At 60.3% G+C, this 111,182-nt stretch carries 86 protein-coding genes and 1 pseudogene (1 of these 87 only partly in view); 66 read left to right on the top strand and 21 right to left on the bottom strand.

Annotation, left to right across the window (positions count from 1 at the left end; translation table 11 throughout):
• Window positions 1-259 precede the first annotated feature (259 nt).
• The 4 genes from F4V43_RS18340 (at window position 260) to F4V43_RS18325 (ending at window position 22,960) form a co-directional block, all read left to right on the top strand.
• Window positions 260-5,764: a hypothetical protein gene (locus F4V43_RS18340; protein WP_150459713.1), complete on the top strand. Its 5,505-nt coding sequence runs from the start codon at window positions 260-262 to the stop codon at window positions 5,762-5,764.
• Between the two features lie 111 nt (window positions 5,765-5,875).
• On the top strand, window positions 5,876-13,564 hold the full coding sequence (locus tag F4V43_RS18335; protein ID WP_150459712.1) for an S-layer homology domain-containing protein: 7,689 nt from the start codon (window positions 5,876-5,878) through the stop codon (window positions 13,562-13,564).
• A 91-nt stretch (window positions 13,565-13,655) separates the two neighbouring features.
• Window positions 13,656-22,184 carry a chitobiase/beta-hexosaminidase C-terminal domain-containing protein gene (locus tag F4V43_RS18330; RefSeq protein WP_150459711.1) on the top strand — a complete coding sequence of 2,843 codons (8,529 nt, stop codon included), beginning with the start codon at window positions 13,656-13,658 and terminating at the stop codon, window positions 22,182-22,184.
• Between the two features lie 86 nt (window positions 22,185-22,270).
• Window positions 22,271-22,960, top strand: a complete 690-nt coding sequence (locus tag F4V43_RS18325) for a serine protease (RefSeq protein ID WP_150459710.1) — start codon at window positions 22,271-22,273, stop codon at window positions 22,958-22,960.
• Between the two features lie 69 nt (window positions 22,961-23,029).
• On the opposite strand, the gene F4V43_RS18320 is transcribed toward F4V43_RS18325, so the two are convergent.
• The 4 genes from F4V43_RS18320 to F4V43_RS18305 all read right to left on the bottom strand — a co-directional run bounded on the left by F4V43_RS18320 (window position 23,030) and on the right by F4V43_RS18305 (window position 27,233).
• The gene (locus F4V43_RS18320) at window positions 23,030-24,016 is read right to left on the bottom strand and encodes a polyprenyl synthetase family protein (protein WP_150459709.1); all 987 of its coding nucleotides are present in this window, start codon (window positions 24,014-24,016) and stop codon (window positions 23,030-23,032) included.
• A gap of 3 nt (window positions 24,017-24,019) precedes the next feature.
• Window positions 24,020-24,487, bottom strand: a complete 468-nt coding sequence (locus F4V43_RS18315; protein ID WP_150459708.1) for a polyprenyl synthetase family protein — start codon at window positions 24,485-24,487, stop codon at window positions 24,020-24,022.
• Between the two features lie 236 nt (window positions 24,488-24,723).
• The gene (locus F4V43_RS18310) at window positions 24,724-26,610 is read right to left on the bottom strand and encodes an FAD-dependent oxidoreductase (protein ID WP_150459707.1); all 1,887 of its coding nucleotides are present in this window, start codon (window positions 26,608-26,610) and stop codon (window positions 24,724-24,726) included.
• A 59-nt stretch (window positions 26,611-26,669) separates the two neighbouring features.
• Entirely contained in the window at window positions 26,670-27,233 is a 564-nt protein-coding gene (locus tag F4V43_RS18305) for an FMN-binding protein (protein ID WP_150459706.1), read from the bottom strand.
• A 440-nt stretch (window positions 27,234-27,673) separates the two neighbouring features.
• Here F4V43_RS18305 and F4V43_RS18300 point away from each other — a divergent pair, with 440 nt between their 5' ends.
• The 6 genes from F4V43_RS18300 to F4V43_RS18275 all read left to right on the top strand — a co-directional run bounded on the left by F4V43_RS18300 (window position 27,674) and on the right by F4V43_RS18275 (window position 32,329).
• Window positions 27,674-27,877: a CsbD family protein gene (locus F4V43_RS18300; protein ID WP_150459705.1), complete on the top strand. Its 204-nt coding sequence runs from the start codon at window positions 27,674-27,676 to the stop codon at window positions 27,875-27,877.
• Between the two features lie 135 nt (window positions 27,878-28,012).
• On the top strand, window positions 28,013-28,234 hold the full coding sequence (locus F4V43_RS18295; protein ID WP_150459704.1) for a hypothetical protein: 222 nt from the start codon (window positions 28,013-28,015) through the stop codon (window positions 28,232-28,234).
• A 127-nt stretch (window positions 28,235-28,361) separates the two neighbouring features.
• Window positions 28,362-29,774, top strand: coding sequence for a sensor histidine kinase (locus F4V43_RS18290; RefSeq protein ID WP_150459703.1), 1,413 nt, complete (start codon window positions 28,362-28,364; stop codon window positions 29,772-29,774).
• A 96-nt stretch (window positions 29,775-29,870) separates the two neighbouring features.
• Window positions 29,871-31,145: an MFS transporter gene (locus F4V43_RS18285; RefSeq protein ID WP_150459702.1), complete on the top strand. Its 1,275-nt coding sequence runs from the start codon at window positions 29,871-29,873 to the stop codon at window positions 31,143-31,145.
• A gap of 37 nt (window positions 31,146-31,182) precedes the next feature.
• The gene (locus F4V43_RS18280) at window positions 31,183-31,866 is read left to right on the top strand and encodes an NAD(P)H-binding protein (protein WP_150459701.1); all 684 of its coding nucleotides are present in this window, start codon (window positions 31,183-31,185) and stop codon (window positions 31,864-31,866) included.
• A gap of 82 nt (window positions 31,867-31,948) precedes the next feature.
• Window positions 31,949-32,329, top strand: a complete 381-nt coding sequence (locus F4V43_RS18275; protein WP_150459700.1) for a RidA family protein — start codon at window positions 31,949-31,951, stop codon at window positions 32,327-32,329.
• A gap of 155 nt (window positions 32,330-32,484) precedes the next feature.
• Here F4V43_RS18275 and F4V43_RS18270 read toward each other — a convergent pair whose 3' ends face one another.
• Window positions 32,485-33,273 (bottom strand): TspO/MBR family protein, encoded by a 789-nt coding sequence (locus F4V43_RS18270; RefSeq protein ID WP_223879958.1) that lies wholly within the window; start codon window positions 33,271-33,273, stop codon window positions 32,485-32,487.
• 216 nt (window positions 33,274-33,489) lie between these two features.
• Here F4V43_RS18270 and F4V43_RS18265 point away from each other — a divergent pair, with 216 nt between their 5' ends.
• Together F4V43_RS18265 and F4V43_RS18260 are read left to right on the top strand one after the other, a co-directional pair.
• Window positions 33,490-36,576 carry a DEAD/DEAH box helicase gene (locus tag F4V43_RS18265; protein ID WP_150459699.1) on the top strand — a complete coding sequence of 1,029 codons (3,087 nt, stop codon included), beginning with the start codon at window positions 33,490-33,492 and terminating at the stop codon, window positions 36,574-36,576.
• A gap of 32 nt (window positions 36,577-36,608) precedes the next feature.
• Window positions 36,609-37,343, top strand: coding sequence for a hypothetical protein (locus tag F4V43_RS18260; RefSeq protein ID WP_150459698.1), 735 nt, complete (start codon window positions 36,609-36,611; stop codon window positions 37,341-37,343).
• Window positions 37,344-37,522: 179 nt separating this feature from the next.
• On the opposite strand, the gene F4V43_RS18255 is transcribed toward F4V43_RS18260, so the two are convergent.
• Window positions 37,523-38,173 carry a GTP pyrophosphokinase family protein gene (locus F4V43_RS18255; protein WP_223879961.1) on the bottom strand — a complete coding sequence of 217 codons (651 nt, stop codon included), beginning with the start codon at window positions 38,171-38,173 and terminating at the stop codon, window positions 37,523-37,525.
• 257 nt (window positions 38,174-38,430) lie between these two features.
• Between F4V43_RS18255 and F4V43_RS18250 the strand changes: the two genes are divergently transcribed.
• The 6 genes from F4V43_RS18250 (at window position 38,431) to F4V43_RS18225 (ending at window position 42,590) form a co-directional block, all read left to right on the top strand.
• Window positions 38,431-39,252, top strand: coding sequence for a zinc ribbon domain-containing protein (locus F4V43_RS18250; RefSeq protein WP_150459696.1), 822 nt, complete (start codon window positions 38,431-38,433; stop codon window positions 39,250-39,252).
• Window positions 39,253-40,053 carry a TrmB family transcriptional regulator gene (locus F4V43_RS18245; protein WP_150459695.1) on the top strand — a complete coding sequence of 267 codons (801 nt, stop codon included), beginning with the start codon at window positions 39,253-39,255 and terminating at the stop codon, window positions 40,051-40,053.
• 46 nt (window positions 40,054-40,099) lie between these two features.
• The gene (locus tag F4V43_RS18240; protein ID WP_150459694.1) at window positions 40,100-40,405 is read left to right on the top strand and encodes a hypothetical protein; all 306 of its coding nucleotides are present in this window, start codon (window positions 40,100-40,102) and stop codon (window positions 40,403-40,405) included.
• Window positions 40,406-40,442: 37 nt separating this feature from the next.
• Window positions 40,443-41,021 (top strand): xanthine phosphoribosyltransferase, encoded by a 579-nt coding sequence (locus tag F4V43_RS18235; protein WP_150459693.1) that lies wholly within the window; start codon window positions 40,443-40,445, stop codon window positions 41,019-41,021.
• Window positions 41,022-41,233: 212 nt separating this feature from the next.
• Window positions 41,234-42,385, top strand: a complete 1,152-nt coding sequence (locus F4V43_RS18230; RefSeq protein WP_150459692.1) for a DUF4062 domain-containing protein — start codon at window positions 41,234-41,236, stop codon at window positions 42,383-42,385.
• A 1-nt stretch (window position 42,386) separates the two neighbouring features.
• On the top strand, window positions 42,387-42,590 hold the full coding sequence (locus tag F4V43_RS18225) for a hypothetical protein (RefSeq protein ID WP_150459691.1): 204 nt from the start codon (window positions 42,387-42,389) through the stop codon (window positions 42,588-42,590).
• Window positions 42,591-42,748: 158 nt separating this feature from the next.
• On the opposite strand, the gene F4V43_RS18220 is transcribed toward F4V43_RS18225, so the two are convergent.
• On the bottom strand, window positions 42,749-43,747 hold the full coding sequence (locus F4V43_RS18220) for a diacylglycerol/lipid kinase family protein (protein ID WP_223879957.1): 999 nt from the start codon (window positions 43,745-43,747) through the stop codon (window positions 42,749-42,751).
• Between the two features lie 507 nt (window positions 43,748-44,254).
• Between F4V43_RS18220 and F4V43_RS18215 the strand changes: the two genes are divergently transcribed.
• On the top strand, window positions 44,255-44,680 hold the full coding sequence (locus F4V43_RS18215) for a hypothetical protein (protein ID WP_150459690.1): 426 nt from the start codon (window positions 44,255-44,257) through the stop codon (window positions 44,678-44,680).
• Window positions 44,681-44,786: 106 nt separating this feature from the next.
• Here F4V43_RS18215 and F4V43_RS18210 read toward each other — a convergent pair whose 3' ends face one another.
• Together F4V43_RS18210 and F4V43_RS18205 are read right to left on the bottom strand one after the other, a co-directional pair.
• Complete coding sequence (locus F4V43_RS18210; protein ID WP_150459689.1) at window positions 44,787-45,125, bottom strand: DUF4870 domain-containing protein; 339 nt, start codon at window positions 45,123-45,125, stop codon at window positions 44,787-44,789.
• 87 nt (window positions 45,126-45,212) lie between these two features.
• The gene (locus F4V43_RS18205; RefSeq protein ID WP_150459688.1) at window positions 45,213-46,247 is read right to left on the bottom strand and encodes a serine hydrolase domain-containing protein; all 1,035 of its coding nucleotides are present in this window, start codon (window positions 46,245-46,247) and stop codon (window positions 45,213-45,215) included.
• A 513-nt stretch (window positions 46,248-46,760) separates the two neighbouring features.
• On the opposite strand from F4V43_RS18205, the gene F4V43_RS18200 reads away from it, so the two are divergent.
• From F4V43_RS18200 to F4V43_RS18145, 12 genes are all read left to right on the top strand, one after another.
• Complete coding sequence (locus F4V43_RS18200; protein ID WP_150459687.1) at window positions 46,761-46,949, top strand: hypothetical protein; 189 nt, start codon at window positions 46,761-46,763, stop codon at window positions 46,947-46,949.
• Between the two features lie 207 nt (window positions 46,950-47,156).
• On the top strand, window positions 47,157-47,621 hold the full coding sequence (locus F4V43_RS18195; RefSeq protein WP_150459686.1) for a DUF420 domain-containing protein: 465 nt from the start codon (window positions 47,157-47,159) through the stop codon (window positions 47,619-47,621).
• A gap of 266 nt (window positions 47,622-47,887) precedes the next feature.
• The gene (locus F4V43_RS18190; protein ID WP_150459685.1) at window positions 47,888-48,205 is read left to right on the top strand and encodes a KGG domain-containing protein; all 318 of its coding nucleotides are present in this window, start codon (window positions 47,888-47,890) and stop codon (window positions 48,203-48,205) included.
• Between the two features lie 242 nt (window positions 48,206-48,447).
• Entirely contained in the window at window positions 48,448-49,176 is a 729-nt protein-coding gene (locus F4V43_RS18185; protein ID WP_150459684.1) for a hypothetical protein, read from the top strand.
• Window positions 49,177-49,200: 24 nt separating this feature from the next.
• Complete coding sequence (locus F4V43_RS18180) at window positions 49,201-49,605, top strand: GntR family transcriptional regulator (RefSeq protein ID WP_150459683.1); 405 nt, start codon at window positions 49,201-49,203, stop codon at window positions 49,603-49,605.
• Window positions 49,602-50,534 carry an ATP-binding cassette domain-containing protein gene (locus F4V43_RS18175; RefSeq protein ID WP_150459682.1) on the top strand — a complete coding sequence of 311 codons (933 nt, stop codon included), beginning with the start codon at window positions 49,602-49,604 and terminating at the stop codon, window positions 50,532-50,534. Before F4V43_RS18180 ends, F4V43_RS18175 begins: the two co-directional genes overlap by 4 nt.
• Window positions 50,534-51,436, top strand: coding sequence for an ABC transporter ATP-binding protein (locus F4V43_RS18170; RefSeq protein WP_150459681.1), 903 nt, complete (start codon window positions 50,534-50,536; stop codon window positions 51,434-51,436). The genes F4V43_RS18175 and F4V43_RS18170 overlap by 1 nt, the downstream gene beginning before the upstream one ends.
• On the top strand, window positions 51,429-52,724 hold the full coding sequence (locus F4V43_RS18165) for an ABC transporter permease (RefSeq protein WP_150459680.1): 1,296 nt from the start codon (window positions 51,429-51,431) through the stop codon (window positions 52,722-52,724). The genes F4V43_RS18170 and F4V43_RS18165 overlap by 8 nt, the downstream gene beginning before the upstream one ends.
• A gap of 606 nt (window positions 52,725-53,330) precedes the next feature.
• Window positions 53,331-54,485 carry an MFS transporter gene (locus F4V43_RS18160; protein WP_223879956.1) on the top strand — a complete coding sequence of 385 codons (1,155 nt, stop codon included), beginning with the start codon at window positions 53,331-53,333 and terminating at the stop codon, window positions 54,483-54,485.
• Window positions 54,486-54,730: 245 nt separating this feature from the next.
• The gene (locus F4V43_RS18155; RefSeq protein ID WP_223879955.1) at window positions 54,731-55,354 is read left to right on the top strand and encodes a TetR/AcrR family transcriptional regulator; all 624 of its coding nucleotides are present in this window, start codon (window positions 54,731-54,733) and stop codon (window positions 55,352-55,354) included.
• A 50-nt stretch (window positions 55,355-55,404) separates the two neighbouring features.
• On the top strand, window positions 55,405-57,840 hold the full coding sequence (locus F4V43_RS18150) for an MMPL family transporter (protein ID WP_150459679.1): 2,436 nt from the start codon (window positions 55,405-55,407) through the stop codon (window positions 57,838-57,840).
• Between the two features lie 87 nt (window positions 57,841-57,927).
• Window positions 57,928-58,107, top strand: a complete 180-nt coding sequence (locus tag F4V43_RS18145; protein ID WP_150459678.1) for a hypothetical protein — start codon at window positions 57,928-57,930, stop codon at window positions 58,105-58,107.
• Window positions 58,108-58,209: 102 nt separating this feature from the next.
• Here the strand turns inward: F4V43_RS18145 and F4V43_RS18140 are convergent, their stop codons facing one another.
• Entirely contained in the window at window positions 58,210-58,677 is a 468-nt protein-coding gene (locus tag F4V43_RS18140; RefSeq protein ID WP_150459677.1) for a hypothetical protein, read from the bottom strand.
• Window positions 58,678-58,806: 129 nt separating this feature from the next.
• Window positions 58,807-60,024 carry an MFS transporter gene (locus tag F4V43_RS18135; RefSeq protein ID WP_150459676.1) on the bottom strand — a complete coding sequence of 406 codons (1,218 nt, stop codon included), beginning with the start codon at window positions 60,022-60,024 and terminating at the stop codon, window positions 58,807-58,809.
• Between the two features lie 146 nt (window positions 60,025-60,170).
• On the opposite strand from F4V43_RS18135, the gene F4V43_RS18130 reads away from it, so the two are divergent.
• Window positions 60,171-60,893, top strand: coding sequence for an SDR family oxidoreductase (locus F4V43_RS18130; RefSeq protein ID WP_150459675.1), 723 nt, complete (start codon window positions 60,171-60,173; stop codon window positions 60,891-60,893).
• Window positions 60,894-61,012: 119 nt separating this feature from the next.
• Here the strand turns inward: F4V43_RS18130 and F4V43_RS18125 are convergent, their stop codons facing one another.
• Window positions 61,013-61,915 (bottom strand): CHAD domain-containing protein, encoded by a 903-nt coding sequence (locus tag F4V43_RS18125; protein ID WP_150459674.1) that lies wholly within the window; start codon window positions 61,913-61,915, stop codon window positions 61,013-61,015.
• A gap of 185 nt (window positions 61,916-62,100) precedes the next feature.
• On the opposite strand from F4V43_RS18125, the gene F4V43_RS18120 reads away from it, so the two are divergent.
• The 11 genes from F4V43_RS18120 to F4V43_RS18070 all read left to right on the top strand — a co-directional run bounded on the left by F4V43_RS18120 (window position 62,101) and on the right by F4V43_RS18070 (window position 73,379).
• On the top strand, window positions 62,101-62,964 hold the full coding sequence (locus tag F4V43_RS18120) for a biotin/lipoate A/B protein ligase family protein (protein ID WP_191089644.1): 864 nt from the start codon (window positions 62,101-62,103) through the stop codon (window positions 62,962-62,964).
• Between the two features lie 172 nt (window positions 62,965-63,136).
• Window positions 63,137-63,586 (top strand): MarR family winged helix-turn-helix transcriptional regulator, encoded by a 450-nt coding sequence (locus tag F4V43_RS18115; RefSeq protein WP_150459672.1) that lies wholly within the window; start codon window positions 63,137-63,139, stop codon window positions 63,584-63,586.
• 39 nt (window positions 63,587-63,625) lie between these two features.
• Window positions 63,626-64,264 (top strand): nitroreductase family protein, encoded by a 639-nt coding sequence (locus tag F4V43_RS18110; protein WP_150459671.1) that lies wholly within the window; start codon window positions 63,626-63,628, stop codon window positions 64,262-64,264.
• A 35-nt stretch (window positions 64,265-64,299) separates the two neighbouring features.
• Entirely contained in the window at window positions 64,300-64,596 is a 297-nt protein-coding gene (locus F4V43_RS18105) for a putative quinol monooxygenase (RefSeq protein WP_150459670.1), read from the top strand.
• A 281-nt stretch (window positions 64,597-64,877) separates the two neighbouring features.
• Window positions 64,878-65,597 carry an ABC transporter ATP-binding protein gene (locus tag F4V43_RS18100; protein WP_223879954.1) on the top strand — a complete coding sequence of 240 codons (720 nt, stop codon included), beginning with the start codon at window positions 64,878-64,880 and terminating at the stop codon, window positions 65,595-65,597.
• Between the two features lie 6 nt (window positions 65,598-65,603).
• Complete coding sequence (locus F4V43_RS18095) at window positions 65,604-68,054, top strand: COG1361 S-layer family protein (RefSeq protein WP_150459668.1); 2,451 nt, start codon at window positions 65,604-65,606, stop codon at window positions 68,052-68,054.
• Window positions 68,041-69,474 carry an ABC transporter permease gene (locus F4V43_RS18090; RefSeq protein ID WP_150459667.1) on the top strand — a complete coding sequence of 478 codons (1,434 nt, stop codon included), beginning with the start codon at window positions 68,041-68,043 and terminating at the stop codon, window positions 69,472-69,474. Before F4V43_RS18095 ends, F4V43_RS18090 begins: the two co-directional genes overlap by 14 nt.
• Before the next feature lie 195 nt (window positions 69,475-69,669).
• A complete protein-coding gene (locus F4V43_RS18085) occupies window positions 69,670-70,053 on the top strand; it encodes a hypothetical protein (protein WP_191089643.1) in 384 nt (127 codons plus the stop codon).
• Window positions 70,054-70,178: 125 nt separating this feature from the next.
• Window positions 70,179-70,508, top strand: a complete 330-nt coding sequence (locus tag F4V43_RS18080) for an ArsR/SmtB family transcription factor (RefSeq protein WP_150459665.1) — start codon at window positions 70,179-70,181, stop codon at window positions 70,506-70,508.
• Window positions 70,509-70,764: 256 nt separating this feature from the next.
• Window positions 70,765-72,558 (top strand): SulP family inorganic anion transporter, encoded by a 1,794-nt coding sequence (locus tag F4V43_RS18075; RefSeq protein WP_150459664.1) that lies wholly within the window; start codon window positions 70,765-70,767, stop codon window positions 72,556-72,558.
• A gap of 101 nt (window positions 72,559-72,659) precedes the next feature.
• Window positions 72,660-73,379: a DUF1361 domain-containing protein gene (locus F4V43_RS18070; protein ID WP_150459663.1), complete on the top strand. Its 720-nt coding sequence runs from the start codon at window positions 72,660-72,662 to the stop codon at window positions 73,377-73,379.
• Here F4V43_RS18070 and F4V43_RS18065 read toward each other — a convergent pair.
• Window positions 73,331-73,666, bottom strand: coding sequence for an MGMT family protein (locus tag F4V43_RS18065; protein WP_150459662.1), 336 nt, complete (start codon window positions 73,664-73,666; stop codon window positions 73,331-73,333). The two genes, F4V43_RS18070 and F4V43_RS18065, sit on opposite strands and share 49 nt — an antisense overlap.
• Before the next feature lie 129 nt (window positions 73,667-73,795).
• Here F4V43_RS18065 and F4V43_RS18060 point away from each other — a divergent pair, with 129 nt between their 5' ends.
• The 3 genes from F4V43_RS18060 (at window position 73,796) to F4V43_RS18050 (ending at window position 75,716) form a co-directional block, all read left to right on the top strand.
• Window positions 73,796-74,470: a hypothetical protein gene (locus tag F4V43_RS18060; protein WP_150459661.1), complete on the top strand. Its 675-nt coding sequence runs from the start codon at window positions 73,796-73,798 to the stop codon at window positions 74,468-74,470.
• Window positions 74,467-75,021 (top strand): DUF1697 domain-containing protein, encoded by a 555-nt coding sequence (locus F4V43_RS18055; protein WP_150459660.1) that lies wholly within the window; start codon window positions 74,467-74,469, stop codon window positions 75,019-75,021. Before F4V43_RS18060 ends, F4V43_RS18055 begins: the two co-directional genes overlap by 4 nt.
• 68 nt (window positions 75,022-75,089) lie before the next feature.
• Window positions 75,090-75,716 (top strand): hypothetical protein, encoded by a 627-nt coding sequence (locus F4V43_RS18050; protein WP_150459659.1) that lies wholly within the window; start codon window positions 75,090-75,092, stop codon window positions 75,714-75,716.
• Here the strand turns inward: F4V43_RS18050 and F4V43_RS18045 are convergent.
• A pseudogene (locus F4V43_RS18045) lies at window positions 75,695-76,239 on the bottom strand (histidine phosphatase family protein). The gene F4V43_RS18050 and the pseudogene F4V43_RS18045 overlap by 22 nt on opposite strands.
• 328 nt (window positions 76,240-76,567) lie before the next feature.
• Here F4V43_RS18045 and F4V43_RS18040 point away from each other — a divergent pair.
• The 4 genes from F4V43_RS18040 (at window position 76,568) to F4V43_RS18025 (ending at window position 81,229) form a co-directional block, all read left to right on the top strand.
• A complete protein-coding gene (locus F4V43_RS18040) occupies window positions 76,568-78,808 on the top strand; it encodes a glycosyltransferase family 39 protein (RefSeq protein WP_150459658.1) in 2,241 nt (746 codons plus the stop codon).
• A gap of 60 nt (window positions 78,809-78,868) precedes the next feature.
• Complete coding sequence (locus F4V43_RS18035) at window positions 78,869-79,873, top strand: glycosyltransferase family 2 protein (RefSeq protein WP_150459657.1); 1,005 nt, start codon at window positions 78,869-78,871, stop codon at window positions 79,871-79,873.
• Between the two features lie 307 nt (window positions 79,874-80,180).
• The gene (locus F4V43_RS18030) at window positions 80,181-80,828 is read left to right on the top strand and encodes a FusB/FusC family EF-G-binding protein (RefSeq protein ID WP_150459656.1); all 648 of its coding nucleotides are present in this window, start codon (window positions 80,181-80,183) and stop codon (window positions 80,826-80,828) included.
• A gap of 41 nt (window positions 80,829-80,869) precedes the next feature.
• Window positions 80,870-81,229 carry a hypothetical protein gene (locus tag F4V43_RS18025; RefSeq protein WP_150459655.1) on the top strand — a complete coding sequence of 120 codons (360 nt, stop codon included), beginning with the start codon at window positions 80,870-80,872 and terminating at the stop codon, window positions 81,227-81,229.
• A gap of 34 nt (window positions 81,230-81,263) precedes the next feature.
• On the opposite strand, the gene F4V43_RS18020 is transcribed toward F4V43_RS18025, so the two are convergent.
• Window positions 81,264-81,458 (bottom strand): hypothetical protein, encoded by a 195-nt coding sequence (locus F4V43_RS18020; RefSeq protein ID WP_150459654.1) that lies wholly within the window; start codon window positions 81,456-81,458, stop codon window positions 81,264-81,266.
• Window positions 81,459-81,582: 124 nt separating this feature from the next.
• Entirely contained in the window at window positions 81,583-82,233 is a 651-nt protein-coding gene (locus F4V43_RS18015) for an SGNH/GDSL hydrolase family protein (RefSeq protein ID WP_150459653.1), read from the bottom strand.
• Between the two features lie 178 nt (window positions 82,234-82,411).
• Between F4V43_RS18015 and F4V43_RS18010 the strand changes: the two genes are divergently transcribed.
• The 10 genes from F4V43_RS18010 to F4V43_RS17965 all read left to right on the top strand — a co-directional run bounded on the left by F4V43_RS18010 (window position 82,412) and on the right by F4V43_RS17965 (window position 99,119).
• Window positions 82,412-83,995 (top strand): ABC transporter substrate-binding protein, encoded by a 1,584-nt coding sequence (locus F4V43_RS18010; RefSeq protein ID WP_191089642.1) that lies wholly within the window; start codon window positions 82,412-82,414, stop codon window positions 83,993-83,995.
• 199 nt (window positions 83,996-84,194) lie between these two features.
• On the top strand, window positions 84,195-85,919 hold the full coding sequence (locus tag F4V43_RS18005) for a sensor histidine kinase (RefSeq protein WP_150459652.1): 1,725 nt from the start codon (window positions 84,195-84,197) through the stop codon (window positions 85,917-85,919).
• Between the two features lie 124 nt (window positions 85,920-86,043).
• Entirely contained in the window at window positions 86,044-87,612 is a 1,569-nt protein-coding gene (locus tag F4V43_RS18000) for a response regulator (RefSeq protein WP_150459651.1), read from the top strand.
• 162 nt (window positions 87,613-87,774) lie between these two features.
• On the top strand, window positions 87,775-88,692 hold the full coding sequence (locus F4V43_RS17995) for an ABC transporter permease (protein ID WP_150459650.1): 918 nt from the start codon (window positions 87,775-87,777) through the stop codon (window positions 88,690-88,692).
• A gap of 18 nt (window positions 88,693-88,710) precedes the next feature.
• Window positions 88,711-89,649, top strand: a complete 939-nt coding sequence (locus F4V43_RS17990) for a carbohydrate ABC transporter permease (protein WP_150459649.1) — start codon at window positions 88,711-88,713, stop codon at window positions 89,647-89,649.
• Window positions 89,650-89,705: 56 nt separating this feature from the next.
• Complete coding sequence (locus tag F4V43_RS17985) at window positions 89,706-91,292, top strand: DUF3502 domain-containing protein (RefSeq protein ID WP_150459648.1); 1,587 nt, start codon at window positions 89,706-89,708, stop codon at window positions 91,290-91,292.
• 147 nt (window positions 91,293-91,439) lie between these two features.
• The gene (locus tag F4V43_RS17980; RefSeq protein WP_150459647.1) at window positions 91,440-93,506 is read left to right on the top strand and encodes a beta-galactosidase; all 2,067 of its coding nucleotides are present in this window, start codon (window positions 91,440-91,442) and stop codon (window positions 93,504-93,506) included.
• 252 nt (window positions 93,507-93,758) lie between these two features.
• Complete coding sequence (locus F4V43_RS17975; protein WP_191089641.1) at window positions 93,759-96,365, top strand: glycosyl hydrolase 53 family protein; 2,607 nt, start codon at window positions 93,759-93,761, stop codon at window positions 96,363-96,365.
• A gap of 176 nt (window positions 96,366-96,541) precedes the next feature.
• Window positions 96,542-98,359, top strand: a complete 1,818-nt coding sequence (locus tag F4V43_RS17970) for an S-layer homology domain-containing protein (RefSeq protein ID WP_191089640.1) — start codon at window positions 96,542-96,544, stop codon at window positions 98,357-98,359.
• Window positions 98,360-98,378: 19 nt separating this feature from the next.
• Window positions 98,379-99,119, top strand: coding sequence for a sulfite exporter TauE/SafE family protein (locus F4V43_RS17965; RefSeq protein ID WP_150459644.1), 741 nt, complete (start codon window positions 98,379-98,381; stop codon window positions 99,117-99,119).
• Between the two features lie 132 nt (window positions 99,120-99,251).
• Here F4V43_RS17965 and F4V43_RS17960 read toward each other — a convergent pair whose 3' ends face one another.
• The 3 genes from F4V43_RS17960 to F4V43_RS17950 all read right to left on the bottom strand — a co-directional run bounded on the left by F4V43_RS17960 (window position 99,252) and on the right by F4V43_RS17950 (window position 102,173).
• A complete protein-coding gene (locus tag F4V43_RS17960) occupies window positions 99,252-99,818 on the bottom strand; it encodes an FAD-dependent oxidoreductase (RefSeq protein ID WP_150459643.1) in 567 nt (188 codons plus the stop codon).
• Window positions 99,819-99,918: 100 nt separating this feature from the next.
• Window positions 99,919-101,490, bottom strand: a complete 1,572-nt coding sequence (locus F4V43_RS17955) for a sensor histidine kinase (protein ID WP_150459642.1) — start codon at window positions 101,488-101,490, stop codon at window positions 99,919-99,921.
• Complete coding sequence (locus F4V43_RS17950; protein WP_150459641.1) at window positions 101,487-102,173, bottom strand: response regulator transcription factor; 687 nt, start codon at window positions 102,171-102,173, stop codon at window positions 101,487-101,489. Before F4V43_RS17950 ends, F4V43_RS17955 begins: the two co-directional genes overlap by 4 nt.
• 432 nt (window positions 102,174-102,605) lie before the next feature.
• Here F4V43_RS17950 and F4V43_RS17945 point away from each other — a divergent pair, with 432 nt between their 5' ends.
• From F4V43_RS17945 to F4V43_RS17935, 3 genes are read left to right on the top strand one after another with little or no spacing between them, the layout of a single operon-like run.
• A complete protein-coding gene (locus F4V43_RS17945; protein WP_150459640.1) occupies window positions 102,606-103,784 on the top strand; it encodes a glucose-1-phosphate adenylyltransferase in 1,179 nt (392 codons plus the stop codon).
• 25 nt (window positions 103,785-103,809) lie between these two features.
• Window positions 103,810-104,913, top strand: coding sequence for a glucose-1-phosphate adenylyltransferase subunit GlgD (glgD, locus tag F4V43_RS17940; RefSeq protein WP_150459639.1), 1,104 nt, complete (start codon window positions 103,810-103,812; stop codon window positions 104,911-104,913).
• A gap of 51 nt (window positions 104,914-104,964) precedes the next feature.
• Entirely contained in the window at window positions 104,965-107,403 is a 2,439-nt protein-coding gene (locus F4V43_RS17935; protein ID WP_150459638.1) for a glycogen/starch/alpha-glucan phosphorylase, read from the top strand.
• A gap of 186 nt (window positions 107,404-107,589) precedes the next feature.
• On the opposite strand, the gene F4V43_RS17930 is transcribed toward F4V43_RS17935, so the two are convergent.
• Window positions 107,590-108,069, bottom strand: a complete 480-nt coding sequence (locus F4V43_RS17930; RefSeq protein WP_150459637.1) for a GAF domain-containing protein — start codon at window positions 108,067-108,069, stop codon at window positions 107,590-107,592.
• A 204-nt stretch (window positions 108,070-108,273) separates the two neighbouring features.
• Between F4V43_RS17930 and F4V43_RS17925 the strand changes: the two genes are divergently transcribed.
• Entirely contained in the window at window positions 108,274-108,573 is a 300-nt protein-coding gene (locus F4V43_RS17925; protein ID WP_150459636.1) for a hypothetical protein, read from the top strand.
• 145 nt (window positions 108,574-108,718) lie between these two features.
• Entirely contained in the window at window positions 108,719-109,300 is a 582-nt protein-coding gene (locus tag F4V43_RS17920) for a GNAT family N-acetyltransferase (protein WP_150459635.1), read from the top strand.
• A gap of 100 nt (window positions 109,301-109,400) precedes the next feature.
• Here the strand turns inward: F4V43_RS17920 and F4V43_RS17915 are convergent, their stop codons facing one another.
• Window positions 109,401-109,868, bottom strand: a complete 468-nt coding sequence (locus F4V43_RS17915) for a MarR family winged helix-turn-helix transcriptional regulator (RefSeq protein WP_150459634.1) — start codon at window positions 109,866-109,868, stop codon at window positions 109,401-109,403.
• 314 nt (window positions 109,869-110,182) lie between these two features.
• Here F4V43_RS17915 and F4V43_RS17910 point away from each other — a divergent pair, with 314 nt between their 5' ends.
• Window positions 110,183-111,182: the 5' portion of an MFS transporter gene (locus tag F4V43_RS17910; RefSeq protein WP_150459633.1), read on the top strand. 311 nt of this gene lie beyond the right edge of the window; only the first 1,000 of its 1,311 coding nucleotides appear in the window; it begins with the start codon at window positions 110,183-110,185; the stop codon falls past the right edge of the window.

The following is a 111,182-nucleotide window of genomic DNA, read 5'->3' as shown; positions in this document are numbered from 1 at the left end:
GTCTCTCAGGTCATTTTATGACCCTTTTGAGACAGCCCCTTTTTTGCGCCCCCTGAGAACGAGTGCAGACGCAGCCTTAAACAAGTATTAAAATTTGATAAAAAAAATTACGGCAAATTAATTCACGATCTAAATAATTCAAATTCTACGCCGATGATAATACATGTGAAAATCATTGAGGGGGGGCGGCGCGGAAGTGCCGGGCCGGAGAGGGCCTGTAGTTAAACACATCGTTGAATGAACTGGGGGAACGTTTACATTGCGGAATAAGAAGTACGCTACACGGTTGACGGCAGTCAGTCTGATCGTCTGTCTACTGTTTTCATTGATTCCGGAATCCTGGAACGGCACCGCAAAAGCGGCTGCGGAAGATTTGGAAGTCATGTTCAGCACGGGAGCGCATGTCGGCAATTTGAGTTATAAAGCTGACAATGCGTTCATGAATTTTTATAACAATCAAGTACCCGGTTTTGTTCAGACCCAGACAGCCTCGAACTCGACAATCGACTGGGCAGGCGGAGATGTTTTTGCCGGTACCGGCGGCTGGGACAGCCCGGCCACGGTTTCCTTCCAGATAAGAGTGGCTGATAACCCGATTCTGCGCGAAATGGCGCTCGGTGGAGAGGCTGAAATGGTTGCCGGTTTCGCCGTGCTTCGACGCCACTCCAAGTTTCTGAAGGATACGATTCATTCCTGGATCAGAATGGAGCTTGATGGACAGGAAATTATGTACTACAAGACGGGCGACAGCCAGGTCTATAACAAAAGTGTTACGGCGAAGTTCACGCCGAACTCCGTACTTACCTTCTCCATCCACGGAGATGGAGCGGACAGCGGTGAAGGCGCCGGTATCCGCGGCTTCTACCTGAAGTTCCAGGATATGCAGCGTCCCGTGATCGACAGCTATACCTTCACCGGCAACGGGAACCAGCGGGACAATACGACCCTTGGCCAGAAGGAGCTGTACGTCAAGGAGAATGAAAATATAACGTTGGCTTACAACTTCAGCGAGCCGGTCCGGCCTCATTATCTGAATGCGTCGAACAGCGAATTCTTCCTGAAGCATCCGCTGTTTACGAATCCCGAGGGAAGCGGGCTTCCGGCGGCCGGGCAGACCCAGTACATGCAGAATATTACGTACGGCACTTCCAATCTGGAATCGTATCAGAGCAATCTGGCCTTCCAGTACACGGGTGTCCGCTATCATAACAGCGGCAATCTGCCGCTGGAGCCGCGCATCACAGGAACTACGCCAGGCAACACGCCGATGGAGCAGACGCTGCAGGAGAAGATGGAGAACGCGGTCCTGTCCGACGGCGCCGGCAACGTGCTGCATCCGAACCTGTCGGCGGTGAAGACCGGAAGCGGGAGCCTGAGCTATCTCAAGGAGAGCGACGGCAAAACCGGGAACCCGTTCGATTACAATACGAAAGGCTTCCGTGTCATTGTGGACGCCGTGCGTCCCAAATATCAAGACGGGAAGAACGGCATCCAGCCGAATATTCTGACCGGCGTTACGCTCAACAAAGGCGACATTGTTGATTTTACCGTTCAGCTCTCGGAAGAGAGTATTATCAGCAGAAGCCTGGTGGAAGGACAATCCTTCCTCTACTTCAACAATGGAATGAAGGCGTACTACCTTAAAGGGGCGGGCAAGAAAAACTTGGTCTTCCGCGCCACCATCGGCGCAGACACTGCGGTGGAGACGCCGCTGCTGAAGGTTATCGCGCTGACCAACGACGGCAAGGGCAACAACTCGGATACCAATGTGGTCTCCGACTATGCGGGCAATCTGCTGAACCAGCCGGCCAACTACGCCGGCAAGCATACGGATGGAAATGAAACGCTCGTCAATTCCAAAATCGACTGGGCGAACCTGTCGATCGACAATACGAAGCCGATTATCGGCTACCATTATGAGCTTGGCGGCGCCGACAACAACACGTACCGGCAGAAAGGCAAAATCATCATCGACGCCAATGATCCCGGTATTGTCGTGCCTTCGCTCGATCCGGACCCTGCCCAGCGCGGCGTGGAGCGTCCGAGCAAGGGCATCTACCGCCCGACGAACATGACCGCCGAAGCTTCGCCTTCGGTCGGCCTGGTGTACTACTGGTGGAGCAAGAGTCCGGCCGATCCGTTCGCCGGGCATGAGGAAGACCACAACGCCGCCTTGAAGCGCTATGCGTTGTCGGCCAAGCAGCCTTCCGAGGACCTGTACACGACCGGCTTCGAGAACGTCAAGCTGTCGGTGGCGAACAACAAGACGAATCTGATCGCGCCGCCTCCGGAAGCGTATCTTCCCGAGAACAGCGGCCAATGGTATCTGCACACCTGGACGGCCGACATGACCTGGGATTCGGCCCGCGAGCTGATGCAGTACGAGAAGATGACCCGATATATTGATACCCATGAGGAGCAGTACAACGCCTGGATGGCGGAAGCGACAGGCTCTCCTGCTGACAAGGAAGTCTACGCCAAGAACAAGGCGCTGGTTGCGGTAGGCCAGTATGGCGACACCTCGGTATGGGAATTGAACGACTTCAAACACGATGATTCCAACTGGACGCACAATGTCGGCGTTCTGCGCCTGGACAATCAGGGTCCGGCTGTCGTAGGCGGCGATGTGTACGGCGACAACACGGCGGGAGTCCAGATCAGCGCTCTGGTCAAAGACGATCTCAGCGGAGTCGACCGGGTCAGCTACCAGTGGGTGAAGGACGGAGAGACGCCGTCGGACATCAACTGGGTAACGGCTGAACTGAAGAACGGCGTCGTAACCGAGACGACGCTGAATGAAGTCTATGAATACGGGAAGTTCTGGCTCTATCTGAAATCGGCCGATAAGGCCGGGAACGAATCCGTCCAGCGGGTGGAAGCTCCGGCTAATGTCGGTTCCCAATCCGCGCTGCCCGGGCAGTTCGAGACGGAAGCTGATCCGAAGTTTGTGCGAAGCCACGATGTGGACTTCAAGCTGACCGGCTTCGATCCGGATTATGTCGGATATGTAATCAGCGCAAGCTCGATCCACCCGGAGGAGACGGCCTTTACAGCCCTTCAGTCGGAGCCGGTTCCTTCGCCTTCGGCCACGCCGACTATGACGGCGGACCCGAATGCTTCGGCCGCGCCGGCGCCGTCTGGATCGGCGGACCCGAATGCTTCGGCAGCGCCGGCGCCGTCTGGATCGGCGGACCCGAATGCTTCGGCAACGCCGGCGCCGTCTGGATCGGCGGACCCGAATGCTTCGGCAGCGCCGGCGCCGTCTGGATCGGCGGACCCGAATGCTTCGGCAACGCCAGCGCCGTCTGGATCGGCGGACCCGAATGCTTCGGCAACGCCGGCGCCGTCTGAAGCTCCGGAGAAATCGTATTCCTATACGATTCCGGCCGATTCGGCTCATAGCGGCGTTCAATATGTGCACGTTCTGGTGAAGAAGGACGGCGAGAGCTACTTCTACGCCAAAGCCTATTATTGGGATAACGAGCCGTCGCAAATTACCTTCAGCAAGAACGGGGTTCCGTATCCGCTGGATGTACAGGACGTGACGGTGAGTATCAGCGAACGCTACAGCCGCGAGCCGATGACGTCGAAGTACCAGTGGGTACGGGTATCCGATCCGGCAACGGAGGTTGCGCCGGATGCCGCTTCCGCAGGCTGGACAGCACTACCGGCGGGAGGAGCCGTATCCATCAAGGGCAAGGATGTGCTGAAGCCCGGAGAGACGGACAGCTTCCGGCTCTATGTCTGGAATACCGACGGGGCCGGGAACAGTTCGATTGAGCGGACGCCGGAATTGTTCAAAGTTACTTATACGGGCGACGAAACGACTCCTCCGGCAGATACAGAATCCAAGCTGATCTATCTCTATGGAGACGAACAGGACGGGTACACCGCCATTCTGAAGCTGAATCTGGATACGGAGAGCAAGGCCGGATACGAATATTCGGTATCCCCGGACAACGGCGAGAGCTGGACGCGGTGGCGGTCCTACACGAACTTCGTATCGCTTGAGGTTCCAAGCAATGACCCTGCGCAGCTTCAGGTCATGGTCAAATACCGGACGCCGGGAGGCGCGATGAGCGAACCGTTCCCGATCGACAGCTCGAACGCTTCCTTTGATGAAGCGCCTGTCTATGCGCTGGCTTCGGTCAACAGCAATGTCATGGTTCGCCCCGACAAGGGAGCCGATATTCAAATCGAGGTTCCCGCGGGTCTCAAGGTGATTCCGGCGGCGGTCAACCCGTCGAAGCCGGTGCGAAGCGGCAATACCTTCAATGTGAAAGAGAACGGATTTTATGCGTTTGACATTGTGGACCTGAATGATTCGGCCCGGACCGACACGCTGTACATGGTCGTCAAGAATGTGGACGGCACGCCGCCGGTCGGCTGGATTGATTACAAGACAACGGCGTGGACCAACGGCAATGTAACGGTCAAGCTGAACGCGTCAGAGCCGGTTATGGTAATGAACAACGGCGGAAGCAATGTGTACACCTTTACCGAGAACGGAAGCTTCACCTTTGAATTCAAAGACCAGGCAGGCAATACCGCCACTATAACCGCGGAAGTCCATAATATCCGCAAAGGCGCGCCGAAGGTAACCGTTGTGCGCTCCTATGACGGATACAAGACGGTTCCCGACGGCAAGGGCGGCGTCTATGCCTCGGGCGTATCGCTTGAAGTGCAGAGCGCCGACAGCCCGGCTTCTCCGCTCTTTGTCACCGTCGGCTCCAATCCGCAGACCTTGACCAAGAACGGGACGGTATCCTTCACGGTGCAGGATGAATTCGGCAATACGGCTGTCGTCAAGGAGACGGTCGGCAACCTGATCGCCGAAGGGCCTTCGCCGGACAAGATCGACTACATCTTCGTGGACGACAACGGCCAGGCCGTTCCGGACAGCAAGATCGTAACGATCGGCGGCAAGAAATATGCCAAAGGCAAGATGAAAGTGGTCATCAGCGGCACAACGGCTGCGGGCAACCCGGTCTTCTCCGGAATGGCTCCGGCGCCGGATTCCGCCAGCGGCACGTACAGCAACCAAATCAGCGACGGCTCCGGCCAATTCGTCTATACGCGCTCCTACGAGAGCAACGGCACGACGCAGGCCGGCCTGTCCGATCTGCTCGGCCATTCTACCCGCGTGCCGCTGACAATCCAGGGACTGGACAATGCGGCTCCGGTACTGACGCTGAAGCAGACCGCAGTAGGGGTTGTGCAGAACAAGGAGAACTTCAAGCCGGAGACGGACCTGGGCGGCTATACCGTTACCGATAACGTATCGGCCCGCGACAAAATCAAGGTAACCGTCACCGGACTTGACATTAAGAAGCTGGGCCGCCAGACCGTTACCTACACGGCAGAGGACCAGGTCGGCAACAAGACGGTCGTTACCCAGGAAGTCCTCGTCGTCAAGAACGGCGGTCTGCTGATCTTCGGCAACGACGCCTTTATTTCGGCTTCTTCCGGCGAGACGGCGCTGTTCGATACGAATACGATCACGTTCCGGATCTCCGGCTACAACCTGCTGAAGGTCGGCGGCAAGGATCTGACCAACGAGTGGGGCACGTATGATCTGTACTATCAATCCGGTCTGTACCGTGAAGGACAGATGAAAGCCATCGCCACCCGGATCACCTACGATCAGATGGTGAAAGGCGAATTCAAGGTAACTTTCCCGAAAGCGGGCTGGTATACCATCATTGTCAGAACGCAGGAGAGGGACCGGGAATTTGCGACCTTCTTCATCGGAAGCACGAAGTAGACATCAACTGTACATCCGCTGTTCTCAGCAAGGAAGGAAAAGGGTCCCGGAGAGGCCCCTTTTCCCTCCCGGCGGCGGAAGACAGTCTGAATTTTGATCGGGGGGAACCACGTGAGCGTCAAGCTTTTCAATAAGGCCTTATCCGTATTGCTATCCTTCATCCTGGTATTTCTGGCATCCTCGGAGAGCCTGCAAGCCATTGCGGAAGCCGCTGCGAGCAAGAGTACAACGGTGATCCAGAATGACTTCATCAAGGTTACGGTGGACAACGCATCCGGCCGCTACGGCATCCGTACGGTTGAGGGCCAGCCGATCCGCAAGAAAGACCAGAACGTGAATCTGAACTTTGGCGGAGATGATCCCGAAACGTCATTTACTACCTTCAAGATCGACGGAACGGACTATATCTTCGGCAACCGCTACAAGCTGAGCGACGGTACGCAGTCCTCGACAACAGCGCCCAAGGTCGTGAACAATCCGAACGGGACGCAGCAGATCGAGACCGTCTGGAGCATGAAGGGCGTCGAGATCAAGCAGATCCTGATGCTGTACACCGATACGGCCGATAAGGTCAATTCGGGCAATGTCAACATCCGTTACGAAGTTAAAAACAACGGCAGCGCCGCAGTCGCGGTCGGCAGCCGGATTCTCCTGGACACGATGGTCGGCGGCAACGACGGACCGCAGTTCCAGGTCGGCACTTCCTACAAGGCGCCGCTTAGCGTTGAACGCAAGCTCGTGCATGATCCCGAGAGCATCGGCATCCCGAAGGAGAACAGTGCGCTCTACAAGCTGCCTGCCTACTGGGTAATGCGGGACAAGCTGGATCTGGAGAACCCGCTGGCCACGAATGTGGCGGCTTACGGCTTCAATAATTATGCCGAGCAGAATATTAATATCGTCGACGAAATGATCGTCGGCCACTGGGCCGGCATGGCCAACACGAAATGGAATTACACGCCGAACCCGAACCTGGATTTCACCACGGATACCAACGATTACGGTTCGGCCGACTCTGCGGTTGCCTTCTATTGGAACCCGGACCCAATCGCACCGAAGGGCTTCCAGTCGTTCGAGACCGTCTACGGACTGGGCGAACTGACCCAGCCGGATAAAGTGTTCTCCATCCGGTACATGGACCCGATCCAGACGATGGCCGTCAAGCCGGACGGCAGCGGCTATGAGAACGAGGGCATCTTCGACATTACGGCCGAGGTCGAGAACCTGGCACAGTACAACATGGAGCATTCCCGCATCAATCTGGAGATGACGCTGCAGAGCGGCCTGAATTTCGTCAAGCTGGACGACCAGGGGGACATCGTCAGAGATGCCCAGGGGCGGGCTGTGACGGAATCTTCCCGCAGCAAGCTGATTGAATACCGGAAGCAGGCTACGCCTGCGGAAGCGGAGCAGGGCATTCAGCCGAAGTACAAGCCCGGCGACACCGTAACGGTAACGTTCAAGGTTCAGGCCAAAGGCAAAGCTTGGCCGACGACGCGCGAATACATGCTGACCGTTAAGAGCCCGGAGACGCAGGCCAAGCTGGAGGGCGTATCCGATGAAGGCATCAAGGCCCAGTATGAATCGAACAAGTCGAACTTTATCCTGCTGCCGGCCGTGGGCGAAGCGACGCCGACTTATGTATACGGCGTATCGCCCAAAGAACTGTACAGCACGGATACGAAATATGTAACGGTCAATCTCTCCAACATCGAAGCGTACAACACGGGCGATGCCAAGAACGCCCCGAATTTCGATTTGTATTTCCGCAACAAAGCGACGGGCGACCGTTACAAGGTACCGGTACTGAGCTCGGTGCTTCTGCAGCCGACCGATGACGGATCGTCGGGCGATATGCGGATTACCTACAACGGCGGCGACAAGGTCGCGCCGGACGGTTCCGTGCTTCAGAGCGGGCTCGGGCCGGAACTGCCGCTGGGCGAATATCAGGTGCAGATCGACTACAAAGGCGATGCCGGCGGAGACGAAGAGGCCGCTTCGCTGTATGACATCACCGCTCCCCAGGCAATCATGGTGACCAACAACGATGAGAACCGGGTGCGGGAAGCGCACATTCTGGCCGTCTACAAGGAGACCTTCGACCTGAAGGGCGCATCCATCGGCCAGACGCTGGAAGAGATGGACGAGCTGAACGGCATGTTCGCCTCGGCTCCTTTTGCCAACCGAAGCGATCTGAAGAACGCGCTGGATAATTTCAAGGCGGCCAAGATGAAGATCGCCGAGATCAGCAAAACGCTGGACCCGTCCTTCAAGACCGCCGAGTTCCTGGACGACGAGAGTCTGGAGAACGTGCCGTTCTACAGCTACAAGACGTTCGGCTCGGAGAAGGAGCTTCAAGCTTTTGAGAAAGAGAACAAAGAACGGGAAGTGCTCGCGGTCGTCCGCGGCATGGTCAAGACGGTAGGCAAGGGCAAGGACGCCCAGGTTATCGTGGAGACCCAGACCGAGCCGGCTGTCATCAACGAATCGGTGGCCTACCGGGGCAAGGATCTGGTCATCGTCCGCGGCCAGCTGGATATTATGGGCATTCAATCCATGATTCCGGGCTTCGCCAACAACCCGCTGTTCGCCTCGACCTTCGTCAAGGGAGACGGCACTCTGAGCGTAGCCGGAAGCGGCTTCGTCTTCCACAGCGGAGAATGGACGCTCGATTTCTTCAACGGCTTCAGCAAGCGGCTGGGCAGCGGTCCGCTCTCCCCGGCGGAGAAGGCGGACAACGACGACAACCCGGAAGATACGTCGATCAACGGCAGCCTGAAATGGGCCTCCGGTCCGATCGGCGACCGGATCAACCCGCTGCGCCAGTTGATGGTATCGAATGTGTACTTCAACCGGCAATCGCTGTTCGCTGTACCGACGTTCAATATTTCGGGCTTTGATTTGTCCTTCAATGACTTCATTCTGCGGGAAGGCGGCATTTCGTTCGGCGGCATGATCTCAATGAAGGTCGTGGACGCCGAAGTCAACAATGTGATCTTCAACAACAAGGGCTTCGTCGGCATCGACGCCGCGCTCAAGTTCGGCCTCAACAAGAATCTCGGCCTGTTCGGTCCGATGGACGACGAGAAGAAGGGCGAAGGCACCAGCGGCGAAATCTTCATCTCGCATTATGTCCAGCAGGTGGAGGGCGCCTATAAGCCAAGCAAATACGGCATGCGGTTCCAGGCGGACCTGAAGGGCATGCTGGGCGTTCAGATGGAATTGGCCTTCAAAAAGGTCCAGGACGGCCGTATTCTTCCCGACGTCATCGCCTTCGGCGCAGAACTGCCGCAGCCGGGCATTCTCATTACGGGCGGAACCTTCCTGACCGACATTCGCGGCGCGGTCCGCGAACTGGCGGATACCATTGCGGGCGGCACCTCTGCCGATCCGTTCCCGCTGACGGTGCAGGCCGGCGTCGGCGTACGCTTCGGCATCGCGCCGGCGTACTTCTTCGGACAGACAGACCTGACCGTGAAGCGGACAGGCCTCAAGATTGAAGGCAAGATGGACTATGCCATGTCTCCCACGGCGGATGACGATGAACGGCTGCCGATGCTGACCAAGGCGCTTCTGGAAGCGCAGTGGGTAACCCCTTGGTTCGTCCGGGTGCAGGCGGAAGTCGACATCGGCGGATGGGATGTCATTGTCGGCAAGGCAGGCATCTTTGTCGGCCAGAATCTGGAGAAGAACCGCATTGATTTTGAAGGTTATGTCGGCTCCCGTATCCAGATTCCGTCGAAGGTACCGGTGGTCGGCGGCAAGCCGCTGTCCAGCGTGTTCCTGGGCGTCAATAACGACAAGGTGTGGGGAAGCTTCAGTCTCCTGCTGATTACGCTCGGCGTCACCTATTACTGGGGCGGAGGCGTCGAATTCGGCACTTCCAGCGAGCAGATGCCGGACGGTCTGGTGCATATGGTCATCAATGATCCCGAACAGGGACCCCGCCTGATGGTGATCGGCCAGGGGATCGAGACAGTGGCCACTTCCTGGGTCGATACCGAGGAAGCAAGCCAGGAGATTGTGTATCGCGACGTAGCGAAGGGTGTGCAGGTGCTGGAGAGCGACGCCATGAATCTGGGTGTCGGCGGCATCACGGCCAAGAACAACGGACGCGAGCATTCGATTCCGATGAGCGGGGTCAACGGCAATGCGATTCTTGAGGTGGACTATGACACCAAGACGATGCCGAAGCTGCTGCTCAAGGATGCAAGCAAGAAAGAATACAGCCTGGTCTTCGACAACACGAACAGCAATCCGAAGGCGAATGCCTTTACCCAGATTATACCGGCGGCGGAGAACACGGAAGATCATGTCGATATCCGCAGAGCGTATATCCTCATTCCGGATGCCGAAGTCAAGAAGGGCGGAACCTGGACCCTGACGGCCGACGCTCCGGTGGATACGAAGCTGATGAGCGTTCCGGTTCTGCCGCAGCTCAATGAAGTCAATCTGGCAAAGAGCAGCGATCCGAACAAATTCACCGCGACCTGGAACGTATCCAACGCCAAGGCGGGCGATACGGTCAATCTGTATCTAACCCAGGATGCGGTAAGCAGCCAGACCACGAAGCTGGCGAGCGGCGATTCTGTACTGGAAGCCGGCGATCCCGGTATGCTGATTGCCAAGGATCTTCCGGCCGACAGCGGCAGTGCGGTCATTGACGTGACCCGAGTAGCGATGCTGGGCGGAACCGAGGATATCCGGGGACTGCTGAGACAGGGGAACTACTACCTGCGCGCCGAGTTGAAATCTTCCGCTACGTTCGGAACGATGACCTCGCCGCAGAGATTTGAGATTGTCGATCCGCTTGCGCCGTCGAATGTCAGCGGTGTGACGATTGAACCGGCGGGCAACGGGTTCTTCTCGCTCTCGTTCAAGCCGGGAGCGGTCAAGACCGGCCAGCAGAACATTGAGCGGAGCTACATTATCGAAGCGCTCCGCCAGCAGAACGGCGGTCTGGAATCGTATGACAACTATGGAGAAGTGCTGATGACGGAAGAGGAGCTGAAGCCTTACTGGAATGCTTCCTCCGGCCGATACGAAGGGATTCCGGTCGGGGGTTGGAGCGCCACCACGACCACGGATGCCGTTAATCAGGACAGTACGTCGGGTATGACGGTAGTCGATCTCAAGGATGTGAAATATACCGGTCTGGAAGTCGGACACTCGTATGTGATCGGGGTCTCGGCAGCCAACAAGCCGGGTGCAGCGCTCGACAAGAACGAGAATTACCATTATGCGGACCGGGTCGACAGCACCAATGAACTGCTGCCGGTTCCGGTGAAACCGAAGCTGTCCGTTGCGACGGATGCCGGCACGGTCGGCGTATCCGCCGAAACGGGAACGGCTCCGAACCTGATGACAAACCGGACGGCCCAGACGCTGAAGCTGACCTCCAACCAGGCGAATATCCAGGTAGAGGCCCGCTATGCCGGACAATCGGTCGGCAAGACGACGCTTGCCGCCAGCGGCAGCGGCAGCGCGGGTACGCTCGCGCTGGACGATTTTAAGACAGACGGACGCTATGCCATCGAGCTGGTAGCGACCAACACGAAGACCAAGGATATCTCGGTTACGATGCTCTACCTTACCGTTGATACGATTGCGCCGATGCTCTATATCGACGAACCGACGACGGGAGAACGAACCGAAGCGGCTGTGGTTGACGGCCGTACGGTGAATCGCATCCGCGTGGCGGGAACGACTTCGGTCGGAACGAAGCTGGTCGCCAACGGCAATACGCCGATTCCGGTCGCGGAAGACGGCACTTTTGCCGGCGATGTGGTGATCAACTCGGATGAGCCTACGGCTGATCTGCAGCTGGTGGCGAAGGATGAGGCAGGCAATGCCAACTCCGCAACCGTCAGCGTAACGAACGACGGCTTCGCCGTTCCGGCAGCGCTGGTGCTGAAGCCGCTGCCCGCACTCGCTCCGGGCGAGAGCGGACGGATTGAAGCCTACCTGAAAGTCGAAGACGGACGGGATGCCCAGGGCAAGCCGAAATACAAGGAAGTGGCAATTTCCGAAGCGGATGCCAAGGAACGTCTCAGCTACACGCTGACGATGGGCGATGCGGTCGATCTGACCGTCGGCGATGCGGTCGGCACCGGGGCGCCGGCCAAGGGAACGGTGACCGGTCTGGCCGAAGGGGCCAGTCTGATTGAGGCCGAATACCGGATTTCGGACGATGTGAAGCTGACGGCCATGGTGGCCGCCGAAGTGGCCGTTCCGGCGCCGACTGTGCTCGGAATGCTCGAGGCTTCGGCCAAGCAGGCCGATAATAAAGGGACATCGGCCCTTGTAACGGTAGCGAACACCGGAGAGATGACGGGACGGCAGCTGGCTTATAAAGTCTTCCCGGCTGGAGCCGGTGCAGCCAAGCCTGCTTTGAATCAGGATATCTCTGATTGGAGCCTGCTTCCGGCGGACGGCAACATCAAAGCGCGTCCTTACGATCTGATCGTCGTAGCGGCCCGCACTTCGCTGGATAAGAAGGCCGTAGCCTCCAGTGAATTGTTCAATTACGACTTAACGGGCAGCTCGGATTCGTCCGGCCAGCCGGGCGGCGGATCGGGCGGCTTCGGCGGCGGGGGCGGAGGCGGCGGAGCCGCAGCAGGTGCTCCGGAACCGTCCGCAGCCCCGGCCAAGGCTCCGGCGGTGACGCTGAACGGAGCCCCGGTCAACACGGTTCTGACCGGTTCCACCGCGGTATCCACGGTCGGCAAGGCGGACTTCGCCGCTAACAGCGGAGACCTGGTGCTGACAGCCAAGGATGCCGATGTGGCGGACTATGAATTCCGCATCGACCGCGAGGTTGCCGGACAGCTCGCCGCATCGGGCAAGCGTCTGGTTATCGAGCTGGCATCCGGACAGTTGATTCTGACCGGGCAGCAGCTGACCGGTGCAAGCGGAGAGGAACTCATTATCCGCACCGGCGCGAATTCGGCGGCTGACGCGGCTGCCATGCAGTCCGTCGCAGCCTCCCAGAAAGCAACCCTTCTCGCCGCAGGCCAGGGAATTGCGCTTCAGGCCAATCTGGCGGAGGCGGCCTGGAACAGTCCGGTCACCGCAGAATTGGCCGTACCGGCCGGTCTGAAGGCAGACCAGGTAACCGCCATTGTCTTGATGGATGAGAAAGGCAGCTGGACGACGGTTCCGTGGAGCCGTACCGATGCCGGATTCCGAATCAAGCTTACGGGCGAAGGCCATGTGTTCCTGCTCGGGAACTCGAAGAGCTTCTCCGACGTGAAGAATGGATACTGGGGCCGCGAGGCCATTCAGGAAGCCGCTGCCAAGATGTTCGTACAAGGCAAGAGCGGCAGCCTGTTCGATCCGGAGAGCCGGATCACACGGGCGGAATACCCGACGCTGCTGCTTCGGGTAGGCGGCCTCATGAACCGTGAAGCTGCGGCCTCCTTCCGGGATGTGCCGTCCGGCAGCTGGTTCAGCCGGAGCGTTGCCATTGCGTCCAAGCTGGGACTGGCGACAGGCTTCCAGGGCGGCAGCTTCAAGCCGCAGGAGACGCTGTCCCGCGTAGAGGCCATGACGATGGCGGGCCGTCTGCTGGAGATGACGGGCAGTGCAGAGAAATTGAGCGCTGGCGAGGTCGACAAGCTGCTCGGCGGTTTTGCCGACAAGGGTTCAATTCCGGCCTGGGCCAAGGAACAGGTGGCACTCAGCATCAAGTACGGCATCATAGAGGGTGAGAACCAGTACATCCGTCCTCAGAACGCATTGACCCGGGCGCAAGCTGCGGCCATTGCCATGAGGCTGGATCGGTTGATCGCCGGCGAATAAGCGGGAATACCCCGGCAGAGGCCGTTCGTCCGAAGAGGGCGGCGGCCTTGGGACCGGGCGCAGGAAACTTTTTAAGGCGGTGTCCAACAACATGGCATTCAAATATAAGTCAATGATCGGGGTGGGCGTAGCGGCTCTGCTGGTGGCCATCTTCACGATAGCGGGAGGATTCATGGCCAAGGCCGACCCGCAGACGTGGGATTCCGCAGCGGATACCAGCTGGTATAATCCGATTTATTCTACCTTTACGATCGACTCGCCCGCGAAGCTGGCCGGGGCAGCCAAGCTGGTCAATGAAGACCCGGACGGGAGCATCAACGGTCTCCGGGGTAAAATTCTGGAGGTTGACCGTACCCTCGATCTCTCGGAGTACGAGTGGCTTCCGATCGGAACCGCGGAGCATCCCTTCAAAGGGACGCTGATTGCAGCGGCTGGCGGCAAGTTCGACATTATCGGGATGAAGATTCCGGACAGCTTCGGCTACCGGGGGCTGGTCGGCAACATGGAGGGCGGAACCGTCGGCGGCTTCACGTTTGAAGCGAGCGGCCGTCTGAGCGCCGCATCCGTAACCTCCGACGTGTACGCAGGCTCGGCCGTCGCCAAGATGAGCGGCAGCAGTCTGGTCTACAATATTACGAACCATATCGATGTGCAGCTTACCGTATCCGAATCGGTCTACCGGATCTACGCCGGCGGGATTGTCGGAATGGGCGAAGGCAGCATCGCGGATGTCGCCAATACGAAGTCGATCACAGCCAGCGGCAGCTCCTATGCCGGCGGTATCGTCGGCTACGGCGGCGCTTACGGCCTGCGCATCAAGCAGGCGTCCAACGAGGCTTCGATCTCGCTGGACGGACAAGGCGGCGAGATAGCAGCCGGCGGCATCGCCGGTTATGTGGAAGGTCTGCTGGAGCTGGAGGATCAGGATACGCCGATCGTCAACTCGGGCAGCATTGACGCTAATGGCGGAGCGGTCAGCTACGCGGGCGGCATCGCCGGACGCGTAGGCGGACGCCTGTCGATCTCGGCGCTGACCTCGAATACCGGCAGCGTGACTATTCAGGCACCCGGCGGCACGGCCTCCTATGCCGGCGGATTTGTCGGCGCAGCGATGGCTCCGGCCGCCAAGTCGGTGCTGGACGGAGCGTTCAGCAATACCGGCCTGCTGGTCAACCACGGCGGGAGCAACGTCTACACAGGCGGCGCAGCCGGCTATTTCGGCGATGACTACGCCTGGTCCGGGGTATTCAAGAACACGGTCGCCATCGAGGCGGACGGGACAGATCATATTTATACCGGCGGCTTTGCCGGTTACTCCGTCGGCGGAACGGTGACGAATGTCGCCTTTGACGCGAATATCGAAGCCGGCGGCTCCCAGGCCTTCACCGGCGGCATTGTCGGGTATGCCCGGGGCGGCTCAATCGGAGACGCGGTCGGAGTAGCGGCCGCAGACGGCACAAAGAGTTACAGCACGATTGTATCCGGCGGAAGCGCCGATCGCTATGCGTCGATTGCGGCCGACGGCACGGTCGGCGGAATCGGCGGCTACATCGACGGAGAAGTGAACCATGTCTCCGTGAAGTACCTGTCGCTTAAGACCCGCACCGTCAACAGTGCGGTCGGCGGCGTGGCCGGCAGCCTGCAGGGCGCCGTATTCGGCGCAAGCGTCGGCGACCCTGCCTACAGCGGCTATGACAGCGTCAAGCTGTCGGCCGATACGGGGCTTGCCAGCGGATCCGACGAATGGAAGGCCGGCGGCATCGCCGGTCTCAACGAGAAGGCGCTGACCGTAACCGGAAGTCAGGTGGCCCGGGTCGGGATTGAAGCCGGCAGCGGCAAGAGCCGTTACACAGCCGGCGGCATCGCCGGAGTTCTGACGGCGGAAGCCCGGATCGGAACGGAAGAGGACCCGGTTCAGGTGCAGGACTTCCGTCTGGATACGGGAGCCTCGGACAGCAGCTTCGGCGGAGCCGTCGGCGTGAACCGGGCCCCGGTCATGATCGTCCGGATCGAACGGGTGCAGCTGACCTCCTCGGGTGCGGACAACCGTCTCGGCGGGGTATTCGGCGAGAACCACGGCGTCTCGGCCGGCAGTCAGGCCAAGAACCTGACGATCGCCTTCACAGGCGACGACAATGCGGTCGGCGGCATCGCCGGTCTCAACCGGGGATCAATCAGCGACTCCCGCGCCGAAGCGGTAGCCATTGATGCTGCGGGCGCCCGGGCGGCGGCCGGCGGCATCGTCGGTCTGTCGGAAGGACCGGACGGAGCGCGGGCCAGCCTGAGCCGCGTCAGCGTGGTCGGCGGCGAGCTGCCGACGGTAACGGTGCGCGCGGCGGGCGTGAACGCCGGGGGTATCGCCGGACTTGCGCGCAGCACCGACATTGCGCTGCCGCAGGCAGCGGCGGAAGCGCCGAATTATGTGGAGCTGTCGCTGAAAGGAACGCAGGCGGCGGCCGGCGGCATCGCCGGGCGAATCGTGGACGGCAGCATCGTCGGCGACGCCTCGATGATGAATGCGGACGATGTGCTGATCTCCACCGGTCCGGCTTCCGCCGACCCGCTGATCGGCGGCATCGCCGGCTACGCGGAAGGAACGCGGATCGAGAAGCTGCTGGCTTCCGGTCTCAACCTGAACATCAACAATCCGTCCACCGCGGTCGGCGGTCTGGTCGGATACAACCTGGGAACCGGCAGCGCCGTGATCGCAGACAGCTCGATTGAGAAGCTGAGCCTGAAGGTCAATGCGGCGGCCGTACAGTCCAAGGCCGGCGGTCTGATCGGCATCAATGCGGCCCGCTCCGGAGATCCGACAGTGAATCCGGGCAGCGCGCCGAGCACCCTGCGCAACAGCCGGGCGATGGGCACGGTCTCGGTCACGGCGCCGTCCGCTCTGGTGGGCGGCATGGTCGGAGAGAACCATGCTCTGATCGCCAATAACAGCGTCACGGATAAGCTTCCGGTGATTTCCCGGGGAGCGGACGCCATCGTCGGCGGTCTCGCCGGCGTCAACCGGGCGACCGGCACGCTCTACTATACGTATTCCAATGCCAATCTGACGGTAGAGGGCTCCCATGCCCTGGCCGGCGGTCTTGTCGGTCTGAATGAAGGAGCCGTACAGGGTTCGTATGTGGATATTGCGGTTACAGGCAAAGCGACCGGCACCTCTTCCGCGCCCGCCTTCCTCGGCGGCCTGGCGGGACGCAACAGCGGCAAGATCGAGCTGTCCTACTTCGCAGGCACTTTGACGGCAACCGGGAGCTACAATGTCGCGGGCGGTCTGGTCGGAGATCAGACTTCCGGCAGCATCCGCAATGCGTATTCTGCGCAGAAGGCATCGGCGACCGCAGATCACTCCTATGTCGGCGGCCTTGCCGGCCGGATTGCCGGCGGCAAACTGTCCTATACGTATTCGGCTGCACAGGTGCTGGCTTCGGGCGGCGCAGCGGCCGGCGCTTATGCCGGGCGCTATGACAGTTCCGATCTGGAGCTGCTGTACAAGAACTATGTGGTCAAGGACGCGGCGGCTGCGCTGAATGCCTCGCTGCCGGACTTCGCGGCCGGGGCGGCCCTCGATGAGCCGCTGCGGCTGGACACCGTGAGCGTGGCGGTCCTACAGGACCGCAGCCAATTCCCGGCGCTGTCCGGATGGGACTTCTCCCGGGCCTGGCGGTACGGCTCGCAGAATGCGCTGTACAAGTATCCGGAACTGAACCGGACGGCCAACACGGGCGACCAGACCGGTTCCGGCGTCAACGCCAACATCAACTGGTACATGAAAGACAAAGGCGCGATGCAGTTCGAGATTTCGAGCGAAGCCGAGCTTGCCGGTCTGGCGGGCATCGTCAACGGATCGATTGCCGGCGTGGACCGCTTTGACTTCACGGACCGCATCATCCGCATCACCGGACCGATTCATATCCAGTCCAGACAATGGACGCCGATCGGCGACAAGCCGGAGAATCCGTTCCGGGGCCGTCTGGACGGCGGGGACTACCTGATCGACGGTCTGTATCAGCAGCCGGCCTACACGTACTCGGGCCTGTTCGGGGTTATCGCCAAGGAAGGCCGCGTGGAGAACATGAAGCTGGAGCCGCTGGCTGTAGCGGGTCTGGAATATACGGGCACACTGGCAGGGCTTAACGAAGGCAGCGTCAGCGGCATTGAAGTCCGTCTGACGGACGGGGTCAAGGTAGGCGGACGGGTAGTCGGCGCGATGATCGGCCGGAACGCCGGCTCCATCGGGCAGCTTCATCTGATCCTCCAGAACGGGGGCGTGGAAGCCGCCTATAACAGCGCCGTGGTCGGCGCCTTTATCGGCGACAACGCTTCTGCGATTGATGGGCAGCTCGAGCTGACCTCCGTCGGCGGCACTGTATCGGCCTTTACCGAAGATGCTGTAATCGGCGGAGCGATCGGCCAGCAGGCCGGCAATATTACCGGGTTCACCATGACCCTCTCGCCGGACTTCCGGATTCTCTCCACCGGCGACCGCAATATCGTCGGCGGGGTAGCCGGACGGTATGCGGCGGGTGAAGCCAAGGACATGAGTATGATCTTCGCCGGAGCCAGTCTTCAGACCGGCGGGCCGGACTCGACGCTCGGAGGAATCTTCGGACGCGCCGAGGCCGGTACGGTACTTCGCAACCTGGAAGTCCGCGCGGAAGTTCCGGGCATTCACCTTCTGGGGAACGGAACGGTCGGCGGTGCAGTCGGGGTCAAAGAAGGCCAAGGCACAGCCGGATTCGATATCGACGGCGTAACGATCGGCGATCTCAATATTGCCTCCTCGGGCGACAGCCTGAAAGGTCTGGCCGGCGGGGTAGCCGCCCAGACGAACCGGGCCGCCATTCGCGGCGCCGCTTCTTCCGCGGCGGTCCGGGGCGCAGGCGTTGCGGTAACGGCCGGCGGCATCGTCGGTTCGGCGCGGGACTCGGTGCTCTACCTTGTCTCCGGCGAAGGCGAAGTCAGCGCGACTTCCCGCAGCGGCAACAACTTTGCCGGCGGCATCGTCGGCGAGATGAGCGCAGCCGACCGGGACCGGGCGCTGGACTTCGGTCTGATGACCCCGCTCTATCCGGGCGTCTACCAGGCCGACATGCAGGGAAGCGCCGTTACGGCGTCCAGCCTGAATTATCAAGGACTGCAGTATGCGGGCGGCATCGCCGGCAAGAATGACAATGCTTCGATTTATCAGTCCCATGCGAAGACCGCCTTGTCGGTCAGCGGGGGCAAGACTCAATACGCGGGCGGACTCGCCGGCTACAGCAGCGGCATCATCGTCGGTTCCGGCTCGGAGAGCGGACTGCGTCTCTCCAACGGCGTCTCCTATGAAGCCGGCGGTGCTGTCGGCCAAGCCGTAGGCGGAGGCATCTATTATACGCAGATTACCTCTTCCGGCGGTGAGCAGCTGGTCATCGGAAGTTCCGTCTCGGCCGCCGGCGAGTCGCCGACGACCCATGCCGGCGGATTTGCAGGAAGCGTGTCCGGCACGGACATGACGAATGATTCGGCGGATCTTCCGCTGACGGTTACGGAAGCCAACACGTACAACACGCCGACAGCCGGCGGGTTCGCGGGGCAACTGAAGGGTACCGGTCCGGCCAACGGACAGATCCGGGATGCCTGGGCCCAGGGAAGCGTGACGGTTACCGCCAAAACCGCTTCCGTCGCCGGCGGCTTCGCCGGTGCGGTGGACCATTACAACGTTGCCCATGTCTATGCGAAGGGCAATGTGCAGAACACCGGCCTTGACCTCCGGACCGGCGGTCTCGCCGGATCGGTGGAAGCCTCGGGAACAATCAGCGGCTCCTACGCGCTGCAGAGCAAGGTCGCTTCGCTCTCGGCCAAGCCCGTCACCCGGGCTTACACCGGCGGCATCACCGGCATGAACGCAGGCCGCATCGAGTCTTCGACCGCCGACAACCGCGATCTCGCGGCTCCGGCTTCCGGCAGCTCGATCTATACGGGCTCCGTAGCCGGCTATGAGGCGGCAGGCGGCCTGGTAAGCGGGACCGTCTACACCAACGCGCTGGCTCCGTTCGGCCGCGGCGGTTCGGCGGCGGATGCCGTCCGGACAAGCGCCGTTGACCCGCTTGCCCGCGGCGCATGGCTCATTGATGTCGATACCGTCTTCCTGAGCGAGCCGGACCAAGGCCGGGTCGCCATCGACAGCATTCCGGTTCTCCAGGGGACCGTGCTGCTCAAGAATGCAACAGGCGCAGCGTACTACAGCCTCTTCAACCGGACAGCAGCGGCGGCTCCCGAGCTTCCGAAGCTGACGCTGGAGGCGGATCTGGATTTAACGAATGTTGCTTTTACTCCGTATGAGAACTTTACGGGCGTATTCGACGGCGGCAACCACCGTCTGACCGGTCTGAAGCTGAACGGCGCAGGCATCACCGCCTTCACCCTGGTCAACCGCGGCGTGCTGGAGCATCTGGTCTTCGACCGCCCGGTCATCCTTTCGTCCGGCGATTCCGCGGTTGCCGCGGGAATCAATGAGACCGGAGCGGTGATCCGGGACGTAGCCGTCCGCGATGCGGCGGTTACCGCAGCCGGACGCGCCGGCGGTATCGCTGCCGTCAACCGCGGCGCCATCGAAGCGTCCTACAGCACCGGCAGCGTCCGGTCGCTGGCTCCGGCACAGCGCGCCATCGCCGGCGGTCTGGCCGGAGAGAACGCAGCCGGCGGCCGGATTGCCGAATCGTTCTCCTCGGCCGATATTCGGACCGAGGGTCAGGAAGCGTTGGCCGGCGGCATTGCGGGAATGCAGGCCGGACAGATCGAGAACGGCTATGCAGCCGGCCGGGTTCTGGCCGAAGGAACCGCCAAAGCCTGGGCCGGCGGCATCGCCGCCCTGGCGCAGGATGGCCGGGTGCAGCATGCGCTGAGCACCGGCGAGACGGCTGCGGCAGTCGGCGGCAAAATCGTTCCCGGCAAGGCGTTCTTCGGCGGATTGGCCGGTCAGCTGACCGGCAGTGCCGCGGTTGAAGAATCGCAGTACAACCTTCAGGCGCTGAAACGCAGCACCGCCTACTACAACGGCGAGGGCAAGCCGGTCAGCGGCTATGAACCGGATGCAGCGGGAATGACTGCTACCGAACTGACGGCCGGGACACTGCCGCAGGGTCTGGACGCCTCTGTCTGGGAAGCCAAGACCGGTTTCTATCCGGGTCTCAAGGCGTTCAGCCGGACGCCGGATGGCCTGCTGGCCACAGCGGCTGTTATTCCGGGCCGCACCGACACGATCAACCATTTGTCGGAAGCTTTTGGACTCTCGAAGACGGAATCTCTGCTCTGGTCGTCTGCAAGCTCTGCGGCCGTGCTGAGGGCGGGTGAAGGAACCTGGACAGGAAGTCTGGCTCCGGCCCGCACAGCGGTGCTGACAGCCTCGTATGAGGGAGCGGTGCGCACGATTGCCATCGGCACACCGGCTTATGCCTACACCGGGCAGACGGCCAAGCCGTCGGCTGTATCCGGCAGCAGAGTCTTCTCGGACAAGACTGCGGTAGAGCTGTCCGGGGAAGCCGGAGCGAAGATCTACTACACGCTCGACGGTTCGCAGCCGGATATGTTCTCGGCGCTGTATACCGGACCGGTCGAACTGACCAAGACCACGACGCTTACAGCGATCGCCGTCGCCGATGACAAAGAAGCGAGCGAAGCCTTCAGCGCTGTCTGGACCCAGCAGTACGTCTCCTCCGGCGGAGGAGGCGGTGGCGGCGGAACGCCAGGCGGAGGGGGAGGCGGCGGTGCCGCTCCGGCTCCGGCCGAAGAGACGTCTGCCGAGCCGGCCGTATCTGCGGTGATCGGCGGGCATCCGGTGGAAGCCGGCAATACCGACGCTCCGTTGACGGTAGCGAAGAACAGCAAGCTGGAGCTGACCGCTCCGGAAGGCCAGATTATCTACTATACGACAGACGGTTCCGAGCCTACGGCAAGCAGCCCGCGGTATACCGGACCCATCGTGATCCGCACGGGCATGACGCTCAAGATCAAGACCGACAAGGATGACCGGGTCATCACGATGAACTACGAAGTGAAGAATGCGGAATTCGAGCTGAAGCCGGATGCCAAAGACGTCCATTATATGGCAGGCTATGCCGACGGCAGCTTCAAGCCGAATCGGGCCATTACGCGCTATGAGCTGATTGCCGCGCTGTCTCCGCTGCTGAATCAAGAAGAAGTCAGCGTGGAGAATCTGTTCGGCGATGTCAAGACGGAGTACGCCGATACGGTCGCGTTCTTCTCGGCGGCCGGTATTATCGACGGCTACCCGGGCGGAGGCTTCGGCGGGGACAAAGGATTGACGCGTGCGGAATTCACCGCCGTGCTGAGCCGGGTGCTCCATTTAGAGCCGGCGCAGAGTACGGCGGCGGGGATGAAGGATGTGAAGGGGCACTGGGCAGAGAAGTATATTGCCGCGCTGACCAAGGCGGGATATATCAAGGGCTTCCCGGACGGCACCTTCCGGCCGCAGAGCGAGATTACCCGCGCGCAGGCTGTAGCCCTGATTAACCGGATTATCGGCGTGCGTACGGAAGCTCTGCCGGTTCGCTTCAATGATCTGCCGGCGACGCACTGGGCGTACAAAGATATTATGTCTGTGGCAAAATAACTCGGAGACCGGCGGCGGGCAACCCCCGCCGGTTCATCCTTGGAAGCAGCCGGCCGGGAGCCGGCGGACAACAGGAGGAATAATACATGACTACGAAACGACGGCTCCTTGGCCTTATCCTGCTGCTGGCAATAGCGGCCTTCGGTTATGCCGGTACAGGCAGCGCCGATCAAGAGGAAATCCGCAGCGCGGTCCAGAGCTACGACCAGGCCAACAGCGCAACGCTGTATCTGCGGGTTCTGGGAAGCGACGGCAAGCTTCAGGCTGCCGGCTCAGGCGCGATTATCTCGGCAGGCGGTTCGGCGCTGACGGCGTACCACGTCGTTAAGGGCGGAAGCCGGGTGGAGGCGGTTATGAACGACGGACGGTCCGTCGGCCCGGTCAAGGTCGCAAGCTATGACGAGACCGAAGACATTGCGGTGCTGGAGCTTCCGGACCCGCAGTCGGCGAAGCTGCCAAGCGGCGCTTACCCGTACCTGACGGTTCGGACGGAAGCGCTGAAGTTCGGAGAGACGGTCTATGCGCTCGGCTATCCGCTCAAGAGCACGCCGATCATTACCCAGGGGATTATCAATAATCCGCGCGCCAAAATCAACGGCAGAGACCGCATTCTCACCTCGGCCCAGATTGTCAGCGGAATGTCCGGCGGCCCGCTGATCGACGGCTCCGGCAAGCTGGCCGGGACGATCTCCGGATCGCTGCGGACGATGGATAATATCCACCTTGTCGTGGACACGGAAGCGATCCGCAGGCTGCTTCCCGCCAAACTAAAATAACACCAAAAAAGCAGCCGGTCCCGGTTCCCCGGGCGGCTGCTTTTTTGTGCATAGATTCGTATTCGGCTGCTAACGGTCGCGAACCGCGAAATAACGCAGCAGCGTGACCAGATCGGACTGTGCCGGATGGGACTTCAGCCGTTCGGCGATGGCGGCGGCCCGGTCCAGATATGACTGGCTGACCGCCTCCGTCCGGCGCAGCGCGCTGCTTTGTCCGATGCCTTCCAGCACCCCGGCCAGTTCCGATTCGCTCGAATGCGGCCCGATGCGCCGAATCTGCGGCGCAAGAGCCGGGTCCTCCAGCGCGAAGAGGACCGGCAGCGTGACCTGTCCGTGCCGCAGATCGCTTCCGGCCGGCTTGCCGAGCGCGTCCGAGGACTGGGTGAAATCCAAGAGATCGTCCTGAATCTGAAAGGAAATCCCCAGCGCCTCCCCGAAAGCGTAGAGCTCGTCGGCCGTCTCATTGGAACATCCCGAGGAGAGCGCGCCTACCCGAAGGCAGGTTGCCATCAGCATGGCGGTTTTGTTGATCGACTTCTCCAGGTACTGCTCCAGCGTCAGGTTGTAGTCAAAAGCGTGCTCCATCTGCTGGTATTCGCCGAGGCACAGCTGCGCGGTAGCTACCGCCGACAGGTCGTGCACATAACGCTGCTCGTTGTCGGCATAACGCGCCAGCAGCTCAATTACACGGGCCGACATGTAATTCCCGATATGAACGGCCGGAGCAATTCCGGTCCGCATGTGAAGCGCGGGCTCGCCCCGGCGGAGCTCGGCGCCGTCGATGATGTCGTCGTGAATGAGTGAAGCGACATGGATGAATTCCGCGGCTGCGGCAAGCTGCAGCGTCCGCCGGCCGGCCGGCTTCGGACCGAAACGGCTGCCGACGACGACAAGCAGCGGGCGGAGCCGCTTGCCGCCCGAGCGGACCAGCTCCAGAATGCCCTGCGACAAGGGCGAACGGGCTGCTACATCCCGGTCCTTGAGGACGAGATTCTCGATCTCCCGGTTAATCTCATCCAGATTGATATCCAGAGCTTCGTGCAGCTTGAGGGGCATTGTCTAAACCACCTGTCCGATTGCATGATTCGCAAGCTTGGGCGGAGCCGCCTTGCTCTCCTTCTCCAGATAGCGGGAGAAGAGAGAAGCCCAGTCCGGCTCTTCCAGCTCGCCGGCGGCTCGCCGGATTTGCAGCTTCTTGACATGGGGGGCCAGGTAGGCGACCAGATCAAGCTCCTGATATTTAAGCGCATATTGGAGATAGAAGCTGTAGAGATAGTCGCCGTCCAGAATAGCCCGCACCAGTTCGGGATGGCCTTGGGCGCATTCCTGGTGCCGCCTTGCGGCCTGGATCAGGATGGTCTGAATCGCCAGCAGGGAGACCCTGCGGTCGTAAGCCAGATGATGGCGTTCCATAACCGGGAACAGCCGCTCGCATTCCGCCGGAGAGAGAGAAAGCCGGATTCCGGCGACAGGGGAAAGTTCGTCCTGAAGACGCCGGAATGTATCTTCCATAAGCTTTTGGTGCATAGAGAATCTCTCCTTACCTTCGGTTTTGCGGAAGCAGCGTCGTCCCTGTCCATCCCCACAAAACCGCTTGTCATAATCTTGTTACCGTATTTTACGAAGCTGCGCTTCAAAGGTCGCATTCTCCGGGACCTCGGAAGGAGCGGACAAAAAAAAGGGGCTGAAATAAGCAGAGTAATGTGCCTCTAAGGACACATTACTCTGATGATGATGCATATGAGAACTAATAATGAACGGGATCAGTCCGTATACAGATACCAGCGACGTACAATAGGCAGGCGTTTCCACCGCTTCTTGAGCCAAGGCAATACGTAGTAGTCCAGACCGAAGACGCTGCCCGAACCGCCGATGCAGGCGATGGCGGCGCCCACGTACCAGAGCATTTCCGTGGATGCCATTTTGGTCGTCCAGATCATAACCGCCATTCCGATCGTAGCGATCGAGGACAGGGCGGTGAACAGACCGACGATCAGCATAACGCCAAGTACAATCTCGGCGCAGACCATGCCGAGCTGGAACCATTTGGCCAGGAACGTGTAGTTGCCGTCCGGCTTGTAGAACATCAGATCCATGAACCAGTTCGTAATGTTGTAGATGAACTTTGGAACCGGCAGCGCGGAGACGGCTTCGGAAGCCGACTGTACCGTGGATGCCGCCGATTGGGCGTCGACCGTATCCTTGACATTATCAACCGCCTGGCTGGCCGCCGAAGTAGCGTCCTTCAGGTACGGAGCGGCGGGGATCAGGAAGATCTTGTGCCAGCCCTGGTCGATAATCTTCTTCAGCTTGTCGATCCCTTCATAGAGCCACATGCTGCCGAGCAGAATGCGGAGGGGCACCAGCCAGAAGTTCGGGGAACGCTTGGAGAAGTGTCCGCCAACGAAGCTTCTGCGGTTCTCCACATGGAAGAACTCGTGCATCATGTAGGTCCAGACCTTGTTGAAGCCAACGACGCCGGACAGGTAATAAATATTGATCATGTGCTTGGCGAACATGGCCATGAAGCCGGTTAGCATGAACATTTTGTTCGGAAGACCGACATTAGCTACGCCGTAGCGGCTTCCGATCGAAACCATGGTTCCGTGGAAAGCCGGTTTGTAGGCCTTCTTCGGCGTTCCGTTCATATCGGCAACAATGTTGTTGGCGATCACCGGAGCCGCCAGTTCGGCATTCTCAACCATCTGCGGCACCGGACGCTGTTCGCCTTCCGGAATGTAGAAGATGTTGTCGCCGACTACATAGACGTTCTTGTGATCGACGCTCTCGAGATGCGCGTCTGTAACGATGCGCTTGCGGCCCTGCTGCTGGATATCATCCAGCGTGCCGACCAGCTCGGAGCCTTCGACACCTGCTGTCCATACGATCGTGTTGGCGCTGACGAGGTTCTTCTCGCCGAGAGCAACCGAGCCCTTGCCGACTTCCGTAATCTTCGCGCCGGTAACGATCTCGACGTTCAGCTTGCGGAGGTGCTGTTCGGCCTTCTGAATCAGCTTGTCAGGCAGAATCGGCAGGATCTTCGGCGCCATATCGGCGACGATCAGCCGTACTTCGGACGGATCAATGTAGAATTCCTTGCACAGTTCATCACGGTACTCGGCCATTTCGCCAACCAGCTCCACGCCGGTAAAGCCTGCGCCGATGATAACGAAGGTGAGCATCGAACGGCGAACCGCCGCATTCTTCTCCTTGGCGCCAGCGGTGAACATGTCGCGGATCTGGCGTTTCAGAGCGACGGCATCGTCGTAGGACCAGAAGGAGAACGTGTTTTCTTCGGCACCCGGGATTCCGAAGTACGTCGGCTTGCTGCCTGTACCGATGACCAGATAGTCGTATTCATAGGTCGCTTTGTCCGACTTCAGGCTCTTGCCTTTGAAGTCAATGTTGGAGATCTCGTCGAGGACGACATCAACCTTGAGACCGGCGAATATCTTCTTCAGGTCAATCTTGATGGAATCTTCCGGAGCGCGGCTGGCGGAAACCTCATGCAGTTCGGTCAGAAGCGTGTGGTAGGGATTCCGGTCAATCAGTGTGATTTGTACATCTGGGTTGTTCTTTAATTTCTTTGCCAGTTTCTTGGCCGTCAGCACGCCGCCGTAACCGCCGCCCAAAACAACTATTCTCTTCAACTGAAATTCACCTCGTTCATCGGATTAGCCTGCGAGTGTGCGAGTGATGGAACCGGGAATTACTGTTTGGCGCTTTCGAGGGCTTTGTCAGCCAGCGTCCAGAAGTTGCCTACATGGATGGATACGCCGGAGATAGCGTCTGTCTTGCCTTCAGCGTCAAAAGTAGGGGCTTTGCCCAGGTTGGCCATGTAGTATTCTTCAGCCTTGGCGATTTCTTCATGCCATTCGCCCTGTGCCTTAGGATTCTTCTCCTTCATGCCGTACTTGCCGGCCTTGGAGAATTCCTGCTTGTCGTTGCCGTCTTTGTCAACGCCTGTGAACTTCACAGCCGAGATCTGGCCGTTGGTAACGGTTACCACTGCTTTGTCGGCCCAGCCGGATTCAGCGTCCATTTCGCCGGTAGCTTCATAAGTGCCGTCTTTGTACTCGCCGGCAGGCGCTACGGAAGCGGCAGGAGCCGTCGATGCGGCCGGTGCGGCGGAAGCCGGAGCTACGGAAGCCGCAGGAGCGGTTGTCGGAGCGGCCGAGCTGGCAGCGTTGTTGTTGTCGTTATTGTTGCCGCAACCTGCGGCGAGCAGACCGAGAAGAAGAGCGCTTGTAGCTACTGCTGTTACTTTTTTCATGATTTGATGACCTCCAAAAGATTAGTTTAAAATATATATATTAAAATGTAAAACATTTTAATAACAAATGGAAGTGATATTAATCACTTTATAAATGATTTTTGTCACTTTGAATCTAGGGCTAATGGCCTTAATTCGACGAATTGCCGAATCAAGTCACCCTAATATTACCCAAATTTTAAGAAATAGCTTTGAGGCCCGATGGTACTTTAACATCTTGACAAAAGAAATCATGTGAATATTATCACATATCCCCGCAACTTCCCGATTCGCATCTTGAATTATATCAAATTTTTAATGAAAATAGAATGCTAATCCTCCATGATTATGTGACAAAATGCGACTTATTTCAGCATCGTCTCCCTTTTCAACGCGGATTCACTCCAGAGGGGGACGGGTAATGTTAGGTATGATCGACATCAACTGAAGGAGTGATCGAAATGGACAGCCATGTATTCAAGGGAAAATGGAATCAGCTGAAGGGCGAAGCTAAGAAGCAGTGGGGCAAACTGACCGATGACGATCTCGATGTCATTGACGGCGAGAAGGACAAGCTGGTCGGCAAGCTTCAAGAACGTTACGGACACACTAAAGAAGCTGCGGAAGAAGAATATACTTCCTGGGGACGTTCCCATCGCGATTAACCGGATCTTCATGAATCAGGCCGGCCCGGCCGGATGGATTCTTTCATATCTAAATGTCTAAATGAAGAGGCGATGTCCATGTACCGATCGCACGTTATATCGGGGAGAATCCTTGAAATTCAAGGAGACCGGGTAATGACGCAGCAGGGAGACCTGATCTCGACGTATCATACCCGGTATTATATACTCCCCGAGACAGGGGTAGAGACGGAGCCTGAACATGCGGTGGACGCCGCCTCTCTCTACGAAGTCCTTCCGGCAGCCGGTTCTTCCGGAAGCGCAGTGCAGCGGCGAATGCGGCTGAATCCGTTCAAGCCGTGGCTGATGTTCACGGGAAGAAGCGCAAATCGAGCCTGATTTGCGCTTCTTTTTCTTTTGGACGGAGAACCTTCTGTTCCCATGCTTAATCTTCCGGCCTATGATAAGATAAATACTGGATATGAATAGGCTGTATAAATATGGAGGAACCGGCAGGAGTGAACCCATGGAATATATCAAGGTATTTCTAATTAATACGGCGGTTCTGATTACCGTAGCATACATAGGCAATGTGATTTATAAACATGTGCTCGGCAGAGCTCCGGTTCACCTGAAGACGGCGGGCTGGGTGCTTATCGCCATCTTTGCCGGATGGACGAGCTCGTTCTTCGGATACAAGCTCGACGAGAACGTCATCTTTGATCTGCGCATCGTGCCGCTTATCATCTCCGCCGTAGCCTATCCGCAGCCGCTTCTGCTGATTGTGATCGGTATCGGCACCGGACTGATGCGCCTTACCTTTGGGCTCACCCCCGCCGCTTATGTCGGGGTGCTCAACCTTTCTCTCTTGGGGCTGGCGGCTGCGGCAATGACTCCCTGGCTCCGGCGTTCCCGGACTTCGGTCCTTGTGAAGGGCTTGATTGTCATTCTCGTCATCAATATCCTGAACACGGTGAACATCGCGGTCTTCGGCGTGATCCCTTTCGGCCGATATATGACCGATATTATGCCGGCTACGCTGCCTGGCGGTGTTGTGCTCAGTATCCTGTTCGGCCTTATCGCCCGGGACTTCCATCTGGAGCATATGCGTTCGCAGCAGATCCAGCAGGCCAACCGTCTGCTCTCCGAACAGACGGAAGAGCTGCACAAGAACAAGATCGTTCTGGAGGAGCGGGCCAAGCAGCTGATGATTGCCTCCCAGTATAAATCGGAATTTCTGGCCAATATGTCGCACGAGCTGCGCACCCCGCTCAACAGCATCATCAATCTCTCGCAGATGGTCGAGGAGCATGAAGGTTCGCTGACCGGGGAAGAGATTTCGGTCTACGGCTCCATCATTCACCGTTCGGGCCAGGATCTGCTGCTGCTTATCAATGATATTCTTGATCTCTCCAAAGTTGAGGCGGGCAAGCTGGAAGTCGCCAATGAAATTATCAGCGTCAGTGAGATTCCGGTTCTTGTCTGGCAGCAATTCGATGTTATCGCCCGGCAGAAGGGCCTTCAGTTCGAACTGGTAGAGCGGGAGGGCCTGCCTGACTTTATCGTCTCCGATCCTCAGCGCATCCAGCAGATTCTCCGGAACCTGCTCTCCAATGCCTTCAAGTTCACCCACAGCGGCGGAGTCAGCCTGACGATCAGAACCGAACGCCGCCGGGACGGCAAGCGGGAGACGGAATGGATCGCCTTCGATGTCCGGGATACCGGAATCGGAATAGCGAAGAACAAGCATGTCCGCATATTTGAGGCGTTCCAGCAAGCCGACGGCACGATCAGCCGCCAGTACGGCGGTACGGGTCTGGGACTGTCAATCAGCCGGGACCTGGCTCGCCTGCTGGGCGGGTTTATTGTACTGAACAGCGAGGAGGGCAAGGGCAGCACGTTCTCCCTGTATTTGCCGATTTCTCCGGGAGGAAGATAAACCTCCAAACGTTTTTGGAATTCTCTCGTATTGACGCCCTGCGACGGTCGGGTAGAATGAGGCCATACGTCCGCGTCAAAGGAGTGTCAAGACACCATGAATATCAAGCTCGGCCGGTCCGGGAATCCTGTTCCCGCCAGAAAGGGACTCTCCGTTCACCGCAAAAATTTATACATGGCTACCTGGGAGGGAGTTCCCTCCACGATCTTCCAGGTGCTGCTTCAGGGTCAGTTTCTGACCGGCTTTCTGCTCTATCTCGGGGCGACATCCGGCCAAATCGGCTTCGTGCTGGCAATTACGACACTGGCGAACATCGGCCAGATCGCCGTCGCCTTCTTCATCCAGAAGCTGCCGAGCCGCAAATGGGCGCTCGTCACCTTTATCGGTCTTCATCGGGTTCTCTGGATATCCACCGGACTGATCCCGCTTCTTCTTCCTCAGTCCTATTGGGTTGCCGCCTTTATTCTTCTGTATTCGGTTGCAGCGTTCTTCGGAACGGCAGGCGGAGTACTCTGGAGTTCCGTCATCGGAGACCTTGTCCCGGCGCGCGTGCGCGGACGTTATTTCGGCATCCGCAATACGCTTCTGAACGCGCTGGGGAGCCTGGCGATGTTCGGAGGCGGCATCCTGCTCGACCGCTATCCGGGCGGGCACGGGTTTCTGATTCTGTATATCGTGGTCTGGGTCTTTGCGCTGTCGAATGTGGTCATCTTCTTCTTCTACCCGGATGTGGAATTCGAGAAGTCGGAGGAGAACCGCTTCTGGCCGATGTTCAAAAAACCGCTGAACGACGCCGGCTTCATGCGTTCCACCCTGTTCCTGGCGGCATGGCTGCTGCTGCAGAATCTGGTCATTCCGCTCTACTCCTATGTCATGCTCGAACTGCTGGACATCAACTACAAGACGCTGTCTCTGCTGAATGTCACCCAGACCGTCTGCATGATGGCGGGCTTCTACTTCTGGGGGAATCTGAATGCCCGGCACAGCAATAAGAAGCTGCTCTTCTGGACGCTGCCGGTCATCGCCCTGTCCTCGCTGACCTGGGGGCTGCTGTCCGCGCTGCCGATGCTGGCCGTGCTTCTGGCGGCGCATATGATCTATGGGATCGGCATCGGCGGCTTCAACCAGCTCGCCTTCAACTATATGATCGGGGATACGCCGAAGAAGGAGCGGCCGATGTACATGGCCGTCTACTCTTCTCTGACCGGTCTGGCAGCGTTCTTCGGGCCGCTTGTCGGCGGGCAGATCTACGAATGGATCAAGGATTGGCCGCATTGGACCCAAGTCTACGGCATGCAGCTTGTGGTCGGAGGATTCATGATTGTGCTCATGGCCGCCGTCGGCCGCCGGGTGCTTCTGAGAGAGCGCTAGGCCGGCTGCGGCGGAATATAGAGAGGAGGAAGGGCCAATGGCCAGAACCGCATTGGTGCTGGGAGCCACCGGCCTCGTAGGCCGGGCCTTGACGAAGGAGCTGCTGCTTCGGGAGAGCTGGGGCGAGGTGCGGGTGCTGGTTCGCCGCAGCACGGGGCTGCAGCATGACAAGCTGACCGAGTACCCGGTCGATTGGGACAGACTCGACCTTCAGACGGCTCTGTTCGAAGGCGTGGATGCGGTCTTCAGCTGCCTGGGAACAACAATTAAGAAGGCGGGATCGCAGCCGGCTTTTGAGAAGGTGGACCTTCATTATCCGCTTACGGCCGCGAGATTGGCCCGGCAGGCCGGAGCGGACCAGTACCTGGCCATATCGTCGCTGGGAGCGCATGCGCATTCCAAGAACTTCTACCTCCGGACCAAAGGCCGGATGGAAGAAGGCGTGCTGGGCTCGGGAATTCCCGGCATTCACCTGTTCCGGCCGTCGCTGCTGCTTGGAACCCGCGAGGAGTTCCGGGTCGGCGAACGGCTGGCAGGAGTCGCCATGCGAGCGTTCGGCGGTCTGATGGTGGGCCGCGCGGCCGTCTACCGGGCCGTAACCGGAGATACGGTGGCCCGGGCGATGGCGGCTGTCGCAGAGTCCGGGGCGCACGGCTCCCATATTTACACCAATGATGTCATTCAGGTGCTGGGAAGCCGGCAGGAACCGGCAGGAAGATGAAGGGCCGGATTGCGCCGCATTGGAGAGCCGTCGTACAATGGGACCATTCCAGCCAGGCGCTGATGAGAAGGAGAGATGGACAGTGAGCAAGAAACAGGTAGCAACGAAGCAGGCCCCGGGTGCAATCGGGCCTTACAGCCAGGCGGTAATTGCAGGGCATTGGGTCTACACCTCGGGCCAGTTAGGTCTTGATCCGGCTACCGGGGAACTCGCCGAGGGTGTCGAAGCGCAGGCCCGCCAGTCGCTGAATAATCTGAAGGCCATTCTGGAGGAAGCCGGCGCATCGCTCGACCAGGTCGTGAAGACGACGGTCTTCCTCAAGGATATGAACGACTTTGCGGCAGTGAACGCGGTGTACAGCAGCTTCTTCAGCGAGCCGTACCCGGCGCGCAGCGCCGTGGAGGTCGCCCGGCTGCCAAAGGACGGACTGGTGGAGATCGAGGCCGTGGCCCGGGCGAAGTAAATCGGAGGCATAGGGATACGTTTGCGGCAGCCGCCCTGCCGGCAATCGGATTTTGGAAGAAGGCGGGCAACCGAAAGCGGACAACCGGAGATTGAACATGAGAGCCCGAGGCGCATGAATTGCGCCCCGGGCTTTCGCTTCTGAAGAGGCCGCAGCTAAATCCGGTAACGGCCATCCCGGCCCCGCCGGAAGAACACCCAGGCAGATAGGGCGAACAGGACTCCGGCGGCAATCCAAGCGGTCAAATAGACCGCCCGGACGTCATCATGCTCTACTCCGATGGCGATGTAGGCCCAGACAAAGACAAGGGGCAGCACCGCATCGCTCCGGGTCCAGGCGATATAGGCCGCCAGCAGGGACCCTGCGGTCAGTACGGCAGCGGCCCAGAAGGTGTCCGGCAGCCCCCAGCCGCTCCACCCGTTCTTCTCCAGAACAACCGCTGTGTTGACAATCGTCGCGACGCACAGCCAGCCCAGATAGATGCTGAACGGCAGCTTGACCAGCCAGCGCTCTCCGGCGGTCGGGTATTCAATAACCCGGGTCTTGTTATAGATCACAATCAGGGAGACGAGCAGCAGGACAATAGCGATCCAGGCAAGTTCGATCTTGAGCGCATGCCAGAGCAGCAGCCAGGTCATGTTGAAGGCGCAGCTTGCGATGAACCAGCCGCCGATCCGCTCGGCGGGAGAGGGCCTTCCCTCCGCGGGACGGAAGGCGTACAGAACGAAGCCTCCAAGCAGGAGGTAGATCACGCTCCAGATGGAGAAAGCATATCCGGCCGGAGTGACCAGCGTGTAGTACCGGTCAGAGATTTCGCCGGTGGTGCGGCCTCCGAGCGGAAGGGCGACGGACAGAATATTGACGGTCAGAACGCCCAGATAGAACAGCAGATTCCACCATTTGTAGGACGAATTGCGGGACATGTGCTGCGGAGCGGTATTCATGGTCTGCGGCCTCCTTGCAAAAGTTTCTATCATTCTATACCCGCTGGCGGCAAAAATGACCGGATGGTCATCCTTTTTTATACAGGCTTTCGGTCCTTCGCGGGGTCCGAAAGTTCATGAGGGGTTTTTAAAAAAGACGATTTTCGTATAAGATGGTGGATGAATGCGATTGAAGGATATTCGGCTGGGCACGGCTAGAGAAGACGGGAGATTACGATGACGAAGCACCTGTATGCAGTGTGGTTGGGAGATGTGTGGTTCTGCTTCTCCGGAGAGACCTCGGAACCGAAAGTGGATGCCTGGACCGGCGCGGTCAAAAGGCTGGAGTTCGGCGCGGGGCAGCGCCCCTTTGCAGGGGCCGCTCTGCGTCTGGCCGAAGTAAAGGTGCCGGGCGCGCGCGCCGAGGGCAGAAGCGGCAGACGCTCGCTGCCGGGCCGCACGCTGGAGGGCTTGGCGCTGCAGCCGCGCGAGGCGTTCGAGCTTCTCCTGGCCTGGGACGAATCCGTTCCGCTGCGCGCGGGTATCGAGCCGGGCGGCGAGCTCGCCTACTGGGCGGCGGCGGCCCGCTTCGCGCTGGAGCTGCTCGGAACGGGCGGCTTCGGCCCGGGAGCGCAGCCTCCCGGCGCGGCTTCGACGCGCCGGAGAGGCGGCGAGCAGGCCGCCGGGGCCAGCTGGATTCCCGTGCTGCGCACCGGCGAGCAGCGGGAAGCCTTTCTGCAGCTGGCCGCGTCCATGCCGGCGATCGGGCTCGGCACGGATGCCGCACCGGGAGAAGGGACATTCGTCCGCGAAGAGGCGGCGGCTTCGGTGCTCTATTCCTTCCTGCAAGCGGTCATCCAGTCCGAGGTAAAGCGGGTTGTCGCCGGCATGGAAGGCCAGCTGGCCCCTTACCGGGCGGATTACCGGCGGGGCCGTTCGCCGCTCGCGGAGCTGTGGTGGAACAGTCTGCTGACCGGCAGCCGCGACATTCCCGTGCAGGGGACGGCGGCCGAGGTCGCCGACCTGCTGGAGACGGTGGGACTGGCGGCGGAAGACGGCATTCCCCGGGTAGAAGGGGCCGGAGAGCCTTCCGGCGGAACGCTCTCTGCGGGACTGCGGCTTGAACCGCCCGGCAGCGAAGAGGGCAGCTGGCGGCTGTCATTCTGGGCCGAGAGCCGCGAGGAACAGGGCTTCTGGCTGCCGGCGGCGGCCATCTGGAACAGCGCCGAACGGGACTTCACTCTGTGGGGCCGCAAGTACCGCAACATTCAGGAGCAGCTTCTGAACGGGCTGGGCGAAGCGGCGGAGCTGTCGGCCGACATCGCCCGCGCGCTCGAGGATCCGGCTCCGACGGGCGCCGAACTGACGCCTGAACGGCTGTACGTCTTTCTGAAAGAGGCGGTGCCGCGGCTGTCCGAACGCCGGATTACCGTGCAGCTTCCGTCCCGCTGGAGCCGGGAAGGACGGCGGCGGATCGGCCTGAAGCTGAACATGCAGCCGCCGGAGCCGGCCGGCGAGGAGGCCCGGGCGCTCTCGCTCGGGCTGGAAGAGCTCGTTCGCTTCCGGATCGAGGCTTCGCTCGGCGACACGGCAATCAGCGCGGAGGAGCTGAACGAGCTGCTGGAAGCAGGCGTTCCGTTCGTCCGCTTCCGGGGAGAATGGGTCGAGGTGGACCCGCGCGAGATCCGCCAGGTGCTGCGCTACATGAAGCGCCACGAGAACGGCGAAATGACGGCGGCGGAATGGATGCGCTTGTCGGCCGAGGACAGCGAAGACCGGCTGTGGAAGGGCGTGGCCGTCGCCGGCATGGAGACGACGGGCCTGCTCGCCTCGCTGATGCGGGGCGAGCTTCGCCGGGAAATGCCGGCCCTGCTCGCGCCGGGCAGCCTGCACGGCACGCTGCGCCCTTATCAGGAGCGCGGCTTCCAGTGGCTGTCGGCGATGACCGATATGGGCTTCGGGGTCTGTCTGGCAGACGATATGGGTCTCGGCAAAACGATCCAGGTCATCGCCTGCCTGCTCGACCGGGCCTCCCGGGGACCTGCGGCCGAAGACAAGGGCCCGGTGCTGATTCTGTGCCCGACTTCGCTTCTGGGCAACTGGCAGCGCGAGCTGCAGCGGTTCGCCCCGTCGCTCAGCATTCATATACACCACGGCGTGCGCCGGCTGCGCGGCGAGGAATTCCGCCGGGAAGCCGCCGCCAGGGATATCGTGCTGACAACCTACCATCTGGCGGGCCGGGACAGCGGCGATCTGGCGGGGATTATCTGGTCAACGGTGGTGCTGGACGAGGCGCAGTATATCAAGAACTACCGGACGAAGCAGGCGCAGAGCGTGATGAAGCTGTCGGCGCCCCACCGGATCGCGATGACCGGCACGCCGGTCGAGAACCGGCTCGGCGAGCTGTGGTCGATCTTCCACTTCCTGAATCCCGGCTATCTGGGCACGTTCCATGCTTTTCGCCAGCGGTACGGGAGCGGGGAGAACGGCAGGCTGAAAGAACTGAGCAAGCTCGTATCCCCCTTCCTGCTGCGCCGGCTCAAGAGCGACCCGGACATCTCGAAGGATCTGCCGGAGAAGCTGGAGATCAAATCGTACTGTCCGCTGACCGAGACACAGGCGCTGATGTACCAGGGCGTCGTGGACGAGATAATGGGCTCGCTGGAGGACAGCACGGGCATGGCCCGCCGCGGTCTGGTCCTCTCTTCGCTGACGAAGCTGAAGCAGATCTGCGACCATCCGCTTCTCTACCGCAAGGAGGAGACGCGGCTTGCCCGGCAGGAGCAGTCCGGCAAGCTGGAGGCGATGTACGGCGTGCTCGACAGCATTGCCGAGCTGGGCGAGTCGGCGCTCATCTTCACTCAGTATGTGGAGATGGGCCAGCTGCTGGTCAGCCGGCTGGCGCGCCGGTACGGCCGTGCGCCGCTCTTTCTGCACGGCGGCGTGCCGAAGCGGGAACGGGATGAAATGGTGCGCTCCTTCCAGGACGGCGAAGGCTCGGCGTTCTTCGTGCTCTCCCTGAAGGCGGGCGGGGTCGGGCTTAACCTGACGCGGGCGAACCACGTCATCCACTACGACCGGTGGTGGAATCCGGCGGTGGAGAACCAGGCGACAGACCGCGCCTTCCGCATCGGACAGATTCGGAACGTGCAGGTGCACAAGCTGATCTGCCAGGGGACGCTGGAAGAGCGGATCGACGAGCTGATCGAGCGCAAGAAGAGCCTCTCCGAGCAGGTCGTCGGCTCCGGCGAAGCCTGGCTGACCGAAATGTCGAACCGGGAACTCAAAGAATTGATCGAACTGCAAAATCAGGACTGGATGTGAAGCATTCCGTCCGGACGGAGGGGCTGAAGCCTGTGAATGCAAGGGGAACAATGACGGTCGACGCCGTTCCCGGCCGGCTTCGGCTGGGCGCAGGGGCCGGAACGGGCACGTCCGGCGAGCTGTCGCTGGAGGCGGCCGTCTGGAGTCCGGCGCGCCTGCGCGCAGTGGCCGAACGGCTGGGCAGCCGCCCCGGCGAGCTGTACGGCCTGATGCGCGGCCGGATTCCCGATTGGCTGCGCGAAGAGGGTCTGCTGCCGGACGCAGGGGAGCTGGCCGCCTGGGAAGGGCGGCTTGAAGCCGCGGCGTCCGAGGGCGCGCCGACCGCCGGGCAGCTCGTCCGGCTGCTGGAGAGCCGCCCGCATCTGGCGCTGGCGCTCCGCGGCCTGCCGAAGCGGGAGCTGCTGGGCGGCGTCTTCGGCGCCTGGGCCGCCGCCGCGCCCGCTGCGGCCGAAGCCGGCGCGGGGAGCAAGGGCTCGGCGGCCGGAGGACTGGCCGCCGAGCTTGCGCGCCTGGAGCGGCGCGGACCGGGCGATCAGGCCGGCGAGTGGCTGTCGGAAGCGGCGGCGGAAGGGATGCTGCACCAGCCGGGACCGCAGTTCCGGGAGGTTCGCAGCCGGCCTTTCCCGGCCGATCCCGAGGTGGCGCCGCCATCCGGGGCCTGGGCGGCGCTGCTGCCCGGCGCGCCGGGCGTGGAAGAAGGGCTGTCGCGGATTGTGAAGGCGGTGGCCGAGGCCGCCGCCGAGCGGGCCAAACGGCTGCCGAAATAGCCAAGAAAGCGCCGGTCCGCCGTTCCGTCGTCGGCCGGGGCAGCAGAACAAGAGCCTCTCCATCCGCCCTTCGGGCTTCATGGAGAGGCTCTTTCGGTTATTACATAAGGTATACCGCCTGTGGGTGCGGATGCGTCAGACGCACGGCGCACGCGCGACGGACGCAAGCACCGCTCCGGTCAATCGGCCGGGTCCCCGGAAGAAGCGGAAGGGCCGGATTCGCTCTCCGCCGCAGCCAGTTCCAGAATTTCGCGGCGGAGCCGGAGCATCTTCTGATCCAGCTCGTCGGCGGCCCGGGCGGCTTCCCGCAGTTCGTCGGCGACATGGGCGGGAAGCTGCTTGTCGTATTTGTAGTACAGAATATGCTCCATGCTGGCCCAGAAATCCATGGCCAGCGTTCGAAGCTGAATCTCGGCCTTCACCCACCGCGTGCCTTCCAGCAGAATCAGCGGAACGGCGACAATCAGATGAAGACTCTGGTAGCCGTTGGGCTTGGGGCGGGCGATATAATCCTTGATCTCCAGCACGCGCAGGTCTTCCCGGGAGCCGAGATGGTCGGCGATCCGGTAGATATCCTTAACGAATGCGCACACGATCCGCATGCCTGCGATATCGTGAATGACGTCCTCCATGCGGCTCAGGCTGAATTCGCAGCCCTTCCGCTCCATTTTGCGCAGAATGCTCTTGGGCTCCTTGATCCGGGATTTCACATGTTCAATCGGGCTGTAGCCGTCGCGCATCTGCCATTCGGTCTTGATGGCCTCAATCTTGTTCTGCAGCTCGTTCAGCGCCAGGCGGTACAGGGCGGGAAGACGCTTGAACTCCTCCATCTCCCGGGTAACGGCTTCGTCCCATTCCCAATGCCGGAAATCCTGGACATGATGCTGAAGCTGGCTTAAGGCCAGATGTCTGCTCTCCTGTTCGTCCACGTTGGTTCTCCTGATCCTTGTATTTGGCTTCTTCATTGTACCTTATCGGCAGACCGCTCTGCAAAAAATAGCCTGATTCGCTCCGATAATGAATCTGCCCGTCAGTTTTGGTATGATAGAGTCAAGTTTGGCTCATTGGGGAGAAGGAGGAACGGACAATGAATCTATTGCAGCGCTTAAAGGACGGAGCCAACCGGGTAAGCGAGAAAGCAACGAACTCCGTCGAGATCGGCAAGCTGAACAGCCGGATCGCCGAGATCGAACGAGAGATGGATATGGAATTTTTGCGGATGGGGCGGATATTCTATGAAGGGTACCGCGGCCGCGATCTGACGCTGGCGGAGGGCCGGATGACCGAACTGGCCCGGACGTGCTCCAAGCATCAGGAGAAGATCGACGATCTGCGCGTGCGGATTGCGGAATTGAAGAATGAACGGCTTTGCGCCTGCGGATATGTGGCTTCCATGGACGCCCGTTTCTGTCCGCAGTGCGGACGCAAGCTGGAGAGCGCGGCCCCTGCGCCGGCTCCCGAAGCGCCGGAGTATCCGGCGGGAGGGGGCTCCGCTGCGGCCGGGCGGGATGCGGCTGTAATTCCCGAAGAGGGACGCGTGCTGCATGCCGACGATCTGCCCGTTATCCGCAAGGAGGCGCCGGCCCCGCAGGAACGGGGGACGGACGACTACGGGGACGAGGCATACGGCGATGAGGCTTACGGCGAACAGCCGGACTTCGAGGATTACGCCCTGCATGAGGGCGGCGACGAGCGGGAGCGCCGGCTGGCCGAGGAACTGGAGCGCGAGCGGGAGCGCCAACTGGAACTGGACCGCCGTATCCGCGAATGGAAGAGCGGCGGCGGCTACACGGAAGCGGACGATGACGGAGAGCCGGCGGGCCGGGATATGGTGAAATGCCAGATCTGCCGCGCCGACCTTCCCAAAGGCTCCATGTGGTGCCCGCGCTGCGGCTCGGAGCAGATCTAGATGGATCAATTGTTGCAGCACTTGCGCAGTCTCGGCTTCACGGAGATGGAATCGAAAATCATGGTCGAGCTGGCGGCCATCGGCCCTTCTTCGGGCTATGAAGTCGCCAAGCGGCTCGGCCTGTCGCGCTCGAACGTCTATGCGGCCCTGCAGCGTCTGACCCAGCAGGGATATCTCCGCTGCGGAGACGGGGAGCCGTCCCGCTACAGCGTGCTGGAGCCCGGCGAGCTGTCGCGCATGATCTCCGGACGGGTGGAAGCGTCGCTGCGTTACGTGGAGAGCGAGATGCCGCGCGGCGGTCCCGACGCCCGCACGTTCTACAACGTAGAAGGCGAGCGGAATGTGCTGGATACGCTGGTCCGCCGTCTGGACGGCGCTGTGCAGGAAATCGTGGTCGATGTATGGCGCGAGGAAGCTGCGCTGCTGCGGGGCGAGCTGGAACGCGCGGAAGAGCGCGGCGTCCGGCTGCTGTGGGCGATCGGCGGCGAAGCCGCAGCGCCCGCCGCCCTTCCCGTCTGGCCGCCTCTTGGCGGCGGGTATGGAGCGGAGGGAGCCGGCCCCGGACGGCGCTTCTCGTTCGTCATCGACCGGAGCTGGTGCATGCTCGGCATGCGCCAGGAAGACGGTTCGGCCCAGGCGGTGGTCACCGAGCACCGCGTGCTCGTGGAGCTGCTGCTGAGCCACTTCATGCAGGAATTGGTCCTGTTCGGATTGCAGCAGGATATGGGGGCGGAGCTTGAAGAGCGTTACGGCCCCAGGTACCGGAGCATCGCCGAGCCTTATATCGGCGGAGATCAATAGCGGCGCGTCCAAGGCCGCCATCACGAGGGCGGGAGGTGAGACAGAGATGGAATGTATCGTTCATTTTGAAGTCATGCATCCGGAAGGCCCGAAACCGCTTCGCGGTCTGATCTATCTGGGCGAGGGCGAGGCGCCTCAGGAGCAGCAGCTGATCGACATGTTCAAGGACATGAAGTTCGACGTGAGGCTGGCGGATCGCGAGCGTCTGATCTTCGAGCCGGTCAGCCCGAACGCCGGGTATTCGCAGATCCGGATAACGGATCTGGATACCGGCAAGCCGGATTCCGGGGAAGACCAGGAACTGAAACAGATTATCGGCCAGCTGCTGCCGAAGCGTCCGACCGGACTCTAGCGCGGCAGCCGGGCGCAACAAGAAGGAGGCGCTGCACATGCGGCTGCTGCGGGACAAGGTGATCCAGGAAGGTATTGTGCTGCCTTCGGGCGTGCTGAAGGTGGATTCCTTTCTGAACCACCAAATGGACCCGGTGCTGATGCGCGAGGTCGGGCGGGAATTCAGCCGCCGCTTCGAGGGGGAAGGGATAACGAAGGTGCTGACGATCGAGTCGTCGGGCATCGCCCCCGGCATTATGACGGCGCTGGAGCTCGGGGTGCCGCTGATTTTTGCCCGCAAGCAGAAATCGCTGACGCTGACCGAAGATATCTACGTCGAGCAGGTCTATTCCTTCACGAAACGGGTGACCAGCGATATTACGGTATCCCGCAAGTTCATTGCACCGGGCGAACGGGTGCTGATTGTGGATGACTTCCTTGCGAACGGCGAGGCCGCCTTCGGCCTGGCCCGGATCGTCGAGCAGGCAGGCGCAAGCGTCGCAGGCATCGGCATCGTGATCGAAAAAGCGTTTCAGCCCGGCGGGAGCCGGCTGCAGGAAGCCGGGTACCGCGTGGATTCGCTGGTACGGATTGCTTCGCTTGCGGACGGCCAGATCGTCTTTGCGGACGAGTCTTAAGACAACAACCGCCCGCCAACCGCTGGCGGAACCGGCGGGACAGCCGCGCAGGGGACAGAGGGCTTCACGGCCCTCGTCCGCACAGCATGCGCGGCTGTTTGCGCTGCCCGGATTTCCGGAATTCCGGCATCCGGTCCTTCTAAAGAAGGCTGGAATATTATACAATTTATGGAGCAAGAGTTGGGGATTCCGGTTAAAGAGGGGAATGTCGGTTGCCAAAAACACGGATTTTTCTGAGCTCGGCTTCTCAGGCGTCCTTCGCGGGACTCAGAGCCGACAGCTTCGAGCGAATCAACGCGCTGGGCCATGAAGCCCTGATGTACGAGAAGAACTTCGGCGCCTGGCAGAACGGAGAGGATTCCATAACCAAATGTCTCCGGATGGTAACGGAATGCGACGTCTTTGTTCTGTTCGTCGGCTACTATGCCGGCTCGGTGACGGAACACGGGCGCTCGGTGACCCATCTGGAGTTCGAGCAGGCGCTGGAGGACGGCAAGCCGATCCTGGTATTCGTCGAAGTGGACGTCAAGTCGGAGTATCTGCGGACCGTCAAATCGATCCTGTCCGGATATATCCGGGAATGCCGGGACCGGGGAGCGGGCCGGCCGTCTCCGCAGGACATGATCGCGAATCTGAAGCTTCATCAGGACCGGATCGGCCCATCGCTCAGCCATGTGGAACCCTACGTCTGGGTCTTCCTGCATGAAATCATGAACGAAGAGAAGATCTTCGTCGAGAATCTGACGCCCGGCGTGCAGATTCCGTGGGATTCGCTGCTGAGCGATATGTTTCGCAACGGCGTAGAGATGTTAAGAAACAAGAAGGATATTGAAACGAGTCTGGCCCAGACCCGAGAGCTGAGGCATTACAAAGGCTTCACCTCCCGCATCCTTCCTTATCTGAAGCTCGACCGGTCCGGGAACCTGAAGGCGCTGCTGGGCGAATTGAAGCGGTCCGCCCGGGGCAACCTGATTGTGAATGATTTCGGCTATGTCAAGCGCGAGATCGGACGCTTCCGCGACTGTACCGCCGTCACGGTGTACCGGTACGCAGACGGCCGGATGGCCTTCGTAGAATCGGCCGGGGAAGCGACCTCCAAGGATTACGAGCTGACCGATGAGTCTTCCTATGTCGTGCTGACCCAGAAGCACGGGTATGACAGCATCTTTTTCCGGGAGGACAACAACTGTCTCTATGTCTGCCTCAAAGGCGGCGGCTTTGTCCTGACGTTCCATTTCCCCTGCGGAGAAGGCTGGAATACCGAATTCTATGTGGACTACCGCAAAAACGTGGAAGATGGTATGATGAATACAAACAGCGAGTTGTTTGAACTCGCGATCTCGGTCCTGGAAGGGGTGATCTAGGGTGGCAGCCAAGGTGTTTGTGTCCATTGACGGAGATGTGAAGGAAGCGGTCAAAGGCGCGAGGTATCCGAAGAATGCCCTGGTCTTCTCGCCGATCGAACGCCCTTCGGGAGATTACCAGCGCAAGAAAGAGCTCGCTTACGAGGAGACTTCGGCTTCGATCGAGAAGATGATGGAGAAGCTGAACCGAAGAGCGTTGTCCTGATTGCAGATTAATTATGAATCATGAACAAGCGAAGAGACCCGCCGGCGGAAGCCGGCGGGTTATTTTGATGTGCGCAGAACCGGCGATGGGGGCCGGGACGGGAAACGCGCGCAAGGCGCTTCCTCCTGTGCCGACATTCTCCTAAGCCGGGACTCCCTCTAGCCGGCAGGCTGGCGCAGAAGCTTCTCCGAGCCCGGCGCGCGGGGGCTGTCCGCTGCGGACGCGGCCCGCGCCGCGGGCGGCGACAGCACCCGCAGCGCCCCGGGCTCGCAGCGTACGGCGAGGGGCCCTGCGGGCAGCGGCTCCCCGTCGCCGATGGCGGGCATCGGCCGCTCGAAGGCGATCTCCGCCTCGGCGCCGCGGAGCATGGTTACATACGGCAGCTTCACATGGCTGCCGCGGAGCAGCGTCGGGAACAGCCGGAGCAGCTTCCAGCGGCCGATCCCGTGCACGACGCAGACGTCGAGCAGGCCGTCGGCGCTGTCGGCCTGCGGCGCAATCCGCAGGCCCCCGCCGTAGGACGGCAGGTTGCAGACCGAGGCGAGCCAGACGTCCTCGAAGAACCGTTCTTCGCCGCCGCAGACGACGCGGGCCCGGCACGGCTTGAAGGTCGCGAGCGTATGCAGCACGCCGATGAGATAGGCCAGCCGTCCGGCGCGCAGGGCGTTGCAGACGGCCTTGTAGCGGCTGCGGTTGACGTTCACTGCGACCTGCGCGTCGAAGCCGCTGGCGACCGCCGTCACGGTGTTCCGGCTGCCGGCGCGAAGCATGTCGGCCGGAGCCGCGCATCCGGCCAGCGCGGCTTCCAGCGCCTTCGGCGCGTCCAGCGGCACGCCGAAGCCGCGGGCCGTGTCGTTCCCGGAGCCGGCGGGAACGATCCCCAGCGGCACGCCGTGCGCCGCGATAGCGCCGAGCGCGCTGTGCAGCGTGCCATCGCCGCCGATGACGACGGCGGCGGTCCAGGCGCCGGCGCGGCGGCCCAGCGCCCGGGCGATCTCGGCGCCGGCGGTCTCCGCGCTGCCTGTAAGCAGCGCTTCGTAGGAGACGCTGCGCTCCCGCAGCGTCTCCTGGGCCGCCTGCCATACCTTGGCGGCCGCCCCGCCGCCCGCGCGGGGATTTATGATGAACAAATACATGGAAGCGCTCCAATCATGCATGATTATTTGGATACGTTTTGTATATCTCTTAGAAAAATTGATTTTTTTGGAAGTATTTCCTTTGGATCTTGGAGAAATTTATTGAAAAATGTAGAAAGAGGGGGAACTATCGAACCATCCATCCGCTAAACCTATTATACACTCGCGGAGATATATTGGTAATGTACAGGACCGCTACACAAGGCCAAAAGGCAGAGTACAGTTCTGTAGCGACTTCGATTTGTGTAGTAGAGGAAGTTAGAAGCCAGAACGAATTTGCTGACTTTAACAGTTTTTATGCTTATGCCAGCACGTACAGCGTATTTGATAAAGAAGATTTACGATATTGGTATGATCAAGGCAAATGTTATACTATAAAAATGACATACAATGCAGCCCTTAGTAAAAGGCTGATCAGAAAAAAACTGATTGAGGAGATAGGGATAGATTAAGGACGTAAATTAAGATGGTCTTTTCTCCCACTGACAGATAATCAATTAGATCAAATACTTAAAGAAGGTGGAGTGAGTGAAAGTATTGCTATCGATTAAGCCTGAGTTTGTTGCCAAAATATTCAGCGAAGAAAAGAAATACGAATACCGCAAGACAATTTTCAAAAAAGAGGTTGATAAGGTTGTAATTTATTCGACAATGCCCGAAGGGAGAATAGTAGGAGAATTTAGCATAGAAGCTATTTTAAATGGTGAGCCAGACTCCATTTGGAGAAAGACGAATCATTTCTCAGGGATTACACACAGCTTTTATAAGAAATATTTCAACCGCAGAGATAAAGCGTATGCAATTAAAATTGGAGAAATTGAACGTTACAGCGAGCCTATAGATCCCAAAGCCTTCGATTTTCCGTTTACACCGCCCCAATCCTTCTTTTATGTCGATGATAATTACAGGCCTATATCGCAAAAGAATGAACAATTTGAACCCCTGCTATTTTAACAACAGCACTCTGGGTACAAGATGGAACTGTTGGCAAGAGAGACGCATACCGGTTAGGACTGGGTATGCGTCTCTCTTGCCTTTACTTTTCCAATAAATCTCTCCTCTACAACCCCCGCATCAGCCGATCCGCCAGCGGCCCCGCCCAGGGGAGCTGGTACCAGTGGCCGCGCAGGCTGTGGAAGATCATGAAGAGCCACAGCCCCAGGCCCAGCAGCGAGAGCAGGGCGGCAATCGGCGGGCCGAGGATCGGGATGAAGCCAGCGACGATATGTCCGGCCATGAGCGCGCCGAAGGCAAGCAGCGATTGCAGGGCGTGGAACAGAACGAAGCGGCTGCGTTTCTCAAGGGCAAGGAAGACGACGGAACCGGCAAACGGAATCGCATAGCACAGGGCCGCCGCGGCGAAATCCGGGAGGCCGGTGGAGGATCGGAAGGGGGACAAGGCGTTCACGCTCCTTGGTTGGTCTGTCTGCATATGCTCAGACTATGCGGGAGCGGGACAACTTATGCCGGCGGGCAGGGACGGGTTCTAGGAACGGCTGGCGGCGCCGGTCATCGCCGGGATCAAATGCTGCTCCACAAGCTTGCGCGGATGCTTCCAGTGGCCGGTGCGGCTCTCCGCAGTGAACACGATGACCGCATCCAGGCGGGGAAGCAGCAGAATCTGCTGTCCGCCGTGTCCGTGCGCCAGAGTGAACGGCTGACCGGACATGACGCCTGTCCAGAACTGGTAGCCGTAGTCGCCGTAGGCGGGATAGCCGGAGGTCTGGGCGGACAGCGCATCCTTCAGCCATTCGGCGGGCACAATCTGCTTCTGCCCGTACCGGCCGTCCTCCAGCAGGCAGATGCCGAGCTTGATGAGATCGCGCGAGGTCAGGTGCAGCCCGATATGGCCCATGCTGTGCCCCTCGGGGCTGGCGTTCCAGGCCGCGTGTTCAATGCCGAGCGGACCGAACAGATGCTCCCTGGCATAGCTGAAGGCGTCCAGCCCCGTGCATTCGGTCAGCGCCATGGAGAGAAGATGCGAGTCGGTGCTGCGGTACTGGAACGTTCCGATCTGCTCGCGGATAATGGGCAGGCTCATGGCAAAAGAGGCCCACCGCCGGGCGCGGTGGAACTTCGCGATGAGCGGCTCGCCGAGCCGCTTGCCGGTCTGCCAGCTGAAGCCCGCTGTCATGGTGAGCAGATGCCGGAGCGTAATCTCCGGCAGCTCTTCCGAGTGAAGGTAAGGCACATGGCGGCGGAGAATTCCGGCAGCGGGCGTTTCAATGCCGGGCAGGTCTCCCCGGCCGGCGGCGATTCCCACAAGCAGCGAAGTGACGCTCTTGGTGGCCGAGCGGAGATCGTTCAGCCGGGCCGGCGCGCCTTCGCCGTAATAGCGCTCGAAGATGAGGCGGCCTCCGCGTGCAACGAGCATGCTGTGCATTTTGCCGTACTCGCGCAGTACGGTGCGGTGCGCTTCCTCAAGCGGGTCCGGCGCGGTGCCGGTATCCTCGGGACGGGCAGCGGGCAGGAACGGGACGGCCCGCTGCGGAGACTGCAGAATGGGTACAGGTTGTTTCATGGAGCAGCTCCTCGCTAATGAAGGGATAAGGCGCAATGCCTGTCTATCCTTATTCTTACCCATTCTCGCATATAATCGTCTGGTCCCTGTACGAATGTTCGGGTTCCGGTATATAATAGAACAGGTATTCCCGTTTCCGGACAGGGAGAAATAAATTTTTTTGGCGGATGGTTGACAGGTAAGGTGGAACTTGGTCCGGAATATGTTACAATAAGGGGATAAGACCCGTACAATGATTCAGACCCCTGGGTTTCGGGTTATTATACGGTCAGGTGCGTAATTCGCCCCTGCATTTCTCAGACCCAAAATAGACGAACCTGCTTCACCGGCATGCTGGCCGGAGGCTCACGAGGGACTTCTTCGGAAGCCGCGCCGAGCCGAAGATGCGGCATGCGGCCCCAGGGCCGCGCAAGCCTGACGGCAGCCCGCATTTTCGAGAAGCAACGGCGGACTTTTCATCATGCATTCTCTACGACGGAGCATTCATTTCAATGTTTTGGGAGGGAACTGATCATGGCAAGCAAAGGTCACAATGAAGTCAAGGAAAGTCTGCGGGAGATGACACGGATTTTTCGGCCAAAGGACCCCAAGAAATTCGTCAAGGAATATGTCCGGAAATACCGGATTACGGGCGGCTATGAGGAAGAACTGACGATGGTGGTCGAGCATGAGCTCGGCAGAATGAATTCTTCCGTCTCCTGACCGAAGCGCATCTCGCGGCGCAGCAAGCGCGAACTTACATGATGAACTGGAATTCAACCGTACCGAAGCGGCAGGACCGCGGGTGCGGTTTTTTGTTGTTGGAGAACCGGACTTGGCTTTGTCCCGTATCAATGGTATAAACAAGAGAACGGGCAGACTGTGTAAACAGGAGCTGCCCGGTACAGGGAAGCTTCGAGGAGGATCGGAATGGACATATTCACCGTGTTTCCGACGATCAGCACATCCTTTATCGTAATCAGCGCGATACTGGTGGCGGTCGGCTGGCGACTCATTATTCAAGGCAAGCGCGAAGCGCACAAGAAGACTATGATCTGGGCCGCTGTGTTCGCGATTCTGTTCTTTCTGGTGTATGCGTCGCGGACGCTGTTTGTGGGCAACACCGACTGGAACGGCCCCCCGCATCTGTCGGGTCTGTACTACGTCTTCCTGATCTTTCATATTGTGTTGGCTTCGGTCGCCGCTGTCTTCGGGATTACGACGCTGGTGCTCGGCTTCCGGGAGAAGTATGCGAAGCATCGCAAATGGGGACGAGTAACGGCAGTCATTTGGTTCATTACGGCCATCACGGGAAGTACGGTCTATGTGCTGCTGTACCTGATGTATCCGGGCGGCCACACCAAGCCGGTATGGGAAATTATAATAGGAGCCTAAGCTCGCAAGTACAGGAACCGCCGGCCGTCAGGCCGGCGGTTCCGCTCGTTCCAAGGCTCTCTGCCAAAGGCGGCGTCCGGCAAAAAGAGACCTTCTTCCCAGATTGCCGTTCCGCCGGATGGGTATCACGAGGAGAGGCGGGAGTGAGGGCGGGACGAACTTCCCATTTGATGTGAAATCCGTTTGAATAACGGGCAGACGTTTAAATACAGAGTGTTGCCGCATGGCACACCCTACTACCACAAATTCAGAGGAGTGAGTTGGAAATGGCAAGAAACGATGAGAACAACAAGATGAGTCGCGAAGAAGCAGGTCGTCTGGGCGGAGAAGCTACATCCAAGAATCACGACAAAGAATTTTATCAAGAGATCGGTAAGAAGGGCGGAGAAGCAACCTCCGAGAATCATGACAAGGATTTCTATCAGGAAATCGGCAAAAAAGGCGGAGAAGCAACCTCCGACAGCCACGATAAAGAGTTCTATCAGGAAATCGGCCGCAAGGGCGGCGAAGCCCGCGGCAACGGCAATGAAGGCAACGGCAAGATGAGCCGCGAAGAAGCGGGCCGCAAAGGCGGACGCTCCTAATTGATCTCCCGATGATTCGGGTCCGGTCCCGGGAGCGGGTCTGCGCCAAGAACGCGCCGGTTCCGGAGGAGCCATAAATGAGGGAACGCCGGAGAACCCGGCCAGCCAAGAAGAGAAATCTTCGGACAGGCTGGCCGGGTTCTCTTTTTTTGCAGGAAAATATTGACGCCTATTTGCCGTGTGATTATACTGTGCATATAGATATATACAGTAAGCACACATGAGCGAGGTTGAAGAAATCAATGAGTACGATGAGAGAAGCCTGGTTTTTGCTTAAGAGCGAGATGATGGGTACCCGAATGCGGATCATCAAGGTCGTGGCGTTCTCCCTGGTGATGATGGGCTACTTCGGATTATTCACCGGAGTCATGCTGCAGGAGAGATTGAAGGACCAGGACCCGATGATTATTGCGGACTATCTGCTGTTGCTGACGGTGCCGATGTTGGGCTTTGTCTACTGCCGCCGGTCCCTGCGTTACTGGGGCAGCGATGTGTACACGAAGACGCTCTCCTATCTGCGTACGCTGCCGGTGCCGTCGAAGGCGGTTCTGTGCAAAAGACAGCTCCAGTCTCTGCTAGCCTTCTGCCTAAACGGCCTGATCTTCTTCGGCCTGCTGTATGCGCTCAGTCCCGATGCCCGGCATTCGCTGCCGCCGGCAGCCTATCTGGCCTTTGTGCTGGCCTGGATCGGCTACGGTCTGGTGATCACCTCGGTATTCATTCACTTCGAGATGGCTCACAGCGGCAGAATGTACTTTGTGGCCATGGTGGTGCTGGTGGCTCTGATTGCCGGGGTTGCCGGAGCGGTCGGCTTGTCCGGCGGGAATCTCCTGCTGTTCTCGGCCCGCTTATGCCGGGACCGGGGACTGGCTTCGCCGCTTCCGTGGGGCATGCTCTCAGCCGGAGCGGCCTCCCTGCTGCTGATGGGCCGGTGGACGCTGCAGCGGCTGAAGCGCCGGGACCTCGCTTGAGGCCGACAAGGAGGGTGGAACGATGTGATACCGATACAGATTGACGAGAACAGCGCGGAGCCGCTGTACCACCAGATCGAGAGTCAGCTGAGGTCACTGATTATCGGGGGCTCGATCACGGAAGGCACGATGCTTCCCTCCATCCGCGAAATGGCCGGAAATCTCAAATGCAGCGTGATTACGGTCAGACGGGTGTATCAGGACCTGGAGAACGAAGGGCTGCTTCGAACCCGGCAGGGAACCGGAACCTTTGTCACCCATGTCGGCACTGAAGCCCGTGAAGAATACCGCACCGAGACGGTCCGCAAGGCGCTGGAGACTGCGGTCGAGGCCGCGCGTTCGGTGCAGATGGGCGCTGAAGAAGTAGAGGATCTGTTCCGGCAGACGCTGGAACGGCAATACGGAATGGACGGGGGAGACCATTCATGACAACGAATGCGGTAGAGATGCGCGGGGTGATCAAGCGGCGGCGGGGCAAAACGATCGGTCCGGTGAACCTGGCCCTGCCGGAAGGCTTTATCGCCGCGCTTGTCGGCAAGAACGGATCCGGTAAATCCACGCTGCTGCGGCTGCTGTTGAAGCTGATTCAGCCGGATGAAGGGGAGATTCTGTGGTACGGCTCGCCGTCGTCCGGCGAGCTGCCGCTGGAGCTGCGGCGCCGGATCGCCTACGTTCCCGAGCTTCCCGGAGAGGAGGAAGGGGACCTGCTGCCGGCCGAGGCGGCCCGGTTCCGAAGCCATTGGTACCCGGACTGGGACAGCGCGCTGTTCACGGAGCTGATGGAGAAGTTCGAGGTTCCGGCCGCTACCCGGCTCGGAAAGATGTCGAAGGGCGAGCGGCGCAAATACGAACTGGCCGCAGCGCTGGCGTCGTCGCCCCGCCTGCTGCTGCTCGATGAGCCGTCTTCGGGACTGGACCCTTTCGCCTGGAAGACGATGATTGAAGCGCTTCAGGCCTATATCGAGCGCCGGAGAGCAACCATCCTGATCTCCACCCATCTGGTGGAGGAGGTCAGACGGCTTGCCGATTATATCGTGCCGATGGACGGCGGCCGCCTGCTCGGCATGGCTGAGAAGGATGCGCTCTTTGCAGCCTGGGCCCGGATATGGGTGCAGGCGGACGGCCCGGAGGAACTGGCGGAGCTTGAGGCGGAGCTGCCCGGGCTGATGGAGCCGCAGATGGAAGGCGAGGGGATGGCCTCTTTTGTCGCAGCAAATTCTTCCGAAATTCGGAAACGTCTGGACGAACTTGGCGTAAAGGTAAAGGGGAGCCGAAGTCTGGAACTGGAAGAAATTCTGGGCTTGTGGATCAAGGGACATGAACCGGCTGGCTTGAACTCAGGGGAGGGGTTATCGTAATGGAAGCGTTGAGGCTGGAACAAGTGGTGAAGCAGTATGGAGACAAGACCGCAGTAGACCATATTGACTTGAAGGTGGAACGCGGCGAGATTTACGGCCTGCTGGGGGCGAACGGGGCCGGCAAAACGACAACGATGCGCATGGTGCTCGGGCTGATCTATCCGGACAACGGCCGGATTCTGTACAACGGCAAGCCGTACGGCAACGAGCTTCGCCAGCTGATGGGCTATCTGCCGGAAGAGCGGGGGCTCTATCCCAAGGTGAAGATCAGCGACCAGATCATTTATCTGGCCCGGCTGCGCGGGATGTCGGCTTCCGAGGCCGACAAGAGTCTGAAGTATTGGCTGGAGCGGTTCGAGGTGCCGGAATATTACGGCAAGAAGATCGAGGAGCTGTCCAAGGGCAACCAGCAGAAGATGGGATTCATCGCCGCAGTGGTACATAAGCCGCAGATCCTGATTCTCGACGAAGCGTTCAGCGGGCTGGACCCGGTCAATGTTGAACTGCTGAAGGCAACGGTCAAGGAGCTGCGGGATCAGGGAACGAGCATTCTGTTCTCGACGCACCGCATGGAGCATGTCGAGGAACTGTGCCGCCACATTACGATTCTCGACCGCTCGAAGACGGTGGTGCAGGGGGATCTGCGGGATATCAAGAAGAGCTATCCCCGGAACGAAGTGCAGCTTCGGACGCGGACGGAGCTTACGGATCTCGAAGGCATCGCCGGCGTAACGGGAGTTGCCAAGTCGGAGCAGGGCTACTTCATCAAGATTGCCGAACCGGCGGCAGCCCAGCGCATTTTGCAGCTGGCGGCAGCCGGGACGGAAGTGGAGCATTTTGAAATCAAGGAACCGACGTTGAACCAAATCTTCATTGAAGCGGTAGGTGAATCCCATGAATAATATGTCCACGGTGATCGGCTTTACCTTTCTGAACAAGATTCGGACCAAGGCTTTCCTGGTGACGACGCTTATTATGGTGATCCTGATCAGCATCGGGATGAATATCCCCTATATGGTCAAGGTGTTCAGCGGCGACGACGATACGGCCGGCATTCATATTGCCGTTGTGACCGGCACGGAGCAGGCAACCCGCTCGGCCGATCTGCTGCGCGACTATGCCCAGCGTTCCGGAACCGAGAACGGCTTCGTCGTGGATTCCTACCCGTCGGAGAACGATGCGGCGCTCCGCAAGGCGATGGATAACGGTGATCTGGACGGCTACCTGACGCTGGAGCAGGGAACCGGCAAGGGACTGCCGCCGGTCACCTTCCACAGCAAGGACGGAAGCATGGGCCAGGATTTGCAGCTTAAGCTCCAGGCGGCGCTGCAGCAGGTCCAGGCGCAGCTCATTGCCGGAGACCGGCTGACCCAGCAGGAGATCACCGCCATGAATACGCCGGTGCAGCTTGGCGAGGCCAAGGTGACAGACGGCGGCGGAGACGGCGCAGCAGGCGGCGAAGAAGACTCGCCGGCAGTCGTCGACTATGTAATCGTGTACGCCTTGATGATGCTCTTCTTCATCACGCTGACCACCACCGGGAACATGGTGTCCTCCGAGGTTACCTCGGAGAAGAGCTCGCGCATTATGGAGATTCTGATTACCAGCACATCGCCCCTGGCCCAAATGTTCGGCAAGGTGCTCGGCATCTTCTTTATCGGGCTTCTGCAGATCGGGATTATAGCGGGTACGGTGGCGGTCAACCTGATGCTGCCGAATAATGCCGGCATCCTCGACGATTTCGATATTGATCTGGGGCAGATGAGCATCAGCCTGCTGGTCTACGGCCTGATCTTCTATATTCTGGGCTACTTCCTGTATGCGATGATCTATGCGGCGCTCGGCTCGATCGTCAGCCGGACCGAGGACCTGGGCCAGGCGATGCTGCCGGTCATGCTGCTCGGCTTCGTCAACCTGTACGTGCCGATGTTCAGCATCTCCGCTCCGAACACGCTGCTCGTCAAAATTGCCAGCTTCGTGCCGTTCACTTCTCCGCTCAGCATGCTGCTGCGGATCGGCGTCGGTGAAGTGGCGACCTGGGAGATTCTCGTCTCGCTTCTGATTCTCCTGGTTAGTAGCCTCGTGATGGGCTGGCTGGCTGCGAAGATTTACCGCACCGGCGTGCTCATGTACGGCAAGCGTCCGAGCTTCAAGGAGCTGCGCAAGGCGATGAAGGCGTACAAGATCTAGACCTGAATGTCCTCAAAGTAAATTTCATGCAACCAGTGAGGTCCCACCGGGCCTCACTGGTTTTTTGTGATTAATTGGAGAACGAGAAGTATTGCCTTGTCAGGAAGTGTTCAGGTTATTTATAATTTTGGAATAAATTAAGTTTTTCGTCATAAGAAGGGAGAACGGAGATGAAGCGAATAACGCTAACGTTTATTTGCTTTTCCTGTGTATGGTTGGTTCTAACAGGTTGCAAAAAAACGGTTACCCAAAATGAAATCGATCAGTTGTGAATACTATATTTTTAGTTCACCTTATGTTTATATTTATCGAGGCTCCTCTGGTTATGTGAAATCCAGTGGGCTTGTTAAAGAAAAGATTGTCATCGGAGGTTTACAGAAGGGCTCTATAGGACTCATCATTAATAATTTGCGAGTTTTGAGAGAGGCTAAGACGTATTCCTTAATAATTGACGGTAAAACTCGCGAGTATGAGTACCACGGAGAGAAGTATCTCATTATTAAAGACCATCGAATATGGAACCCGACGGCGCAATTAAAAATTATCTTTCTAAGCGACCAAAATGAAAAGATATTTGAGACGGAATATTAAACGGGAGAGCTCGCGATGAGGAACCGATTCTTGGCGTTATCCCCGGGAACGCGCTATGCGTGGTTCCTTTTCGTCTATTTCTGGATCTACGGGTTCATCAGTTCCGTGAACCGCTTCGTGCAATCTTACTATCAGAACGATATTTCGCATTATCTGTCCACGGGAAGAAGCTTTCTCGGGACCACCTGGTCCGTCAATATTATAATCGGGGCGCTCTGTTCTCCCGTGGGAGGGTATCTGGCAGACCGGTACGGGTACCGCAGAGTCATGATGGCAAGCTCGCTTCTGACCTCGGCTTCGGTCGGTACGCTGCTGCTCTTTCCGTCCACCACCGGCTATTTCATCGGATTCGGCCTGTTGGCGGGACTTGTAGGCATTGCGGCGTCCGCCAACTATGTGTTTGTGGCCGACTGGTTCGCCTCCCACCGCGCCAAGGTGCTGGTGCTGCTGAACAGTTCAGGCTCGCTGGGGCTTGCCATTCTAAGTCCGGTCTTCATTATGAATGAGGACCGGTTGGGCTGGAGGCCGTTGTACGGGTTCAGCGTTGCGGCGGGCGTAATCTTCTGCGCGCTGACCTTTCTGGTCGTCCGGCCCAATCCCAACCGACTGCCGGAGCCGCCCGCTGTGCCTCCGGCACCCCGGCCGCGGCCGAGTCTCCGTTCGGCCGCGGACTTGGCGCGGAAGCTGCGGGACGGCCGCATAATCGCCGTAATGGCAGCCCTTTTTACCTGCGGGTTCAGCATGGGAACGGTGGAAATGCATCTGATGGCAATTTATCAGGTGGCCGGCGCAGACCGGATGGTCTTCTCTTCCTCGCTGACGCTCCTGGGTGTGCTTGAGCTTTTTGGAGGGATCGTATTCTCCTTCCTGCTGGACCGGATGAGAAGAGAACTGGCCCTGGCCAGTCTCTATGCCGTTCGGGTGGTTGCCTTTCTGATCCTGTTTCTTCATTTCCCGGCAAGTCCGCTCCTCTTCTCGCTGATCTTCGGTGCCAGCTATTTGGGCGCCCTGCCGGGAGGCATTCTGCTGGCCAACGAGACGCTGGAGCAGCAAGGAATCTCCGCCGGCCTCATCACAGGGTTCCTCATTCTGATTCACCAGGCAGGCGGGGCTCTGTCGGGTGTGGCCGGGGCCTTAATTACGATTGGTTCCACAATTATCAGCTGCTGATCGCGTTCAATATCGGGCTGAGTATGGTCTCCGCAGCAGGCTATGCCGCCGTGTACCGCAGAACCCGTGCGGAAATGAAAATTGCAGCATGACCTAAGCCAAAGGCCTTTTTCGGTAACGGAAGAGGCCTTTTTTGGAGGAATAAACTTGCCTTTTGCGCAAGTTTGCATTTTGTGCAATAATAGGCTTGCGGAACGGGTAATGAACGTTATGCTATTCATTCCGGGAAGGAGGGAGGATGAGGATTGCTGCATCCCAGACAGACTTTGCGGGACAAGAAGAAGGAAGCGACCTCGACCGCGCTGGCCGAGGCGGCTTATGAGCTTGCGCTGGAGCGCGGGCTGGACGGCTTTGTGGTGGATGATGTTGCGGAGCGGGCGGGCGTATCCCGCAGAACCTTTGCCAACTATTTCTCCTGCAAGGAGGAAGCGGTCGCTACAGCTGCGGTGACGGTCAACAGCGGCCAGGAGGAGTATGAAGAACTGGTGGCAAGCCTGCCGCCGGATGCGGTGCCGCTGGATATTCTGCACCGCCTGCTGAGAATGCAACTGACCGCCGGGTTCCTGCAGCGCCTGCGCCGGTTCGTTGCGCTCTCGAAGCGCTACCCGGCTCTGGAGCCGTATACGCTGAGCGTGTTCCGGCGCGTGCAGCTGGCGGCTCAGGAGGTGCTCGAACAATTTGTGCGCGGCCGGTATCCGGCCTGGTACGTCCAGCTTCTCGTCGGAGCGGTATACGGGGCCTGTGTGCCCATTCTGGAAGGCAATCTGAACGTGCGGATGCCGGGAGAGAGCGAGAGCGACAGTCCGGGAGCGCTGCCGTTCGATCAATTTCTGGAGACAACGTTCGCCTATTTGCGGAACGGGTTCTAAAGGCGGACCGGAGGCCATGATTCAGAACAAAGAGAGGGAGATCATACCGAATGTCGACATTCTTATATAACTTGGGCAAAAAAGCCTTTAACAAGCCGTGGTATTTCCTCGGCGCTTGGATTATTGTCCTGGCAGTCGTGGGAGCGCTCATCGGAGTCAACGGAATTCACTCCAGCTCGGAGATGAAGATTGAGGGCACGGAAGCGCAGAAGGTGCTGGATCAGCTTGCGGAGGAACTGCCGCAGGCGGCCGGCGGGCAGGGCAGCGTTGTCTTCACGGCTCCCAAGGGAGAACGGCTGGATACGCCCGAACGGCTGAAGCAGATTCAGCAGGCCGTAGGCGAAGTCTACAAGCTGAACTATGTCATTAACCCGGCGGAGCTTGCGAAGCAGGCGGCCGCCGCAGCCGATCAGACGGATGCCGCAGGACAACAAGCCGCAACCGGTCAGACGGACGCCGCAGGACAACAAGCCGCTGCGGGTCAGGCAGATGCCGCAGGACAACAGGCCGCAGCCGGTCAGGCAGACGCCTCCAGGCAGGACGCTGCTGCCGCCCAGCAGAGCGCCGCTCAGGGAGCGGCTGCGGCCCCGTACGGCCCGCTGATGGCGGACGGCGCTCCGGTGCCGGGCGTCATGCTCTCGGCCGACGGAAGCGTAGCCCTGTTCCAGTTCCAGTTCACGGAGGCGCTGACGGCGCTGTCCGAATCGCAGCTGAACGCGGTCATTGACGCGGCGGAATCCGCCGAGCAGGGCGGAAGCGGCCTTCAGGCGATTCCGAGCGAATCGCTGTCCAACCAGATCGCCATCGGCTCGACGGAAGCCGTGGGGATCGTGGTCGCCGCGGTCGTGCTGTTCCTGACGCTCGGCTCGGTCGTCGCTGCGGGTCTCCCGCTTCTGACCGGGATTCTGGGCGTCGCGATCAGCGTAGGCGCAGCTTTTGCCGTATCCAAGTTCATTCATCTCAATGACATCACGCCGATTCTGGCGGTCATGATCGGGCTGGCCGTCGGCATCGACTATGCGCTGTTCATCGTCAACCGGCAGCGCCGGCTCATTCTTGACCAGAAGCTGACCGCCCGCGAAGCGGCCGGACGGGCCATCGGGACAGCGGGCAGCGCGGTCTTCTTCGCCGGTCTGACGGTCATTATCGCGCTGTGCGGCATGCTGATTATCGGCATCGAGTTCCTGTCGACTATGGCTCTTGTCGCCGCAGCCAGCGTGTTCGTCAACGTGCTGCTGGCCCTGACTCTGCTTCCCGCCGTGCTCGGACTGGTCGGAGAGCGCATCTGCTCCGCCAAAGCCCGGGAGAAGGCGAAGCCGGTCGGACACGGTGTCCGCCGCGGGTTCGCCCAGCGCTGGGCAAGCGGAACGGTGAAATACCGCTGGGTCATCGTGGTCGCCGTCATTGCCGTGCTTGGCACGGCCGCCATTCCGGTAGCCAAAATGGAACTCGGCATTCCTTCGGGCGCTTCGGCCAACCTGGATACGACGGCGAGACAGAGCTACGATGCCATTTCGCGCGGATTCGGGGAGGGCTTCAACGGTCCGCTCGTGCTGGTGGCCGAGCCGGCTGATCCTTCGGGCGCCGTTACCGCCGAGACGCTGGGCATTCTCGTCCAGGGCCTCCAGAAGCATGAGAATGTGGCGATGGTTACGCCGATGGGCGTAGGCGCAGGCGGCAAGCTGGCGATTATCAGCCTGATTCCGAAGACGGGCCCGACGGACACGGAGACAAAAGATCTGGTCCAGGATCTGCGGGCCGCCGATTCGGACCTTGCCAAAGCGGGCGGAGTAAAGATCGGAGTGACCGGCTTCACCGCCGTCAATATCGACATGTCCTCCAAGCTGGCGGATGCCTTCCCGCTGTATGTCGGCATCATTGTCATTCTCTCGGTAATTATCTTGCTGCTCGTCTTCCGCTCCGTCATTGTGCCGATCAAGGCAACCGTCGGATTCATTCTCAGCATTCTGGCGACTTTCGGTATTACGACGGCCGTCTACCAATGGGGCTGGCTCCACAGCCTGTTCGGCTTCGATACCGGCGGACCGCTGCTGAGCTTCATGCCGATTCTGGTGACGGGCATTCTGTACGGCCTTGCTATGGACTACCAGGTCTTCCTCGTCAGTTCGATGCGGGAATCGTACGTTCACGGCCACCGCGGCACGGAGAGCGTCATCCACGGCTATGAGCTGGCCAGCCGCGTCGTGCTGGCCGCCGCCGTCATCATGGTCTCCGTCTTCGCGGGCTTCATCTTCGCGCCGGACGCCATGATTAAGCAGATCGGCTTCGCGCTGGCGTTCGGCATTCTGATCGACGCTTTCGTCATCCGCATGACGCTCGTACCCGCCGTCATGGCGATCTTCAAGGATAAAGCCTGGTGGCTGCCGAAGGGTCTGGACCGGCTGCTTCCGAATCTGGACGTTGAGGGCGACAAGCTGATTGCGAAGCTGAACGCCCGGGACGGAGAAGCCCACAGCAAGCATTAACTGGAGCTCTTCGATATTCCCGTCCGAATCCTTTATAATGGGTGGACAGTATAAGGCGAAAGCCATGTCTGACGGGAGGTAAGAACAGTGAGACGCACCCATACGCTCACACTGGTCGGAGCTATTCTGCTGATTGTCATCAGCAGCCAGATCCCGCCAACCAGTCCGGGGCTCGGCATCCTCCAGCAGCTGCTGCTGGGAATCGGGCTGGTCGGATGTCTGCTGGCGGTATGGCGGTTCATAACCGGCGGCAAGAAGCGAAGCTAAGGTTATGCAAGGGCGGGAATCGCAGCATAAGATTCCGCTAAGAATAAGCTCCCCGCAATGCGGGCAGGCGAGGAATTGCCTGCTGCGGTGCGGGGAGCTTTTTTAGCGTGTGAACAGGTCGTCGATTCGGCGGTTGTCCAGCCCGGAGAGGATCTTGAAGGAACGGACCCGGTCTTTGGGGATATCCGAATCGACCGCATTTATAATCATGTAGCGATGGTCATAGAGGATAATTCCGGTTTGTCTGTAGTTGTCGCCCCGCAGCGTAATCCAGTAGACCGTTTGGTATTCACCGGGAGAAGAGCCGGATTTCCGCAGCTTGACCCCGTTGAACACCGCAAGCAGACGCTGAACTTGGGCAGAGCCGGTCAGGGTGATCGTCTGCTCGCCGCCGGAGTCCTGCCGGATGATCTCAACGCTCCTTACCTCGCGGAGATCGAGGGCATGATGACGGGTCGCAGCTTGGTCAAAGGTGGTCGGGAGATAGCTTCTGCAATTAATCCAAGCCAGTGCGATCAGGACCAGAGCGGCTGTAATCCGGATAAGCTTACGGCGGTGCTTCAGGTTCATCAATATCAGGCCTCCTGTGCCCGGATTTGAAGATTACCTGAACAGCATACCATATTTAGGAATCCGCGAAGAGATAGCCGGAAGCTAAAAAAGGCCCGGGCTGTTCATTCGGGCATAGTCCGGCCGCTTCTAGTCTTGCCGGACCGGGTCCGCGGCCTTCAAGGCGGCGCTGCTCTGCCGCCGGTGGTGCAGCAGGAAGTAGCTGGAGACCGACAGCAGGGCAATCAGGCCGCCGGTCACGTACATGGTCCGGTAGCCGGTATGGGCGGCCTGAAGTCCGAGCAGAAAGGAGCCGAGGCCGAAGCCGAGGTCGAACAGCACGAAATACGTGCTGGTTGCCAGAGCGCCCCGGTGGGGCGCCGCCGACTGGACGGCCAGCGTCTGGAAGCTCGGCAGAATCGCGCCGTAGCCGAGACCGATCAGCGCCGCCGTCAGCAGGAAGCCGAACGCCGAATGAGCGGCGCTCAGCGCCAGCATCCCGGCGGCGAAGAGAACCGCGCCGGGATAGACGAGCAGATGCGCGCCGCGCCGGTCGTACAGCCGTCCGGTGAACGGCCGCGACAGCAGGACCATCGCCGCGAAGACGATGAAGAAATAGCTGGCGGCGCTGGTCAGGCCGATGGAGGCGGCGTACACCGAGATGAAGGTGGACAGCGCGCCGTAAGCGAAGGCCAGGAAGAAGCCTGCCAGCGAGATGGGCAGCGCCTTCGGCTCGAAGTAGCGGAGCAGACCGCGGCCAAGGTTCTCTCCCTGCGGCCGGGGGGCGCGGGGCGGAATCGGAATGAGCAGCCCGCAGAGCAGCGACAGCATTCCGGCCGCTCCGATGAAGACGAACAGCGGGCGGTAGCCCGCATGCTCGCTGATACTGAGGCCAAGGAACGGACCGATGACCATGGCGAGACTCATGAACAGCGTGAAGTAGCCGATGCCCTCGCCCTTGCGCCGGTTCGGAATGAGATCGAGGACGATGGCCGACGTCGAGGTGGCGGCTACCCCGAACGCGATGCCGTGCACAAAACGAAGCGCAAGCAGCGCCGTATAGCCGGGAACAAGCAGATAGAGCAGGGAACAGGCGCCGAACAGCGCCAGCGAAGCCAGGACCAGCTTCCGGCGGCTCATTTCATCGAGCCATCTGCCGGCGAGAGGCCGGAAGATGACGGCAGCGACGACGAAGACGGTGGTCACCAGCCCGACGCTGTTCTTGTCGCCGTCCAGTTCGTCCAGGGCGTAGGCGGGCAGGGTAACCGCCAGAATATAGAAAGTAATGAACACAAAAAAACTGCACAAACAGATGGACAGAAAGCTGCGGCTCCACAGCTTGTCCCCGTTCAGGTCAGAATGACTCATGGTGTAATCGCTTCTCTCTAAATTAGTTGTATTAGCAACTATATGGGAGAATTGAAAATTTGTCAATTTGATGACGGGTGCGGAGCCGGAATGAAAGCGTTATAATGGAAACGGCCCACACTGAAGACACAGAGGAGGGGACACCCATGACATCCATTGCCTGCGTAACCGGGGCCGGCCGCGGCCTGGGCCTGCATCTGACCCGTGAAATGCTGGAGAGAGGGCATACCGTATTTGCCGGGGAGCATCGCCGGGAGGAGTCCGGCCTGGACGAGCTGGAAGAGCAGTATGCCGGGCTCCTGCACCGGGTTCCGCTGGATATCGGCGACGACGAGAGCGTCGCTGCCGCCGGGCGGCAGATTGCCGCGAAGACCGGGCATGTCGATATTCTGTACAACAATGCGGGCATCATCAAGCCGCAGGATTACGCCACCCTCCGGGAAGAGATGGATATGGAGGCTATGGCCGGGATCTTCAACGTCAACACGCTGGGGACGCTGCGCGTCACCCGGGCGCTGCTGCCGCTGCTGCTGCAGGGGGAGCGGCGGCTGGTTGTGAATATTTCGTCGGAGGCGGGCAGCATCGCCCGCAACAGCCGCACTTCCATGTACGGCTACTGCATGTCCAAGGCGGCGCTCAATATGCAGTCCTCCCTGGTCCATCAGGAGCTGAAGCCGCAGGGAGGAGCGGTTATGGTGTTTCATCCCGGCTGGATGCGCACCTTCATGAACGGAGAGCCCGACCCGAATGCTCCCGTTCTGCCGGAGGAGGCGGCCCGCAAGATTGCGGCGCTGGTGGAGCGCCGGGGCGGGGAGCGGCCGGAGCAGCCGCTGTATCTGGACCTTGAGGGCGAAGCCTGGCCGTGGTAAGCGGAGAATTCTGGCGCAAAAAGAAGGGAAGAGCGGCAATATCGCTCTTCCCTTCTTCCATTCTGCTGCGGCCCGAAAGTCCGCGAGCGGATAGATTCCTGCGCCTGGCGGATGCAGGCTCAGATCTCCGCCGGGGCCTTGGCGGCCGGAACCGGAACGATGCCGTTGCCGGCCAGCGCTTCGCCCAGCTCGCTGCGCAGCCCGGCGGTCAGCCGGTCCCAGGCTTTGCGCGGGATATCCAGCTCCTGACGCAGCGGCTCATCCAGCCGCTCCAGCCAGACCCGCTTGTCGTTGATGGCGCCCAGCTTGTCGGAAATGTCCCGGTAGAGGGCTTCATAGGACTGGAACTTGCGGTCCAGCGCGAAGGAAGCGGCCCCTGCGGTATAGCGGATCTTCTTGGCGGCAATCCTTAGCTGATGCAGAGCGTCGAGCGCTTCCCGGGAGGTCGCGTTCTCCTGCCGGAAGAGATCCTTGCAGATCTTCTTCTGCTGCTCGTAGGCAACCTCCAGCTCGCGGAGCAGCACATTGACATTCCGCTGCTCTGCAAGTCCGGGCAGGTCCTGCCCGATGAAGGCGCTCCACCGCTTATCCAGGCCGGCAACCGCAGCGGGCAGCTTCCGGTCCAGCTTCCGGCGAAGCTTGGCGCGGTGCTGCTTCTCATGCTTAGCTACGGCCTTCAGCGCCTTGACCGCCTTCTTGCCGTCCGTTCGCTTGGCGCGACGCCGCCGGGCCTTCAGCTCTTTGATGAAGACATCGGCATCCCGGACTTTGCCGAGCGCCTTCTGGGCTTTCCGGAATTCGGCGTGAAGGCCGGAGCGGTCCTCCGGGTCCAGTACGGACAGCAGCGTCATGAGCCTGCGGCAGTGTGTGCGCGCCTGATGCACCGCCTCGCGGTCGTAAGCGGCCAGCGCCTGCCGGCTGTGCTTAAGGAAGCCTCCGTAGAGCTGGTTCAGTTCCTGCTCCCACTGCCGGCTCCGGGGGGTTCGGGACTGGGCCGGCTGAGGGCTTGCGTTCGTGGACATGGAGAATCCCTCCTGCTTCGCAAAGGTTCGGTCCGGCGGCCTTGGACGCCGCCTCTTACCTACAAGGATAGCGCCCGGAGGACGGGATTACAAATAACCGGACGGCCGGGGCCATCCTGATTTTGCCTTCCGGCGGAAATCGGCTACAATAGGCGTGAACTGGAACACAGGGAGAGATGCGGAAGATGGAATGGGAATGGGAGAGCATGGCGCTGCATGAGCATTGGGACGGGGAAGGGCGGAGCGAAGACCGGGGGGAGAGCGGCTGCCTGGAAGACGGCGATCTGCTGCTGCCGTTCGCCTTTGAGGAGACGCTCTGCCGGGATGTCGGGTCCGGCGCGTCCCCGCCCGCCGTCCATATCTGGAGCCATCCCGGCGGGCTGGCTCTCGGGCTGCGCGACAGCAGGCTGCCATTCGCCCGGGAGGCGATGGAGGAGCTTGAAGCGGCGGGCGTCCGGACAGCTGTCCGGCATTCGGGCGGAGCGGCCGTCCCGCTGGACCGGGGCGTGTTGAACGTGGCGCTGCTTCTGCCCAAGAGCCGGGCCGCGCTCGACTTCCACCGCGACTTCCGGCTGCTCGCGTCGATCATCGTCAGCGCCGTCGCCGTCTCCCACCCGGAGACGGCCGCCCGAATCGAAGCGGGGGAGATCGCCGGGTCCTACTGCCCCGGCGAATATGATCTGGCCGTCGCAGGCCGGAAGTTCTGCGGCATTGCCCAGCGGCGTCAGAACGACGCCTATTTCGTCCACGCCTTCATCATTGTCTCCGGCTCCGGCCGGGAGCGCGGCGAACAGGTGCGCCGCTTCTATGAACGCGCGGCCGGCGGAGCCGAGGGGCTGAGCTACCCGGCGGTCCGGCCGGAGACGATGGCCTCGCTCGCCGAGCTCGGGGGCCCGGGAAGCCCCGGGCTGCTGGCCGAGGGGCTGCGCCGGGCGCTGACGGCGCAGGGCGTGGAGCTGCTCCCCGGAAGAGACGCGGGCTATGCCGACCAACGGGTCCGGGCTGCGGCCGAAATCCTGCGCGAGCGTTATGGACGGCGGGAGGGCTGAAGCGCGCAGCGGGTGGAGCTGGCGGCCGGCCCGAAGCCGAAAAACCGATCGTCAAAGAGGTACTTGACGGGTCAATGAAATAGACCTATACTAGGTTACGTCAAACCGGATTTTGCACAATTAATTATAGGGCGGCTATATCTCTGGCAGGCCCGGTAGAGGAGGAGCTGCCATGACGGAGGCAGAGACCGGACGGGAACGCATCCTGGAGTCCATGCAGGCGCTGAACAAGCGGATCAGCCCGGTGTTTGAACGCTGCGCCGGCATTACGCCGGCCCGCCTGAAGCTGCTCTGTCTGCTCTCCCGGACGGAGGAAGCCGGACAGTCGCTGATTCAGAAGGAGCTTGGCATCGACGGAGCGGCGGTTACCCGCCACCTTCAGGCGCTGGAGGAAGCGGGCCTTGTTGTCCGCTGGTCCAGCAAGACCGACCAGCGGGCGGCGCTGGCGGCGCTGACGGAGCAAGGGCGGTCGCGGATGGCCGCTTACCGCAAGGAGCGGGAACGCTTTGTCGATGAACTGCTGGCCGGGTTCGGCCCGGAGGAGCAGAAGCTTTTGCTGGAAATGCTGGAACGTCTGGAGTCGAACCTGAGAACCATCCAGGACGCCGCCTATACGAAGTGAAGAAGCAACGCCAATTTATATACGAAGGAGATTATTAACATGAATCAAGCACAGCGCAGCAACGATTATCAGGCTATTGTGGCGGGTCGCCGGTCGATCCGCAAATATGACCCCAGCGTGAAGATCAGCAAGGAAGAAATGACGGAAATTCTGACCGAAGCCACACTGGCTCCGTCGTCGGTCAATCTGCAGCCATGGCGCTTCCTGGTTATCGAGAGCGAAGAAGGCAAGCGCAAGCTGGCGCCTCTGGCCAAGTTCAACCAGCTGCAGGTAGAGACCTCGGCGGCTGTCATCGCGATCTTCGGCGATATGAACAGCATCGAGTATATTGAAGAGATCTACGGAACGGCGGTTGCCAAAGGCTTGATGCCGCAGGAAGTCAAGGACCGCCAGGTAACCTCGATCTCGGCCTACTACTCGAACACCTCGGAACAGGTGAACCGGGAGACCGTTCTGATCGACGCGGGCCTTGTCTCCATGCAGCTCATGCTCGCCGCTCGCGCCCACGGCTATGACACCAACCCGATCGGCGGCTACGAGAAGGATCAGATCGCCGAAGCCTTCGGCATGGACAAAGACCGCTATGTTCCGGTTATGCTGCTGTCGATGGGCAAGGCCGCCGAAGAAGGCTATGCGTCGGTACGTCTGCCGATCGAACGCATTGCGGATTGGAAATAACCCATCGTTCCCGAAGAAAAGGAGGATAACAGCCCATGTTCATTATTCATGCACGCATGACGGTTAAGCCGGAAGCCCAGGCTGAGTTTCTGGAGGCGGTACGCACCTTGCTGACAGCGACCCGCGCGGAAGAAGGCAACCTTTCCTACGATCTCTATGAGAGTGCGGAACGTCCGGGAGACTTCGTGATGGTGGAAGTATGGAAGGACGGAGCCGCCGTTCAGGCTCATAACGCCAGCCCGCATTTCCAGGCTTTTGCCGGCCAGGCGTCCTCGTATCTGACGGCCCCGCTGGATGTGAAGGTCTACCAGGCCGAGCAGGCGCAGATGTAACTCCCTGTGGGTAAGCCTTAACTTACCTGCAAGAGTGTGCCTTTCTCACAAGACTGTACTTTACTGACAAGAAGATTGTACCTTACCTGTAAGCTGTTCATTGCAAGCCCCCGCGGAGTTCTCCGTGCGGGGCTTTTTTGACATTCGGTTAAGAAAATGAAACGTATCTGCTAACAAATTGAGACCCTCCTCTTCATCTTTCTCTGTACAATAAGGAAGAGTGCATACATATAAGCAAAAAAGAACAAAAAGAGTAAATTCTGTGGAAGGGATCGGTGAAGGTGAACGAGGACGGGAACAGGCCGATTATCGAAATTACCGATCTGCGCAAGGTCTACCGGATCGGCGGAGAGCGCGTGGTCGCTCTGGGCGGCATCAATCTGACCATCGGCCGGGGCGAGTTCTGCTGTCTGCTCGGCACCTCGGGGTCCGGCAAGTCCACTCTGCTGAATCTCATGGCGGGGCTGGAGAAGCCGACGCGGGGTACGGTCCGGATCCGCGGACAGGCCGTCAGCGGCATGTCGGAGAAGCGGCTCGCCCGGTTCCGGCAGGAGCATCTGGGATTTATTTTTCAGTCGTACAACCTGCTTCCGGCGCTCAGCGCGCTGGAGAATGTGGCGCTGCCGCTGACCTTCAAGGGGATCTCGCGTCCCGCGCGGGAGAAGCGGGCGCGGAAGCTGCTGGCGGCCGTCGGCCTCGCCTCGCACGAGAAGCACAAGCCGTCGCAGATGAGCGGCGGGCAGCAGCAGCGGGTCGGAATCGCGCGGGCATTCGCGGCGAAGCCGGAAATTATTTTTGCCGATGAGCCGACCGGCAATCTGGATTCCAAGACAACGCTGGAAGTGCTGGAGCTGATGAAATCGCTGGCCCGCCGAAACCGGCAGACGATTGTCATGGTCACGCACGACAACGAGATTGCCCGGTACGCAGACCGCGTCGTCCGCATCATCGACGGCGGCATCCGGGAGATTATTGTCCAAAACGAAGCATTCGGGGGTTAGAGAATTATGAAATTCAAGCTGACGGCTGCGGCACTTATTCTGGTGATGCTGGCGGCGCTGTTCCCGGCGGGGCGGCAGACGGCACAAGCCGAGACGGCAAGTCCGGGGCCGGTATATGACCTTACCGGGTACAAAATTTACAAGGGAAACACCGCCCAGATCAATCCGGCGGATGAAGTGACGCTCCGGCTGAGCGTGAATCAGAAGGGCGGCGCGCCGAAGGAGCTGTCTCTGCAAATCGACGATTCCAGCTCGTTCTACGGCAAGGATGGCAATGTGCTGGATTTGAATAAAGCGGGCGTCGATTACTCGGGAGCGTCTTTCACAGTGGATCTTCCGGTAGTCTACAGCGGCAGCGGGCAAAAGCTTACCGTCAGCTTCCTGCCTGACGGGGGCAGCCCCGAGACCCAGAGCCTGACGATTACGCAGGCGGTTCCGGTCAAGCCGGCGGCGACGCCGACGCCGACCCCGGTGGACACGACAAAGTTCGTGCCCAAGCTGGCGGTGGCCGGAGGCGGAGACGTCCCCTCCGGGGAAGCGGGCGGCATGCTCACGCTGGCGCTGCCGATCAAGAACGGGTCCAGCAATGCGGCCCGGTCGGTGACGGTCACGCTGGAGCCGGGCGATGCGGCGAAGATTCCTTTTGAGGCGGGAGTGGTCAATCTCTCCCAGACAATCGACCAGATCAATCCCGGCGAGACGCGCGCGGCCGCCTTCAATCTGAAGCTGCGCAGTGACGCGGCCGCCGGCGTCTATGCGCTGAAGCTGAATTATGCCTTCACCAATGCGGCGGGCGACCCGTTCACCTCCAGTGAAGGGCTCTATATCAAGGTCACCAACAGCAGCGTGCCGGCCCGGATCTCGCTCGTCTCCGTCAGCCAGACGCCGGCTGAGGCCGTACCCGGCCAGAAGGTGAAGCTGGCGGTACGCATCGCCAACGACGGCACGGTTCCTTCCGGCAATGTCCGGGTTACCTTGACCGGCCTCAAGGCCGACGGCTTCGCCCTGAGCGGCGATACCGGCTCGCGCCGCATCGCTTCCATCGCCGGAGGCGGGACGCAGGAAGCGGTCTTCAGCCTGACGGCAGCCGCAGGGCTTGCCGGCGGCAGCCAGCCGCTCGGCGTGCGGCTGGATTACAAGGATGAGAGCGGAGCGGCCGTCAGCGACGAGAGCCCGATCTTCATTCCGGTCCGGCAGACGGAAGGGGCCGCGCCGGCTGCGGTCGTGATCGACAAGCTGATCTCCCCGGAATCCGTGATGCTGCCGGGCGACAGGTTCAACGTCGGCTTCCGGCTTGTCAACAGCGGGGGCGTGAAGGCGCAGAACGTGAAGGTCTCCGTGACATCCGACAAGGAACTGATTCCGGTGACGCTGAGCAACGTCATTGTGCCTTCGCTTGCTCCGGGCGCGTCGAAGGCGCTCAGCTTCAAGCTGGCCGTCGCTCCCGACGCGGCGACCCGCAATTATCCGGTGTCGATTGCGGTGGAATACGATGTCGTCCAAGCCGGCCAGACGGTGAAGAACACGCTTCAGCAGTATGTCGGCGTCTATGTGCAGGGCAAGGGAGCCGCGACCGCTTCTCCTGAAGCGCTCAAGACGGTCCCGCGCATTATTGTCAGCCGCTATGCGGTTCAGCCCGGCCAGGTGGCGGCCGGGAAGGAAGCGGCGGTGGAGCTGGCGCTGCTTAACACCAGCAGCCTGATGGGCGTCAGCAACATCAAGCTGACGGTCACCTCGGACGACGGCACGTTCACCATTGACGGCAGCAACACGCTGTTCATTGAATCGCTGCCCTCCCGGGGGACGGTGCAGCGGGCCTTGAAAGTCCGGGCCAAGCCGGACGCCGAACCGAAGGTCTATTCGCTGACGCTGAACCTCGACTATGAAGACGCCAAGGGCAATCCGTATACGTCCAAGGAGACCGTGAGCCTGCCGGTCGTGCAGGAGAACCGGCTGAATGCGGGGGAAGTGACCGTCGGCGGAGAGGCTTATCCGGGCCAGCCGGTTCCGCTCTCCATGGAGTTCTACAACATGGGCAAAGCGGTGCTCTACAACTTGATGGTGACCGTTGAGGGCGAAGGCTTCCAGAGCGCCAACGGCAGCTATTATGTCGGCAACTTCGCCTCGGGCCGCAGCGACACCTTCCAGCCGACGATCACCGCGAACGCGCCGGGCGAGCTGAAGGGCGAAGTGGTCTTTGCCTTTGAGGACGCCGCCGGAACGCGCAGCGAGATCCGCAAGCCGTTCAAGGTTACGGTGATGGAGGCGCCTCCTGCCCCGGATATGTCCGGCGCGCAGCCGGAGCAGCCGCTGGAGGCGGGAGGGAAGAGCGCCCTGCGCAAATACCTGCCGTACGGGCTGGCCGCTCTGGCGGTTCTGGCCGGGGCAGTAACGGCCCTGGTGCTGCGGAGAAGACGCCGGAGACGAAAGGAAATGGAACTGGATGACGATTTCTGATTCCGTCCGGCTGGCGCTGATTAATTTCTGGCGGAGCAAGGTGCGCTCGTTCCTGACGATTCTCGGCGTCGTCATCGGCACGGCGGCGATCGTCGTCATGCTGTCGCTTGGCATCGGCATGAATGAGAGCTTCAAGCGGCAGGTCAGCCAGATGGGCAGCCTGACCCTGATCAATGTCTATCTGGATGGAAGCGTCGCTCCGGCCGGCGGGGCGGGAGGAGCGGGCACAGCCAAGCTCGACGACCGCTCTATCCGCGCCATGTCCGAGTTGAAGGGCGTGACGGTCGCGACGCCGCTCGTTCAGGCCTCCGCGAAGCTGATCTCCGGCAAGCTGATCAGCTACGTCTCGCTGGTGGGCATCCGTCCGGAGGCTATGGCGAAGCTGGACTTCCCGCTGGCAGAGGGCCGGCTGCTGAACGAAGGCGACGCGATGGATCTGGTCTTCGGTTCCCAGACGTCGATGAATTTCTACAACCCGAAGGCTGTCGTCTACACCCAGCCTCCCCAGATTGATCCGATGACGGCCAAGCTGGAGATGACCTTCGACATGATGTACGGCGAGAAGCAGGCGAATACCGGCGGAGACATGAGCGCTGCGGACAGCGGCAATGGCGACGGCAACGGCGGAAACGGCGGCGGAAGCGGCGGAAACGGCGGAAACGGCGGTGCCAAGTCGGCCGGGCTGTACAAGATCAAAGCCGCCGGTGTGCTGGCCCAGACGCAGAATGAGAAGGACTGGTCGGTCTACATCAATCTGGAGCATCTCCAGAAGCTGATCCGCGAGAATGCGAAGACCGAGAACAGCTCGCTGGCCGGCTTCTCACAGCAGCAGGGCTACCAGACAGCGATTGTGCAGGTAGCGAACCTCAAGGATGTGGAGCGTGTCCGCGACGCCATCAAGAAAATGGGCTTCGGGACGAGCGCGCTCACCGATGTGCTCAAGGGAATGCAGGAGACGTCGAAGACGCTGCAAATGATCCTCGGCGGCATCGGCGCCATCTCGCTGCTCGTCGCCGCCATCGGCATTACCAATACGATGGTCATGTCCATCTACGAGCGGACCCGGGAGATCGGGATTATAAAGGTGCTCGGCTGCGAGCTGGGCGATATCCGCAGGCTGTTCCTGCTGGAAGCGGGCTTTCTCGGCTTCCTCGGCGGTCTGCTGGGCGTCGGGTTCAGTCTGACCGCCTCCTATGTGCTGAATAAGTTCGGCGCGGGCTCGCTGGGCTCGCTCGGAGGCGGAGGCGGCATGGGCATGGGCGATCCGTCCGCTGCCGCCGCCGGCCAGATTTCGGTTATTCCGCTCTGGCTGATGGGGTCAGCTGTGCTGTTCGCGACCGTAGTCGGTCTCGTATCCGGCTTCTATCCCGCCCGGCGGGCGATGCGGCTGAGCGCGCTGGAAGCGATCAAAACCGAATAGTTCCGGCACATCAGGCGGCTGCTGCCGCCTGATGCTCCGAAGCGGCGCAAGGCCCGGGTACGCGGAACCCGGGCCTTGCGCCGTCATCGGGCGCGGGAGCCCTCCACGCCATAGGCGGCGATGTCCTGCTCCATCCTTGACAACGTCCCGCCCGGGCGGTACAAATGGGGGAAAGAACGATTGGAGGAACTTGCAGTGGAGATTACGATTGTGTCCCCGGCGGGTCCGGGCGGGCTGCTGACCTTCTCGGCGGCTTGGGGAGAAGGAAGAGGACAGTGGATGGGCCCGCCGCTGCCGCTCCCCGGTGAGCGGTTCGATGTGGAGATGGAGGTGCCGGGCCTGTTCATCCGCTGGGTAAATGCGGTTCCGGCGCCGGGGGCGACGTCTCCCTCCATCTCCATTGAAGGGGATGGAACGACGGCGGTGACCGGTGTGCTGGAAGAGCTGGAGGAGGACGGAACCGCCTGGCTCCGGCTCGGCGACCTGGAGCTGACCTTTGAATGCCTCGGCGAGCCGATGGGCATCGGCGGATTCATCACGCTTCGGGCAGACCGGCTTCAGCTCTATCCGAAGCTGTAGACGGACAGCAGATCTTGGTTCTGGCCGTCTGCCTGCGGCGGGCTCTGGACCCGGAAGTCTTGAATCGCCGAGGCGTCAAGGGTATGCTAAGCTGTGAGTACAACGGAAGCAGAGGGGTCGGAGCAATGAATTATGAAGTGCAGCAGTTCAAGAGTGAATTCTTCAAGGCGCTGGCCCACCCGATGCGCATCCGCATTCTGGAGCTGCTCAGCGAAGGCGAGAAGAATGTGAACGAGCTCCAGGCTATTCTGGGATCGGAGGGCTCCGCCGTCTCGCAGCAGCTTGCGGTGCTGCGGGCCAAGAATGTAGTGAACAGCGTCAAGGAAGGAACGACGGTCATCTACTCGCTTCGCGATCCGCTCATCAAGGAGCTGCTCGGAGTGGCGAAGCGGATTTTTGACAATCATCTGGTCAGCGCCATCACCATGCTGGAGAATATGCGAAGCGGGGACTAAGCCCCTTCTTCGCCGCGCGGCTTCGGTGGCGACGGCGGCAGTGACAGCGATAATGACGGCGGCCGTGGCAGCAGCGGCGGTCGTGAGCGACAGGGACAGCGACAGCCTCAGCGACAGCCGGAAGACCGCCCGCTTGCGAGGCAGAACGGCTGACAGCACCGGGGTGAAGCAGAACGCATTGACAGCGCGGCAGGGCAGGAGTAGTCTTGGCTTTATATTCAAATTATCAGATATTCAGAGAAAAGAAGGTTAGGAAATGAAAAGAGAAAGCCGGTTCGAGGGCTACAATCTGGCAAGCCTGCGCAAGGATCTGATTGCCGGAATTCTGGTTGGCGTCATTGCCATACCGCTTGGCATGGCGTTCGCGATTGCTTCGGGGGTGAAGCCGGAATACGGGATTTACACGACAATTGTGGCGGGTACGCTGATCTCGCTGCTGGGCGGATCGAAGTTCCAGATCGGAGGGCCGACAGGGGCCTTCATTCCGATTTTGTTCGCAATCGGCGCCCGCTACGGCTATGAGAATCTGCTGATTGCGGGCCTGATGGCCGGCGTCATTCTGGTGCTGATGGGACTCCTGCGGCTCGGCGGTCTGATCCGGTTCATTCCGAAGCCGGTTACGGTCGGCTTCACGGCCGGTATCGCTGTCATTATCTTCACGGGCCAGATCGCGAGCTTCCTCGGACTGCGCGGCGTCCGGAGGCATGAGGCCTTCCTCGGCAACATGCATGAGGTCGCCATTCGTCTGGGAACCGTGAACGGCTACAGCATCGCCACGGCTTGCATTTGTCTGGCTGTTCTGCTGGCCGCCGCCCGCTTCGCGCCGAAGCTGCCGGGCTCGCTGCTCGGGCTGGTCGCCGCCACGCTGGCCGCTTCTCTCTGCTTCCCCGGCCAGGTGGCCACCATCGGAACGTCCTACGGCGACATTCCGAGCACACTGCCGGCCTTCCACGTTCCGGCCGTCACCTGGGACCGGATCGTATCGCTGATCCGGCCCGCCCTCTTGATCGCCCTATTGGGCGCGATCGAATCGCTGCTGTCGGCCGTCGTCGCCGACGGAATGACCGGCTCCCGGCATGACAGCAACCGGGAGCTGATCGGGCAGGGCATCGCCAACATCTGCGCTCCGCTGTTCGGCGGCATTCCGGCCACGGGCGCGATTGCCCGGACGGCCACGAATATCCGCAGCGGCGCGGCCTCGCCCGTGTCGGGCGTCGTGCACGGCGCCGCAGTGCTGCTGATTCTGCTGGCCATGGCGCCGTATGCCTCGCGGATTCCGCTCGCGGCGATGGCGCCGATTCTGATGATGGTCGCCTGGAATATGAGCGAACGGAAGGCCTGCGTGCGGCTGCTCAAGACGCGGACCGGAGACTCCCTGGTGCTTGCAGTGACGTTCCTGCTGACCGTCTTTACCGACCTGCCGACAGCGGTGGAGGCCGGTCTTGCCCTGGCGGTCCTGCTGTTCGTGAAGCGGATGGGAGAAGCGCACGGCGTGGCGAAGGCGCTGCCCGATCCCGAATCGGTCAAGGTGCTGCCGCAAAAGGTATCGGCGGGGCAGGATTGTCCGCAGATCGGAATTTACAACGTTGAAGGCCCTCTGTTCTTCGGGACGGCGAACCGCTTCGGGGATGCGCTGCCGCCCTTGGTCCCGGACGGACCGAAGGCGATAATTCTCCGAATGGGCAGAGTGCCGCTGATTGATCTGACGGGCGAGAGCCATCTGGCCGAATGGGCCGGCCGCGTCCGGTCGGCCGGAGGACGGCTTCTGATCTCCGGCATCCAGCCGCAGCCACTGGAGCTGCTGAAGAAGTCGGGACTCTATGACCGGATCGGAGCGGCGAATTTCTGCGCGCATACCGAGGAAGCAATTCTGTCGGCGCAGAGCGGCATCGACCGCGGCCAATGCGCCGGGTGCCGGTACGCCGCCTTCCGCGAGTGCGGCGTCCTCTCGGGCAGCGAGGGTCGGCCCCGCCAGGGGCTGACCGGCTACAGCCGCGGCCGCACGGCGGCCTGGGACTGGAGCGCGGGCATCCAGTCCAATGAGATGTAGGACGGCCGGGCGCAGGGAGCGGCCGCAAGTTGCACAGCCCCTTCCCGGGCAGGTACAATCATAGCAAAGACTTACAGATCGGAAAGGAGAAGACCTGTCCGGTGAAATCGCTGAATCCCGTCAAGCTGCTTGTCCTTCTGGCCGCTCTCTCGGCTGTATCCATAGGCGTCTACCTGGTGGTGGCCGACCGGACGGATACCTATTACCGGTTCATGCTGTGGAATCTGTTCCTCGCTTGGGTGCCGTTCCTGTTCTCTACGGCGGCCTACGCTCTGGACCGGTCGCAGCGGGGAACGATCCTGCTGATCCCGCTGGGCGCGGCCTGGCTGCTGTTTTTTCCGAACGCGCCGTATATTATGACAGACCTGCTGCATCTCACCGTCCGCAGCCGCCGCTATATCCTGGAAGGAGCGGTACAGAGCCGCTACTGGTACGACCTGGCAATGCTGCTGCTGTTCACCTGGAGCGCCTGGCTGACCGGCTTCTTCTCGCTGTACCAGTTCCAGTCCGTTATCTGCAAGCGCAGCGGCCGGGTCCGTTCCTGGATCTTCGTGCTGGCCGCCTGCCTGCTGGGCGGGTACGGGGTGCTGCTCGGGCGGATATACCGGCTGAACAGCTGGGATGTGCTCACCGACCGCCACCAGCTCTACCGGCTGATGGTGGACAGCGTGAACCGGCAGTCGCTGTTCTTCACGGCCTTCATGGCTTTCGTGCTGCTGATCGTGTACGCCACGCTCTACAGTCTGTTGAATGCCCGGGGATCGGGCGGATCTCATGCGTCCGCCGCGCCGCCTTCGTCTGCGCCGGGAACATACCGGTAACGGTCCAGATCGACGGTTCCCCGTTCGTCGAGTTCGACGCCCTCCGAGAGCAGATACAGTCTCTGCCGGTCGGCGTCCTCGGCGTCCTGGAGCGCGATCCGGCCCTGGGCATTGACGACCCGGTGCCAGGGCAGCCGGTATTTGCGGCTCATTGCGTGCAGAATGCGAACGACCTGACGGGCAGCCCGCGGACTGCCGGCTGCGGCGGCAACTCCGCCGTAGGTCATGACCTTTCCTTCCGGAATGGAAGAGATGACGGCGATGGCCTGTTCGGTAAAAGGCTTCATGAAACGGATGCCTCCTTGTTGTCAGGATGATGGCGGCCGGAGTCCGGCCGGGCTTTCCTATCATCTTGCCCCGGACGGGGCTTTTTTTCAAGCCATGCCAGACTGCCTTAGATAAAGGAGGTCCAGCGGATGGACATCAAATGGATCAGCCTGCCCTCGCACTGGGGGCGGGACGCCCGGCATAAATATTACGATCAGGGCTCGGACACGCTCGCGGTAATTTTTCCGGGCAAGAATTATCCGGCCGAGCAGCCGCTGCTCTACTACGCCGTTCGTTCGGCGCTGGGGCAGGGCTTCAATGTGCTGGAGCTGGAATACGGATACCGCAGCGCCCGCAAGGAATTGAAGAAGGAAGAGCTGGATGTGCTGGCCCGGGAGTGCGGCGAGGCGATCGGTCTGTTCCCGGAAGCCGCCCGGCTTGTGTATATCGGCAAAAGCATCGGAACCGTTGTGGCGGGCCAACTCGCCGCTCGCGAGACCCGGCCGGTCGACTGCCTTTACTTGACTCCTCTGCCCGAGACGGTGCCGTTCATCACCGAGACCGGAGGAATGGTCATTTATGGCAGCGCCGACCCTTTGTTCCCTCCGCGTCTGGCGGAGGATCTTAGCGGGCACCCGCATGTGGCGCTGTACCGGATGGACGATGCCAATCACTCGCTGGAGACGGGCGACACTGGGGAGTGTCTAGCCATTCTTATGGTCGTTAATCGTTTATACGGTGAATATTTCGGGGCTGTCCGGCTGGAAGCGGAAGCGACCCGGAACGCTTATGAAGACGAAGAGGGGGAGGGGGCAGCGCGATGAGGAATGGAACGCCAGAGAAGACGGTCGCACTGATCCGCGGGATCAATGTCGGCGGCAAGACGCTGAAGATGGAGACGCTCCGCCAGGAGCTGACCGCCCGCGGATTCGGGAAGGTGAAGACCTATATTCAGAGCGGCAACGTCGTCTTCGACTCGCCGGCGGGTTCGGACGACGAGACGGCCCGGACGCTGGAGCAGATCATCCGCGAGACGTTCGGCTACAGCGCGGACGTGATGGTCCGCAGCGCAGCGGAGTGGAGGGCGATTGTGGAGCGCAATCCTTATCCGCCCGCCGCTCCGGAGGACGGGAAGCGTCTGCACCTGTTCCTGCTGGCCCGGGAATTGGACGAAGCGGCGCTGGCCCGCCTGAAGCCGTACGGCGAAGCCGAGGACCGCATTCACGTTGCCGGCCGGGAGATGTACGTGCTGTTCGGCACGAAGATGAGCGATTCGCCGCTGTTCAAGCTGTCCCTAGACAAGCTGCTCGGCTTGTCGGCAACGGCGCGCAACTGGAACACGGTGATGAAGCTGGCGGAGATGTGCGAAGAGTGAATGGCCGGTTCTTTATAGGAAATAAAAGAATATGTTCGATTATCCTGCAGAAGGGAGTTTCCGGCAATTTGAAGAAAAAGGCCCTATTCTTCGTAGTATGCGCCGCTGCGCTGACCGCAGTCGCAGGCGTAACGTATTCCAGTCTGAAGCCGGGTCATGAACCCGGGATGTCTTATGAGCGTTATACCGCTGCGGCCGGGTCCATCGTGGATGTTTTTCGGGACAAATACGGATCAGCACTCCTTATCGACGAGCAGCCGGCGGTCATTGCCTATCCGGAGGACCCCGACAAGAGGTGGGCCTCTACCCGGTTCGATGCTGTGTCGGACAATGCGGCCGCTCCCATGAAGAAAGAGTTCTATATCAAGAGCAGGGATGCTAGCCTGGCCACGAAAGTAGGATTGTATTACAGCCCCCGCCAGAAGGGGCAGGCCTTCCTGAGCATGAGCCGGATCGACGGCTTCACTTCGGAGAGACTGCCCGGGTTAGGCGATGAGCTTCCACGGGTGTATGTAAATACGCTGGGAGGTGACGGGATCATCTATCAGATTACGACCTTCTCCCTGAAACCCTCCTCCGCCCAAGCAGCAGCCCAAGCGCAGGAAGACCCTATGATCCGCGAGAATGCAAGGGTTACCCGGGAACTGGAGCAAGCGGTTACGGACAGGGAAGCTTATTCCTCCCACACCCGGTGAAGGGTTGGCGCAGGCTCTCCCGCGAAGGTTAACCGAAATACATCCGGGTTCGATAGGGCTTCCCATTCCTTAAATCCGATCCGGGGCTCAAAATACTTAAGCAGAAGAGATATCAGATTGCCGTGTGACACGAACACGAGGTTCCGGTATTCGCGGTTCAGCGCCTCCATTACTGCACGAACTCCTCGGTTCATAGCGGTGCTGCTGGACTCGCCCCCTTCGTAACACAGATCCAGGTCTTCAAAGGTCTTGCGCAGCTGCTCCCGCCAATCCGGCTGGTTCACATCCGACAGAACCCTCTCGGCCAGTCTCTCATCCAGAACCACTTCGATGCCTGTGCGTTCCGCCAAGGGAGCAATCGTCTGGTAAGCCCTTTCAAAAGGATGGAAACGATATAATCGATGTTCTTATCCAGGAAGAAATGGGCAAGGCGCTCCGCCTGCCTGCGGCCGGATTCCGTAAGCTTCGCTTCGCGCGCTTGCCCTTCGGCTTGGCAATGCCGCACGATATAAATCGTTCTCACCATTCAGTTAATCTCCTTTCAGTTTATCTCCTTCTGAACTGACCTTCTGCACGAAGAACCTATGTGAGATTACAGTAGCATATGAGGCAACGACAGTTTAGCGATAAGATGAACAAGAGGGGCGGAAAGCCCTCTTTTCTGTTTCTTCCGATATATTTTTAGCGGCAACCCCTCGAATACTCCGTATCTCGTCCCCTCCAGCAGCCTTCAGCAAACATTCAGCCTGCACTCATAGACCGTTAAGGTGGCGGTGCGATACTACCCTTACATAAATGCGGCGCGGCCTGTGCCCGCCCTAAAGATAGAGGGAAATGGAGTGGAGGATGAGATGAACCGAATCAGACGATGGGGGTCCGATCCGGTCCTGCTGGTGATTCTGCTGGCGGCGGCGGGCTTGTACGGGTACGGCATCTGGGACGACGAATACGGCAATTTGTTCTACACCTCGGCGGTCGGAAGCATGCTGCAGAGCTGGCATAATTTCTTCTACGGCTCGCTCGATTCCGCGGGTTCGGTGACCGTTGACAAGCCGCCGGTCGTCTTCTGGATTCAGACGCTGTTCGCCTGGATCTTCGGCCTGCACGGCTGGAGTGTCATTCTGCCGCAGGTGCTGGCCGGAGTCGGTTCTGTGCTGCTGGTCTACCTGCTGGTGAAGCCCGGGTTCGGGCGGACGGCGGCCCGGATCGGCGCGCTGGCGATGGCGCTGACGCCGGTTGCGGCGGCGGTATCGCGGACGAACAACATTGATTCGATGCTCGTATTCACGCTGCTGCTGGCGGCCTGGTTCCTGTTCCGCGGGACACGGCTGAACCGGACCGGAAGCGTACTTGCGGCCTTCGGCCTTATCGGCGTGGCCTTCAACGAGAAGATGCTGCAAGCCTACATGGTGCTTCCGGCCTTCTACCTGTTCTACCTGATCGCAGCCAAGGTCCGCTGGAAAAGAAAAACCGGCATCCTCGCCGGTTCCACGGCGGTGCTGCTGGCAGTCTCGCTCTCCTGGGCCGTTATTGTAGACTCGGTCCCTGCCGACAAGCGCCCCTACATCGGCAGCAGCGGCACCAACTCGGTGCTGAACCTGGCCTTTGGCTACAACGGGGTCGCCCGGCTGACCGGCGACCGGAATGCCGGAGGCGGCGGCTTCGGCGGCGGCGCGCCGCAGATGCCCGGCGGGGAAGGCGGCGAGTGGAGCTTCCCCGGCGGGGAAGCCGGCCAGATGCCGCCGATGAACGGCGGCGGAGACGGACAGGCCGCTCCCGGAGCCGGCGGTGCTCCCGGCAGCGGCCAGAGCCAAGACGGAGGCGGACGTCAGAGTCAAGACGGCGGACGCCGGAGCACGGACGGAAGCCAGAGCGGCTCTCCGGGCCGGAGCGGCGGCGAGGACGGGCGTTCGTTCGGCGGCGGAGCCAGCGGCGGCCGGGGATTCGGCGGAGGCGGCATGTTCAATACCGGCACGGCCGGTCCGCTGCGGCTGTTTCAGCAGGAACTGTCCGGTCAGGCGAGCTGGCTGATTCCGTTCCTTCTCTTCGGCTGCATCGGCCTCTTCTCGGATCTGCGGCGGCGGAACATCACCGACCGGCATAAAGAGGGCGTCTTCTGGCTGGCGTGGCTCGTTCCGGTTATGGGCTTCTTCAGCATCGCAGGCTTCTTCCATCAGTACTATCTCATTATGATGGCTCCGCCTGTGGCGGCGCTGGTAGGGGCCGGATTTGTAACGATGCGCGCGCATTACCGGGAGCGCGCCGGCTGGCTGGGCTGGCTGCTGCCCGCAGCGGTGCTGGCAACGGCGGCGTTCGAGTGGTACATCCTTCAGGCGTACAACGATACAATCGGCCGGGGATGGTCGGTCGGCGTGCTTGCGGCAGGCCTTGCAGCCGCAGCGCTGCTGGCCGCCTTCAGGCTGATCCGCAGCGCTGCGAAGCCGGCGGCAAGAGCGGCGGCGCTGCTCGGCCTGCTGATCCTCTTCATCGGTCCGGCTTACTGGGCGCTGACGCCGATTACTTACGGCGGCAACAGTATGACGCCGGCGGCGGGACCGGACGGCGGCGGAATGGGCGGCGGCCCCGGCAGAACCGGCGGCTTCCCGTCGGGGTTCCCGGGCGGCGGTGCCGCGGCGGGCGAACTGCCAGGCTCCGGCGCGGAGCTGCCGGCGAACCTGTCCGGCCTTCCGGGTCTCCCGGGCAATATGAGCGGTTTCGGACGCAACGGAGCCGGGAGCGTGAACGAATCGCTGGTTGCTTATCTTAAGGCTCACAACGACGGCCAGAAGTATCTGATGGCCACGATGAATTACAGTACCGGCGGACCGTATATTGTAGCCGGCGAGAAGGTCGTCATTCTGAACGGGTTCTCGAGTTCGGACGTCGTCTACACCGAAGAGACGCTGGAAACGCTCGTGAAGAGCGGAGCGGTCAAGTATTTCCTGATTCCCGGCGGCGGCATGGGCGGCGGGCGCGAAGGCAGCTCCAGCCTGACCAGCTGGATTACGGAGCACGGCACCGAAGTGCCGTCCTCGGAATGGGCCGGCTCGGGCCAGGCGAGCGGCACGCTGTACGAAGTGACGGCGGAGTAGGATGAAGCCCGGGAGCCGGAACGGTTAAGGCAAGAATGAAGAATCAAGGAGGAGCTGCTCATGGTTTCAGACATGCGCTATTCCATTATCATCCCGATGTACAATGAGGAAGAGGTCATTCAGGAGACATACCGGCGGATCACGAAGGTCATGGAGGAGACGGGAGAGGCCTATGAATTGGTCTTCGTCAACGACGGCAGCACGGATCACTGCGCCCAGATGATCGAGGAATACAGCTATTGGGACCCGAGTGTCCGGCTGATTGATTTCTCCCGCAATTTTGGCCACCAGATCTCCATTTCGGCCGGAATGGACTATGCCCGGGGAGACGCGGTCGTCATCATTGACGCCGATCTCCAGGACCCGCCGGAGCTGATTCCGGAGATGATTGCGGAATGGAAGAAGGGCTACGAGGTTGTCTATGCGAAGCGTGTGAAGCGCAAGGGCGAATCGCTGTTCAAAAAATGGACGGCCAGCGCCTTCTACCGCATTCTGCGCTACTCGACTGACATTTCCATCCCGGTGGACACCGGAGACTTCCGGCTGATGGACCGCAAGGTCGTCGAACAGATGAAGCGTCTGCCGGAGAAGAACCGGTTCGTGCGCGGGCTGGTCAGCTGGGTGGGATTCCGGCACAAGGCGCTGGAATATGAACGCGAGGAACGGCTGGCGGGCGAGACCAAATATCCGCTGAAACGGATGGTGAAGCTGTCGCTGGACGGAATCACGTCCTTCTCGACCAAGCCGCTGAAGCTGGCGGGCATTCTCGGCGCGCTGCTCTCGGCCTCGGGATTCCTGTATCTGCTGTACGTCCTGTATCTGGCGCTCTTCACCGATTCCGCCGTTAAAGGCTGGGCTTCGATGATCGGCATTACACTGACGTTCAACGGCTTCGTGCTGCTGATGCTGGGCATCCTCGGCGAGTATATCGGCCGAATCTATGAGGAGACGAAGGGGCGTCCGCTGTATATCGTCCGGGAGGTCTACGGCGGGCAGAGGCCGGCCGGGAAGCCGACCGAGAAGCAGCCCGGGCGGCCGCTGCAGGAAGCGGGCAGGCAAGGCTAAGGCTGCCGAACCGCAAGTTTCCCCTAATCTATGGATCTATTAACCGCCGTAACGGACGGGTTCCGTGCGGCGGTTAATTTTTGGTATACTATCCGTATTCGAGTGAATGAGGGGGTTGTTGGGATGGCAAGCCGAGATTGCTCACGGACTAGGAAGTCCTCATGCAGAGCCTGAAACAGGGGCGATACTTTGCGTGAGGTGCGAGAAGAGAATCGGATCGCCCGGACGGTTTATCGTTTCTAATTAACGGGCCCTGCACCTTATTGGCATTATCATTATCTATCCAATAATAAGGGGCTGACCAGGAATGTCCATGACATTTATTAGAAACCACCAAATGAACGTTATTCAGAAGCAAGCGGACTTTGTTCTGAAGACACTGCGGAGCGTCGCGGACCGCGGCGTTATTGAGACGGTACGGCACAGCGCCGCGGCAAGCATCTTCGAGCAGTTCCCGGATTTGACCGAAGAGCGGCGGGAGATGCTGGGGCGGTTGACCTCCCTGCAGACCGCAGAGGAGTTTCAGGAATATTTAAGCGGTCTGGAGCCTTACCGGGAGCCGATGCCGCCGATTACGCCCAAGCAGCTTCAGAAGCTGTTCCCTAAACATAAAAAGCTGAAACTGCCCGATCTGGAAGCTGTCGACTTCCGGGAGCTTACCTACCTGAGCTGGACGGATATCGCGACGAACCGGCTGTTCATTGTGTATCCGCTGGAAGGGCAGTATATCGGAATCGAAGGAAGGTTGACTCCGGTCAACAAGAAAGGATACTGCGTATTCTGCAACCGGAACCATGAATTGGCCTTCTTCTCGGTGCACACCCGGGCCGTTCATGCTTCACCGGATCATTTCTCGATCTTCGGACATTACATTTGTCTGGATAACCGGGAATGCAACCGGAGCATCACCGGCACGGAAGCGCTGGAGAAATTCATCCGGACGGTGCGAAGATAAGGGGAAAAGCCCTTTCGGGCACCTGCTGAGGAGGGCGACTGGTGAACCTACGGATAAGCCGGTTTCTGACTCTGGCCGGGCTTGTGCTGGCCTGGATCGCAGCCGGCTGCTTGCAGGGTTGGCTGACTTACAGCTCGGGGTTCATGCTGCTGTTATTTCTGCAGATAGCTTTCATTTATCTGCTGGAAGCGCAGATTCAGCAGCAGCACTCCGGCAGGCGGCGTCGTCTGTTGGAGACCGGGGTCGGGCTTACGGGAGTGTGCGGTCTTGCTGCCGCTGTCTTTATGGAAGTGCCTCTTTGGTTCAAGCTTTTTGTGCTCTGCGCACAGACCGCTTTCACGACCACGGAGTTCCGGCTCATCCGGGAATCACGTCTTCAACAGAAGAAAGGAACCGCCTGACAACAGGCGGTTCCTTTCTCTCATTCCGGCGGAATCAGCGGAAGATCCAGATGAATACGGTCACGACAGCGGCCAGGATGGCCACGCCGATCAGCAGATCGAGCACCTGTCTGCCGAACCCGTGGGCTCCTTCGGTATGCAGCTTGTGTGCATTGGCCTCATGATGGGCCTTGTGGCCTTCGGGATTCGTTGAATTGCCCGGGGGGCCGGCATTGAAGAAGTCACTCATGCGGATTCCCACCTTTCAAGTAAAAATCTGGTAGGTTTATCTTACGCCAGCGCCGGCAGGAAGACAATACCAAGGCTCCCCCGCAGGGCGGCCGGGCTCTCCGCAGGGCTGGCCGGACGCCGCCTTACCGGGCCTGCGAAGGGCTCCAGACCCGGTCCATCCACCGGCGGGCAATCAGCTCATGGCCTGCGGCGGTCGGGTGGACGCCGTCCCAGAGCCAGAATTCGGCCGGGCCGCGGCTGCATGCCGCGTCGAAGAGATCCTGGAGCGGCACGAATACCGCCCGGTGGCGGTCCGCCAGACTGCGAACCGTGCGGCGGTATTCCGCCATCTTCGGCTCCCAGGCCGCCCAGCGGTCCTCCGTGGCGGGCGTGCGGAGCGTGAACGGCTCGCACAGGACAATCCGCGCTTGGGGCAGCGCGAGGCGCGTCTCTTCGAGCAGGTGGCCGTAAGCCCGCTCGAACCGGTCGCTTGCGCCCCGGTCGTCGCCGGCAACGACGGCCAGCGCGTCGTTGACGCCCACCAGAATGCTGACGATGTCCGGCTTCACGGCCAGACAGTCCTCATTCCAGCGGCCGTAGAGGTCGGAGGCCCGGTCGCCGCTGACGCCGCGGTTGACGACGAGCGGCGCTTCGCCGCCGAGCTCCAGGCCGAGCCGGCCGGCGATCATGAACACGAAGCCGTGGCCCAGAATATGATTGGGGTCGTTGTTGCGGCCCCGGTTGCCGTCCGTTATGGAGTCTCCGATAAATAGTAGGGTCGATGTATGGCTCACACCGTATCTTCCTCTCCCTGATTAATGGTTGCGCTTACCGCCTCATTATAGCACCTGCCGCCAGAAGTCGTTGCAAAAGTATGCGTTATCGTTGTCCGGCTGAATTCGAAGCGGGCCCAAGTTTAGATATACTGGGTTTGTAAACGGTTACAGCATTCCGATGGGGGGAATAGTTGCAATGAAAAAGAAAAGCGGACTTACGCTGTTGTCCGGCATCCTGATGATGTCGATGCTCGGCGCCTGCGGCAACGACAATAACAACGGGAACCAAGCGAAGGGGAGCGCAGCTCCGGAACCGAAGGCCTCGGCTGCGGCCACGCAGACGGCCGGCGATACCGGAACGGTGGATACGTCGAAGCCGGTCACGCTGAAGATGATTTTTGTGGGACCGAAGCCGGTGGATTATGATTCGGTATTCGGCGAGATCAACAAGAAGCTGAAGGAGAAGATCAACGCCACGCTGGACAGCGAATTCCTGGACTGGTCGGACTGGGCGCAGAAATATCCGCTGAAGCTGGCGGCCAACGAAGATTTCGACCTCATCTATTCCGCGAACTGGGCCGGCTACAACGACCAGGCGCTCAAGGGCGGCTTCCTGGAACTGACTGAAGACATGCTGAAGAAGTATACGCCGCAGACGCTGGCCTCCATGCCGGAAGTAAGCTGGGGCCAGGCGAAGGTGCAGGGCAAGCTCTACATGGTGCCGCAGAACCGGGGCGAGTCGGTCGAGAAGCTGATTCTGTACCGCGAAGACCTGCGCAAGAAGTACAATCTGCCGGAGATCAACAGCCCGGAAGCCTATGCGAACTATCTCAAGACGATTGCCGAGAAGGAGAAGGGCGTAACGCCGTTCACGGCAGAGACGGGCGACTGGAAGTTCCACAACCTGGACCGGGTGCTGCTGCTGCAGCAGAATGAATGGAATATGCTTTCTTTTGACCTCCCGATTGCTTTCAAGATGGACGATCCGGCAGGCAAGATCTTCAACGTATACGAGACGCCGGAATTCAAAGACCTGGTCAACTACTACAAAGATCTCTCCGATCACAACGCCTGGTCGAAGAGCGCGCTCAACAGCAAGCTCGATCACCAGCAGGAATTCCGTGAAGGCAAGACGGCTTCGATCACGCACAACCTCGGCACGCTGGGATCGCTGATTACCGACATGCGCGAGAAGAAGACGCCGTACGAGCTGGCGCTGGCGGACGTAACGCCGGACAAGAAGAAGTCCGTCGCGATTTCGACCCAGAACGGCTTCTCGATCCATGCCACTTCCTCGAATCCCGAGCGGGCGCTGATGGCGATCGACCTGCTTCAGAACGACAAGGAACTGCATGACCTGATGATGTACGGCATCGCGGGCGTCCATTACAACGCCGTAGGCGACAACAAGTACACGAACGCCGAGAAGAACGCCAACTACACCGGCTTCTCCAACTGGGGCTTCAACTCCCCGCTGAACCGCGACAATGCGACCTTCCCGGAAGAGGCCAATGCGCTGACCGCGAAATGGGAGAGCGGCGTGTACCACTATCCGCTGGAGACCTTCGTCTTCGACAACAGCAGTGTGAAGACCGAAGTCGCCAATGTCGGCAACGTGATGCTCCGCTACGGCATTCCGCTGGAATACGGCATGGTGAAGGACGTCGATAAAGGACTGGCCGAGCTGCAGAAGCAGGCCAAGGCTGCCGGTCTTGATAAAATCATTGCCGAAGTTCAGCGCCAGATCGATGAATTCCTGGCGGCCAATCCGGCCCAATAATACACGTTCCGTTCCCAGGGCTGCCGGTACTCCGGCAGCCCTGACGCGCTGCCCGGCGGCCGCTGCGGCGGCGCGGCGCTGCCTTTTATCTCCATTGTCTTCGGGCGGAAGCCGTCCGTATAATGAGAACGAACGGCGGGCAGTCCGCCCGGAACGGACTGCGTTCCGGCGTTTCAATTCGAGGCAAGGAATGATGACCATGAAACGGTACATGCCTTTTACCTATAAAACGATGATCCCTTATCTGCTGCTCGTCCTGCTGACCGATGCCGTCATCGGCTATATCGCCTACTCCATGCTGGTGAGCTCGCGGACGGAGATGGCCGAGACGAACATCCGGACGGGGATGCAGCAGGCCAGAAGCAATATCCGCTATCAGATGGATGAAATTCAGCGGATGAGCGACACGCTCTTTGGCAGCATATCGTTCCAGCGTGCCTTGCAGAAGCGGGGAACGCCGCTTGATATCTACCTGATTATGACCGATGAGATTGTGCCGCAGATCCAGTCGCCGCTGAAGCTGTTCGGCAACAACATCCGGCTGATGCTGTACACGTTCAACGACAATCTGAATATCGTCTCCGGGGATAACCTGAACGAACCGATCAAACGGAGCGATTATTATATTCTGCCTTATCAGGAGATCGAGAACAAAGCCTGGTACCGGGAAGTCCGGGAATCGGAGCGGGACAACATCTGGCTGCAGGTCGATACGGACCGGGAGCTGGGCAATATCTCGCATATCCGGCGGCTCGTCTCGTACAGCGACTACAAGACGGTGATCGGGTATGTCCGTATTACGGCCGCGCTCAGCGATCTGCTGGGCAACTTCGACACTTTCCCTGTCGATGAGGGAATTACGCTGCGGCTCTTGGATGCGGGGACGGGCGACCTGCTGTATGAGCGGGGCCGCACCCGGTCCACAGAAGAGATCAAGGCCGGTTCCTACCTGACGCTGCGGGAAGAGATTACAGGCAACGGCCTCGTCATCGAGACGCTGATCCCGTCGTCGTATCTGCATAAGGATGCAGGCCGGATGCAGCAGCGGATCATTATTGTCTGCAGCGCGAGCTTCATCGTGATGGCCGCGATCGGCCTTCTGGTCGCCCGGCTGTCGGGCCGCAAAATGTCGCGGATTGTCCGGCTGGTCCACTCGTTCCAGGAGGGCAATTTCCAGAAGCGCATCCGATTCTCGGGCAACGATGAATTCGTGCAGATCGCGGAAGCGTTCAACGTCATGGGCCAGAACATCCAGGAGCTGATCAGCCGCGTCTATGTGCAGGATATCCGCCGCAAGCAGGCGGAACTCGAAGCGCTCCAATCGCAGATCAACCCCCATTTCCTGTACAATACGCTCTCGACGATCAGCAGCCTGGCCAATCTGGGCGAAGCGGAGAAGGTGACGGATATGGTGCAGGGGCTGTCGCGGTTCTACCGGCTGACTCTGAACCAGGGCCATGCCCATGTTGAGGTGGAGCAGGAGCTGCGCCAGGTGGAGACGTATCTCGAGATTCAGAAGGTTAAATATGCCGATGCCTTTCAGGTGCATGTCCGGGTGGACGAGGAGATTTTGCATGTGCCGATCATCAAAGTCATACTGCAGCCGTTCGTAGAGAATGTGTTCAAGCACGCGTGGTTCGGGGAGTCGATCTCGATCGTGCTGGTCGGGGCGCGGATTGGCAGCGATCTGGAGCTGAAGGTTATCGACAACGGAATCGGCATGCGGCGGGAGACGGTCCGGGCCATTATGGAGGGCAAGGCGGATTCGGCCGGGTACGGCGTCCGCAATGTGGACGAACGGATCAAGCTCCGGTACGGCCCGTCTTACGGGGTCACCATCGCCAGCGTCTACGGCGCAGGTACGACCGTCCGCATTCTGCTGCCGCTGGAGCAGCCGGAAATGCCGGAGACGCCCGAAGTATAGAAGCGGCTGGAATTTCCTGCGGCATTTCGTTGCAAAAGTATGGCATTTGATTGCGCCGCTCGGGTATTCCCGGGGCGGGACGCCTTTTATTCTGAGAGAGTACAGGCAGAGGAGGGATCGGGCAGTGAGCATCAATGTGCTGCTGGTGGATGACGAAGCGGTAGATCTGGAATGGCTGCGCCGCCGGGTGCTGGCAAGCGGCCTCGATGTATCCGTGGCCGGAACGGCGAACAACGGATTCGGCGCGCTGAAGATCATGGAGACGGAGCGGATCGATCTGATTCTGTCCGATATCCGGATGCCGATCATGACGGGTACCGAATTTGCCCGCAGGGCCAAGGAGATCAATCCGAAGGTGAAGATTGTCTTCATCAGCGGGCATCAGGACTTTAATTACGCGAAGGAAGCGATAAAGCTCAGCGCTTCCGCCTACCTGCTGAAGCCGGTGGAGGATGCGGAGCTGTACCGGACGCTGGCGGAGCTGTGCCGGAGCGTGGAGGCGGAGCGCGAGGAGAACCGCAGCTTCACGCAGGCGCTGTCGCTGGTCAATGAAGAGCTGCTGCTGAAATGGCTGAACAGCGATGATCGGCAGTGGGACTGCATTCAATCGTTCCTGGACCCGATTCTGGCGGGCGGCACGGCGGCTGCGCTGATCGAGATTGACGACGTGGACTGGAAGCTGAAGGGCAGAAGCGAGGCGGAACGCCGTTCGGAGCTCGGCGAGGTGGTGCGGCTGATCCGGCAGTTCGTGGCCGACCATCAGATGGGAACGCTGATCCCGGATCATCAGGACCGCTATCTGCTGCTGGCTTCGCCGCCGGAGGAACGCTTCCTGGAGCTGGCCGGCGAGCTGGTGCGGCACCATATCGGCGGGAAGACCACCTTCACGATTACCCTGTCCCTGGGCTGCTTCGCAGAGGACGCGCCGGGATTGTGGGAATCCTACCGCAATGCGCAGGCGGCGCTCAGCGCCAAATGGCTGCTCGGCAAGAACCGGGTTCTCCGGGAAGCGACGCCGGTATCGGCGGGGGAGACGGCGGTCAGCCGCTTCGACGAACAGACCGAAGAGCTGGTGGCTGCCATCCGGGAATACGATCTGGTGAGGATCGACGATTGTCTGCTCGGCCTCTTCGGAGGAGGGGCGGCGCTGTCGAGCAAGAATCAGACGTATGAGCTGATTATCCGCCTGACGTCCAAGCTGCATGCCGAGCTGCTGAAGATGAACGAGAATCTGTACGAGCTGCTCCGCTGGGAGAGCCATCAGCCGGACCTGCTGTTCCGGTTCGAGACGGTGCATGACGTGGTGTCCTGGTTGCGGCGGCGCTTCTTCGAGCTGTCGGAGCTGCTGTACGTCAAGCGGCAGCGCCAGAAGCGCAAGCTGATCGACGCCATTATCGCTTATGTCGAGGAGAACATCGAGAAGAAGATTACCCTCAAGGAAGTGGCGGGCCACTTCGATTTTACGCCGAATTATCTGGGCTATCTGTTCAAGGAGGAGACGGGAGAGCACTTCAGCGACTTCCTGAATGAGCGGCGGCTGAAGCGCGTCTGTGAGCTGCTGGGCGATCCGTCCCTGAAGATCTACGAGATTGCCGACCGGATGGGCTACAAGAACATCATCTATTTCAACCGGCAGTTCAAGCAGCACCTGGATATGACCCCGGGCGAGTACCGGAAGAAGCATAAAGTCTAGCGCTGCGGCGGGCCTCCGGGGTCCGCCTTTTCCGTGGGGCCGAGGCCTCCGAATTTGAAATCGTAGAAAAAGTATTAGTTTTAATTGCTGGCGCCAATCCCGCATGAAAGCGCCTTTCCCTATACTTGAGATATAGCAGAGAGGGAAAGAGGGAGTGACGAAATGAGAACAGGCTTTTGGAGCGATGTGAAGAAATACCGGACGCTTCTGCTGATGCTGCTGCCGGGTGTGCTGTTTTTTCTACTCTTCGCCTATGTGCCGATGGCCGGCGTGGTGCTGGCTTTCAAGAAATACGACTATAACGGGGGAATCTTCGGCAGTCCGTGGAACGGGCTGGACAACTTCCGGTTCTTCTTTGAATCGGGCGACGCCTTCAGAGTCACGCGCAACACGGCGCTCTACAATATCGCCTTTATTATCGTGAACAATCTGCTGCAAATCTGCGCAGGCATCCTGCTCTTCGAGGTCGCGGGCAAGTGGTTCCGCAAAATTACGCAGACGATCTTGTTCCTGCCCTACTTCCTCTCATGGGTCGTAGTCGGAGCGATCGCGTACAACCTGTTCAACTTCGATGTCGGCACGATCAACTCGCTGCTGACCTCGATTGGTCTCGAGCGGATCGACATCTACAATACCCCGGCCTACTGGCCGTTCATTCTGATTATCGTCTCGGCCTGGAAGGCGCTCGGATACGGCACGGTGATGTATCTGGCGGCGATCACGGGGATCGACACGGAGATGTACGAGGCGGCGGAGATCGACGGCGCGAACATTTTCCAGCGGATACGAAAGATAACGGTTCCCAACCTGATGCCGACGATTATCATTCTGGTGCTGCTGGCGATCGGCAACATCTTCCGCGGCGACTTCGGAATGTTCTACAACATGGTCGGCAACAACGGATTGCTGTTCTCGTCAACAGATGTCATTGACACCTATGTCTTCCGTTCGCTGATTACTTCCAACGACATCGGCATGTCGGCGGCGGCGGGATTCTTCCAATCCGTGCTTGGCTTCGCAACGATCCTGCTGGCCAACTACGCGGTCCGCAAATACGACAAAGACCATGCGCTATTCTAGAAGAGGGGAGAGAACGCTATGAGCACCACTGCTATAGACCGGAACCTTACGGGGGCTGCGCCTGCGGGCAAGAAGAAGATACAGAAAGACCGGCTGATTCTGTCAATCGTCGGATACACGTCCCTGGCGCTGCTCGCCCTGTTCTGCCTGCTGCCCTTCTGGCTCGTGGTCTCGTCTTCGCTGACCGATGAGAAGGCCATCACGCTGAACGGCTTCCGGCTGATTCCGCCGACATTCTCGACGGAAGCCTACCACCTGCTGTTCAAGTATCCGGCCGACATGCTGCACGCCTACGGCGTCACCATCAGCGTCACGGCCATCGGCACGGTTCTGGGGCTGTTCCTGACCTCCATGACCGCCTATGTTCTGGCCCGGAAGGATTTCAAATGGCGCAACCATTTCTCCTTCTACTTCTTCTTCACGACGCTGTTCAGCGGCGGTCTGGTGCCCTGGTACCTGCTGATTGTCAACTATCTGCATCTGAAGGATACCATGCTGGCCCTGATTATTCCGATGCTGCTGAACGTGTTCTATATCATCGTCATGAAGTCGTTCATGAGCGGCATTCCGGAAGCGATTGCGGAGTCGGCGAAGATTGACGGGGCGGGCGACTTCCGAATCTACCGCAGTCTCATCATTCCGCTCTCCAAGCCGGTGCTGGCTACCATCGGGCTGTTCATCGCCCTCGGCTACTGGAACGACTGGTACAACGCGCTGTTGTTCGTCTCCAAGTCGGAGCTGATGCCGCTGCAGTACTACCTCTACAAAATGCTGGGCAATATGGACGGCATGCGCAAGGCCATGATGCAGGCGGGCGCCGTGGTGAACACGAATCTGCCGACGGAGAGCCTGAAGATGGCCATGACAATTGTGGCAACCGGACCGATTCTGCTCGCGTATCCGTTCGTTCAGAAGTATTTCGTGCAAGGCATGACGATCGGCGCAGTCAAGGGCTGAGGCAGCCCGCAGCAAGGAACTACATGCAACAACATTCTCAAGGGGGTAACAGAACGATGAAATCTGGCAAAAAAACAACAATCGCGGCGCTGGCCGCGACGATGACGATGGCCGCCGCCCTGACGGCTTGCGGCGGAAACAATAACAACAACGGCAATGCCGCGTCCTCTACGGCGCAGCCGGCGGCATCCGCCGGCGCTTCGGCGGCCGCCGGAGCGGTCGATACCTCCAAGGAAGTCAAGCTGAAGATGGTGCTGGTCGGCGGCAAGCCGGCGGATTACGACGAAGTCTTCGGCAAGCTCAACGAGCTGCTCAAGACCAAGATCAATGCGACCGTGGACGCCGAATTCCTGGACTGGGCCGACTGGCAGCAGAAGTATCCGCTGAAATTCGCGGCCAATGAAGATTTCGATGTGGTATACACCGCCAACTGGGCGTTCTACAACGACCAGGCGCTGAAGGGCGGCTTCATGGAGCTGACCGACGATATGCTGCAGAAATACGCGCCGCAGACCTGGAAAGCGATGCCTTCGGTCTCCTGGAACCAGGCCAAGGTGGGCGGCAAGCTGTACATGGTGCCGAACAACAACCAGGAAGTGACTGACAAGGCGGTGCTGATCCGCGAAGATCTGCGCAAGAAATACAATCTGGAGCCGGTGACCAGCCCCGAGACGTATGCGGCTTATCTGAAAGCCATCGCCCAGAACGAGAAGGGCATGAACGCATTCGGCGCCAAGCCGGCCGACGGCTGGAAATGGCATGAACTGGATCAGATCCTGCTGGAGCAGAAGAACGACTGGAACCTGGTGGACTACAACTTCCCGCTGGCGTACAAGCTGGACGACGCTTCCGCCAAGGTATTCAATGTGTACGATACGCCGGAATTCGCCAGTCTGCTGACGTACTATAAAGACCTAGCCGACAGCGGCGCCTGGTCGAAGAATATTGTCAGCAACAAGAACGATGTCTGGCAGGATATGAAAGCCGGCAAGGTCGGCTCCTATGCGCAGAACCTGGGTACCCTGGCCTCCAATATTCAGGAGACCCGCCGCGATCTGCCGGATGTGGAAATGGCGATAGCCGACTTGACGCCGGACAGCAAGAAGATCGGCGCCATCTCGACGCAGAACGGCATGGCGATTCACGCGACTTCCAAGAACGCCGAACGTTCGCTGATGCTGATCGACCTGCTTCAGAACGACAAGGAAATTCATGATCTGACTATGTACGGTATCAACGGCAAGCACTATGAAGCCATCGGCGACGACAAGCTGAAGGCCGGTCCGAGCAATGCCAACTATAACTTCAGCGGCTTCTCCAGCTGGGGCTGGAACTCCCCGCTGAACCGGCAGGACGAAGCCTATCCGCAGGAAGCCAACGACATGCTGGCAAAATGGCAGGAGAAGGTCTATCACTTCCCGCTCGAGACTTTTGTCTTCGACGACAGCAAGGTGAAGACGGAAGTCGCCAATATCGGCAATGTGATGCTGCGCTACGCGATTCCGCTGGAATACGGCCTCATCGGCAACCTGAAGGACGGTCAGGCCGATCTGGTGAAGCAGCTCAAAGCCGCCGGCATCGAGAAGGTGCAGACCGAACTGCAGAGCCAGATCGACGCTTTCCTGGCGAATCAGTCCAAGTAATACAAGGTCTGACAAGGCTAACGAACAGAACCGGAATAGAACGGTACAATCTACCGGATAAGGGGAGACGGCTGTCTCCCTTTTATCATAAGCGGGCAAGCCGCACGCCGAACCCCATTACGGACCCATGAGAAGGAGAGAACCTCGATGACGACCAAATTTCCGCCGATCAGTCCCAAGCTGCCCGTGTTCATGCACGGCGCCGACTATAACCCCGACCAGTGGCAGCATGACCCGAAAGTGCTGGAGGAAGACATCCGGCTGATGAAGCTGGCCGGCTGCAATACGATGGCGATCGGAATCTTTGCCTGGACGGCGCTGGAACCGGAGGAAGGCACGTTCACCTTTGAATGGCTGGACCGGGTGCTGGATACCTTCGCGGAGAACGGCATCTACGCCTGGCTGGCGACCCCGAGCGGCGCTCGTCCGGCCTGGATGTCCGAGAAATACCCGGAAGTGCTGCGCGTGGAGAAGAACCGGGTGCGCAATCTCCACGGCATGCGCCACAACCACTGCTACACCTCGCCGGTCTACCGGGAGAAAGTCACGATCATGAACACGAAGCTGGCGGAGCGCTACTCACAGCATCCGGCCGTGCTCGGCTGGCATGTGTCCAATGAGTACGGCGGCGAATGCCACTGCGACTACTGCCAGGACGCTTTCCGCGAATGGCTGAAGCGCAAATACGGCACGCTGGAGAACCTGAACATGGCGTGGTGGACCTCGTTCTGGGCCCACACGTACACCTCCTGGTCCCAGGTGGAGTCTCCGGCTCCGCACGGGGAGAATATGGTGCACGGCCACAATCTCGACTGGCGCCGGTTCGTCTCCGACCAGACCATTGACTTCTACCTGCATGAGATTCAGCCGCTGCGCCGGATCAACGCCGATCTGCCCTGCACGGCCAACTTCATGGACTGGTTCTACGGCATTGACTACCGGGATTTTGCCAAAGTCGTCGATGTCATCTCCTGGGATGCGTATCCGACTTGGCATGAAGCGGACTCCGAGGCCAAGATTGCGGCCTGGTTCGCGTTCAATCATGACCTGTTCCGCACGCTGAAGCACAAGCCGTTCATGCTGATGGAGAGCACGCCGAGCCTGACGAACTGGCAGCCGGTGAGCAAGCTGAAGAAGCCGGGCATGCACAAGCTGTCCTCGCTCCAGGCCGTGGCGCACGGATCGGACACCGTCCAGTATTTCCAGTGGCGCAAAAGCCGCGGGGCAAGCGAGAAGTTCCACGGCGCGGTCGTGGATCACGCCGGCCATGAGAACACCCGCGTCTTCCGGGACGTGGCCGAGCTGGGCAAGACGCTGGCCGGTCTGACAGAGCTGCTCGGCACGAATGTGCCGGCGGAAGCCGCCATTCTCGCCGACTGGGACAACCGCTGGGCGGTGAACGACGCCCAGGGTCCGCGCAACGGCGGACTGCATTACGAAGAGACGGTCATGCAGCACTACAAGGCGCTGTGGGAGCTTGGCGTTCCGACCGACATCGTCGGGTCAGACGATGACTTCTCGGGCTACAAGCTGCTGCTTCTGCCGATGGCCTACCTGCTCCGCGAGGAGACGGGAGCCAAGATCGACGCGTTCGTCCGGAACGGCGGCACGCTGGTCTCGACCTATTGGACCGGCGTAGTCAACGAGACCGACCTCTGCTATCTGGGCGGATACCCGGGACCGCTGCGGGAGACGCTCGGCATCTGGGCCGAGGAGATCGACGGGCTGCATGACGGCCAGCTCAACCGGCTCGTGGTAGAGAACGCAGAGCGGCTCGGCTTCGGCGGCGAGCATCCGATCCATGAGCTGTGCGAGCTGATTCATACGGAAGGCGCCGAGACGCTGGCTGTATACGGCGACGACTTCTACGCCGGGCGGCCGGTGCTGACCGTGAACGGCCGCGGTGCCGGCAAGGCGTATTATCTCGGCGGACGCGTCAAGGACGATGCCTTCTATGAGGCGTTCTACGGCCGCCTCGTGGAAGAGGCCGGCGTGCGCCGGGCGCTGAACGCCCCGCTGCCGGCGGGCGTAACCGCCCAGCTCCGCAGCGACGAAGAGCACGATTATGTCTTCGTGCTCGGCTTCTCCGGCCAGGCGGAGACGGTGGAGCTGGACGGCGCCGCGTATACCGACGCCGAGACGGGCGAAGCGGTAACCGGACCGCTGGAGCTGCCGGCTTACGGCGTCCGCATTCTGAAGCGGGCGGCGCATTAACCCGTTCCAAGGAGGCGGATGCAGGAAGGAAGGGAACCGCGGCGGTTGGCGCCGCGGTTCTTTTGGTGCGCGGACACAGGACGGCTCTTAAAGTAAAAGCTCTTAAAAAAGCAAAGATCGTTGATCGCGTACTAGGATTCGTTGCCTCTCTCGCTGTTGGAAGGGGTCGGCGGTCGCCTACAATGAGAGAGAAATCATGGGAGGGGGATTGGAAGGATGAGAAGAGCTGTTCGTCGCGGATGGACTGCGGCTATGATTATTATGTTAACGCTTACACTGTGGATGCCGGGAGCGGCGAGGCAGGCGGAGGCCGCCTCGGGGCTGTCGGACCCGGATACCTTTATTAAAGGGGTGGATATTTCCACTCTGCAAGCGATCGAAGCCAAGGGAATGCACTACTATGAGGATGGACAGGAGAAGGATCTGCTGGCCATTCTGAAGGACCACGGCGTCAATTATGTCCGGCTGCGGGTGTGGAATCAGCCTACGGAATCGGGCGGCTTCAACGATGCGGCCAAGCTGCTGGAAATCGCGCCCCGCGTCAAGGCGGCGGGCATGAAGCTGCTGGTGGACTTCCACTATTCGGACTTCTGGGCCGATCCCGGCAAGCAGGAGAAGCCGGCGGCCTGGAAGGATCTCGGCTTCAATGAGCTGAAGCAGGCGGTGTATGAGTATACGGCAGAGGTGCTGACCGACTTGAAAGATGCCGGCGCTTATCCCGATATGGTTCAGGTCGGCAACGAAATCAACAGCGGCATGCTGCTGCCGGACGGCGCAGTAAGCAGCTTCGATAATCTGGCGGCGCTGCTCTCCGAGGGCATCCGTGCGGTACGCGATACGACGCCGTCCGGCGGCTCGGTGAAGATTATGCTGCATCTGGCCGAGGGCGGGAATAATGCCAAATTCCGCAGCTTCTTTGACCAGGCCAAGAGCCGCAATTTGGATTACGACGTCATCGGCATGTCCTACTATCCGTACTGGCACGGCACCTTCCAGGAATTGAAGACGAACATGAACGATATGGTGGCCCGGTACGGCAAGGAAATTGTGGTGGCCGAGACGGCCTATCCGTTCACGCTGGAGGATGCGGACCCGGTTGAGGGCGGCAATATTGCCAAACTCGCGGATACCGAGAAGGCGGGCTTCCCGGCTTCGCCCGCGAATCAGAAGCTGGTGACCGAGACGGTGCTGAACACGGTTGCCCATGTGGACGAAGGCAAGGGGCTGGGCGTATTCTACTGGGAACCGGCCTGGCTGTCGGGCGTCGGCTGGAAGGAAGGCGACGTCAACGGCTGGGAGAATCAGGCGATGTTTGATTTTGACGGGAACGCGTTGTCTTCGCTGGATGCGTTCAAGTACGAGCCGGGCAGTCTGGCCAAGGCCCCGATCAAGGTCTATGCGTCCGAAGGCGTGACGACGGTCAAGGGCCAGGAGCCGGACTTGCCGGCAACGGCCAGCGTGCTCTACAACGACGGATCGATTACGCCGGCGCCGGTCGTCTGGGATGCCGTTCCGTCCGGCAAGCTGGATGCAGCCGGGGAGTTCACGCTGGAAGGCAGCGTCGAGGGGTTGGCCGAGAAGGCATCGGTAACGGTCAAGGTGCTTGCCAATGCGAATATGGTCCGCAACCCCGGCTTCGAGAGCTGGATGGATAACTGGACGCTGACCGGAGACCAGGCGGGCAGTGTCAAGAACGACACGGCCAACGTCCATGCGGGAGCGAACGGCTTCAATTACTGGTACGGGTCGGATTATGCCTATAAGCTGTCGCAGACGGTCACCGGACTGGAGAATGGCATTTATACGCTGAAGGCCTGGATCTCGGGGGGCGGCGGTGAAACGAAGCTGCGCCTGTTCGCCGACGGATACGGGGGAGACCCGCTCTATACGGATGCCGTCAATACAGGCTGGAATGTCTGGAAGCCCTACACGGTCGGGAACATTGCCGTGACGAACGGGCAGGCCACCATCGGCATCGACATGGCGGGTCCGGGAGGTACCTGGGGGTGGATCGACGACTTCGAGCTGGTGCGCATGAGCCAGCCGGCCGGAACCTTGACGGGAGGCGGCATGACGGTAAGTCCGGGTTCGTCTTTTGACCTGACCTTTGGAATTGGCGGTCTGGAGAACCCGTTCCGTACGGAAGAAATGACGCTGCGCTACGACCCGCAGAAGCTGGAGTTCGTGGAAGCGTCTTCCCTGGTAGAGGGCCTTAAGGTGGTCCGTCAGACGGTCAGCGACGAAGGGAATGCGGCGTATCTGGTGCTTGCGGCCGAAGGCGGAACCGTCTCGAATGAAGCGTCGCTGCTGAAGCTGACGTTCAAGGCCAAGGCCGGAGCGGCAAGCGGCTCCGCTGTTGTAGAGGCGGCCAATATCGCGGTCTCGGACGGGGGCCCCCTGATTTCGGCGACCGGCTCCTCGGCCTCGGTGACAATCTCGGCGGCGGCCGACATGACGGCGCTGGACGCGGCGATTGCGGATGCCGAAGCCAAGTATGCAGCCACTTCGGCCGGCGCTTATCTGGGCGGATATGCCACGGAGTCGCGGAATGCGCTGAAGGACGCCATTGCGGCGGCCAAGGCGGTCCGCGCCGATGCGACTACAGGCCAGGCCAAGGCGGACGCTGCGGCGGCGAAGCTGACCCTGGCGGCAGAGACGTATTTGAATTCCGCCTATACGCTGGAGACGCTCGGCGCGGCGGTAACCATCCGCGACCTGGCCAATGTCTCGATCGCCTACGGCAAGACGGCGAGCGGGGCCGACTGGTACCTGTTCAAGCCGTACGACGCCGACAAGAACGGCAAGATCGACATTATGGATCTGGCTGCGACGGCCCGGAAGATTCCGGGCAAGTTCTGAGGGGCGCGGCGGGTTGAAGCGACGGATTAAAGTGACGGATGGAAGCGATGGATGGAAGCGATGGATGGAAGCGATAGATGGAAGCGATAGATGGAAGCGAAACCGGTAAGAAGCCGAAGGTCCCCGCAGCTCGCCTGCGCGGGCTTTCCGCTGCCGGCGGGAAGGAGACGGGCGAGATGAACAGAACGGAAAGAGACGCAAGAAGATCCGGACGCTGCGGCCTGCTGCTGCTGGCGGCCCTGCTGCTGGTTCCGGGCGGGGCGGGTGCCGGAAGGGCGGCTGCCGCCGGAGAGACAGGGGGCGGATCGGCAGGGAGCGGCGCTCGGGGGGTGCAAGCCCTGGAGCGGGACGCCGTAGCCGTTCGGACGGCCGCCGAGACAGGGACGTCCGTCTCCTTATCGGCGGCGCCGGCCGCAGTCGGCGGCGAGGTGACCGTGACTGTGACAGGCGACGGTCTGGCGGATCTGTACGCGTTTGAAATGACGCTGAATTATGATCCGGCGAAGCTGGAGTATGTCTCCGCAGCTTACGGACTCGCAGGCGGAATGGGCGTGCCGGCTTCCGTCTCAGGCGGCAAGGCGGCCTTCGCCTACACGCAGATCGGCTCCGAAACGCCGGGGATGTCCGGAAGCCGGAAGCTGCTGACGGTAGTCTTCCGGGCGGTCTCCGCCGGGAAGAGCGAACTGTCGCTGTCCGGCGTCAAGCTGGTGAACAGCAGGCTTGAGAGCGCTGCGCCGAAGACGTTGCTCGGCGCCGAGGCGGCGGTTGCGGCGTCCGGCGGCGGAACGGAGGCGGGCGCCGGCACAGGGACCGGCAGCGCAGGTCCTGCCGCAGGCGCGGGCAGCGGCGCGGCGGCGGGCGGGCAAGCGGCGCAGCCGGTCACGGTTACGCCGGAGCAGGCGGCTGCGGCATCGGCCGGCGGCCGGGTGACGCTGGCTCTGCCGCCCGGCGCAGAGACGCTGCGCCTTCCGGCAGGAACGCTGGCGGCGATCGGCGGTCAGGCGCTCCGCCTGACCGGAGGGAGCGGCGGGGCGTTCGCGCTGGAAATTCCCGCCGGCCTGATGAAGTCGCTGGGCGACCGGGCCGCAGCAGCGGAAGGCGCGCTCGTCCTGAAGGCCGAGCCGGTGAGCGCCGCAAGTACGGCGGCGCTTCTGGCCCGCAGCGGCGGCGGCCGAACGGCGGACGGCGGCGGCCTCGCCGTATCCTCCGCCGGTGAAGCCTATGCCTTCTCCCTGGCGGTGGAGAAGAACGGAACGGCGGAGCCGGTGCGCGAGTTCGCCGAGCCGCTGACCCTGACGCTTCGGGCGGCCGCATCTTCCGCGTCCGACCAAGATATCACCGGCATTTATTACATCGCGGAAGACGGCGCTCGGGAATATGCCGGAGGCAGCCGCAGCGGAGAGGTAATCTCCGCTTCCATCCGCCACTTCAGCACCTATGCGGTGCTGCGCGTGGAGCGGACCTTCCCGGATATGCCCCGTTCGCACTGGGCGTACGGCGCTGTCCGGTCGCTGGCTGCCAAGGGCATCGCCGGCGGAACCGGCGCGGCGTTCGAACCGGCCCGCAGCGTGACGCGGGCCGAATTCGCCGCGATGCTCTCCCGGCTGCTTCGCCTGATGCCCGCCGCCGGGAAGGCGTCCTTCGCCGACGTTCCGGCGGGAGCCTGGTATGAAGGCGAAGTGGCCGCAGCCGCGGCGGCCGGCATCGTCTCGGGCCGCAGCGAGCGGGTCTTCGACCCGTCGGGCACCCTGACCCGCCAGGAGATGGCCGTCATGCTGACGAAGGCCTATGCCTACAGCCGCGGACCGTCAGAGGTGAAGACGGCGCCTCCGGTTTTTGCCGATATGGACCGCGTCGCCTCTTGGGCGGCGGAATCGGTGCGGACGGCGGCTGCGCTCGGACTGGTGCAGGGTCGCAGCGGAGGTCTCTTCGCCGCAACGGCTCCGCTCAGCCGGGCCGAGGCGGCGCAGGCGCTGTACGGATTGACGAAGTAAGGGCAGGGAAGCCGGACTCATGAAATTGTGGATGGTATTCGAGGTGATGGCAGTCGTGGCAGCGGCCGGGTTCATTCAGGGATTGACCAGCTTTGGCTTCTCACTGGTATCCATGCCGCTCCTCAGCCTATGGCTGCCGGTGACGCAGGCGGTGCCACTTGTAGTTATCCTCAGCCTGCTGACCAATCTTGTTATACTGGCGCAAGCGTACAAGAAAGTGAGGCTGGGCCGCATTTGGGCGCTGCTGGCCGCAAGTCTGGCGGCGGCTCCCCTGGGGGCCTATCTGCTGACAGCGGTGCCGGCGTCCGCGCTGAAAGGAGCGGCCGGTCTGCTCATACTGGGGTACACGCTTCTGCTGTTGAATGGACGGAGCTTTAAGGTCCGCAACGAACGGTTAGCCTTCGTTCCGGTCGGTCTGGTCAGCGGCCTGCTGAACGGAAGCCTGTCCATGAGCGGACCGCCGGTGGCGCTGTTCCTGAGCGGGCAGGGGATGGATAGGGATGCCTTCCGGGCGAATCTTACCGCCTACGCCTGTATGTTGAACATCATAACCCTTGCAGCTTTTGGCAGAGAGGGGCTCGTGGACGCCAGTCTGCTGAGGCTGCTCCTTCAATTGACGCCTGCGCTGCTGATCGGCGTCTGGGTCGGCACCGCAGCCGTTCGGCGTCTGGACGAGAAGGCCTTCAAAAAAGTGACGCTATGGCTGTTGGTAGTATCGAGTCTGTGGTCGATTGCCGGAGCGTTGGGTGCGGTCCGTTAGGGGATACCCGCGAACAGGCGCTCATAGGCAGGCAGGATGACAGGATAACTCAAATCAGGCTTCCGCCGTTATTGACGGGGAAGCCTGATTTGAGTTGTTCATGGACCGGCTGGCCGAATTCGATATCCGGCCTCAGGATTTCATCGCGTCATGATCGACATACCGGGCGCTGTTCAGCTCGCTGATGACGTTGACCGCCACCCGGGCTCCGTCCCCGGCGGTGATGATGGCGTGCACGCTGACGCCGGCCACCGTGCCGGCGGCCCAGATGCCGTCGATATTCGTCCGTCCGTCGGGCCGGACGGCAATCACGGTCTTGATGCGCGGCTCCGTGCCGTCCCGGGTCTCGACGCCCGCCTGGGCAGCCAGGTCGGTCAGCGCGCCGGTTGCCAGAATGATGTGCCGGGCTTCGTAAGTCTGACCGCTCTCGGTCGCAATCCGGAAGCCGTCTTCGCCCCGGACGATGTCTGTCGCCTTGTCGGCTGCAAGCTTCGCGCCGAACTTCACGGCCTGCTGATGCCCGGTCTCGACGAGCTCCGGTCCGCCGACGGCCGGGATGCCGTAGTAGTTCTCATACCAGCCGCGCCGGGTCATGCCTTTGTCGTTGTCGATCAGCAGGGTCGCCTTGCCTGCCTTGGCTGCAAAAAGCGCCGCGCTGGCCCCGGCCGGTCCCGCCCCGATTACCGCGATTTCGTACATGATGATTCCTCCTCTGATCGATTATGCTTCCGTTGAACGATTCTGATCCGGCTCTTCAGCCGCAAGCTTCCCTCTATTCTATGAAATCCGCTCCTTCATTTCAATTCGGAGCCTCCGTCCGGGGCAGCAGCACGCGGAACCGGGCGCCTTGCCCCGGCGGGCTGTCGGCCGTGATCTCTCCGCCGTGCGCCTCGGTGATCGACTTCGTGATCGAGAGGCCGAGGCCGGAGCCGCCGTACTTGCGGGCGCGCGAGGCGTCGCTGCGGTAGAAGCGGTCGAACACATAAGGAAGATGCTCCGGCGGGATGCCGGGGCCGTTGTCCTGAACGGTCAACACGGCCCAGGAGCCTTCGGGCTTCAGGGCTACCCGGATGCAGCCCGCGGCCGGATCGGTGTGCTGAACCGCGTTCTGGAACAGATTCAGCACCACCTGCTTGATCTTATCAGGGTCATACCGGCCCCACAGATCTTCTTCCAGGGCAAAATCGACCCGGCGGCCGTCCGCCAGCATCCGAAGCTGGGGCTCCATCTCGGCGAGGACCCCGCCCAGCTCCAGCTCCCGGGTCCGCAGGCCCGGCTCCCCGTCCATCCGGGCGAGCAGCAGCAGGTCCTCGACAAGCTTGTTGATCCGCCTGGACTCGCCGTGCATGCTGCGCAGCGCTTTGTCCAACTGTTCCTTGTTGTCCGCCGCTCCCCGCAGAAGCACCTCCAGGAACCCGTGAATCGAGGTCAGCGGCGTCCGCAGTTCGTGGGAGGCGTCGGCCGCGAACCGGCGCATCCGCTCCTTGGCCTCGCGTTCGCTCCGGAAGGAGCCTTCCAGCCGCTCCAGCATGCCATTGAAGGAGTGGGAGAGCTGGTCGATCTCCTCCTGGCCCTGGCGGGAAGGAAAGCGGAGGTCCAGGTTGCCGGCGTCAATGCGCTGCGCGGTGGTCCGCATGGTGGAGAGCGGCACCAGCGTCCGCCTGAGGGCGGGCACATAGAGGAATAGGCCCGCCAGCAGCGCCGCCGCTGACAGGCCGACGAAGATCAGCAGCTGGGTGAGAATTACTTTGCGCAGCGGCCCGGTATCGACGCTCATCTGCAGCAGGGCCTCCGGCCCGTCCGAGCGTCCGAAGCGCTGGAATACCGCGAGCTGTTCGCTGCCGCCGCCCGAGCTTATGATCCGGTACCTGTTCGGATGCCGCGAATCGGCATCGTCCAGAAGCTCCCGGTATTCGGCGTCGCTCAGACGCGGGGCTTCCGACTCCGCCAGCGTGGCGCGCTGAAGATCGGTGAAGGTTCCGTCCGGCGTGTAGATCGCAATGGTCGTCTGGGCGTCCAGCAGCAGAGGGCGGCGAGCTCCGTTCCAGACTCTCCCGCTGTCTCCCGCCTCGCTCTGAAACGGAGGGGGCGGTTGAGCGGACGGCTGCCCTTCCGGGGAGTCGCCGGGCAGGGTCCCGTCCGCGTCGTCCCGGGCGAGATTGAAGATCACCTCGCGCGGAATGGAACGAATCTGGGTCTGCATGGTCTCGGCCCGGTTGCTGTAGATGAAATTGCGCATAATGACATACTGAAGCACGCCGATCAGCAGCAGCAGCCCCGATAGAATCAGCAGCGAGGCGGCCAGGAGCTGGCTGCGCAGCGAACGCGGCCCGCGCAGGCGCAGCGGACGGAAGCGGCCGTGAGCGCTCATGGGAGGTCCACCCGGTAGCCCGCTCCCCGCAGCGTCCGGATCAGGCGGTGCTCCTTGTCGCCGAGCTTCTCCCGCAGAGAGCGGATATAGACTTCCACAATGTTCTCTTCGCCGCCGAAGTCATAGCCCCAGACTTTGTCGAGAATCATCGGCTTGCTCAGCACCAGCCCGTGGTTAAGGAGCATGTACTGGAGCAGCTCGTACTCGGTGGGCGACAGTTCCAGCGCTTCGTCCCGGTACCGGATTTCCCGGCGGCGGTTGTCAATGCGGAAGGGGCCGCAGCGAACTTCGCCGAGCAGCGCCGGGAACTGGTTGCGGAGCCTGGCCTGAATCCGGGCCAGCAGCTCGTCGAAGCTGAACGGCTTGACCATATAGTCATCCGCTCCGATAGACAGGCCCTTCACCCGGTCGTCCACTTCATCCTTGGCCGTCAGCATGATAACGGCAATCTCCTCTTCCCCTGACCGCAGATAGCGGCAGACTTCGAAGCCGTTCATTCCCGGCATCATCACATCCAGTATGGCGACATGCGGCTTGAACTCGGCGGCAATCTCCAGCGCAGCTGTCCCGTCCTGGGCCGTCCGGACTTCAAAGCCTTCATTTAACAGGCCCAGCTCCAGAAACTGGAGAATATGCGGCTCGTCGTCCACCAGCAGCAGCCGCACGCCCTGTGCGGTATTCATCGGTATCCCTCCCAGCATGGTTACTGCCATTATGCCACAGACGGTTGAAAATTTGCTGAAGAATACGCGGCTTGTCCACGCCGATCCTTCAATCAGCCCGGCCGATATTGGTTAATGATTAATGAATCGGCAAGGAGGAAACGGTTGCAGATTAAATGAACCGGGTCCGGTAAAGCCTTTGTATGAAATAGAAGAAAAGGGTTTTGACGGTATGCCGTCTCACACTTTAAAATAGGGCGTATAGCTCAGCGGAGTTCCGCTTCCGCTCCCCGTTTTGAATCCCTTTTTCCTAGTTTCTTTACCGGTTCCTTTTACAGCTTTCCGGCTTTGCCCGCACCACCGGTTCCTGCTACATATCCATTACTTGAGTCGCACTCGTTCTCCCAGCAATCGAAGAAGCGTTATCCACCCCAAGCTCAAGGAGGCTCTTCCATGAAGAAAAAAGAAATGGTTGCCATGCTGCTGGCCGGAGGCCAGGGAAAAAGGCTGAAGGGTCTGACCAAATCGCTCGCGAAGCCGGCCGTATATTTCGGAGGGACTTACCGGATTATCGACTTCCCGCTGAGCAACTGCACGAATTCGGGTATCGACACCGTCGGAGTCCTGACGCAGTATGAGCCGCTGGTGCTGCACTCCTATATCGGGGTCGGCTCGGATTGGGATCTCAATCATAACCACGGAGGCGTCTATGTGCTTCCCCCGCATGAACGCGAGGACGGAAGCAGCTGGTACCGGGGAACGGCGGACGCCATCTACCGGAACCTGAAGTTCGTGGACCAGTATGATCCCGAGCATGTCCTTATCCTCTCTGGGGACCATATTTACAAGATGGATTACAATGCCATGCTTCAATATCATAAAGAACGGAATTCCGACTGCACAATCTCGGTGATTGATGTCTCGATGGAAGAAGCGACGCGCTTCGGCATCCTCAATACCGAGGAGAACCTGAAGATTTATGAATTCGAGGAGAAGCCGGCGAAGCCGAAGAGCACGCTCGCCTCGATGGGCGTCTATATATTCAAATGGGAGGTGCTGCGGCGGGCGTTGCTGGAAGACGGCGAGAATCCGGAATCCTCGCATGACTTCGGGAAAGACATCATCCCGGCGCTGCTCTCCAAGGGCAAGACGCTGTATGCCTATCCGTTCGAAGGATACTGGCGGGATGTGGGTACAGTCAACAGTCTCTGGGAGGCCAATATGGATCTGCTCAGCGACAATCCGCCCCTCAATCTGAACGATCCGTCCTGGCGCATCTATACGCGCAATCCGAACCAGCCGGCCCAGTATGTGGCTCCCGGCGCGAAGGTGTGCGGTTCGATCATCAACGAAGGCTGCATCGTCCGCGGCGATGTCGAGCATTCTGTGCTCTTCTACGGAGTAGAAGTCGGAGAAGGCAGCGAGATCAAGGATTCCGTCATTATGCCGAAGGTGAAGATCGGCCGCGGCGTGAAGATTCACAAGGCGATTATCAGCGAGAATACCATTCTCGAAGACGGCATGGAAATCGGCGTAGAACGGGAGAATGAGAATGAGAATGAGATTCTGCTGATCGACAACCGCAACAAGAAGCGCAAGGCCTCTCCAGCCAAGATCACCAACACGCTCTAAATAAAATACAAGGACGGTGCAAGCCATGAAGCAGCTTCTGGGCGTTATCAATCTGGATCACGAACTCGATAATCTGAACGAACTTACCTACTTCCGCTGCGGCGCGGCCGTGCCCTTTGCCAGCCGGTACCGGCTGATTGATTTTGTTCTCTCCAATATGATGCGCGCCGATCTGGAGAGCGTGGGCCTGTTCGTCCGGCGGAAGTACCGCTCGCTGATGGACCATTTGGGCGACGGCAAATCCTGGGATATGAACCGCAAGCACGGCGGGCTGTTCATCCTGCCGCCCGACTGGAATGACCCGACCGATACCTCGCGCGGCGACCTCCAGCATTTTCACAACAATCTCGACTTCTTCAAACGCGCTTCCGCCAAGTACCTTGTGCATTCCGGAAGCCAGCATATCAGCACGATCGACCTGCGCGAGCTGTACAACTATCATCTCAAGCAGGGCGCGGACGTCACGCTTGTCTACAAGAAGATCGAGGAGCTTCAGCCCGAGCATGAGCTGTGCCAGCGGCTGGAGGTGGACGAAGACAGCTTCGTAACCGGCATTCATCAGGAGAAAGGCCATCATAACGTATATCTCGATATGTTCATCATGGAGAAGGACCGGTTCCTGGAAATGGTGGAACACTGCATCGCCCACGGCGAGAGCTTCTTCTTCCGGGACGCCATCCAGAAGAATCAGAACAGCCTGAAGATTGCCGCCTATGAATACAAAGGCTACCATGCCGTAATCAACTCGCTGGAGAGCTATTACAAGAACAGCATGGAACTGCTGCGTCAGGAGAATTTCATGGAGCTGTTCGGGAACAATCCCGTGCAGACCAAGATCAAATATGAGGCTCCCACCCGTTACCTGGAGAACGCCGAGGTCAGCAATTCGCTGGTCGCCAACGGCTGTATTATCGGGGGCAAGGTGGAGAACAGCGTGATCTTCCGGGGCGTGCAGATCCGCAAGGGGGCGCGGGTGACCAACTCCGTCATCATGCAGAAATGCGTCATCGAAGAAGGTGCCGTCATCGAGAATGTGATTATGGATAAGGACGTGCAGCTCAGCCGGGAACGGGTTCTGGTCGGAGACAGCCGCCGCCCGTTCGTCATTGCCAAGAGCAGCAAAATGTAGCCCTTTCCCGCCGTCCTGCGCCATAATTAGCGAACGTCAGGAGGAACTCTTTTGCTATTTACCGATAAAGAACGTTTCAAAGCCGCATTTACCGACAAAATTGTCGATCAGCTGGGCAAGCCGCTCGAAGAGGCTTCCGGCGCCGATGTCTTCAACATTCTGGGCAATATGGTCCGGGAGCAGGCCGGCCGGAACTGGGCCGAGACGAACCGCCGCTATCGGCAGGGCCAGGAGAAGCAGGTGTATTATTTCTCCATGGAATTTCTGATCGGCCGGCTGCTCGGCAACAATCTGCTCAACATGGGCGATCTGGAAGTCGTCCGGGACGGGCTGGAAGAGCTGGGCTTCCGCCTGGACGACATCGAGGAGGAAGAACCCGATCCGGGGCTTGGGAACGGCGGCCTCGGGCGTCTGGCGGCCTGCTTCATGGACTCGCTGGCCTCGCTGGGCTATGCCGGACACGGATGCGGCATCCGCTACAAATACGGACTTTTCGAGCAGAAGATCGTGGACGGCTACCAGGTGGAGCTTCCGGACTACTGGCTGCAGAAGGGCAATGTATGGGAAGTGCGCCGCGAGGACAAGAGCGTGGACGTGAAGTTCTGGGGCCGTGTGGAGACCGATGTCGACAGCAGCGGCGAGCTTGTATTCGAGCATAAGGATTACGAGACGGTCCGGGCGGTACCGTACGACATCCCGATCATCGGCGCCGACGAGCGGCACGTCAATACGCTGCGCAACTGGAGCGCGGAGTCGGTCATGCAGCCGTCCAAGGCGTTCGGGATGCGGGCGGGAAGCGATTATCACAAATTTCTGGAGTACAAGCGTTCCGTCGAGTCCATCTCCGAGTTTCTCTATCCGGACGATTCCCGCTATGAAGGCAAGCTGCTCCGGCTGAAGCAGCAGTATTTCATGTGCAGCGCAGGCTTGCAGAGCATTCTGCGCACGTTCGACAAGCTCGGACTGCCGTATACCGCGCTGCCGGACAAGGTGGCGCTTCATATCAACGACACCCACCCGACGCTCGTCATTCCCGAGCTGATGCGCCTTCTGATGGACGAGAAGAAGATGGGCTGGGATCAAGCCTGGGACATCGTGACCCGCATGGTCTCCTATACGAATCATACAATCTTGAGCGAAGCGCTGGAGAAGTGGCCGGTGCCGATGGTGCGCGAGCTGCTGCCGCGCGTATTCCAGATCATCGAGGAGATCAATGCCCGCTACTGCGCCGAATTGCTGCGGCGCTATCCCGGCGATGAGGGGCGTCTTGCGGACATGGCCATTATCTACGGCGATCAGGTGCGCATGGCCAACCTGGCCATCGTCGGCAGCCACAGCGTCAACGGCGTTGCGGCGCTCCATACCGAAATTCTGCGCAAACGGGAAATGCGGCTCTTCGACGAGATGTTTCCCGACCGGTTCAATAACAAGACGAACGGCATTACGCACCGGCGCTGGCTGCTGCACGCCAATCCGCAGCTGAAGGATCTGATCGACGATACGATCGGAACCCGCTGGAAGACGCATCCGCAGGAGCTGATCGGGCTGATTAAGTACTGCGAGGATGCCTCCTTCCAGGAGAAGATCGGCGAGGTCAAGCGCGCCAACAAGCTCCGGCTTGCGCAGTATATTGAGAGCCGGCACGGTGTCAAGGTCAATCCCGATTCCATCTTCGATGTCCAGGTGAAGCGGCTGCACGCGTACAAGCGCCAGCTTCTGAACATTCTGCATATCATGCATCTCTATAATCAGATCAAGGCTGCGCCGTCGATGGACATAGTGCCAAGAACGTTCATCTTCGGGGCCAAGGCTGCGCCAAGCTACCATCTGGCAAAACGGATCATCAAGCTTATCAATACGGTTGCCCATACGGTCAACAATGACAAGGACGTCAACGGCAAGCTTCAGATCTTCTTCCTGGAGAACTATTCGGTATCGCTGGCCGAGAAGATCATTCCGGCGGCCGATGTCAGCGAGCAGATCTCGACGGCGAGCAAGGAAGCGTCGGGCACGGGCAACATGAAATTCATGATGAACGGCGCGCTGACCATCGGCACGATGGACGGCGCGAATGTCGAGATGCACGAAATGCTGGGCAATGAGAACATGTTCCTGTTCGGCCTGAGCGCAGAGCAGGTGCTGGATTATTATCAGCACGGCGGCTATTACGCCCGGGATATCTACAACGGCGACGGGCGGGTCAAGGAAGTGCTGGACCAGCTCATGAACCCCGGCGCGTTCTGCTGCGACGGGCAGGATTTCGGTCAAATCTTCCACTCGCTGCTGGACAACAACGACGAATTCTTTGTCCTCAAGGATTTCGCCTCGTATGTCGAGACCCATGTGGAGATTGACCGGGCTTATCGCAACCGTCCCGAATGGCTCAAGAAATCCATTATCAACATTGCCCACTCCGGCAAATTCTCAAGCGACAGCACCATCAGCCGCTACGCTTCGGAGATTTGGAATATCCGGCCGGTAGAGCTGTAGAGCAGACCGTGTTCGCTGCGGAGGAGCCGAGGCAGCCTGACATGACAGATGTCCGACTTCAGCCGGACTTCAGCCGGAACGCCAAGTACGCCGAACAGCCCCCTCTCCCGCCTTGCGGCAAGTGAGGGGGCTGTTCGCGGTTTCTCTGCGCAGACCGGGAGGCGATCCTTCGGACGCTTCGGCGGCTTACAGGACGGCGGCTACGATGGCGGCAAAACGCTCCAGGAACCGGCGCTCGTCATCGTCGAACCGGTGCTTGATCGGGCTGTCGATGTCGAGTACCCCCAGCAGGCGGTCTTCCTGGACGAGCGGCACAACGATCTCGCTGTTGGAGGCGGCATCGCAGGCGATATGGCCGGGAAAAGCGTGCACGTCGCCGACGACCAGCGTCCGGCGCTCAGCCGCTGCGGTGCCGCAGACTCCGCGGCCGAGCGGAATCCGGATGCAGGCCGGAAGCCCCTGGAACGGACCCAGGACGAGCTCCGTGCCGTCGTATAAGTAGAATCCGGCCCAGTTCGTATCGGGCAGGGAAGCTTTGAGCAGAGCGGATGCGTTGGCCAGATTGGCGACGGCATTCGGCTCATCTTGAATCAGCGAGCCGAGCTGGGCAAGAACGGCCTCGAAACGCTCGCTGCGGGTGCCGTCATAGGGCATGGCCTGAAACATGGAGCATCACCTTTCTGTAAGTAAGTCTTATTAACCAACATAGTACAGGGCAGAGCGGTACGTCAAGCACTGAACCCCATGCGCCGTGCGGCTTTCAGAGGCAGCACCGCAGGTCCGGGCCGGAAGCCTGTGTTTCCGCGAAGACGGCGACGGGTAAATAATAGCTGACCCATCACAACAAGGCTTAGGCCGGGAGGAGGAGCTATGCGCGCCGATGTGCAAAATTTGTTCATAGGAATCCATATGCTGTATATCGCCCACGAACGCAAGCTGACGATATCGGATATGCAGACTCAACTGGAACAGTTCGGATATCGGATTGGAGAACGCGAAGTGAAGCAGGAATTGGAACGGCTAACCCAGGATAATTATCTGACCTTCCACGGAGAAGAGTACAGCTTGACGGGAAGAGGCATTGAGGAGTTCCGCAGCATTCAGCCGAAGCTGGAGCTTCTGTGCCAGGAAGTGCTGAAGCCGATCAAGACGGCCGGCGCTACCGGCTGAATCGCCTGATTCCAGACCGTTACGCATTCCTTGACCCCTGGCAGGCATGCAATGAAGGCGTCCGCGCGTGAGCGGGCGTTTTTTTGTGCGTGCTTGCCGGCATCCGGAACATGCTATACTACAACCAGAAGAAGGAGGGGGACGGATGGACATCCTCACAGGAACGGCTCCGGGGCTTGAGGGCCCGCGAATCGTGCTGCGGCCGCTGTCCACGCTGGATGCCGAAGCGCTGTTGTCGGTCTGGACGGCGGATGAAGCCTCCGATTGGCTGGGCATGCCCGAGCTGAGCGGTGCCGGATCCGCCGAAGCGCTGATTTGGCTGCTGCTGGACATGGAGCGGGACGGAGACGGTCTGCGCTGGAGCCTGACGCTTCGGGACAGCGGAAGAGTGATCGGCAGCGCCGGCTTCAATGCCTGGCAGGACTCCGGCGCGCGCCGGGGAGAGATCGGGTGCGAGCTGCACCCCGGCTTTTGGGGACATGGCTATATGACCGAGGCGCTGCGCCTGGTGCTCGAATTTGGCTTCCGGAAGCTGCGGCTGAACCGGATCGAGGCGCAATGTCTGCGCGGCAATGAACGCTCCGAGCGTCTCTTCAGCCGCCTGGGCTTTCGGAAGGAAGGCTTGCTGCGGGAATACCGGCTGACCCGCCGGGGTCTGCGGGATGTAGAACTGTATGCCCTGCTGCGCCGGGAGTGGGAGAGCGCATCCGCAGAGCGGAGAAGCTGAGACGGACGGTTCGGTACGGTGCAGATGCAACAAGGAGGACCCGGCAATTGCCGGGTCCTCCTTGTTGCGGATTCAAGCCATCGGGGATGTGCTTCTTGGGTTACTTGCGCGGCAGGGGAGACAGCTTCTCGGCTTGCAGTCCCATCTTCTTGAGCAATCCGATCATCTGGACCTTCTCCTCGTCATTCAGTCCGCTGAACGCCAGGTGGAGCCGCTCCGTATACTTCGGATACATGTCGTTCATCAGACGCTCGCCCTCGGCGGTAAGCTCGGCGAAGATCACGCGGCGGTCGCTGGCGCAGGCCTTGCGCTGCAGATAGCCCCGTTCTTCCAGCTTGTCGATGACGTACGTAACGTTGCCGCTCTGCAGCAGCAGCTTGGCGCCGATCTGCTGGATCGGCTGCGGTCCTTTATAGTACAGAACTTCCATTACGGCGAAGGCCGTCGGGTTGAACCCTTCAATCTTGCTGCCTGTAACGGCGTGTTCGTTGATGCTCTTGAACGATTTGGCGAATACCCGGTACAAATGAAGCGTAAGCTGCGTGTCGCGCTCGTAGGATTGAAGCATCTTTCATTCACCCTTTTCCATTGAAATATCTGCATGCGTTCGTGTGGGGTCCGGATACGACGACCAGAACCTTTATATACTCCTACCTTACGTGAAAGAAAGAGAGAAAAACATGTGATTTGTCACAATGAGCGCAGTTTTAATTATTAAAAATCAAAATTATTTAAGGACGGGTTCCGCCTGTGAACCTGGGGCAAAATCAGGCTGCGGGACCGCGGGGATTTCCGGCCCGGGATGGAGGAGCGCCTCTTGCTGCCGTGCTAGCATGAAGACAAACGCTTCATTTAACCCGAGACAGGAGATGAATCCGAATAATGAATACCCTCACCGATTCCCCTCACCCTCAAGACGGGCAAGGCGGCCTGCGCCGCAACCGTCCCTTCCTGACGCTGATGGCGGCGCAGCTTGTATCCAATGTGGGCGAATGGCTGTACGTGCTGGCGCTGCTCGCCATGGTGGGCATGAAGTGGCAGGCCACCCCGTGGGAGATTACCGTAATGTCGCTGTGCATGGCAGTACCCTCGCTTCTGGGAGGGCCGATTGCCGGCGTGCTGGCGGATCGGATGAACCGCAAGCGCCTGATGATCGGCTCCGACCTCGTCCGGGCCGGACTGGTCGCCCTGTTCCTGTTCGCCGGAACGCTCTGGCAGGTGTATGCGCTGCTGATTGCCAAGGGATTGATGGATGTGCTGTTCAGCCCTGCCAAGAGCGGCAAGCTCAAGGAGCTGGTGCCTTCCGGGCAAATGGAGCAGGCGGTCTCCGTCAGCGCTTCCATCGAGCAGATTACGAAGATCGCTGGTCCGGCCCTCGGCGGCGTGCTGGTCGGCATGTTCGGAATCTCGGTCTGCTACGGGATTGACGCCGCCGCATTTCTGATGTCCGCGCTGCTGCTGCTTCGCCTCCCCGCCGAGTTCCGGCGCAGCCGGGAGGCGGCCGGGGCTCAGGGGCTTGCCTCCTTCCGCAAGGATCTCTCGGCTGGAATCGCGTTCATCTCCGGCATGCCGATGCTGATGGGCGGTCTGCTGCTGCTGGTGAGCGCGCTGCTCGTGCTTCAAGTCGCTGACTCCCAGGCCGTCACTCTGCTGCGGACCATACCGGACATGAACGAAGGCGTGTTGGGGTGGTGCATCGGAGCAAGCGGACTCGGTACCCTGCTCTACGTCTTGGCGGCGGGCAAGCTGGGCGCTGGCCGGCCGCTGCTGCTCATGAGCGCCGGAGCGGTAACGATGGGCGCCGTCTTTGCCGCAGCCGGAGTCATTACCGGCTCGGGGCTGAACGGGTACGGCTTGTACGCCGTCCTCTTCTCGGCGTTCC

Origin of the sequence: Paenibacillus spiritus, from assembly GCF_008710135.1 — a bacterium.
GTDB lineage: Bacteria > Bacillota > Bacilli > Paenibacillales > Paenibacillaceae > Paenibacillus_AQ > Paenibacillus_AQ glufosinatiresistens.
The sequence above is the reverse complement of the archived record's forward strand: the minus strand, read 5'-3'. Positions and strand labels throughout refer to the sequence as shown.

Coding starts and splice junctions, on each gene's coding strand:
- F4V43_RS18330 (WP_150459711.1), top strand. CDS start 13,656: ATGGCATTCAAATATAAGTCAATGATCGGGGTGGGCGTAGCGGCTCTG.
- F4V43_RS18325 (WP_150459710.1), top strand. CDS start 22,271: ATGACTACGAAACGACGGCTCCTTGGCCTTATCCTGCTGCTGGCAATA.
- F4V43_RS18320 (WP_150459709.1), bottom strand. CDS start 24,016: ATGCCCCTCAAGCTGCACGAAGCTCTGGATATCAATCTGGATGAGATT.
- F4V43_RS18315 (WP_150459708.1), bottom strand. CDS start 24,487: ATGCACCAAAAGCTTATGGAAGATACATTCCGGCGTCTTCAGGACGAA.
- F4V43_RS18305 (WP_150459706.1), bottom strand. CDS start 27,233: ATGAAAAAAGTAACAGCAGTAGCTACAAGCGCTCTTCTTCTCGGTCTG.
- F4V43_RS18300 (WP_150459705.1), top strand. CDS start 27,674: ATGGACAGCCATGTATTCAAGGGAAAATGGAATCAGCTGAAGGGCGAA.
- F4V43_RS18295 (WP_150459704.1), top strand. CDS start 28,013: ATGACGCAGCAGGGAGACCTGATCTCGACGTATCATACCCGGTATTAT.
- F4V43_RS18290 (WP_150459703.1), top strand. CDS start 28,362: ATGGAATATATCAAGGTATTTCTAATTAATACGGCGGTTCTGATTACC.
- F4V43_RS18285 (WP_150459702.1), top strand. CDS start 29,871: ATGAATATCAAGCTCGGCCGGTCCGGGAATCCTGTTCCCGCCAGAAAG.
- F4V43_RS18280 (WP_150459701.1), top strand. CDS start 31,183: ATGGCCAGAACCGCATTGGTGCTGGGAGCCACCGGCCTCGTAGGCCGG.
- F4V43_RS18270 (WP_223879958.1), bottom strand. CDS start 33,273: ATGAATACCGCTCCGCAGCACATGTCCCGCAATTCGTCCTACAAATGG.
- F4V43_RS18265 (WP_150459699.1), top strand. CDS start 33,490: ATGACGAAGCACCTGTATGCAGTGTGGTTGGGAGATGTGTGGTTCTGC.
- F4V43_RS18255 (WP_223879961.1), bottom strand. CDS start 38,173: ATGGAGGAGTTCAAGCGTCTTCCCGCCCTGTACCGCCTGGCGCTGAAC.
- F4V43_RS18250 (WP_150459696.1), top strand. CDS start 38,431: ATGAATCTATTGCAGCGCTTAAAGGACGGAGCCAACCGGGTAAGCGAG.
- F4V43_RS18245 (WP_150459695.1), top strand. CDS start 39,253: ATGGATCAATTGTTGCAGCACTTGCGCAGTCTCGGCTTCACGGAGATG.
- F4V43_RS18240 (WP_150459694.1), top strand. CDS start 40,100: ATGGAATGTATCGTTCATTTTGAAGTCATGCATCCGGAAGGCCCGAAA.
- F4V43_RS18235 (WP_150459693.1), top strand. CDS start 40,443: ATGCGGCTGCTGCGGGACAAGGTGATCCAGGAAGGTATTGTGCTGCCT.
- F4V43_RS18220 (WP_223879957.1), bottom strand. CDS start 43,747: ATGCATGATTGGAGCGCTTCCATGTATTTGTTCATCATAAATCCCCGC.
- F4V43_RS18205 (WP_150459688.1), bottom strand. CDS start 46,247: ATGAAACAACCTGTACCCATTCTGCAGTCTCCGCAGCGGGCCGTCCCG.
- F4V43_RS18200 (WP_150459687.1), top strand. CDS start 46,761: ATGGCAAGCAAAGGTCACAATGAAGTCAAGGAAAGTCTGCGGGAGATG.
- F4V43_RS18195 (WP_150459686.1), top strand. CDS start 47,157: ATGGACATATTCACCGTGTTTCCGACGATCAGCACATCCTTTATCGTA.
- F4V43_RS18190 (WP_150459685.1), top strand. CDS start 47,888: ATGGCAAGAAACGATGAGAACAACAAGATGAGTCGCGAAGAAGCAGGT.
- F4V43_RS18185 (WP_150459684.1), top strand. CDS start 48,448: ATGAGTACGATGAGAGAAGCCTGGTTTTTGCTTAAGAGCGAGATGATG.
- F4V43_RS18175 (WP_150459682.1), top strand. CDS start 49,602: ATGACAACGAATGCGGTAGAGATGCGCGGGGTGATCAAGCGGCGGCGG.
- F4V43_RS18170 (WP_150459681.1), top strand. CDS start 50,534: ATGGAAGCGTTGAGGCTGGAACAAGTGGTGAAGCAGTATGGAGACAAG.
- F4V43_RS18165 (WP_150459680.1), top strand. CDS start 51,429: ATGAATAATATGTCCACGGTGATCGGCTTTACCTTTCTGAACAAGATT.
- F4V43_RS18160 (WP_223879956.1), top strand. CDS start 53,331: ATGAGGAACCGATTCTTGGCGTTATCCCCGGGAACGCGCTATGCGTGG.
- F4V43_RS18150 (WP_150459679.1), top strand. CDS start 55,405: ATGTCGACATTCTTATATAACTTGGGCAAAAAAGCCTTTAACAAGCCG.
- F4V43_RS18140 (WP_150459677.1), bottom strand. CDS start 58,677: ATGAACCTGAAGCACCGCCGTAAGCTTATCCGGATTACAGCCGCTCTG.
- F4V43_RS18135 (WP_150459676.1), bottom strand. CDS start 60,024: ATGAGTCATTCTGACCTGAACGGGGACAAGCTGTGGAGCCGCAGCTTT.
- F4V43_RS18130 (WP_150459675.1), top strand. CDS start 60,171: ATGACATCCATTGCCTGCGTAACCGGGGCCGGCCGCGGCCTGGGCCTG.
- F4V43_RS18125 (WP_150459674.1), bottom strand. CDS start 61,915: ATGTCCACGAACGCAAGCCCTCAGCCGGCCCAGTCCCGAACCCCCCGG.
- F4V43_RS18120 (WP_191089644.1), top strand. CDS start 62,101: ATGGAATGGGAATGGGAGAGCATGGCGCTGCATGAGCATTGGGACGGG.
- F4V43_RS18115 (WP_150459672.1), top strand. CDS start 63,137: ATGACGGAGGCAGAGACCGGACGGGAACGCATCCTGGAGTCCATGCAG.
- F4V43_RS18110 (WP_150459671.1), top strand. CDS start 63,626: ATGAATCAAGCACAGCGCAGCAACGATTATCAGGCTATTGTGGCGGGT.
- F4V43_RS18105 (WP_150459670.1), top strand. CDS start 64,300: ATGTTCATTATTCATGCACGCATGACGGTTAAGCCGGAAGCCCAGGCT.
- F4V43_RS18095 (WP_150459668.1), top strand. CDS start 65,604: ATGAAATTCAAGCTGACGGCTGCGGCACTTATTCTGGTGATGCTGGCG.
- F4V43_RS18090 (WP_150459667.1), top strand. CDS start 68,041: ATGACGATTTCTGATTCCGTCCGGCTGGCGCTGATTAATTTCTGGCGG.
- F4V43_RS18080 (WP_150459665.1), top strand. CDS start 70,179: ATGAATTATGAAGTGCAGCAGTTCAAGAGTGAATTCTTCAAGGCGCTG.
- F4V43_RS18075 (WP_150459664.1), top strand. CDS start 70,765: ATGAAAAGAGAAAGCCGGTTCGAGGGCTACAATCTGGCAAGCCTGCGC.
- F4V43_RS18065 (WP_150459662.1), bottom strand. CDS start 73,666: ATGAAGCCTTTTACCGAACAGGCCATCGCCGTCATCTCTTCCATTCCG.
- F4V43_RS18060 (WP_150459661.1), top strand. CDS start 73,796: ATGGACATCAAATGGATCAGCCTGCCCTCGCACTGGGGGCGGGACGCC.
- F4V43_RS18055 (WP_150459660.1), top strand. CDS start 74,467: ATGAGGAATGGAACGCCAGAGAAGACGGTCGCACTGATCCGCGGGATC.
- F4V43_RS18040 (WP_150459658.1), top strand. CDS start 76,568: ATGAACCGAATCAGACGATGGGGGTCCGATCCGGTCCTGCTGGTGATT.
- F4V43_RS18035 (WP_150459657.1), top strand. CDS start 78,869: ATGGTTTCAGACATGCGCTATTCCATTATCATCCCGATGTACAATGAG.
- F4V43_RS18030 (WP_150459656.1), top strand. CDS start 80,181: ATGTCCATGACATTTATTAGAAACCACCAAATGAACGTTATTCAGAAG.
- F4V43_RS18020 (WP_150459654.1), bottom strand. CDS start 81,458: ATGAGTGACTTCTTCAATGCCGGCCCCCCGGGCAATTCAACGAATCCC.
- F4V43_RS18010 (WP_191089642.1), top strand. CDS start 82,412: ATGAAAAAGAAAAGCGGACTTACGCTGTTGTCCGGCATCCTGATGATG.
- F4V43_RS18005 (WP_150459652.1), top strand. CDS start 84,195: ATGAAACGGTACATGCCTTTTACCTATAAAACGATGATCCCTTATCTG.
- F4V43_RS17995 (WP_150459650.1), top strand. CDS start 87,775: ATGAGAACAGGCTTTTGGAGCGATGTGAAGAAATACCGGACGCTTCTG.
- F4V43_RS17990 (WP_150459649.1), top strand. CDS start 88,711: ATGAGCACCACTGCTATAGACCGGAACCTTACGGGGGCTGCGCCTGCG.
- F4V43_RS17985 (WP_150459648.1), top strand. CDS start 89,706: ATGAAATCTGGCAAAAAAACAACAATCGCGGCGCTGGCCGCGACGATG.
- F4V43_RS17980 (WP_150459647.1), top strand. CDS start 91,440: ATGACGACCAAATTTCCGCCGATCAGTCCCAAGCTGCCCGTGTTCATG.
- F4V43_RS17975 (WP_191089641.1), top strand. CDS start 93,759: ATGATTATTATGTTAACGCTTACACTGTGGATGCCGGGAGCGGCGAGG.
- F4V43_RS17970 (WP_191089640.1), top strand. CDS start 96,542: ATGAACAGAACGGAAAGAGACGCAAGAAGATCCGGACGCTGCGGCCTG.
- F4V43_RS17965 (WP_150459644.1), top strand. CDS start 98,379: ATGAAATTGTGGATGGTATTCGAGGTGATGGCAGTCGTGGCAGCGGCC.
- F4V43_RS17960 (WP_150459643.1), bottom strand. CDS start 99,818: ATGTACGAAATCGCGGTAATCGGGGCGGGACCGGCCGGGGCCAGCGCG.
- F4V43_RS17955 (WP_150459642.1), bottom strand. CDS start 101,490: ATGAGCGCTCACGGCCGCTTCCGTCCGCTGCGCCTGCGCGGGCCGCGT.
- F4V43_RS17950 (WP_150459641.1), bottom strand. CDS start 102,173: ATGAATACCGCACAGGGCGTGCGGCTGCTGCTGGTGGACGACGAGCCG.
- F4V43_RS17945 (WP_150459640.1), top strand. CDS start 102,606: ATGAAGAAAAAAGAAATGGTTGCCATGCTGCTGGCCGGAGGCCAGGGA.
- glgD (WP_150459639.1), top strand. CDS start 103,810: ATGAAGCAGCTTCTGGGCGTTATCAATCTGGATCACGAACTCGATAAT.
- F4V43_RS17930 (WP_150459637.1), bottom strand. CDS start 108,069: ATGTTTCAGGCCATGCCCTATGACGGCACCCGCAGCGAGCGTTTCGAG.
- F4V43_RS17925 (WP_150459636.1), top strand. CDS start 108,274: ATGCGCGCCGATGTGCAAAATTTGTTCATAGGAATCCATATGCTGTAT.
- F4V43_RS17920 (WP_150459635.1), top strand. CDS start 108,719: ATGGACATCCTCACAGGAACGGCTCCGGGGCTTGAGGGCCCGCGAATC.
- F4V43_RS17915 (WP_150459634.1), bottom strand. CDS start 109,868: ATGCTTCAATCCTACGAGCGCGACACGCAGCTTACGCTTCATTTGTAC.